General features: G+C 73.2%; 90 protein-coding genes and 1 tRNA gene (1 of these 91 cut by a window edge). 40 read left to right on the top strand and 51 right to left on the bottom strand.

The genetic code is table 11. From position 1 onward, the window contains the following. Positions 1 to 110 precede the first annotated feature (110 nt). The 4 genes from IE95_RS0111915 to IE95_RS0111900 form a co-directional block, all read right to left on the bottom strand. On the bottom strand, positions 111 to 656 hold the full coding sequence (locus IE95_RS0111915; protein ID WP_240666251.1) for a TetR/AcrR family transcriptional regulator: 546 nt from the start codon (positions 654 to 656) through the stop codon (positions 111 to 113). A 5-nt stretch (positions 657 to 661) separates the two neighbouring features. Further along, the gene (locus tag IE95_RS0111910; RefSeq protein ID WP_030151853.1) at positions 662 to 1,246 is read right to left on the bottom strand and encodes a sugar O-acetyltransferase; all 585 of its coding nucleotides are present in this window, start codon (positions 1,244 to 1,246) and stop codon (positions 662 to 664) included. Positions 1,247 to 1,281: 35 nt separating this feature from the next. Further along, entirely contained in the window at positions 1,282 to 1,866 is a 585-nt protein-coding gene (locus IE95_RS0111905) for an NUDIX hydrolase (RefSeq protein WP_051703044.1), read from the bottom strand. Positions 1,867 to 2,003: 137 nt separating this feature from the next. Next, complete coding sequence (locus tag IE95_RS0111900; protein WP_084690190.1) at positions 2,004 to 4,610, bottom strand: glycosyl hydrolase family 18 protein; 2,607 nt, start codon at positions 4,608 to 4,610, stop codon at positions 2,004 to 2,006. Between the two features lie 260 nt (positions 4,611 to 4,870). On the opposite strand from IE95_RS0111900, the gene IE95_RS0111890 reads away from it, so the two are divergent. Beyond that, the gene (locus IE95_RS0111890; RefSeq protein ID WP_051703042.1) at positions 4,871 to 5,497 is read left to right on the top strand and encodes a uridine kinase family protein; all 627 of its coding nucleotides are present in this window, start codon (positions 4,871 to 4,873) and stop codon (positions 5,495 to 5,497) included. Between the two features lie 40 nt (positions 5,498 to 5,537). Here the strand turns inward: IE95_RS0111890 and IE95_RS0111885 are convergent, their stop codons facing one another. Beyond that, the gene (locus IE95_RS0111885; protein WP_164984122.1) at positions 5,538 to 7,073 is read right to left on the bottom strand and encodes an MFS transporter; all 1,536 of its coding nucleotides are present in this window, start codon (positions 7,071 to 7,073) and stop codon (positions 5,538 to 5,540) included. Between the two features lie 296 nt (positions 7,074 to 7,369). Further along, on the bottom strand, positions 7,370 to 7,864 hold the full coding sequence (locus IE95_RS18970; RefSeq protein WP_030151847.1) for a hypothetical protein: 495 nt from the start codon (positions 7,862 to 7,864) through the stop codon (positions 7,370 to 7,372). A gap of 177 nt (positions 7,865 to 8,041) precedes the next feature. On the opposite strand from IE95_RS18970, the gene IE95_RS0111875 reads away from it, so the two are divergent. The 5 genes from IE95_RS0111875 (at position 8,042) to IE95_RS0111855 (ending at position 12,326) form a co-directional block, all read left to right on the top strand. Then, complete coding sequence (locus IE95_RS0111875) at positions 8,042 to 8,716, top strand: DUF998 domain-containing protein (RefSeq protein ID WP_036571913.1); 675 nt, start codon at positions 8,042 to 8,044, stop codon at positions 8,714 to 8,716. A gap of 44 nt (positions 8,717 to 8,760) precedes the next feature. Next, positions 8,761 to 9,132, top strand: a complete 372-nt coding sequence (locus tag IE95_RS0111870) for a YciI family protein (RefSeq protein ID WP_030151845.1) — start codon at positions 8,761 to 8,763, stop codon at positions 9,130 to 9,132. Position 9,133: 1 nt separating this feature from the next. Then, the gene (locus IE95_RS0111865; RefSeq protein ID WP_030151844.1) at positions 9,134 to 10,417 is read left to right on the top strand and encodes an RNA polymerase sigma factor; all 1,284 of its coding nucleotides are present in this window, start codon (positions 9,134 to 9,136) and stop codon (positions 10,415 to 10,417) included. 91 nt (positions 10,418 to 10,508) lie between these two features. Next, the gene (locus tag IE95_RS0111860) at positions 10,509 to 11,696 is read left to right on the top strand and encodes an aminotransferase class I/II-fold pyridoxal phosphate-dependent enzyme (RefSeq protein ID WP_030151843.1); all 1,188 of its coding nucleotides are present in this window, start codon (positions 10,509 to 10,511) and stop codon (positions 11,694 to 11,696) included. Positions 11,697 to 11,912: 216 nt separating this feature from the next. Further along, complete coding sequence (locus tag IE95_RS0111855) at positions 11,913 to 12,326, top strand: SRPBCC family protein (protein ID WP_030151842.1); 414 nt, start codon at positions 11,913 to 11,915, stop codon at positions 12,324 to 12,326. Positions 12,327 to 12,422: 96 nt separating this feature from the next. Here IE95_RS0111855 and IE95_RS0111850 read toward each other — a convergent pair whose 3' ends face one another. The 3 genes from IE95_RS0111850 to IE95_RS0111835 all read right to left on the bottom strand — a co-directional run bounded on the left by IE95_RS0111850 (position 12,423) and on the right by IE95_RS0111835 (position 16,754). After that, positions 12,423 to 12,866, bottom strand: a complete 444-nt coding sequence (locus tag IE95_RS0111850; protein ID WP_030151841.1) for an OsmC family protein — start codon at positions 12,864 to 12,866, stop codon at positions 12,423 to 12,425. 226 nt (positions 12,867 to 13,092) lie between these two features. After that, positions 13,093 to 15,660 carry an ATP-dependent Clp protease ATP-binding subunit gene (locus IE95_RS18965; RefSeq protein WP_036571912.1) on the bottom strand — a complete coding sequence of 856 codons (2,568 nt, stop codon included), beginning with the start codon at positions 15,658 to 15,660 and terminating at the stop codon, positions 13,093 to 13,095. Positions 15,661 to 15,890: 230 nt separating this feature from the next. Continuing rightward, the gene (locus IE95_RS0111835) at positions 15,891 to 16,754 is read right to left on the bottom strand and encodes a YwiC-like family protein (protein ID WP_051703054.1); all 864 of its coding nucleotides are present in this window, start codon (positions 16,752 to 16,754) and stop codon (positions 15,891 to 15,893) included. Positions 16,755 to 16,937: 183 nt separating this feature from the next. Between IE95_RS0111835 and IE95_RS0111830 the strand changes: the two genes are divergently transcribed. After that, positions 16,938 to 17,564, top strand: coding sequence for a hypothetical protein (locus IE95_RS0111830; protein WP_030151837.1), 627 nt, complete (start codon positions 16,938 to 16,940; stop codon positions 17,562 to 17,564). Between the two features lie 152 nt (positions 17,565 to 17,716). Then, complete coding sequence (locus tag IE95_RS0111825) at positions 17,717 to 18,655, top strand: universal stress protein (protein WP_051703053.1); 939 nt, start codon at positions 17,717 to 17,719, stop codon at positions 18,653 to 18,655. A gap of 9 nt (positions 18,656 to 18,664) precedes the next feature. On the opposite strand, the gene IE95_RS19660 is transcribed toward IE95_RS0111825, so the two are convergent. The 3 genes from IE95_RS19660 to IE95_RS0111810 form a co-directional block, all read right to left on the bottom strand. Further along, on the bottom strand, positions 18,665 to 20,731 hold the full coding sequence (locus IE95_RS19660; RefSeq protein ID WP_051703041.1) for a sigma-70 family RNA polymerase sigma factor: 2,067 nt from the start codon (positions 20,729 to 20,731) through the stop codon (positions 18,665 to 18,667). A 166-nt stretch (positions 20,732 to 20,897) separates the two neighbouring features. Continuing rightward, positions 20,898 to 21,518 (bottom strand): pentapeptide repeat-containing protein, encoded by a 621-nt coding sequence (locus IE95_RS0111815; protein WP_030151834.1) that lies wholly within the window; start codon positions 21,516 to 21,518, stop codon positions 20,898 to 20,900. Between the two features lie 39 nt (positions 21,519 to 21,557). Then, positions 21,558 to 21,830: a hypothetical protein gene (locus IE95_RS0111810; RefSeq protein ID WP_030151833.1), complete on the bottom strand. Its 273-nt coding sequence runs from the start codon at positions 21,828 to 21,830 to the stop codon at positions 21,558 to 21,560. Between the two features lie 130 nt (positions 21,831 to 21,960). Here IE95_RS0111810 and IE95_RS0111805 point away from each other — a divergent pair, with 130 nt between their 5' ends. Next, complete coding sequence (locus tag IE95_RS0111805) at positions 21,961 to 23,634, top strand: alpha/beta hydrolase (protein ID WP_164984121.1); 1,674 nt, start codon at positions 21,961 to 21,963, stop codon at positions 23,632 to 23,634. A gap of 59 nt (positions 23,635 to 23,693) precedes the next feature. On the opposite strand, the gene IE95_RS0111800 is transcribed toward IE95_RS0111805, so the two are convergent. From IE95_RS0111800 to IE95_RS0111790, 3 genes are all read right to left on the bottom strand, one after another. Beyond that, positions 23,694 to 24,431 carry a sugar isomerase domain-containing protein gene (locus tag IE95_RS0111800; RefSeq protein WP_030151831.1) on the bottom strand — a complete coding sequence of 246 codons (738 nt, stop codon included), beginning with the start codon at positions 24,429 to 24,431 and terminating at the stop codon, positions 23,694 to 23,696. Then, positions 24,428 to 25,204, bottom strand: coding sequence for a GntR family transcriptional regulator (locus tag IE95_RS18960; protein ID WP_240666250.1), 777 nt, complete (start codon positions 25,202 to 25,204; stop codon positions 24,428 to 24,430). The genes IE95_RS0111800 and IE95_RS18960 overlap by 4 nt, the downstream gene beginning before the upstream one ends. Before the next feature lie 156 nt (positions 25,205 to 25,360). Continuing rightward, complete coding sequence (locus IE95_RS0111790; protein ID WP_129429568.1) at positions 25,361 to 25,612, bottom strand: hypothetical protein; 252 nt, start codon at positions 25,610 to 25,612, stop codon at positions 25,361 to 25,363. A 216-nt stretch (positions 25,613 to 25,828) separates the two neighbouring features. Here IE95_RS0111790 and IE95_RS0111785 point away from each other — a divergent pair, with 216 nt between their 5' ends. Next, positions 25,829 to 26,164, top strand: coding sequence for a cupin domain-containing protein (locus tag IE95_RS0111785; RefSeq protein WP_030151828.1), 336 nt, complete (start codon positions 25,829 to 25,831; stop codon positions 26,162 to 26,164). Here the strand turns inward: IE95_RS0111785 and IE95_RS0111780 are convergent. Next, positions 26,159 to 26,521: a BlaI/MecI/CopY family transcriptional regulator gene (locus IE95_RS0111780; RefSeq protein ID WP_030151827.1), complete on the bottom strand. Its 363-nt coding sequence runs from the start codon at positions 26,519 to 26,521 to the stop codon at positions 26,159 to 26,161. The two genes, IE95_RS0111785 and IE95_RS0111780, sit on opposite strands and share 6 nt — an antisense overlap. Then, positions 26,514 to 27,101, bottom strand: a complete 588-nt coding sequence (locus tag IE95_RS0111775; RefSeq protein ID WP_030151826.1) for a hypothetical protein — start codon at positions 27,099 to 27,101, stop codon at positions 26,514 to 26,516. The genes IE95_RS0111780 and IE95_RS0111775 overlap by 8 nt, the downstream gene beginning before the upstream one ends. 66 nt (positions 27,102 to 27,167) lie before the next feature. On the opposite strand from IE95_RS0111775, the gene IE95_RS0111770 reads away from it, so the two are divergent. Together IE95_RS0111770 and IE95_RS0111765 are read left to right on the top strand one after the other, a co-directional pair. Beyond that, positions 27,168 to 27,905, top strand: a complete 738-nt coding sequence (locus tag IE95_RS0111770; protein ID WP_030151825.1) for a DsbA family protein — start codon at positions 27,168 to 27,170, stop codon at positions 27,903 to 27,905. A gap of 3 nt (positions 27,906 to 27,908) precedes the next feature. After that, complete coding sequence (locus IE95_RS0111765) at positions 27,909 to 28,796, top strand: cytochrome c biogenesis CcdA family protein (RefSeq protein ID WP_030151824.1); 888 nt, start codon at positions 27,909 to 27,911, stop codon at positions 28,794 to 28,796. A gap of 38 nt (positions 28,797 to 28,834) precedes the next feature. Here the strand turns inward: IE95_RS0111765 and IE95_RS0111760 are convergent, their stop codons facing one another. After that, positions 28,835 to 30,055 carry an alpha/beta hydrolase gene (locus IE95_RS0111760; protein WP_030151823.1) on the bottom strand — a complete coding sequence of 407 codons (1,221 nt, stop codon included), beginning with the start codon at positions 30,053 to 30,055 and terminating at the stop codon, positions 28,835 to 28,837. 133 nt (positions 30,056 to 30,188) lie between these two features. Between IE95_RS0111760 and IE95_RS0111755 the strand changes: the two genes are divergently transcribed. From IE95_RS0111755 to IE95_RS0111735, 5 genes are all read left to right on the top strand, one after another. After that, positions 30,189 to 32,369, top strand: a complete 2,181-nt coding sequence (locus IE95_RS0111755; protein ID WP_206053302.1) for a heavy metal translocating P-type ATPase — start codon at positions 30,189 to 30,191, stop codon at positions 32,367 to 32,369. A 9-nt stretch (positions 32,370 to 32,378) separates the two neighbouring features. Next, positions 32,379 to 32,834 carry a DUF6153 family protein gene (locus IE95_RS0111750; protein WP_129429567.1) on the top strand — a complete coding sequence of 152 codons (456 nt, stop codon included), beginning with the start codon at positions 32,379 to 32,381 and terminating at the stop codon, positions 32,832 to 32,834. 84 nt (positions 32,835 to 32,918) lie between these two features. Further along, positions 32,919 to 33,521 carry a DUF305 domain-containing protein gene (locus tag IE95_RS0111745; RefSeq protein ID WP_030151820.1) on the top strand — a complete coding sequence of 201 codons (603 nt, stop codon included), beginning with the start codon at positions 32,919 to 32,921 and terminating at the stop codon, positions 33,519 to 33,521. Between the two features lie 150 nt (positions 33,522 to 33,671). Then, complete coding sequence (locus IE95_RS0111740; RefSeq protein WP_030151819.1) at positions 33,672 to 34,247, top strand: alpha/beta hydrolase family protein; 576 nt, start codon at positions 33,672 to 33,674, stop codon at positions 34,245 to 34,247. 211 nt (positions 34,248 to 34,458) lie between these two features. Then, positions 34,459 to 35,241: a hypothetical protein gene (locus IE95_RS0111735; RefSeq protein ID WP_030151818.1), complete on the top strand. Its 783-nt coding sequence runs from the start codon at positions 34,459 to 34,461 to the stop codon at positions 35,239 to 35,241. Between the two features lie 112 nt (positions 35,242 to 35,353). Here the strand turns inward: IE95_RS0111735 and def are convergent, their stop codons facing one another. Then, the gene (def, locus tag IE95_RS0111730; RefSeq protein ID WP_030151817.1) at positions 35,354 to 36,037 is read right to left on the bottom strand and encodes a peptide deformylase; all 684 of its coding nucleotides are present in this window, start codon (positions 36,035 to 36,037) and stop codon (positions 35,354 to 35,356) included. A gap of 218 nt (positions 36,038 to 36,255) precedes the next feature. On the opposite strand from def, the gene IE95_RS0111725 reads away from it, so the two are divergent. Further along, positions 36,256 to 36,981, top strand: coding sequence for a hypothetical protein (locus IE95_RS0111725; protein WP_030151816.1), 726 nt, complete (start codon positions 36,256 to 36,258; stop codon positions 36,979 to 36,981). Between the two features lie 71 nt (positions 36,982 to 37,052). Here IE95_RS0111725 and IE95_RS0111720 read toward each other — a convergent pair. From IE95_RS0111720 to IE95_RS0111705, 4 genes are all read right to left on the bottom strand, one after another. Continuing rightward, positions 37,053 to 37,125 (bottom strand) — tRNA-Thr (locus IE95_RS0111720). A gap of 159 nt (positions 37,126 to 37,284) precedes the next feature. Then, positions 37,285 to 38,829 carry an alpha/beta hydrolase gene (locus tag IE95_RS0111715; protein ID WP_030151815.1) on the bottom strand — a complete coding sequence of 515 codons (1,545 nt, stop codon included), beginning with the start codon at positions 38,827 to 38,829 and terminating at the stop codon, positions 37,285 to 37,287. 160 nt (positions 38,830 to 38,989) lie between these two features. Beyond that, positions 38,990 to 39,556 carry a hypothetical protein gene (locus IE95_RS0111710; RefSeq protein WP_030151814.1) on the bottom strand — a complete coding sequence of 189 codons (567 nt, stop codon included), beginning with the start codon at positions 39,554 to 39,556 and terminating at the stop codon, positions 38,990 to 38,992. A 105-nt stretch (positions 39,557 to 39,661) separates the two neighbouring features. Further along, positions 39,662 to 40,612: a LysR family transcriptional regulator gene (locus IE95_RS0111705; RefSeq protein WP_084690177.1), complete on the bottom strand. Its 951-nt coding sequence runs from the start codon at positions 40,610 to 40,612 to the stop codon at positions 39,662 to 39,664. Between the two features lie 71 nt (positions 40,613 to 40,683). Between IE95_RS0111705 and IE95_RS0111700 the strand changes: the two genes are divergently transcribed. The 3 genes from IE95_RS0111700 (at position 40,684) to IE95_RS0111690 (ending at position 43,502) form a co-directional block, all read left to right on the top strand. After that, positions 40,684 to 42,006, top strand: coding sequence for an MFS transporter (locus tag IE95_RS0111700; RefSeq protein ID WP_084690176.1), 1,323 nt, complete (start codon positions 40,684 to 40,686; stop codon positions 42,004 to 42,006). Between the two features lie 151 nt (positions 42,007 to 42,157). After that, positions 42,158 to 43,045, top strand: coding sequence for an alpha/beta fold hydrolase (locus IE95_RS0111695; protein WP_030151811.1), 888 nt, complete (start codon positions 42,158 to 42,160; stop codon positions 43,043 to 43,045). A 67-nt stretch (positions 43,046 to 43,112) separates the two neighbouring features. Further along, on the top strand, positions 43,113 to 43,502 hold the full coding sequence (locus tag IE95_RS0111690; RefSeq protein ID WP_030151810.1) for a nuclear transport factor 2 family protein: 390 nt from the start codon (positions 43,113 to 43,115) through the stop codon (positions 43,500 to 43,502). A gap of 18 nt (positions 43,503 to 43,520) precedes the next feature. Here IE95_RS0111690 and IE95_RS0111685 read toward each other — a convergent pair whose 3' ends face one another. From IE95_RS0111685 to IE95_RS0111670, 4 genes are all read right to left on the bottom strand, one after another. Then, entirely contained in the window at positions 43,521 to 44,210 is a 690-nt protein-coding gene (locus tag IE95_RS0111685) for a PAS and ANTAR domain-containing protein (protein WP_051703039.1), read from the bottom strand. A 186-nt stretch (positions 44,211 to 44,396) separates the two neighbouring features. Further along, positions 44,397 to 45,071, bottom strand: a complete 675-nt coding sequence (locus IE95_RS0111680) for a histidine phosphatase family protein (RefSeq protein ID WP_030151808.1) — start codon at positions 45,069 to 45,071, stop codon at positions 44,397 to 44,399. Between the two features lie 130 nt (positions 45,072 to 45,201). After that, the gene (locus tag IE95_RS0111675) at positions 45,202 to 45,816 is read right to left on the bottom strand and encodes a hypothetical protein (RefSeq protein ID WP_030151807.1); all 615 of its coding nucleotides are present in this window, start codon (positions 45,814 to 45,816) and stop codon (positions 45,202 to 45,204) included. A gap of 79 nt (positions 45,817 to 45,895) precedes the next feature. Further along, positions 45,896 to 46,804 (bottom strand): NAD-dependent epimerase/dehydratase family protein, encoded by a 909-nt coding sequence (locus IE95_RS0111670; RefSeq protein ID WP_030151806.1) that lies wholly within the window; start codon positions 46,802 to 46,804, stop codon positions 45,896 to 45,898. A 106-nt stretch (positions 46,805 to 46,910) separates the two neighbouring features. Here IE95_RS0111670 and IE95_RS0111665 point away from each other — a divergent pair, with 106 nt between their 5' ends. Continuing rightward, a complete protein-coding gene (locus IE95_RS0111665; protein ID WP_030151805.1) occupies positions 46,911 to 47,288 on the top strand; it encodes a winged helix-turn-helix transcriptional regulator in 378 nt (125 codons plus the stop codon). Positions 47,289 to 47,309: 21 nt separating this feature from the next. On the opposite strand, the gene IE95_RS0111660 is transcribed toward IE95_RS0111665, so the two are convergent. Then, positions 47,310 to 48,446 (bottom strand): DNA polymerase III subunit delta', encoded by a 1,137-nt coding sequence (locus IE95_RS0111660; protein ID WP_030151804.1) that lies wholly within the window; start codon positions 48,444 to 48,446, stop codon positions 47,310 to 47,312. Then, positions 48,443 to 49,228, bottom strand: a complete 786-nt coding sequence (gene tmk, locus IE95_RS0111655) for a dTMP kinase (protein ID WP_420819387.1) — start codon at positions 49,226 to 49,228, stop codon at positions 48,443 to 48,445. Before tmk ends, IE95_RS0111660 begins: the two co-directional genes overlap by 4 nt. An 85-nt stretch (positions 49,229 to 49,313) precedes the next feature. On the opposite strand from tmk, the gene IE95_RS0111650 reads away from it, so the two are divergent. Beyond that, a complete protein-coding gene (locus tag IE95_RS0111650; RefSeq protein ID WP_084690172.1) occupies positions 49,314 to 50,045 on the top strand; it encodes an HAD-IA family hydrolase in 732 nt (243 codons plus the stop codon). 7 nt (positions 50,046 to 50,052) lie between these two features. Here IE95_RS0111650 and IE95_RS19655 read toward each other — a convergent pair whose 3' ends face one another. Next, positions 50,053 to 51,153 carry an FUSC family protein gene (locus tag IE95_RS19655; protein WP_051703038.1) on the bottom strand — a complete coding sequence of 367 codons (1,101 nt, stop codon included), beginning with the start codon at positions 51,151 to 51,153 and terminating at the stop codon, positions 50,053 to 50,055. A 66-nt stretch (positions 51,154 to 51,219) separates the two neighbouring features. Here IE95_RS19655 and IE95_RS0111640 point away from each other — a divergent pair, with 66 nt between their 5' ends. Further along, positions 51,220 to 51,687, top strand: a complete 468-nt coding sequence (locus tag IE95_RS0111640) for a GNAT family N-acetyltransferase (protein WP_240666249.1) — start codon at positions 51,220 to 51,222, stop codon at positions 51,685 to 51,687. Here the strand turns inward: IE95_RS0111640 and IE95_RS0111635 are convergent. Then, on the bottom strand, positions 51,684 to 52,169 hold the full coding sequence (locus IE95_RS0111635) for a MarR family winged helix-turn-helix transcriptional regulator (RefSeq protein ID WP_030151799.1): 486 nt from the start codon (positions 52,167 to 52,169) through the stop codon (positions 51,684 to 51,686). The genes IE95_RS0111640 and IE95_RS0111635 overlap by 4 nt on opposite strands. Positions 52,170 to 52,257: 88 nt before the next feature. Here IE95_RS0111635 and IE95_RS0111630 point away from each other — a divergent pair, with 88 nt between their 5' ends. Further along, positions 52,258 to 52,482 (top strand): hypothetical protein, encoded by a 225-nt coding sequence (locus tag IE95_RS0111630; protein ID WP_030151798.1) that lies wholly within the window; start codon positions 52,258 to 52,260, stop codon positions 52,480 to 52,482. Positions 52,483 to 52,511: 29 nt separating this feature from the next. Here the strand turns inward: IE95_RS0111630 and IE95_RS0111625 are convergent, their stop codons facing one another. From IE95_RS0111625 to IE95_RS0111615, 3 genes are all read right to left on the bottom strand, one after another. Beyond that, a complete protein-coding gene (locus IE95_RS0111625) occupies positions 52,512 to 53,606 on the bottom strand; it encodes a Gfo/Idh/MocA family protein (protein ID WP_084690170.1) in 1,095 nt (364 codons plus the stop codon). Positions 53,607 to 53,718: 112 nt separating this feature from the next. Continuing rightward, entirely contained in the window at positions 53,719 to 54,753 is a 1,035-nt protein-coding gene (locus tag IE95_RS0111620; protein ID WP_051703037.1) for a Gfo/Idh/MocA family protein, read from the bottom strand. 70 nt (positions 54,754 to 54,823) lie between these two features. Further along, a complete protein-coding gene (locus IE95_RS0111615) occupies positions 54,824 to 56,476 on the bottom strand; it encodes a DUF5979 domain-containing protein (protein WP_129429566.1) in 1,653 nt (550 codons plus the stop codon). Positions 56,477 to 56,659: 183 nt separating this feature from the next. On the opposite strand from IE95_RS0111615, the gene IE95_RS0111610 reads away from it, so the two are divergent. From IE95_RS0111610 to IE95_RS0111600, 3 genes are all read left to right on the top strand, one after another. After that, positions 56,660 to 57,493 (top strand): ABC transporter ATP-binding protein, encoded by an 834-nt coding sequence (locus tag IE95_RS0111610; RefSeq protein ID WP_084690186.1) that lies wholly within the window; start codon positions 56,660 to 56,662, stop codon positions 57,491 to 57,493. Beyond that, entirely contained in the window at positions 57,493 to 60,075 is a 2,583-nt protein-coding gene (locus IE95_RS0111605) for an ABC transporter permease (RefSeq protein ID WP_030151793.1), read from the top strand. The genes IE95_RS0111610 and IE95_RS0111605 overlap by 1 nt, the downstream gene beginning before the upstream one ends. Before the next feature lie 158 nt (positions 60,076 to 60,233). Then, positions 60,234 to 61,379, top strand: coding sequence for a glycerol dehydrogenase (locus IE95_RS0111600; RefSeq protein WP_030151792.1), 1,146 nt, complete (start codon positions 60,234 to 60,236; stop codon positions 61,377 to 61,379). Between the two features lie 113 nt (positions 61,380 to 61,492). On the opposite strand, the gene topA is transcribed toward IE95_RS0111600, so the two are convergent. Together topA and IE95_RS0111590 are read right to left on the bottom strand one after the other, a co-directional pair. Then, positions 61,493 to 64,330: a type I DNA topoisomerase gene (gene topA, locus IE95_RS0111595; protein ID WP_030151791.1), complete on the bottom strand. Its 2,838-nt coding sequence runs from the start codon at positions 64,328 to 64,330 to the stop codon at positions 61,493 to 61,495. 259 nt (positions 64,331 to 64,589) lie between these two features. Continuing rightward, positions 64,590 to 65,552 (bottom strand): phosphatase PAP2 family protein, encoded by a 963-nt coding sequence (locus IE95_RS0111590; RefSeq protein WP_240666248.1) that lies wholly within the window; start codon positions 65,550 to 65,552, stop codon positions 64,590 to 64,592. Between the two features lie 195 nt (positions 65,553 to 65,747). Here IE95_RS0111590 and IE95_RS0111585 point away from each other — a divergent pair, with 195 nt between their 5' ends. Beyond that, positions 65,748 to 66,557, top strand: a complete 810-nt coding sequence (locus tag IE95_RS0111585; RefSeq protein WP_030151789.1) for a response regulator transcription factor — start codon at positions 65,748 to 65,750, stop codon at positions 66,555 to 66,557. Positions 66,558 to 66,560: 3 nt separating this feature from the next. Next, positions 66,561 to 68,228: a sensor histidine kinase gene (locus IE95_RS21260; RefSeq protein WP_084690168.1), complete on the top strand. Its 1,668-nt coding sequence runs from the start codon at positions 66,561 to 66,563 to the stop codon at positions 68,226 to 68,228. A 116-nt stretch (positions 68,229 to 68,344) separates the two neighbouring features. Here IE95_RS21260 and IE95_RS0111575 read toward each other — a convergent pair whose 3' ends face one another. From IE95_RS0111575 to IE95_RS0111565, 3 genes are read right to left on the bottom strand one after another with little or no spacing between them, the layout of a single operon-like run. Beyond that, entirely contained in the window at positions 68,345 to 71,818 is a 3,474-nt protein-coding gene (locus IE95_RS0111575; protein WP_030151787.1) for an ATP-binding protein, read from the bottom strand. Beyond that, the gene (locus IE95_RS0111570; RefSeq protein WP_084690166.1) at positions 71,818 to 72,600 is read right to left on the bottom strand and encodes a DUF4194 domain-containing protein; all 783 of its coding nucleotides are present in this window, start codon (positions 72,598 to 72,600) and stop codon (positions 71,818 to 71,820) included. The genes IE95_RS0111575 and IE95_RS0111570 overlap by 1 nt, the downstream gene beginning before the upstream one ends. Then, on the bottom strand, positions 72,597 to 74,462 hold the full coding sequence (locus tag IE95_RS0111565; protein WP_051703036.1) for a DUF3375 domain-containing protein: 1,866 nt from the start codon (positions 74,460 to 74,462) through the stop codon (positions 72,597 to 72,599). Before IE95_RS0111565 ends, IE95_RS0111570 begins: the two co-directional genes overlap by 4 nt. A 274-nt stretch (positions 74,463 to 74,736) precedes the next feature. On the opposite strand from IE95_RS0111565, the gene IE95_RS0111560 reads away from it, so the two are divergent. Continuing rightward, positions 74,737 to 75,435, top strand: a complete 699-nt coding sequence (locus IE95_RS0111560) for a hypothetical protein (protein WP_206053301.1) — start codon at positions 74,737 to 74,739, stop codon at positions 75,433 to 75,435. 107 nt (positions 75,436 to 75,542) lie between these two features. On the opposite strand, the gene IE95_RS0111555 is transcribed toward IE95_RS0111560, so the two are convergent. The 4 genes from IE95_RS0111555 to IE95_RS0111540 all read right to left on the bottom strand — a co-directional run bounded on the left by IE95_RS0111555 (position 75,543) and on the right by IE95_RS0111540 (position 79,220). Beyond that, positions 75,543 to 76,049: a P-loop nucleotide/nucleoside kinase family protein gene (locus tag IE95_RS0111555; RefSeq protein WP_030151783.1), complete on the bottom strand. Its 507-nt coding sequence runs from the start codon at positions 76,047 to 76,049 to the stop codon at positions 75,543 to 75,545. 103 nt (positions 76,050 to 76,152) lie between these two features. Beyond that, complete coding sequence (locus IE95_RS0111550) at positions 76,153 to 77,637, bottom strand: S1 family peptidase (protein WP_030151782.1); 1,485 nt, start codon at positions 77,635 to 77,637, stop codon at positions 76,153 to 76,155. A gap of 103 nt (positions 77,638 to 77,740) precedes the next feature. Then, positions 77,741 to 78,694: a LysR family transcriptional regulator gene (locus IE95_RS0111545; RefSeq protein WP_030151781.1), complete on the bottom strand. Its 954-nt coding sequence runs from the start codon at positions 78,692 to 78,694 to the stop codon at positions 77,741 to 77,743. Between the two features lie 61 nt (positions 78,695 to 78,755). Next, on the bottom strand, positions 78,756 to 79,220 hold the full coding sequence (locus IE95_RS0111540; RefSeq protein WP_030151780.1) for a DUF2867 domain-containing protein: 465 nt from the start codon (positions 79,218 to 79,220) through the stop codon (positions 78,756 to 78,758). Between the two features lie 68 nt (positions 79,221 to 79,288). Between IE95_RS0111540 and IE95_RS0111535 the strand changes: the two genes are divergently transcribed. Beyond that, complete coding sequence (locus tag IE95_RS0111535) at positions 79,289 to 79,855, top strand: TetR/AcrR family transcriptional regulator (protein WP_030151779.1); 567 nt, start codon at positions 79,289 to 79,291, stop codon at positions 79,853 to 79,855. Between the two features lie 140 nt (positions 79,856 to 79,995). On the opposite strand, the gene IE95_RS0111530 is transcribed toward IE95_RS0111535, so the two are convergent. Together IE95_RS0111530 and IE95_RS0111525 are read right to left on the bottom strand one after the other, a co-directional pair. Then, positions 79,996 to 81,585: a DUF7059 domain-containing protein gene (locus IE95_RS0111530; RefSeq protein WP_030151778.1), complete on the bottom strand. Its 1,590-nt coding sequence runs from the start codon at positions 81,583 to 81,585 to the stop codon at positions 79,996 to 79,998. A 30-nt stretch (positions 81,586 to 81,615) separates the two neighbouring features. Then, positions 81,616 to 82,185, bottom strand: a complete 570-nt coding sequence (locus IE95_RS0111525) for a hypothetical protein (RefSeq protein WP_030151777.1) — start codon at positions 82,183 to 82,185, stop codon at positions 81,616 to 81,618. A gap of 200 nt (positions 82,186 to 82,385) precedes the next feature. Between IE95_RS0111525 and IE95_RS0111515 the strand changes: the two genes are divergently transcribed. Further along, the gene (locus tag IE95_RS0111515) at positions 82,386 to 83,096 is read left to right on the top strand and encodes a TetR/AcrR family transcriptional regulator (protein ID WP_240666259.1); all 711 of its coding nucleotides are present in this window, start codon (positions 82,386 to 82,388) and stop codon (positions 83,094 to 83,096) included. A 122-nt stretch (positions 83,097 to 83,218) separates the two neighbouring features. Here the strand turns inward: IE95_RS0111515 and IE95_RS0111510 are convergent, their stop codons facing one another. Continuing rightward, entirely contained in the window at positions 83,219 to 85,522 is a 2,304-nt protein-coding gene (locus tag IE95_RS0111510; RefSeq protein WP_030151774.1) for a sodium-translocating pyrophosphatase, read from the bottom strand. 222 nt (positions 85,523 to 85,744) lie between these two features. Here IE95_RS0111510 and IE95_RS21095 point away from each other — a divergent pair, with 222 nt between their 5' ends. The 4 genes from IE95_RS21095 (at position 85,745) to lysX (ending at position 91,446) form a co-directional block, all read left to right on the top strand. Then, on the top strand, positions 85,745 to 85,984 hold the full coding sequence (locus IE95_RS21095) for a sigma factor (RefSeq protein WP_240666247.1): 240 nt from the start codon (positions 85,745 to 85,747) through the stop codon (positions 85,982 to 85,984). A gap of 34 nt (positions 85,985 to 86,018) precedes the next feature. Beyond that, positions 86,019 to 86,450 (top strand): RNA polymerase sigma factor, encoded by a 432-nt coding sequence (locus IE95_RS21090; RefSeq protein ID WP_240666246.1) that lies wholly within the window; start codon positions 86,019 to 86,021, stop codon positions 86,448 to 86,450. Beyond that, positions 86,447 to 87,910 carry a hypothetical protein gene (locus IE95_RS0111500; RefSeq protein WP_030151772.1) on the top strand — a complete coding sequence of 488 codons (1,464 nt, stop codon included), beginning with the start codon at positions 86,447 to 86,449 and terminating at the stop codon, positions 87,908 to 87,910. The genes IE95_RS21090 and IE95_RS0111500 overlap by 4 nt, the downstream gene beginning before the upstream one ends. Positions 87,911 to 88,044: 134 nt before the next feature. Beyond that, on the top strand, positions 88,045 to 91,446 hold the full coding sequence (gene lysX, locus IE95_RS0111495) for a bifunctional lysylphosphatidylglycerol synthetase/lysine--tRNA ligase LysX (protein ID WP_036571910.1): 3,402 nt from the start codon (positions 88,045 to 88,047) through the stop codon (positions 91,444 to 91,446). Positions 91,447 to 91,475: 29 nt separating this feature from the next. Here lysX and IE95_RS20435 read toward each other — a convergent pair whose 3' ends face one another. Continuing rightward, positions 91,476 to 91,706, bottom strand: coding sequence for a hypothetical protein (locus IE95_RS20435; protein WP_030151770.1), 231 nt, complete (start codon positions 91,704 to 91,706; stop codon positions 91,476 to 91,478). Between the two features lie 331 nt (positions 91,707 to 92,037). On the opposite strand from IE95_RS20435, the gene IE95_RS19645 reads away from it, so the two are divergent. Further along, positions 92,038 to 93,558 (top strand): M15 family metallopeptidase, encoded by a 1,521-nt coding sequence (locus IE95_RS19645; RefSeq protein ID WP_051703035.1) that lies wholly within the window; start codon positions 92,038 to 92,040, stop codon positions 93,556 to 93,558. Between the two features lie 7 nt (positions 93,559 to 93,565). Here IE95_RS19645 and IE95_RS0111480 read toward each other — a convergent pair whose 3' ends face one another. After that, a complete protein-coding gene (locus IE95_RS0111480) occupies positions 93,566 to 94,414 on the bottom strand; it encodes an alpha/beta fold hydrolase (RefSeq protein ID WP_030151768.1) in 849 nt (282 codons plus the stop codon). A 13-nt stretch (positions 94,415 to 94,427) separates the two neighbouring features. Then, on the bottom strand, positions 94,428 to 95,213 hold the full coding sequence (locus IE95_RS18955) for a DUF998 domain-containing protein (RefSeq protein WP_051703034.1): 786 nt from the start codon (positions 95,211 to 95,213) through the stop codon (positions 94,428 to 94,430). Between the two features lie 143 nt (positions 95,214 to 95,356). Here IE95_RS18955 and IE95_RS0111470 point away from each other — a divergent pair, with 143 nt between their 5' ends. After that, the gene (locus IE95_RS0111470; protein ID WP_030151766.1) at positions 95,357 to 95,956 is read left to right on the top strand and encodes an RNA polymerase sigma factor; all 600 of its coding nucleotides are present in this window, start codon (positions 95,357 to 95,359) and stop codon (positions 95,954 to 95,956) included. Then, positions 95,953 to 97,137, top strand: coding sequence for a hypothetical protein (locus IE95_RS0111465; protein ID WP_030151765.1), 1,185 nt, complete (start codon positions 95,953 to 95,955; stop codon positions 97,135 to 97,137). The genes IE95_RS0111470 and IE95_RS0111465 overlap by 4 nt, the downstream gene beginning before the upstream one ends. Here the strand turns inward: IE95_RS0111465 and IE95_RS0111460 are convergent. Continuing rightward, positions 97,134 to 97,919 (bottom strand): TetR/AcrR family transcriptional regulator, encoded by a 786-nt coding sequence (locus tag IE95_RS0111460; protein ID WP_030151764.1) that lies wholly within the window; start codon positions 97,917 to 97,919, stop codon positions 97,134 to 97,136. The two genes, IE95_RS0111465 and IE95_RS0111460, sit on opposite strands and share 4 nt — an antisense overlap. A gap of 109 nt (positions 97,920 to 98,028) precedes the next feature. After that, positions 98,029 to 98,118: the 3' portion of a 23S rRNA (uracil(747)-C(5))-methyltransferase RlmC gene (rlmC, locus tag IE95_RS0111455; protein ID WP_030151763.1), read on the bottom strand. The gene runs 1,050 nt beyond the window's last position; 90 of the gene's 1,140 nt are visible here — the last part of the coding sequence; its start codon lies beyond the right edge, outside the window; the stop codon is at positions 98,029 to 98,031.

Below are 98,118 nucleotides of genomic sequence, written 5' to 3'. Positions count from 1 at the left end.
CCCCCCGCTCGGTGCCGAGCATGCGGTTGGCGTCGGTATCGAGCCCGAGACGGACCGCAACCGCATGTTCGGCGAACGGCAACCGCATGCTCGGCACCGCGAGCGGGTGCTCAGCCCACCTGGCGCCGCACCGCGCGGCGCACGCGCTCGGGGTCGAGCCGGGCGCCGGTCGGTTCGGTCGACAGGGCCGCGTGCAGCACGAGCCCCTCGATGAGGGCGTCGAGGTGGGGCACGACGTCCGCGTCCACGTGCCGCCGCAGCGCAGCCTGGCTCGCGGCCATCCACCGCTGCGTGACCGTACGGAAGGCGGGCTTGCGCGCCGCGAGGACGTAGAGCTCGAGCGCGACGAGCAGGTCCCGCTGGTAGCTGCCCGACTCGTCGCAGACCAGCGCGACGATCGCCTCGACCGGGTCGCCGCCCTCGGGGACCGCGTCCATCGCCACCTCGAAGCGCGCCGCGGCCTGGACCGCGTGCCGCTCGAACGCGAGCCGCAGCAGCTCGTCGAGGTTCTCGAAGTGGTACGTCATGGACCCGAGCGGCACGTCCGCCGCGGCGGCCACCACCCGGTGGGTCGCGCCCGCGACGCCGTGCTCGGCGATGACGTCGAGGGCCGCGTCGACGATCCGGTCCTTGCGGTCGGGGTCGACGCGGCGCACGCCGGTCACTCGTCGATGTGGCGCAGCACGCGGGCCGGGTTGCCCACGGCCACGACGTTCGCGGGCAGGTCGCGGGTCACGACGGACCCGGCGCCCACCACGGTGTTCTCGCCGATCGTCACGCCCGGGCACACGGTCACACCGCCGCCGAGCCACACGTTGTCACCGATCGTGATGGGCTGCGCGGCCTCCCACTTGTCGCGGCGCGGGCCGGGCTCGACGGGGTGCGTGGGCGTCAGGAGCTGGACGTTGGGGCCGATGAGCACGTCGTCGCCGATCGTGACGGGCGCGACGTCGAGGCACACGAGGTTGTAGTTCACGAAGACGCGCGCGCCGATCGTGGTCCGGTAGCCGAGGTCGCAGCGGAACGGGGGGCGGAGGTCGCTGCCCTCGCCGAACGCGCCGAGCAGCTCGGTCAGCACCTCGCGACGGGCCGTGCCGTCGTTCGGGTCCAGGGTGTTGAGGCGGTGGCTGAGCGACATGGCGCGCTCGGAGTCGGCCGCGATCTGCGGGTCGTCGGCGAGGTAGAGGTCGCCCGCGAGCATGCGCTCGCGCATGGTGCGCTGGTCGGAAGGGTCCGGGAAGGTCATGTGTACAAGCGTACACATGACCGTGGGGCCACCCGTCAGACAGAGGCCCGACGGCGGTGCGTCACCTCCTCGAGGACCGTGCGGAGCCGCACGGGGAAGTCCTCGGGCGTGTCGGGCGGGAGCCGGTCCACCCGGAACCACGCGACGGCCTCGCTCTCGTCGCTGACCACAGGCAGAGCGTCGAGCTCCGCGAACGCCGCATAGCCAACGTCCCAGTGGACCAGGCAGGTCCCGAACCGCGAGGACAGCGCGTGCCGGTGCAGGTCCACGGGCGCACCGTCGGGCTCGAACGGCACCAGCCCGACGATCCCGCTCTCCTCCCGGGCCTCCCGGAAGGCCCCCGCCGCGAGGCTCTCGTCGCCCGGCTCGACGTGCCCGCCGACCTGGACCCAGAACTGGCCCTTGCGGTGGAAGCACAGCAGCACGTGCAGCAGGTCCGGGGTCAGGACGAAGCAGCTCCCCGTCAGGTGCTCGGGGCCGCCGCGGAAGATCACGTCCTGCCGACCTTCCTCGACGAAGGCCACGTACTCCCCGCGCAGCGCGGCCTGCGCGGGGCTGAGCGGCCCCCAGGACCGGATCGAGTCGAGGGCGGTGGCGGCGAGGGCGTCGGCGGAGGTCACCCGGGAAGCCTACGACCGACGGCCCGACGGCCCGGCTCCCGGGCGACGTGCGCGAGGTAGAGGGCCGCCGTCGAGGTAGAGGGCTCCAACCCTCTACCTCGACGCGATCCCTCTACCTCGGCACCGGCTTCAGGGAGTCAGCACGCTCCCTCGTCCTTCCACGGCCCCCAGTCGCTGGCCACGGGGGCGTTGCCCTGTGTCCAATAGCGGGCCGACCACCTGTGGCCCGCGTACGTGACCTGCGCACCACCGTTGTACGCCGTCCCGGCGACCCACGGGGCTGCCGAGCACCCGGCACCACCCGTGTTGCCGCCCGGGGTACCACCAGGGGTGCCGCCCGTCGTCCCGCCGGAGACCACCGGGTTCACGACCTTCACCCCGCGCGGGTGGTCGTAGGTCGTGGCGTAGGTGTTCGTCCCGATCGTCACGCGGACGTTCGAGATCTGCGCCATGGGCAGCCGCCACGACAGCTTGGTGTAGGCCGAGCCGCCCGCCGGGATGCCGCCCGAGGGCACCTTGAGCGTCGCCGAGTGCAGGTCTCCCTTGAGCCCGCCCACGTTGTTGCCTGAGTGCCCCGCGACCGTCGTGATGCCCCAGCCGTTCTGCTCGCCGAGCGCCGCGGACGTGGTCGTCGCGAAGTCGAACGAGATGGTCGCCCCCGCCGGGATCGCGACCGTCGACCTGTTCGAGAACGTCACCCGGGGGTTGATCGGGTAGTTGTTGTCCCCGAGCGCGAACTCCGAGAAGGACACCCCGAGGTCGATCGCCTGCGCCGGCGTCGCGGTCTTGGACTTGGCCGCCCCGTAGGGCGCCGCGGTGGAGAACGCCGAGTGCATGCGTGTCACGAGACTGTCGCCCATGCCGTACTCGCCGCTCGCCGCGTCCAGGCCGTAGTCCCCGGCCAGCTCCCAGATCATCAGGCCGCCGTAGCCGCCCGCGACCACGTAGTCGGCCTTGGCCGCGATCGCCTGGTCGGAGTCACCCGAGATGAACGACTTCGTCTGCGCGTTCCACCACCACTCGGTCTTGGTCACCGGGTCGAAGTTGTGCTGGTAGGTCCCGGTCAGCGGACCGGTCGGTGCGCCGTAGGCCGCCGCGTACGAGCCGACCTTTCCGTTCTGCAGGTTCAGCATGTGCCAGATCGGGTTGCCACCCGCAGGGATCTTCTGGCCGGCCTTGTCGACGTCGTACCAGATGTTGTCGATCCCGCCCGCGCCGTTGCCGCACTTGGACGTGCCACCCAGCGAGGGCCCGGTGCCCGGTGGGCACTTGGTCTGGTCCGGCAGCGCCGCCTTGCCCCACAGGCCGTTGGTCCCGCCCTGCACGTTGGTCCAGCCCCGCGTGTAGAACGGGACGCCGATGTTGATGCGCCCGGCCTGCACGGCCCCGCGGAAGTAGTGCGCGGCCCAGTCGGCGTTGAGGTAGCCGATCCCGTCGTACGCCCCGTAGACGCCTGCGGCTGCGAGCTCGCCGTCCTTGCCGTCGTCGAACAGGGCGCCGTTGCCGCCCACGAAGTCGTTCCACGTCCCGTGCAGGTCGTACGACATCACGTTGACGTAGTCGAGGTACGGCATGATCTGGAAGACCTCCATGCCGCGCAGCAGCCACCCGGACGCGGGGGCCGCGATGGTCAGCATGTAGTACTCGCCGTCCTGCGCGGCGGCCTTGTCGAGGGCCTCGCGCGTGGTCTTCATGAGCTGCTCGTAGTTCTTCCAGAGCTGGCCGCGCCGCGCGTCGGCGATCTGGAAGTCGTCCGGGTTCCCGGCCTTGACGTTCGAGGTCGGGTACTCGTAGTCGATGTCGATCCCGTCGAACCCGTAGGTCCGCACCATCGCGACCGCGGACGCAGCGAACGCGTCGTACTCGGCCTGCGTGTCCAGGGTGTAGAACCCACCGGAGGCGACACGGTTGCCGTCGACACCGAAGTAGCCGCCGGTCTCGGCCCAGCCGCCGACCGACACGAGCGTGCGCACGCCCGGGTGCTGCTTCTTGAACTTGGTGAGCTGGTTGAAGTGGCCCTTGTAGGGGACGGTCGGGTCGAGCGCGTTCTCGGCGCCCGCGAACGTCAGGCCCGTCGCCTCGCTCGTCGCCGACTCGGCGTTCACCGAGATCTTCGAGTCCGGTCCGACGTGCGCGAACGCGTAGTTGATGTGCGACAGCTTGGTCCAGGGGATGTCGCTCGCGAGGTACGACGGGGTGCCGTTCGCGCCCGTGCGCCACGACGTGAAGTAGCCGATCACGCGCCGGTCGAGGCCGTTGGCCAGCTTCTCGCGCCCCGCCTCGTCGTACACGTCGCAGTAGGGCACGTCGACGGCCTTGTTGACGGCGAGCCCGTCGGGGCGGCACTTCTCCTGCGGGTTCGTGGAGATGGGGGTGCCGGGGTCACCGCCCGTCGGGTCACCGCCCGTCGGGTCGCCGGTCGGGTCACCGCCCGTCGGGTCGCCGGTCGGGTCACCGCCCGTCGGGTCCCCGGTCGGGTCCGTCCCGCAGGGCCCGACGATCTTCCACGCCCCCCACTGCTGCGTGCCGGGTGTCTCACCCTGGGTCCACCAGGACGCCTTGTAGTTGGACCCGCTGTACGACGCGACGCTCCCGCCCGTGTACACCGCCGACGCCGACCACGCGGGCGCGCACGCCTCGGCCGCGGACGCCACGGGTACCTGCGCGACGAGCGGTACCGCCACCACTGCCGTCGCGGCGACTCCTGCGAGCCACCGCCTCACGGACCGTCTGCTGCGTTGCATGATCGACCGCCTCCCCAGCACGGCTGCGGCACCGTTGCCGCGGCATCGTGTGCCGTCACGCTAGGCCTCGTGTCGCGGCGCCCACATCAGGGGCGCCCGCACAGTTCGGTACGTACGTAGTTCCCGCAGCCCCTCCCACGTGGTTCCCAGGTGTCTTGTCAGTGCGAGCGTGACCTCGAGTTCACGCTCGCACTGACACGAGGCGCGGGCCCGACGGCGCCGCGCACCCGGGTGCGTCCGCGGGCTGGGAGAATGGTCGGGTGACGAACGGCCTCTTCGACCTGCCCGAGGGCACGCGTGTCCCACCCCGTCGGATCGTCCTGCTGACTGGTCCGTCGGGCTCGGGCAAGACGTCGCTGACCCGGCGCCTGGGCCTGCCGGTCGTCGAGCTGGACGACTTCTACCACGACGTGGACCACCCCGGGATGCCGCAGCGCTTCGGGATCGTCGACTGGGACTCCCCCGGGAGCTGGGACTCGGCGAGCGCCATGGAGGCGCTGCTCGCGCTCGTCACGACGGGTCGCTCGGACGTCCCCGTGTACGACATCCCGACGTCGCGCCGCACGGGCACGACACAGCTCGACGTGAGCGGGTCGCGCCTCGTGATCGCGGAGGGGATCTTCGCGGCCGAGCTCGTCGCGGCCTGCCGGGCCGAGGGCATCCTGGCCGACGCGATCTGCCTGCGCAGGCCCCGGCTGGTGTCGTTCTGGTTCCGGCTCCTGCGGGACCTGGCCGAGTCGCGCAAGCCGCCGCTGACCCTGCTCCGCCGCGGCTGGGGGTTGCTGCGCGACGAGCCGCGCCTGATCCAGGGCTGGGTCGACAAGGGCTGCCGCACGGCGTCGCCGGGTCAGGCGGAGCGGGACGTCCGGGCCCTCCTCGCGGGCTGACGCGGTCCGCGAGGGCGAGCGACGCCGTCGGGACCGCGGCTCAGCCCAGGTGCACCGCGACCTGGTCCCCCTGCGGCAGGAGGCGATCCTTGGGGCCGCGGACCAGCACGGCCGCGAGCACGGCGCCCACGACCAGCGTGACCGCGGTCGCGACGAACGCCGCCGAGTAGCCGTCGACGAACGCCGCGAGCTGCGACGCCTCGTCCGTGACGACTGCCCCGGCGACCGCGCCCGCGTAGAGCGTCGTGAAGACGGACAGCCCGATCGAGCCGCCGATCTGCATCGAGGCGTTGACGGTCGCGCTCGCGGCGCCCGCGTCGTGCGGCTCGACGCCCGAGAGCGCGACGTTCTGCAGCGGCACCAGCACCAGGGCCATGCCCGCGCCCAGCACGAGGAGAGCCGGCAGGACCTCGACCGCGTACGACCCGCCCACCGTGATCCGGCTCAGGTGGACGAGCGCGGCTGCGGCGACCAGCGGCCCGCCGATCATGAGCGGCCGGGGCCCGCACCGCGCGAGGAGCTGCGTGACCACGGGCGCCAGGACGAGCGTCATGATCGTCATGGGCAGCGTGCCGAGGCCCGCCTGCAGGGGCGAGAGGCCCATGACGATCTGCAGGTGCAGCGCGAGGTACAGGAGCGCACCGATCATGAGTGCTCCGAAGATCGCCTGCAGCGCGAACGCGCCCGCGCGGACCCTGTCCGTCAGGACGCGCAGAGGCAGCAGCGGCTGCGCGACACGCGACTCGACCCACACGAACAGCGCCAGGAGGACGGCGCCCGCCGCGAGGCACGCGATCGTCTCGGGCGCGGCCCAGCTGTGCTCGGCGAGCGTGAAGCCGTAGACGAGCGAGCCGAGGCCGAGCACCACGAGGATCGTCCCCAGGACGTCGTACCGGTTGTCCCCTTCGGCCCTGCTCTCGCGGATCAGCACCTGGCCCGCGACCAGCGCGACCACCACGACGGGCACGTTGACCCACAGGCACCAGCGCCAGTCGGCGAACTCGGTCAGGGCACCGCCCAGGACCAGCCCGACGGCGGCGCCGACCCCCGCGACCGACCCGAAGACCGCGAAGGCGGTGTTCCGCTCGCGACCCCGCGGGAACGAGACCGTGAGCAGCGCGAGCGCAGCGGGCGCGAGCAGGGCCGCGAAGACACCCTGGAGTCCGCGCATCGCGACGAGCTCGGTGCCGTTGCGCGCGAACCCCGCGAGCAGCGACGCGATCCCGAAGCCGACCATCCCGAGCAGGTAGGAGCGCTTGCGACCCCAGTAGTCGGCGATGCGCCCGCCGAGGAGCAGGAGGGCTCCGAACGCGAGCGCGTAGGCCGTGACCACCCACTGGCGCTGGGTGTCGGTCAGGCCGAGCTCGACCTGGGCCTGCGGGAGGGCGATGTTCACGATCGTGCCGTCGAGCACGACGAGGAGCTGCGTGAGCGCGAGGATGACGAGGATCCACCAGCGACGGGGGCCGGTCGCGACCGGCGCGTCCTGCGCGACCGGAGCGGTGCCGTGGGGTTCGGCGGAGGGAGGGACCACCTGGGCCGAGGGCGCAGTGATGGTGGGGGGAGAGACGGGCATGACCGACCTTCGGGACGCAGCGGGGATCGTGGGGTTTCCAGCCCGGATCGAGACGTGTCGCGAGATGCCGCAGACCGTTCGACCGCCCCAACTACGAAGTCGGACAGACGAGCAATCCTAACGTGTCGGCCCGTCAGGAAGCGGTGTGAGGTCACCCACGGCGCCTCCCCCGTGACGGAGCGGTACGCCCCCGGGCGAGCGGCGCCGTCGGGCCGATCGTCGAGTGCGCAGTTCGGGCTGCGACCTGCGCGGATCAACAGCCCGAACTGCACACTCGGCACCGTGGCAAGCTCCTGTCAGCGACGGGTCATGGTCGAGGCGTACCCGCCCCCGCCCGGGTAGACCCACTCCCCGACGACCGAGTCGCCGTCGGCGTCGAACAGGCCCTCGAAGTAGGCCGGCCCACCCTTGGCCCCTGCCCAGATCGTCAGGTGGTCACCGGTGAGCTCGTACGCGTAGTCCAGCGTGTTGCCCAGGGAGTCGTAGAAGCGGGAGACGACGTCCTCGCCCACGGGCTCGCCGAACGGGTGGAGGTTGCCGATGACCTCGAGCCCTGCGACCTCCTGGCCGAACTGCACGAGCCGGACCCGCTGGAGGAGGAAGTACCCGCCCTCCATCCACTCGTAGGTGACCTCGCCCTCCGCACCGCCGGTCACCCGCCAGGTGCCGACGAGTCGATCGAGGGCACGCAGGCCCGCGCTGGGCGGAGCCTGCTCCTCGAGGCCGTAGCCGTCGACGTCGACGGTCGCCGCCGCCTCGTCCGTGCGGGCCTCGTGCGGGGTGCTGTTCATGATCGGTCTCCTTCGCGCTCACGCTGCACCCGGTCGGCGCAGTCGTGGACACCTCGTCGCGACGGGCGATCCCTCGACACCCCCTCGATGTGATGTGCATCACATCGAGGGGGTGTCGAGATCCCCTCCGTGGCCCCGAGGTAGCCGTGAACCGTCCCGTCACCCGAGGAGATCCCGATGACCAGCCAGACCCGGCCGACCACGCCACCCACCGGATCGACCCCGCCGTCCGACCGCCACCCGCGCACTCGCTCGCTGCTGACCGCGGCGACCCTCGCCGGTCCGTTCTTCGTCGTCTCCGCCGGCGTGCAGTCCGTCGCCCGCGAGGGGTTCGACCTGCGCGTCCACCCCCTCAGCCAGCTCTCCACGGGAGACCTCGGCTGGATCCAGATCCTCACCTTCGCCCTGACCGGCCTCGGCCTCCTCGCCCTGGCGGTGGCCCACCGACGGATCGTCCGGGAAGGAGCCGGGCGGCGCGCCGTCCCCGTCCTGCTGGGGATCGCAGGGGTCGGCTTCGTGCTCGCGGGCGTCTTCGTCATGGACCCCGAGAACGGCTTCCCCGTCGGCACGCCGGACGGACCTGCAGCGTCGATGTCGTGGCACGGCATCGCCCACTCGGTGGTCGCCGCCGTCGCCTTCACCGCGCTCGCCGTGGCAGCCGTCGTCCTGGCCGTGCGAGCAGCGCGTGCCCGCCGGGTCCTGGCCGCGGTCGGTCACGGTGTCGTCGGCCTCGCCCTGCTCCTGCCCGTGTCGCCCGAGACCGCGAGCCTCCAGGTCGCCGTCAACGGCCTCGTCGCCTTCACCTGGACCACGGTGCTCGCCCAGCGGCTGCGGACCCTCCTCACCGCCTGAGAGTCTGGTCACGGACCCGGCCAGCCCGTTCGAGGGAGAACCACATGAAGTACCTGTTGCTCGGATACACCCCGACCGCCGCGTGGGACGCCGGCACCGCCGACACGCCGACCGACGACGCGCTCGCGGCCTTCGCCGCCTACCAGGAGTTCGAGGCGGAGCTGCGCCGCACCGGAGAGTTCGTGTCGAGCGAGGGCCTGGGCCACCCGGCGGTGAGCACGACGGTGCGCCGGACCGACTCCGGCGTCGTCGCGACCGACGGACCCTTCGCCGAGCTCAAGGAGGTCCTCGCGAGCTTCGCGATCATCGACTGCGCGAGCCACGAGCGGGCCGTCGCGATCGTCAGCCGCATGGTCGAGGTCCTGGGCGAGCCCATGGAGATCCGCCCGATCATGGGCGACGACTTCGCGGCCTGACATGACGTCCGCACCGGGGTCCGCCCCTCCCCCGGGCCCGAGCGTCGAGGACCTGCTGCGCACGGAGGCGCCGCAGGTCCTCGGCGCGCTCGTGCGCCGGTTCAGCCGGTTCGACGTCGCCGAGGACGCCGTCCAGGAGGCGCTGCTCGTCGCGAGCACCCGGTGGCCCGTCGAGGGCGTGCCGGTCGAGCCGCGGTCGTGGCTCGTGCGCGTCGCCTACCGTCGGATGATCGACCTCCTGCGCTCAGAGCAGTCGCGCCACCGCCGCGAGCGGACGGTCGGGGCGGCCGTGCTCGCGGAGCACGCGTCGGGCCGCGAGGTGGTCGACGACGACGACAGCCTCACCCTGCTGCTCCTGTGCGCCCACCCGTCCCTCAGCCCGACCTCTCAGGTCGCCCTGACCCTGCGCGCCGTGGGCGGCCTCACGACCGCGGAGATCGCCCATGCCTACGGCGTGAGCGAGGCGACCATGGGGACACGGATCAGCCGGGCGAAGCAGCAGCTCCGCCAGGAAGGGACCCGCTTCGTCCCCACGACCTCGGCCGACCGCGACGCACGCCTCGCGTCGGTGCTGCGGGTGCTGTACCTCGTGTTCAACGAGGGCTACACGGCGACCTCGGGGACGCGGCTCGGCCGGGTCGACCTCGCGCGCGAAGCCGTCCGGCTCGCCCGGCTCGCCCGAGCACACAGCCCTCGCGACCCCGAGGTCGCCGGGCTCCTCGCCCTCATGCTGCTCACCGAGGCCCGCCGCGACGCGCGAACCGACGACCAGGACCACCTGGTGCCCCTCGAGCACCAGGACCGGTCGCGTTGGGACCACGAGATGATCGAGGAGGGCCGCGCGATCATCGACGCCGTCTGGCCGTTGCGTACCGTCGGGCCGTACCAGGTGCAGGCCGCGATCGCCGCCGTCCACGCGACGGCGACGAGCGACGCCGACACCGACTGGCCGCAGATCGCCGCGCTCTACCTCTGGCTCGAACGCCTCGCGCCGACAGGCCCGGTCCGCCTGGCGCGCGTCGTGGCGGTCGCGCGGGCGTTCGGCCCCCGGCGGGGCCTCGACCTCCTCGATGCGCTCGACCGCGAGCACGCGCTCGCGGGCGACCCTCTCGCCGGCCCGCGTGAGCCCGCGGTGCGCGCACACCTGCTCGACGACCTGGGGCGCCACGGCGAGGCAGCGGTCGCCTTCCGGTCCGCTGCGGCCCGTACGCAGAACGCGGTCGAGCAGGACTACCTGCTCGACCGGGCTCGGACCAGTGCCGCACGCGATCCCGGGACGCCCTGACGACCGGTCCGTAGGCCCGGTGCTAGCGTGGAGACGCCTGTTCCGCGCTAGCCCGCCCTCCACCCCACCGTCGCCCGAGCGAGGAGCTCCCATGGCCGACGAGACGATCTCCCGACGCGTGCGCGACCTCGCGCGGTCCACGCCGTTCGACGTCCTGCTGGGGTTCTTCGCGCACGAGTACCCCGAGCGCCGGGCCCGCCCCGGGGTCCTGGACCTCACGTTCGGCAACCCGCACGACCCGGCCCCGGCCGAGTACGTCGAGGCGCTGCGCGCGAGCGCCGTCCCGCGCGACGAGCACTGGTTCGGGTACAAGGTCAGCGAGCCCGCCGCGCGGGCCGCGGCCGCCGAGTCGCTGCGGGACGTGGTGGACCTGCCCTTCGAGCCCGACGACGTCCACCTCACCACGGGCGGCTTCACCGCCCTGGCCCTCGCGCTCAAGCTGGTGTGCGACCCGGGCGACGAGGTCGTCTACAGCGTGCCGCCCTGGTTCGCGTACGAGGTGATCGTGCGCGAGGCCGGGCTCGTCCCGGTCAAGGTGCCGGTCTCCCCTGAGACGTTCGACCTGGACCTCGACGCGATCGCCGACGCGATCACGCCGCGCACCCGGGTCGTGCTCGTCAACACGCCCAACAACCCGACCGGACGCGTCTACCCCGTGGGTGATCTGCGCCGTCTGGCGACGTTGCTCGACGAGGCGTCGGCGCGGAACGGGCGCCGCGTCTTCGTGGTGTCCGACGAGCCGTACCACCGGATCGTCTACGACGGCACGGAGTTCCACAGCCCCGCCGAGGTCTACCCGTGGACCCTGCTGGCCTACAGCTACGGCAAGACGCTGCTCGCGCCCGGCCAGCGCATCGGGTACCTCGCGGTCCCGCCGACCCTGCCGGGGCGCGAGGACCTGCGGCCCGCGATCGAGGCGCTCCAGATCGCGATCGGGTACGCGTTCCCCAACGCCGTCCTCCAGCACGCGCTGCCGCTCCTGGAGCGCATCCCGTTCGACGTCATGCTCTACCAGCGCAAGCGCGACCTCATGGTGGCCGGCCTGCGCGACATCGGCTACGACCTGCACCGCCCCGAGGGCACGTTCTACCTCTTCCCCCGCTCCCCCGACCCCGACGACCGCGCCTTCGAGGCCCTCCTCGCCGACCACGACGTCCTGGTCCTCGGCGGGAAGTACTTCGAGACCCCGGGCCGGTTCCGCATCTCGCTCACGGCGAGCGTGGAGACGCTCGAGGCGAGCCTGCCGCGGTTCGCGGCGGCGTTCGCCGAGGTGGGCTGAGTATCGCTGCCCGACGGCGCCGCTCGGCTCGTGCGGTCAGGCGCGGGCGCGTGGACGGACTGGCCGGTGCGCGCGGCGAGTGCGCAGTTCGGGCTGTCGCCGGGCGCACGAGACCGCCCGAACTGCACGCTCGGCGCGCTCGACACGTCCCCGCACGTGCCGACCACCGCCCCGAGGGCTACGGTCGGGGAAAACCGCTCGAAGAGGAGAGGTCCCATGACCGGACTCGTCGCCACCGCCTCGATCCACATCGCCGCCCGCCCCGAGAGGGTCTGGGCCGAGCTCGTCCACCCCTCCGCGACCTGGATGCTGGGAGCCAACGTCGAGACGGACTACCAGCCCGGCAGCGCGATCACGTTCGAGGGTCAGTACCAGGGCAAGCACTTCGAGGACCACGGCACGGTGCTGGAGGTCGACCGGCCCAGGACCCTGCGCTTCACGCACTTCGCGCCGAGCAGCGGCCTCCCGGACGTCCCGGAGAACCACCACGAGGTCGCGATCACGCTCGCCCCGGACCCCAAGGGCACACGGGTGACGATCCGGCAGGACAACAACGTCTCGCCGGAGGCGGTCGAGCGCTCCGAGGAGCTGTGGCGCACCGCGCTCGCCTCGCTCGCGGGGCACGACTGACCTGCTCCGCCCCTCGCTGGACCCTCGTGTCAGAACGAGCGTGACCTCGAGGTCACGCTTGTTCTGACACGAGGGCAGGGAGAGGGCAGGGAGAGGTCAGGCCCCCGCGCGTACGACGCTGACGGGCGTCGCGTTCATCAGGTTGTCCGCGACGCAGCAGCGCTCCTCGGCGGCGACGAGGAGCGCGTCGATCTCCTCGGGGGTCGCGTCGGCGTCGACGTCGATCTCGAGCCGGATGCCCTGGAAGCCTGCGCGGTCCTCGGTGGGCCGCCCCATCAGCCGCTGGGGGTTGAGCGACCCCGTCGCCGTGACGCTCAGGCTCCGCACCTCGATGCCGCGCTCCTTGGCGACCATGTGGGTCGTGATGTTGAGGCAGCCGGCGAGCCCTGACAGGACGAGCTCGACGGGGTTGGGACCGGTGTCGTCGCCACCGAGGGATGCGGGCTCGTCGATCGTGACGGAGAAGTCCCTGATCTGGACGTCGAGACGTGTCGGGGACTTCGCGGTACCGGTGACCGTCGCGGTGTACTGGGGTGCCATGTGCCTGCCGTTTCTCCTTGAACTAAGACTGATGTACCAGTTTCTCGCCGAGAGGCACCCCGGCATCAGGGACGTTGGTCCCGCACCCGCGGCCCTACGTCCCCACCACGTCAGCACGCCCACGTCCCGACATGCGCCGAAGGGCCCCGATCCGTGAGGATCGAGGCCCTTCGAGCCGGTCGGCGTCAGACGACCGGGGATCGACAGCCGGTGGCTGCCGGGAGGATCACTCCGCGCCGGCCTGCAGCTCGCCGGTCGGCGGCAGGTCGGCCGTCGAGATGCCCGCGGGGGCGTTGAGCGCTGCCGTCGCGGCGACGCTCACCGGGCCACGCTCGTGGTCGTCCTTGGAGACGCCGCGGAACGTGAACTCGCCCAGCAGGCCCTCGCCCTCGGCGTCGACCAGGACGATCTGACCGGCCTTGAGCTCGCCGAACAGGATCTTCTCGGACAGCACGTCCTCGATGTCCCGCTGGATCGCGCGACGCAGCGGACGAGCACCGAGGACCGGGTCGTAGCCCTTCTCGGCCAGCAGTGCCTTCGCAGCAGGCGTGAGCTCGATGCCCATGTCCTTGTCGCGCAGGCGCTTGTCCAGCTTGGCGATCATCAGGTCGACGATCTGGACGATCTCGGTCTGCGACAGCTGCGGGAAGACCACCACGTCGTCGACGCGGTTGAGGAACTCGGGGCGGAAGTGCTGCTTCAGCTCGTCGTTCACCTTGGCCTTCATGCGGTCGTAGCTCGTCACGAGGTCGCCGCCGGCGTTGAAGCCGGTCTGGAGCCCCTTGGCGATGTCCCGCGTACCGAGGTTCGTGGTCATGATGATGACGGTGTTCTTGAAGTCCACCACGCGGCCCTGCGAGTCGGTCAGGCGACCGTCCTCGAGGATCTGCAGGAGCGAGTTGAAGATGTCGGCGTGCGCCTTCTCCACCTCGTCGAACAGGACCACGGAGAACGGACGACGACGGACCTTCTCCGTCAGCTGACCACCCTCGTCGTAGCCGACGTAGCCGGGGGGCGAACCGAAGAGACGCGAGACCGTGTGCTTCTCCGAGAACTCCGACATGTCGAGCTGGATGAGCGCTTCCTCGTCCCCGAAGAGGAACTCGGCGAGCGCCTTGGCCAGCTCGGTCTTACCGACACCCGTGGGGCCGGCGAAGATGAACGAACCACCGGGACGCTTGGGGTCCTTGAGGCCTGCACGCGTGCGACGGATCGCCTGGGAGAGCGCCTTGATGGCCGTCTCCTGGCCGACGACGCGCTTGTGCAGCTCGTCCTCCATCTTCAGCAGGCGCGACGACTCCTGCTCGGTGAGCTTGAGCACCGGGATGCCGGTCGACATCGCGAGCACCTCGGCGATCAGGTCCTCGTCCACCTCGGCGACGGTGTCCAGGTCCCCGGCCTTCCAGGCCTTCTCCTTGTCCGCGCGCTGCTGCGTGAGCTGCTTCTCGGTGTCGCGCAGACGCGCGGCCTTCTCGAAGTCCTGCTCGTCGATCGCGGACTCCTTGTCGCGACGCGCCTCGGCGATCTGCTCGTCGAGCTCCTTGAGCTCCGGCGGGGCGGTCATGCGACGGATGCGCAGGCGCGCACCGGCCTCGTCGACCAGGTCGATCGCCTTGTCCGGCAGGTACCGGTCGTTGATGTACCGGTCGGCCAGCGTCGCGGCGGCCACCAGCGCGGCGTCCGTGATGGACACGCGGTGGTGCGCCTCGTAGCGGTCGCGCAGACCCTTGAGGATCTCGATCGCGTGCGGCAGGCTCGGCTCCGAGACGAGGATCGGCTGGAATCGACGCTCCAGGGCCGGGTCCTTCTCGATGTGCTTGCGGTACTCGTCGAGCGTGGTCGCACCGATGGTCTGGAGCTCGCCGCGAGCAAGCATCGGCTTGAGGATGCTGGCTGCGTCGATCGCGCCCTCGGCAGCACCCGCACCGACGAGCGTGTGGATCTCGTCGATGAACAGGATGATGTCGCCGCGCGTGCGGATCTCCTTGAGGACCTTCTTCAGGCGCTCCTCGAAGTCACCGCGGTAGCGGGAGCCGGCGACCAGGGCGCCGAGGTCCAGCGTGTAGAGCTGCTTGTCCTTGAGCGTCTCCGGCACGTCGCCACGGACGATGTCCTGGGCGAGGCCCTCGACGACGGCCGTCTTGCCGACACCCGGCTCGCCGATCAGCACCGGGTTGTTCTTGGTGCGGCGCGACAGGACCTGCATGACGCGCTCGATCTCCGAGGTGCGTCCGATGACCGGGTCGAGCTTGCCCTCGCGTGCGGCCTGCGTGAGGTTGCGGCCGAACTGGTCGAGCACGGCCGAGCCGGACGGCTGGCCCTCGGCGGGGCCGCCTGCGGCGACGGGCTCCTTGCCCTGGTACCCGGACAGCAGCTGGATGACCTGCTGGCGCACGCGGTTGAGGTCGGCGCCCATCTTCGTGAGGACCTGGGCTGCGACACCCTCTCCCTCACGGATGAGCCCGAGCAGGATGTGCTCGGTGCCGATGTAGTTGTGGCCGAGCTGAAGGGCCTCGCGGAGCGAGAGCTCCAGGACCTTCTTGGCGCGCGGCGTGAACGGGATGTGCCCGCTGGGGGCCTGCTGGCCCTCGCCGATGATCTCGGTGACCTGCGAGCGCACACCGTCGAGGGAGATGTTGAGGGACTCCAGCGCCTTGGCTGCGACTCCCTCTCCCTCGTGGATGAGGCCGAGCAGGATGTGCTCGGTGCCGATGTAGTTGTGGTTGAGCATCCGTGCCTCTTCTTGGGCAAGGACGACGACCCGACGGGCTCGGTCGGTAAATCTCTCGAACATGTGCTGCTCCTCACGAGCGGCGTACACCCGCACCGGTGGTGCTCAGGCCTGACCGCAACGACTCTATCCGTGACCAACGGGGCCGACCCCACGGATATGCCCTTGTTCGCCAGGGGCGTGACGAGGGGCTCGCTCCGTGACCTTCGGCAGGACCGCGGCCGGTGCCCGGAGGCTGTCCGTTCCGTCCACCGGTGACCGTTGGGCGAGGTGGGGACGTCCGAGACGCGAGGTCAGGGCAGCACGAGGACGACGACCGCCACGAGGACGCTCGCCGCGACCTCGCCCATCCCGAACTGCATCGGCGTCGCCTCGGTGCGCGGCACCCAGACCGCCCGTACCGTGAGCCCGGCGAACAGCACGGCCACGGGCCACCACGCGAGCCCGGCCGCCGCGAGGGCGGCGGACGCGGCCGCGCCGGCCACCAGGTGGTACACGACCGACGCGACGAGGTAGGACCGCTCGCCGCGCTCACGGATCAGCGTCTTGACGTACAGGACCGTTCCCGCGAAGTAGGCCAGCACGACCACGAACAGCGCCCACACCTGGGGCCAACCGGTCCCCGCGACGCCCGTGACGCCGTCGGGCAGGGGCACGCCCGGCCACCCGCCCGGCCACGCCGCGCCGGGCACAGGTCCGACCCCGGCCGCGAACGCGACCGGCAGCATGAGGCACGCCGCGAGGACCGTGGCGCCGTCGTTGAGCAGCGAGCGCTCGCTGCGCCGGTACGAGCTCCACAGGCTCACCGCGACGAGCGGGACGAACAGCGGCACCCACGCCAGGAGGTCGGGACGCAGGAGCAGGACCGCGACGGCTGGGACGACCGTCGCGATCCCGTACGCCCGCACGGGCGGCCACCAGCGCGCCTTGAAGCGCGACTTCAACCACAGGCCGGTCGCGAAGAACGCGAAGTACCCGACGAACCACAGCACGGCGAGGGCGAGGTGCACCCAGGCCGGGCCGCCGAGGAAGACCCCGACCAGCAGCGGCACGGCGAGCATCGCCCACGCGCCGTGCTGGTCGGGCACCCAGCCGGGGCCGCGGCGTCGTCGACGCCTCGTGGGACGCCGCTCAGGCTGCGTGCTCCCCTGGGTCATGACCCGAGGTTCGCACGCGTCGTCGCAGACCAGGACGTCGTCCCGGCGGGCGGACCACACGTTCCGCCGAGCGGACTCACCCGCTCCCGACGTGCGCGACGGACGCGCCGCCAGCATCGTTGACCCCAGGACGCCAGAGGGGCAGTCTCGAGACAGGGGCACGCGCCAGTCCGAGGGAGGACGATGCACAAGCCGGACGAACCAGCAGGAGCCCACGAGTCGTGGGAGCAGATCGTCGCGCGCTTCGCCCGCTTCAGCGGTGTCGTCGGCGAGATCACGGACCCGCTCACGTGGGGCCTGGACCTCGAGGAGGAGACCGTCACCGGGACGGGGTCCGACGACCACGACCCGACCGAGGAGCGTTTCCTGCGCGCGTACGTGTCGTTCGTCGGCGAGGCGGTCGACGTCGAGACGCTGCGCGTCGGGACCGACGACCCGCAGCAGGTCGAGGACATCGTGCGGGCCGCGCTCAGCGGTGCCCTCGCCGCGCCCCTGCACAACGACGCCCCCGACGGCACCGAGGGGCCGACCGGGGCCGACTTCGCCGACGCGTACCAGGACTACCGGTCCGCGATGCGGGCCATCGTGGAGGAGGTCGACGAGGCCCCCCTCCAGCACACGGCCTTCGTGGTCGACGACGTCACGCACCCCTGCGTCCGGGTCGCGGTCCGGGCCACGGTCGCGGTGTTCGTGCCGCTCGCGGACCGGGCCGTGATCGTGTCCGGCCCCGCGGACCTCGTGGACCGCCTGGACATCTCCACGGCCCCGATCCGCAACCTCCTGCACGGTGACGACGGGCCGCGCTTCTGACGCCGTGGCACGGTCCGTCCGATGGTGACGGCCCCCCGTGATCAAGCAGACACGCCCAGGCGTGACGTGGCCCGCTCGAACGGCGAAGATGGAGGGGCGGACGGTGCGCTGGAGCACCGGACGGTCGTCGAACGAGAGAGCAGGTGACGTCGATGCGTGACGTGGTCGTCGGTGTGGACGGATCGGTCCGGTCCCAGGAAGCCCTCGACTGGGCGCTCGTCGAGGCAGGTTCACGGGGTGTGCCGCTCACTGCGGTCCTCGCCTGGGAGCCCTCCTGGAAGGACGGGCCGCGGCCCTCGGAGCCGGCCGACTTCAGCCACCTCGCGGACCTCAAGCAGGACCAGGTCCTGACCCTCCTGGACGAGGCACGGCACCGGACGGGCGTCGAGGCGGTCACGCACGCGGAGCAGGTCCAGGGATCGGCGGCCCCCGCGCTGCTGGCCCGTGCGGAGCACGCCGAGATGCTCGTGGTGGGCAGCCGCGGGCTGGGGCGCCTGGGTCGGCTGCTGCTCGGCTCGGTGTCGTCCGCCGTGGTCCAGGGCGCGACGCAGGTCCCGGTCACGGTCGTGCGGTCCACCGGTGACGACACCACGGAGGACGCCAGGGTCTCCGCCGCGGCCGACGCGCCCCCGCGCGTCGTCGTGGGTGTCGACGGTTCGCGCACCTCGGTGCACGCGCTGCGCCACGGGCTCGAGGTCGCCCGCCGCACGGGCGCCGTCCTGGACGCGGTGTTCTGCTGGCAGATCGTCACGCTGGCCCCGCTGCCCGACTCGTGGGGCTGGACCCCGCCGGTCGACGACTACGAGAAGTTCGCGGGCGAGCAGCTCGACCGCGCGCTCGAGGCCGCGGGCGTCGACCTGCCCGAGGACCAGGTCCGCCGCAGCGTCGTGCACGCCCACCCCGCGAAGGGTCTGATCGAGGCGGCAGAGGGTGCCGAGCGCCTCGTCGTCGGCAACCGGGGGACGGGCGGGTTCGACCGTCTCCTCCTGGGCTCGGTGAGCCGCCAGGCCGTCGAGTACGCGTCGTGCCCGGTGACCGTGGTCCGCCGCCCGGCCGACCAGCGCCCGGCCGACCAGCGCCCGTCCGACTAGCTCGGCCGACTAGCTCGGCGGCTGGCCGATCGTGAACGTCGAGGTCACGACCGGCCCGACGGCGCCGGTCGCCCGGTCGACGTAGCGCAGCCCGAGGGTGTGCTCGCCCGGCGCGAGCCCTGAGGCGACCAGCTCGATCGGGCTGCCCGACATGGTGTGCAGGTTGCCGGTCGGGCGGCCGTCGAGGAGCGCCTCGGTCGTGAGCCCGGCACGCCCGTCGATGCGCACCGTGACGGACGGCGCCCACGGGATCGACCCGCCGTCGGCCGGGGCGAGGATCGTCGGCAGCAGGAACGTGAACGGGCCAGGGACCCTCGTCGCCTCGGAGGTGGTGCCGTTGCGCTCCTGCGTCACCCAGAGCGTCTCCCACACGGTCGCGCTGCCCGACGGCGTCGCTCGCCACGTCCCGTCGGGCGCGACGTCGGCTCTGGCCACCACGGCAGAGGTTCCGTGGCTGGTCGCCGACACCGTGACCAGCGCACCGGGCTCGCCCGTGCCCGAGAGCTCGGGCACGAAGACCAGCTCGCCGGGCGGCGGGGCGACCAGCGTCGGGGCGGCGAGCTCGGGGTCGACCGGGTCGACCGGCGGCTCGGGGTCCACCGGGGGGTCGACCGGCGGGTCGGGGTCCACCGGCGGGGTCACCGGGGGCGCTGTCCCGGTCGGCGGGTCGACCGGCTCGACCGGAGGTGCCACGGGAGCAGGAGCCGGGTCCTGGGCCGGGCGGACCGGGGCCGTCGTGCGACCGGTGCCCGTTCCTCGGGAGGACCCGTCCGCCGTGGTGCCCGCGCCCGGTCCTGGCGCCGGCGCGCCCTCCGGGACGACCTCGTCGGGGACGGTCGTGGGGTCGGTCGGGTCGGCCCCGGGTACGAGGGCCAGCCCGTCGGCCGACGGGGCCTGGGACGCCCCGTCGGCCGAGCTCTGCGGGCCCGGTCCGGCGTGCTCCGCCATGACGGGCGGGGTGCCGCCCCACGGCTGCGCGACCGCGACCGCCCCCACCGCGACGGCGACACCGGCGGTGACGAGCGCGAGGATCGCCCCACCAGAGAGCCCTGAGGTCGTGGCCGCTCCGGCTGCCCCGCCCCCTGCGGCTCCGGCCGTGGCGCCGCCGAGGGACCCGGCCGATCCTGCCGATCCCGTCGACCCGGCAGACCCGGGCGACCCGGCAGACCCGCTGCCTGCACCGCCACCGGTCCCTCCCGAGGCTCCCCCGCCCGGGGCCCCCGCCGCACCCAGGGCGAGATCCGCCGTCGGGTCGATGAAGACGCCCTTGGCCGGGACGAAGCCCGCTCCGCCGAGAGCCGCCGAGCTGCCACCCAGCACGGCCGGGACGCCCAGCACCAGCGGGACGAGCAGGAGGCCCAGCCGCGAGGCGACCTGGTCGACCTCGTCGACCAGGATCGAGCACGACAGGCACCCCGTGAGGTGCTCCTCGAAACGATCCTTGTTCCGCGCGCTCAGGGCGCCCCGGTTGTAGTCCCCCATCTGCTCCGCGGCCCAGCGGCACTCCTTCGAGACCGCGGACGTGTTGACATGGGCCTGGAGCCAGGACCTGCGCAGTCCCTCGCGAGCCCGGTAGGCCAGGGCCGAGACCGACCCCGCGCTCAGACCGAGCAGCGGCGCGACCTCACGCGCGTCCATGCCCTCGACCTCGGTGTACCAGAGCACGGCCTGCCACCGGGCAGGCAGCGCCTTGAAGGCCGAGACAGTGACCGACCCCTCGACGACGACGTCGGCCATGTCCACCGGGTCGGCGACCTCGGGCACCTGGTCGACCGCGATCGGGGCCGGCGCGTGCGACCACGTGATCGCGACGCTGCGGATCGTCTGGTAGAGGTACGGGCGGAAGGGACCGGTCGGTCCCTTGCCCGCCTGGATCGCGCGCAGGATGCGCAGGAAGGACTCCTGGACCAGGTCGTCCGGGTCGAACGACGACGTGACACGACGGGCCGCGCCGCGCCCGGCCCCCGAGTGGCGCGACCACAGGACCGCGTACGCATCCCGTGAGCCTCCCCGGACGGCGTCGACCAGCTCCTCGTCGGCCAGAGCCCGGAGATCCGTCTCGCTCGTCGTCGCCATGGGTGGGTCCTTCCGCGGCGTGCCCGACGGTCGGGCCCAAACGCCTGTCTGGAGAAGAGACACGCGCGCGAGGCGATCATGACGCGGACGTGACGCGACTCACCGGCAGGTGGCCGCTCCCGCACGGCCCACCCACCCTCAGTGCGTCCGCACGGCCCACCCACCCTCAGTGCGTCCGCACGTCCAGGCCCAGGGCCTCCGCGACCACCAGAGCCTGCGCCGGGTCCACGATGGCTCCCCGCACGATGCTGCTCAGGGGATCGAGGGCGCTGAGGGCGCTGCCCCGCAGGTCCGTGCCCGTGAAGTCGGCCTTGTGCAGCCAGGCCCCGGACAGGTCGAGGTCGCGCAGCACGGCGCCCTGGCAGCGAGCGCCCGTCAGGTCCGCCTCCCGGAAGCGTGCCCCGGTGACGGTGGCGCTGCGCAGGTCCGCCCCCGCCATCGTCACGAACGACCAGTTGCCGCCCACGACCTCGAGGAGGTCGAAGCTGCACTCGGTGAACGTCGAGCCCACCGTCTTGCAGCGCGTGAACGTCGTGTCGAAGAACGAGCAGCGCGAGAACGTGCAGTTCGAGAAGGCAGAGTCCGTGTGGGTCGACGCGTTGAACCGGACGCCCCGGAACGTGCACCCGGTGAACGTGGCACCCGTCGTCGTGATCTCGGAGAAGTCGCAGTCGCCGAACGCGACACGCTCGAACGTCTCGCCGTCGAGGTCGCGCCCGTACCAGTCCTCGCGGTCGACCGCGGAGTCGGTGGGCGGGGTGGAGGAGTCGTGCGCGCGATCAACCATGTGGTGGACCGTAGCGGGAGGCACCCACGGCCCCGGCGCCTACCTCCGGCCGAGCCCCCGGCGCACGGCGTAGATGACGAACCCCGCTCCGGCGAGCCCGACGAGCCAGCCGGCGGTACCGAGCACGGGACCGGTGGTGCAGGAGGACGCACCGGGCGTGACGGAGTCGACGCACTGGCCGGACTGCACGCTCACCGCGAGGAAGGACACGACCGCGACCACCACGGCGAGGAGCAGCCAGCCCCAGTGGAGGCGGCGGGGAGCGTCGTCGGGCGTGTCGGGCTGGTCGTGCTCGTCGGGTGCGTCGGGCATGCTCCGAGGGTAGTGGTGCCGCGCACGAGGTCGGCGCCGGGGGCTCGTCGGGTGACGACGCACCTCGGCGACGCTCCTGGGTCGGGTCCCCGAGGTGCATGTCCGACATGGTCGTGCTCGGATGGTGCCGATGACTTCGCGATCGACGACGACACGAGTCCGCGCCGCAGCGTCCACGCTGGCGGCGGTCCTTCTCCTGGGTGGCGTGCCTGCCGTGGCCGCCACCGGGCCGGGGGGTGATCCGCCGTCGCCGGGCGGGCAGGTCGAGGCCCCGGTGCCGCAGATCGTGTGGGGTCCGTGCGACGGCGCGGGCGTCGAGGCGTTCGAGTGCGCGAGCGTCGAGGTCCCCACGGACTACGACCGTCCGCAGGGCCGCACGACGACGATCGGCCTGACCCGGTTGCCCGCGACCGACCCCGCGCAGCGCGTGGGGAGCCTGTTCACGAACTTCGGCGGCCCGGGCGGCCCAGGCGTCGAGGGCCTCCACCAGCTCGGTGGCGCGCTGTTCGACGACGAGGTGCTCGCCCGGTTCGACGTGATCGGCTTCGACCCGCGCGCGGTCGGGACGTCCGACCCCGCGACGTGCTTCCGCGACGCCGAGCGTGAGTCGGCGTTCATGTCGGGCGTGCCGACGTTCCCCGTGACCGACCGCGAGGAGCGGCGCTTCCTCGGGCAGATGGCGGCGCTCGGGGCGTCGTGCACGCTGTTCTCCGGGGACCGCATCTCGCACTCGTCGACCGCGAACGTCGCCCGCGACATGGACCTGCTGCGCCAGGCCGTGGGGGACGACGAGCTCAGCTACGTCGGCTACTCGTACGGCACGGTTCTCGGTGCCACGTACGCTGCCCTGTTCCCGGACCGGGTCCGCGCGATGGTGCTCGACGGGACGATGGACGTCGACGCGTGGTCGGGCGTCGGGTCGGACGAGCTGCTCGGCGCGCGCATCGGGCAGGCCGCAGGTGCGACGGAGACGTTCGGGGAGTTCGCACGGCTGTGCGCCGAGGCGGGTCCGTCTGCCTGCGCGCTCGCGTCGCTCGGGGATCCGGCCGACGTCGTCGAGGCGACGTACGCGGCCCTGCGCGAGTCACCCGTCGAGGTACCGCTCCCGGACGGTTCGACCGTCCCGATCGGGTACCCCGAGGCCGTGGGCCTGGTCTTCACGTACCTCTACGAGCCCGTCGCCTGGGGCGACCTCGACCTGACGCTCGCGGGCCTCGCGGTGCTGAGCGGCGCCGTCGGGCCGCCCGCCGCGGGGGCTCCGACCGCCCGCAGCGCCGCCCCGTCGCTCGGGGAGCTCCTGCGCCGCGCCGGGTACGCGCAGGACTACCCGTCGGTCGGCGGTGCGCTCGCGAGCCTGTGCATGGACGCGACGACGCCGGGCGCCCCGTGGTCGTACCCGGCGAAGGTCGACGCGCTCGACGCGCAGTACCCGCACTTCGGCCGGCTCCGCGGCTGGGTGGGGATCCAGTGCGAGTTCGTCCCGGTGACCGACCGGGACGCTCTCACCGGTCCGTGGGACCAGTCGACAGACGCGCCGGTCCTCGTGGTCGGCACCCGGTTCGACCCCGCGACGCCCTACGCGTTCACGCAGCCGTACGCCGACCGCTGGCCCGACGCACGCGTGCTGACCGTCGAGGGGTGGGGGCACACCATCATCGGCAAGTCCACGTGCGCCGACGCCGCGGTCGCCCGCTACCTCGTCGACCTCGAGGCGTCCGACGGCGCGACGTGCGCCCAGGACGTGACGCCCTTCCAGGGACCGTCGGTCCCGCTCGGCGAGGCCCTGCGGCTGCCGGCGACGTAGGCCGTGACTCCGGCGGCTCCCTGCCCGACGACGTCGGCAGCCCCTGCCTGCGGACGCGCTCAGCCCGTCACGGTGAGCCGGGAGTTGGCGGCGTCGCCGTCAACAGTGTTGCTGCTCGCGTAGACCTGGGGTCGCACCCCGGCGGCGGCCAGCAGGCCGACGGCCTCGGCGACGACCGCGTCCAGGGCGGCGGCCCCGACGACCGTCGAGGTGGGTCCGACCTTCTGGTCGACCCCGGCGACCGTGACCGCGGCGTCCCCGACGGCGCCACCGTTGTCGATGACGATCTCCGCGGCCTCGTGGAGCCGCGGGAGCACCGGGCGACGCGCCTGACCGGACGTCGCGTGAGCGATGCTCGTGACGGCGACCACGACCGCCCCGCGGGCCTGCACGGCGGCGACCAGCTCGGTCGTGGTCGTGTTGCTGCCCGAGTTCGACGCGACCACGACCACGTCGCCCGTCTCGACACCGTGGTCCTCGACGATCGCCTCCGCGAGCCCCGAGAGACGTTCGAGGGCGGTGGAGAGCGGTGCGCTCGCATGGAGCATGAACCCCTCGAAGAGGATCGGGCGGACCCCGACGAGGCCGCCGGCCCGGTAGTAGAGCTCCTCGGCGAGGATGTGCGAGTGGCCGGTCCCGAACGCGTGGACGGTCCGCCCGGCGAGCACCGCGTCGGCGATCGCGCGGGCGGCGGCTGCGATGGACGGCCACTGGTCCGTCACGAGCCGGTCGATCAGGTCTCGGGTCACGGCCAGGTACTCGCGCCCGGGCGAGGTCTCGGGGGCTGCTGCGGTCATCGTCGTGCTCCTTCTCTGGGGTGGTGCGTCGGCTGTCGTGCCTCCGGTCGGAGCGCGAACGCTGCCCCGCTGACGTCGGCCTGCAGGTGGTAGCGGTCCCCGCGGTACAGGCTGCTGGCCACCATGACCACTCGGCCGCGGACGTCCTGGTGGACCATCCGGACGAGGAGGCAGGCCTGCACGGGTCCGATCTCCAGGAGGTCGCGTGCCCGGGGCTCGGGCAGGACCGGCTCGATCGTCACGTGCGCGCCGCCGAGCGTGATGCCGTGCCTCGTCGAGAGCAGCTCGTAGAGCGATCCCTGGAGCTCGGCCTCACGGAGGCGAGGGATGTAGCGCCGGGGCAGCCAGGACGTCTCGACGGCCATGGGGGTCCCGTCCCCCGACCGGAGCCGGCTGAACGTCACGACCGGTTCCCCGACGACGACCCGCAGCGCGGTCGCGAGAGCGCCTCCGGCGGCCGTCGTCCGGTAGGAGAGGACCACGGTCCCGGCGACGAGCCCCCGGCTCGCCATGTCCTGGGTGAAGGACGTCAGCCCGAGCGACCGCACGAGCGACCTCGCGGCGACGTAGGTGCCGGAGCTGGGGCGACGGTCGAGCAGCCCTTCGGCGACCAGGGTCTCGACGGCCGCTCGCAGGGTCGCCCGTGCGACCCCGAAACGTGAGGCGAGGTCTCGTTCACCGGGCAGCCGTCGACCGACCGGCAGGCTCGCGACGAGATCGCGCAGCCCTGTCTGCGCGGTGCGGCGTCCGCCGGTCTCCATGGTCGTGGTCACGGGTCGAGTCAACTCCGGCGCACCACGACGCGCAACGCTCGGGTGGACCGGTCACGCACCGATGAGGGCCGGGACCGCGCTGCTGCGCCAGGATGCGGGTGGACCGGTTCGGTGCCGCCGGACGGCGTTCACACACCCGACGCCCGGGGCGCCGGCTCAGTCGGTCTGGGCCTGCGCGTCGTGGTCCCCTCGGTCCTTCCCGCCCGGGTTCGCGCGCTCGAGCGCTGCCCGGTAGACCCGCAGGCGCTCGACCTGGAGGTCGGAGAACAGGGGCGCGTCGACGTCCTCGACCGGCTGCGTCCGCAGGAAGTCGAGGATCTCGGTCTCGGTCTCGTCGATCTCGGCGAGACGTTCGCGATCGGCGTCGTCGAGGATCAGCCAGACGTCGACGAAGGTGGGCACGTGCATCACCCCATGCTCCGCCACCCGTCTCCGGATCGCGCGCCGACCTGCCGACGAGTGGCGGGCCTCACACGATCTGCACGCTCCCTCTCCCCCGAGGCCACGCCCTCGGGCGCGACGCCCACGGGCGGCGAGCGGCGCCGTCGGGCACCGTGCACACCGGGCGAACCGGACGCCCGACCGCCATGATGGAAGCCCCGCCCCGACCCGAACGGAAGCACCATGACGAACCTCGAGCTGCTCACCGACGCGCACATGACCCGTGCACGCGACGGCGACAACGGCCGCAGCGCGGAGGTCGTGCTGCACGACGGCGTCCTGCGTCAGACGATCATCGCGCTCGTCGCGGGCATCGAGCTCGGCGAGCACAACTCGCCGCCCGCCGCGAGCATCCAGGTGCTGCGCGGACGTGTCCGCGTCACCGCACCGGCGGGTGACGAGGAGGTCGGCCCGGGCGAGCTGCGCGTGCTCACGCACGAGCGGCACGCCGTCGCCGCACTGGAGGACTCGGCGTTCCTCCTGACCACGGTCACGAGCGTGCCCACGCAGAGGCTATGAGCCGTCCGCCAGGAGGCCGCGGAGGGTGGCGACGTCGGCCGCGGACAGGGACTCGACGAAGTGCCGCAACGGAGGGGCGTGGTCGCCGCCGGCCAGGAGCACCTGGGTCATGAGCGCCGCCACGTACTCGCCACGGGACGTCAGCGCACGGTAGGCCCAGGTCCGCCCCGACAGGACCTTCTCCACCATGCCCTTGCGCGCGAGGTTGGTGAGCACGGTCGCCACGGTCGTGTAGGCGAGGTCCGTGGACGTCTGCTCGAGGACCTTGCGCGTGCAGAGCTCGTGCGGGCAGTCCCACAGGATCTCCATGACCTTGCGCTCCAGGTCCCCGAGGTGGGGCGCCGACGCGTCAGGCACGCGCGGCAGCGGGGCGGACCGGGCACGCCACCTGGTTGGCGAGACGCACGAACAACGCCACGCCCGTGAGCAGCAGCGACACGATCCCGAGGAACGGCTGGACGGGCGCGAACCACGTGATCGCCCCGGAGTATCCGAGAGCGAGGAGAGCGAGCTTGTTGCAGACGGGGCACCCGACGGCGAACCAGGCGAGCACCCCACCTGCCATGCCGAGCGCGCCCGACCGGTCCCGCGTCTCGGCCGGCGGCGCGTCCTGCGACTCGTCCCCCGCCGCACCGCCCGGGGTGCCGCCCGGGGCCGGGGCACCGCCCGGGGCCGGGCCGCCACGCACGTACGTGCCGACGAGCATCCCGGCGAGCAGGGACGTCGCGATCCAGACCGGGTAGTTCCACGGGACGACCGCGATCTCCCGGCTGAAGAACGGGTTCGGGACGAGCACCGTCGAGACCCCCAGGAGGAGCGCGACACCGAGCGCCGAGACCGCGGCGACACCGTACTGCCGAGGACCCCAGAGGCTCAGTGCGAGCAGTGCGCGTCGACCGGCGGGCAACGGGCGGACGGTCGTGATCAGGGCGGACATCTGCCTACTATGACACTTAGAGCGCTTCTACGTCGCATAGGAGTGTGCCCTCGACCGAAGGAAGACATGCCACATCACTCCGCCCGTCGTCCGCGCTGGCTCATCCCCTCCCTCATCGTCGCGGTCGCGACCCTGCTCGTCGTCCTCTCCCTGAGCCTCGGCGCCAACAGCCCGAGCACCGGCCCCGCCCCAGGGGCGGGCGACCGTGCGACCGACGGGGCCACCGCCGTCACCGAGCCGCAGGAGCAGCCGCGGATCGACCTGGCCCGCCGCCTCGACGGCGACCCCCTGGCTGTCGGCCCGGTCGACGCCCCCGTGACGCTCGTCGTCTACTCGGACTACCAGTGCATCTACTGCGCGTCGTGGTCGAGCACCACCCAGCCGGCCATGCTCGAACGCGTCGAGTCGGGCGACCTCCGGATCGAGTTCCGCGACATCGCCATCTTCGGCGCCGACTCCCTGCGCGCTGCGCAGGCCGCCACCGCAGCCGGGCTGCAGGGCAGCTACCTCGACTTCCACGAGGCCCTCTTCGCGGGCGGCGAGAAGAGGTCCGCGGCCGGGCTGTCCGAGGAGAGCCTGATCGCCCTGGCCGGGGAACTCGGCCTCGACGTCGACCGCTTCACGACCGATCTCCGGTCGGCCGAGGTCGCAGCCCGCGTGCAGACCGACCTCGACGAGGCGAGCAGCATCGGGGTGTACTCGACCCCGGCGTTCCTCATGTCGGGCGAGCCGCTCGTCGGCGCCATGCCCACCGAGACGTTCGTCGAGGCGTTCGACCGCGCGCTCGCCCGCGTGGAGGGCTGACCGGTGGAGCTCGGCCTCGTCGCAGCCTTCCTCGGCGGCGCCCTCGCCCTCCTGAGCCCGTGCGGAGCGCTCCTGCTCCCCGCCTTCTTCGCCGCCACGACCGGGACCAGCACCCGGCTCCTCCTGAACGGAGGCGTGTTCTTCGTCGGCCTGTCGCTCACGCTCGTCCCGCTCGGGCTGGGCGTCGCCGCCGTCGGATCGCTCGTCACCACGCATCGCGACGCCCTCATCCTGGTCGCGGGATGGCTCGTCATCGTGTTCGGCGCCCTCCAGGTGCTCGGGATCGGGTTCGACGCGTCCCGCCTGCTCCCCGGCGCACGCACCGTGCAGGGCGCGGCGGGCCGACGCACCGGGCTGGTCCGCGCACTGCTCCTCGGGACCGTCTCGGGCGTGGCCGGCTTCTGCTCCGGCCCCATCCTCGGCGCGGTCCTGACCCTGGCCGCGACCCAGGAGTCCCCCCTGCTGGCCGGGACGATGCTCGCCGTCTACGGCGCCGGGATGGTCGTCCCGCTGCTCGTGATCGCAGCCTCGTGGAACCGGCTCGGCCCCCGCGGGCGGGCGCGCTTGCGCGGCAGGGCGTGGCAGGTGGGCCCGTTGCGCCTGCACAGCACCTCGGTCGTGACCGGTCTTCTCCTGATCGCCGTGGGCATCCTCTTCCTGAGGACCAACGGGCTCGCTTCGTTGCCCGGCCTCCTGCCCGCAGACCTCGTCACCCGCGCGCAGACCGGCCTCCTGTCGCTCGCCCGCGCGGTGCCGGAGACCGTCGTCATCATCACGCTCGCCGCCGTCGCCCTGGTGGTGTGGTTCGCGCTCGACCGGCGGGCTGCCCGCGCCCGGGCGGCCGCGACCGAGGACCCGGTCGACGCCGCGGCGGAGGACCAGGCTCCCTGAGCACACCCTGGGCACGGCCGCCGCCCTGAGGAGCAGCCCTACGGGGACGCGGGTGAACCGTCGTACTCCAGGGTCTCGTCGAGCCAGTCGAAGACGCGCTGGTGGAAGACCGCGCGGCCCGTCATCTCGCAGTGCCCCGTGACGCCGTCCTCCGGGCCGAGCTCGACGTACTCGGTCGGGCACGTGAGGTTCTCGGCGAGGGTCCGGGCCGAGGCCGAGAGGTCGTCGCCCACGGTGCGGCACACGAGCACGGGGCAGCGGATCAGGTGCTCGCGCCCACGCAGCGTGTAGTCGTGGGACAGCCTGAGGAAGTCGAGCGGGTCGCGCACGCCGTGCACCCACAGGTTCCGGCGCAGCGCCCAGCCCGCCGAGGGCTTCTTGAGGAGCTGGTGCAGCGCCGTCTCGACGACCCTGAGCGCGGCGCCGTCGTCGTCGTCGAGATGGTCGGCCAGGAGCGCGGGAAACCTGGCGGTGATCGTGTCGAACAGGTCGTAGGGGCCGCTGTCGGCGATGCAGGCAGCCAGCCGGTGCTCCCCGGACGCGGCACGGGGCGCGAGGTGGCCGCCGAAGCTCCAGCCGTGCACCACGATGCGCTGCGGGTCCACCTCGTCCAGGGTCAGGGCGTGGTCGACGACGGCGCTCACCACGGTCTCCCAGTCCGGACGGAACGGGACGCCCTGGTCGAGGATCACGCTGCCCTGGCCGGGGCCGTCGAACGCGATCACGTCGTACCCGCGCTCGAGCGCGGCGACCGCGTTCGCGAAGTACAGCTCCTCGGCGGTGCCGTCGTAGCCGTCGACGAGGAGGACCGTGGGGCGCGGGCGCCCGTCGTCGGAGGCCCGGTAGAAGTAGCCGGGGAGCGTCCCGTCCTCGAACGGGATCTCGAGCACGTCCGGGGGGAGGTCCAGGAGCGCGGCGCCCCTGCGGAAGGTCTCGGTCTGGCGGCGCGAGCTCTCGCGGAACCTGTCGTCGACGGGGGACCCCATGAGGAAGAGCCCTGCGGTGCGGTAGTAGTTCGAGGCGCGCAGCCAGGCTCCGCGGGCGCTGACGCGGTGGCCTGCGACGTCGCTCTCCTCGGCGGCCTTCTCGACGCGCTCGGCGGTCGCGGACCACTCGTCGTACCACTGGTTCCCGTCGGTCCGGGTGATGCGGCGCGCCGTCTCGAGGCACTCGCCGATCTGCGCACCGCCTTGTGCGGTGCAGGCGAGCGCGCGAACGAGCTGCGCGTCGAAGAGCTCGTCGTGAAGGACCAGGGTCATGGCTGCTCCGCCCGTCGTCGGACTTTCAGGCTAGGTCCGTGACCGGAGGGCCGCGCGTCGGCGCCGCGCCGCTCCCCTTGACGGACCGGGAATGCTGCGGCAGAATCGGGAGTTATAGATACCCCTAGGGGGTATGCAAGGCGACGCGGTCGCCCGGCTCGACACGAAGGAGGACCAGACAGTGCACCCCATGCACCAGGACGAGCACGGTGACCACCCAGGGCACGGCGGGCATGCAGGTCACGACCGCACAGGTCATGACACGGCAACCATGACCACGACGGACCACTCCGCGCACAGCGCCCACGAAGGACACTCCGGCCACGGCGGCCACTCTGGTCACGTCGCGATGTTCCGCCGCCTGTTCTGGATCATGCTCGCTCTCGCGGTCCCCACCGTCCTCGCGAGCGAGATGTTCGCCTCGATCATCGGCTACCCGCTCCCGGACGTCCCGGGCATCGCGTGGATCTCGCCGGTCCTCGGCACCGTCATGTACGTGTGGGGCGGCAAGCCGTTCCTCACGGGGGCGGTCGACGAGCTCAAGGAGCGAAAGCCCGGCATGATGCTGCTCGTCGCGCTCGCGATCACGGTCGCGTTCGTCTCGTCGTGGGGCGCGAGCCTGGGGATCGTGTCGCACGAGCTCGACTTCTGGTGGGAGCTCGCGCTGCTGGTCGTCATCATGCTGCTGGGCCACTGGATCGAGATGCGGTCGCTCGCGCAGTCGTCGTCGGCCCTCGAGTCGCTCGCCGCGCTGCTGCCGGACGAGGCCGAGCGCGTGGGCACCGACGGTCAGGTGACCACGGTGTCCCCGACCGACCTGGTCGTGGGCGACGTCGTCGTGGTGCGTCCTGGTGGGCGCGTGCCCGCGGACGGCGTGGTGTCCCAGGGGTCGGCGGACGTCGACGAGTCCATGATCACGGGCGAGTCCCGCCCGGTGCGCCGGACGGTCGGCGACCACGTCGTGGCAGGGACCGTCGCGACAGACCAGGCGCTGCGCGTCACGGTCGACGCGGTCGGTGACGACACGGCGCTCGCGGGCATCCAGCGCCTGGTGACGCAGGCCCAGGAGTCCTCGTCGCACGCGCAGCGCCTCGCGGACCGCGCCGCGGGCTGGCTCTTCTGGTTCGCGCTCGGCGCCGCGGTGCTGACGCTGGTCGCGTGGACGGTCTGGGGCACGCCGGAGAGCGCGCTGATCCGGACCATCACGGTCCTCGTCATCGCGTGCCCCCACGCGCTGGGCCTCGCGATCCCGCTCGTGGTGTCGATCTCGACCGAGCGCGCGGCCACGGCGGGCGTGCTCGTCAAGGACCGCATGGCGCTCGAGCAGATGCGCACGGTCGACGCCGTCCTGTTCGACAAGACCGGCACCCTGACCAAGGGCGAGCCCGTCGTGACGCACCTGGTCGCGACGTCGGACAGCGAGGACGAGCTGCTCGCGCTCGCGGCGGCCGTCGAGGCCGACTCGCAGCACCCCCTGGCCCGCGCGATCGTGGGTGCGGCCGCGGACCGGGGTGTGCGGGTGCCGCGCGCCGAGGACTTCCAGTCCTCGACCGCGGTCGGCGTCTCGGGTCTCGTGGACGGTCGCCGGGTCGCGGTGGGCGGCCCGTCGCTCCTGCGCGAGCACGGCCTCGACCCCGTGCCCGACGCCGCCGCATGGGAGGGCGAGGGCGCGACGGTCCTGCACGCGCTCGCCCTGGGCTCCGGTACCCCGCGGGTGCTGGGCGCCTTCGCGCTGGCCGACGAGATCCGGCCCGAGTCCCGCGAGGCGGTCGACGCCCTGCACCGGCGCAACATCCGGGTCGTCATGATCACGGGGGACGCGCAGGCCGTGGCGCAGTCGGTCGCGGACGAGCTCGGCATCGACGAGGTGTTCGCCGGGGTCCGTCCGGGCGACAAGGGCGACAAGGTCTCCGAGCTCCAGGCGCGGGGCCACAAGGTCGCGATGGTCGGCGACGGCGTCAACGACGCTCCCGCGCTCGCCCAGGCGGACGTCGGCATCGCGATCGGTGCGGGCACCGACGTGGCCATCGCGTCGGCGGGGGTCGTCCTCGCGAGCGACGACCCGCGCTCGGTCCTGTCGGTCATCGAGCTGTCCCGGGCCAGCTACCGCAAGATGAAGCAGAACCTGTGGTGGGCCGCGGGGTACAACCTGGTGTCCGTGCCGCTCGCGGCGGGCGTCCTGGCGCCGGTCGGGTTCGTCATGCCGATGGCCGTGGGCGCGCTGCTCATGTCCTTGTCGACCGTGATCGTGGCCCTCAACGCGCAGCTCCTGCGCCGGCTGGACCTCGACCCCGAGCGCGTGGCAGCCTCGTAGGTGATGTCCGTGATGTCCCCGATCGCCCCGGCCGGGACCGTGTCGACCGCCCATCTGGGCGACGCGGTCCGGCCCGCCCGAACCGTCGGCCTCGTCCGGCGGTTCGCGGTGCTGCTCGGGATGGTCGTGCTGCTCGGCGGGTTCGTCGGGATGCACCAGATGTCGGGCAGCCCCGTGGCGCACGGTCCCGCGCACGACGTCACCGACCCGGCGATCCCCACCGTGGGCCACCTCGTCGGCGACGCGGGCGCGGAGGAGGAGGCGCCGTCGGGCACGGGGCACGGCGAGATGGAGGCCATGTGCCTCTTGGTGCTCGTCGCGCTCTTCTCGCTCGGTGGCCCGGCGCTGGTGCGTCGCCTGCCCGACGGCGTCTCGCACGTCGCGCGCGTCGTCGCGCCCTGGTGGCGGCTCGGGTCGGCGCTGCGGCCGCCGTCGCTCGTCGCGCTCGGGATCAGTCGGAGATAGGAGCCCGGCCCGGCCAGGGCCGCAGCGACCGCCACCGCCACGGGGTACCCGTGGCGCACCGACCGATCACCCGAAGGACGACTCATGAACACGCACACCCTGACCAAGGTCGGCATCGGCCTGACCCTCGGCTCGACGCTGGTCCTCGCGGGCTGCGCCGACACCGACGACCGCAGCCCGGGAGGCATGGACCGCGACGGCATGTCGCAGGGCATGCTGGACGCGGACGCCCCGGCGAACCAGGCCGACGTCATGTTCGCGCAGATGATGATCCCGCACCACGAGCAGGCGCTCGTGATGTCGCGCATCGTGCTGGACAAGGACGGGGTCGACCCCGCGGTCGTCGACCTCGCGACCCGCATCGAGAACGCGCAGGAGCCCGAGATCGCGACCATGGAGGGCTTCCTCGACGAGTGGGGCGTCCCGCAGATGGGCGACCACTCTGGCCACGAGATGGACGGGATGCTGAGCGACGAGGAGATCCAGGCGCTCGAAGCGGCGGACGCCGCGACCGTCTCGCGCCTGTTCCTCGAGGGCATGATCGCCCACCACGAGGGAGCCGTGGACATGGCCGAGGCCGAGCTCGCGGACGGTGAGAACGCCGAGGCGCTCGCCCTGGCCCAGGAGATCATCGACGCCCAGGAGGCGGAGATCAAGGAGATGCAGGAGCTCTTGGCGGCCCTGTAACCCGCCCCCTCGCTGCCCCCTCGCTGCCGAGCATGCGGTTGGCGTCCGGATTCCCCGGATCTCGGACGCCAACCGCATGCTCGGCGGTCGACAACCGCATGTTCGGCACCGAGAGCCCGGCCGACCTCCGGCGCTGCCAGACTGGGACGCATGACGCGATCATCCAGCGCAACGGTCGGCGGGCTTCTTCTCACGCCCGGGGCCGGGGCCGGTCGGGACCACCCGACGCTCGTCGCGGTCGAGGAGGCCGTGGCCCCGCTGCCCGTGCGGCGGGTCGACTTCCCGTACCGGGTCGCGGGCAGGCGCATGCCGGACCGTGCGCCCGTCGCGGTCGCGCACCTGGTCGAGGAGGCCGCGCGCTTCGCGGCCGAGGAGGAGTTCACGCCCGACCGGCTCGTGCTGGGTGGCCGGTCCTACGGCGGGCGCATGTGCTCGGTCGCCGTGGCCGAGGGACTGCCTGCGGCCGGGCTCGTGCTGCTGAGCTACCCCCTGCACCCGCCCGGCAAGCCCGACAGGCTGCGCGTCGACCACTTCCCGCAGCTCACTGTCCCCGTGCTGTTCGTGTCCGGGACGACCGATCCGTTCGGCTCGCCCGAGGAGTTCGACGAGCACGTCGCCGCGATCCCCGGGCCCGTCACCCAGGTGCGCCTGCCCGGCGCGCACGACGTGCGCAACGACCACGCGGCGGTGAGCGACGCCGTCGTGCGGTGGCTCGCGACGCTCTGACCTCTCCCCGGGCCGCGACACGCGAGCGACACGCTGGGAGCGCTTCCACAATCACCCGGTCTCGAGTACCTTTGGCGCTGATATGTCGCGTTCGCCCCGTCGATCCGGGCATGTCGGACGAGTACGGTGAGCAACCGTCCGGCACCAGCCCCGCTCGCACCCGAGAGCCGAGGGCGTCCCCCCTCCGATCACCCCCGAAAGGTCCTCCTCGATGCGCGCAGCGCCCGTCGCCCTCCTCACGACAGCGATCCTCGTGGCCACCCCCACGATCGCGTCCGCAGGGTCCGACTCCCCCACCCCGTACACCGTGACCGCGAGCGGCGTGAGCCTGCCCGCAGGCCAGGTGTTCCGCGAGCACGGGCACGTCAACTACCGTGCGACCGCGCTCGACGGGACGGGCGAGCAGAGCTTCAACGTCCACCTCGAGACGGCGAACGGGCGATCGACCGCCGCGTACGTGGGCGCGGGCTTCCTCGACTTCGCGGGCGCCGTCGCCGCGTTCCCCGGCGGGTTCTGCGTGACGTGGGTCCAGGTCGAGGGCTTCGACGAGCACTTCGGCGAGGGCGGCCAGGCGCCCGAGTGCACGCCCGAGCCGACGCCGCTGAGCCCGGCCCCGCCCGTCACGCGGCCCGTCCCGTCACCGGCCCCGAACAGCGAGGTGCCCGACGGCGGCGCACCGGTCCAGGAGCCCACGTCGCCTCCGGTCACGCAGGCCCCGACGACGGCGCCTCCGGTCACCGAGCGCGAGCTCGCCGCGACGGGTCCAGCGCCCGAGGACGTTCCCGTGGCGGGTGCGACCCCGGTCGTGCAGGACGTCCTGTCGGCGGCTCCCGACACGGCGCCCGATGCGGCAGCCGGCGCCGCGACCGTGGCCGACGACGACGGCCTCGCGGCGACCGGGGTGAACACGCTGCTCGTCGCGGGCGGAGCCCTCGTGCTGCTGGCCGCCGGGGTCGGTGCGGTGCTGCTGAGCCGCCGGTCGCGGCGCGCCTGACCCTCCCCCGGAACCAGATGGGTGGTTCGGTCCGAGACGGGTTGCTGGGTCGCGTCCCCAGCAACCCGTCTCGGACCGAACCACCCATCTCACCCGGGCCTCGTGAGAACGGTCAGCGCAGCGGAGCGGCCGGGTACTCGGCAGGGGCCTTGCCCAGCGCCTCGGACAGCTCGAGCCGCTCCTCCAGGACACCGGGCCGCTCCTGGTGCATCTCGGCGATCACGGCCTCCTGCGCGACCGGCGCGAGGTGGTCGAAGTACAGCGTCCCGTCAAGGTGCTGCGCCTCGTGCTGGAGCGCACGGCCCAGGAAGTGCGAGCCTGTGAGCTCGACCGGGTTCCCGAGCTGGTCGAACCCGCGCACGATCGCCTTCACGGGGCGGGCGAGCGGCGAGTAGGCGCCCGGGATCGAGAGGCAGCCTTCGTCGCTCTCCTCGATCTCGTCCTCGGGACCGTCGAAGACCTCGAGCACCGGGTTGACGACGTGCCCGACATGACGGTCCTCGTTCTCGTCCTCCACGTCGTACACGAAGACCCGCAGGTCCACGCCGACCTGCGGGGCCGCCAGGCCCACACCCTCCGCGACGAACATCGTCGTGAACAGGTCGTCGACGAGCTGCGCGAGCTCGGACGTACCGAACTCGGTCACCTCGCGGGCCGGGTTGTGCAGGACGGGCTCACCGATCTCGGTGATGCGCAGGACGTTGCCCCGCTCGACCTCGGGGGCGATCTCCGGGAAGGACTTGACCGGCCGGCCCAGGACGTAGGTGACGGGGCGACGACGGCCGAAGGTGAACATGGGACAAGCGTAAATGGTTGGCTCCGCGCGACCCGACCGCGCGAGGTTCGTCCACGCGAGGCGGTCCGGCAGTGCAGTGAGCACAGCCCAGCCGCCTCGTCCTGCGTCGCCCAGCCCTCCGACGACGGGACCACCCTCGCAGGTTGCGATCCCGCATCGTCCGGTCCGTCGTCACGGACCGCGCGTACGCTGGACGGTGAGCACTGGAGGGCCGTGTCATGAGCGTCCGTAGCTGCATCCTCGTCGGTACGTCGGTCGCCGTCCTGCTTCTCACGGGGTGCGCGGGTCCAGACGCCCCGGCGGGCGACCCGTCACCGAGCGACGCATCCAGGAGCAGCACGTCGACACCGCGCGACGCGTCCCCCTCACCGACCGAGCAGACCCCGGAACAAGCCGAACCGTCCGAGCCGGCCGCTGCGGCAGCACCCCCGGCCTTCGAGGACCTCGTCGTCAGCCCGTCCGGCCTCGGGCCGCTCACGATCGGCGTCCCACCCGAGTCGAACCCCGGGGCGGCGATGATCCGCTGGTCGCCCGACGAGTGCGCGGACATGGGGGTCGACGACCCCGGCCGCTGGGTGACGACGTACCCCCTGGTCGACGGCGGGTATCCGACGAGCCTCGCGGTCGACGACGTCGGCGTCTCCTGGATCGACGTCCTCAAGCCCGGCCCGCGCACCGCAGAGGGCGTCGGCATCGGCACGGAGCTGACGACGTTGCAGGCCACCTACCCGAGCCTTGTCGCGGGAACCCCTGGGCCGGTGTCGAACGTCTGGTGGCTCTCCGCCCCCGACGGCTACCTCGTCTTCGAGACGCAGGGCGACGACGACGGTCTCCAGCCGGCCGGAACGCCAGAGCAGGTCATCCTCATGCGGGTCCTGACCCCCACGGCCGACCCCGACTTCGCGACCGCGAACTCCGACTGGGTCGCGGGAGGTTGCCTGTAGGACTGGCAGGCCCGCAGATCCGAGGAACGCGAAAGGCCCGGAACCGTTGTGGTTCCGGGCCTTCGTGGCTGAGCCGCCTATCAGAATCGAACTGATGACCTTCTCATTACGAGTGAGACGCTCTACCGACTGAGCTAAGGCGGCGCGTACCGGACGTCACGCCGTGCGGCGCTCCGTTTCAGCAAGCGTCGCAACTGTACCCAACGCGGGGGCGTGAGGACAAACTGGCTCCTGCGACGCCGTCGGGCCACCCGCTGGGCCGCCCGGACGAGGGCCCCGCAGGGCACCGGCTCCGAGCAGACCTCAGCAGACCTTCCCGTCCTCCGGGACCTTCCCGTCGACCAGGTAGGCGTCCACGGCGTCGGCGACGCACGCGTTGGACCGGCCGTAGGCCGTGTGTCCCTCGCCCTCCCAGGTGAGGAGCGTCGCGGAGTCGAGGGTCTTGGCGAGGCCCTCGGCCCAGACGTACGGGGTCGCGGGGTCGTTGGTGGTCCCGATGACGACGATGGGCGCGGCGCCCTGGGCGTGGAGGTCGAACTCCTGGTCCACGACGGGGTAGGCCCAGTCGGCGCACGTCAGGCCGCCGTAGGTGAAGAACGAGCCCATGGTCGGGGCGGCCTCTTCGATCTGGGCGGCCTGCTCGGCCATGAACTCGGGGTCGGGGTTGCCGCGCGCGTCGAGGCAGTTGATGGCCCGGAACGCCTCGGCCGAGTTGTCGTTGAACGTGCCGTCGGCGTTGCGGCCGTTGTACAGGTCGGCGAAGCCGAGCAGCATGGTGCCGTCGCCGTCGTTGAGCGCGGCGTCCAGGCCCGCGGTCAGGGCGTACCAGCTCTCGTTGTTGTAGAGCGGCAGCGCGATCCCGTAGAACGCGAGCGTCGAGGTCAGGCGGCGGTCGCTCGAGGTCCGCAGGGGTCGTTCGGCGACCTGGTCGAGGAACGCCTTGACCTGGGCCATGCCGTCGTCGACCGAGCCGGTCAGCGGGCAGCCCTTGCCGCCCTGGCAGTCCTGCACGTAGGCGCGCAGCGCGTTCTCGAAGCCGACGGCCTGCTGCGCCGAGATCTCGTCGGAGGTGAGCGAGGTGTCGATCGCGCCGTCGAGGACCATGCGCCCGACCTTCTCCGGGTAGAGCCCCGCGTACGTCGCGCCGAGCTGGGTCCCGTAGGAGAAGCCGAGGTAGTTGAGCGTCGAGTCGCCGAGGACTGCGCGCAGCATGTCCATGTCGCGCGCGGCGCTCTGGGTGTCGACGTTGCCGAGGAGGTCGCCCGTGTTCTGCGCGCACGCGTCGGCCCAGGCCTTGAGGTCGGCCGCCATCTCGGCGCGGCCCTCGTCGCTGTCGGGGTAGGCGCGGGACAGCGAGGCGTCCTTGGCGGCGTCGTCGAGGCACACGACGGGCGTCGAGGCCCCGACGCCGCGCGGGTCGAACCCGATGACGTCGTACGCCTCCTTGACGGGCTCGCCGATGCTGCCTGCCGCGCTCGTGACGTACTCGATGCCCGACCCGCCCGGCCCGCCGGGGTTGGTCAGCAGCGACCCGATCTTCTCGCCCGAGGCGGGCAGCCTCTTGAGCGCGAGCTCGATCATGCCCTGCGCGGGGTCGTCCCAGCTCAGGGGCGCGATCGCGGTCGCGCACTCGAACCCGCCGCCGCAGTCGTCCCACGCGAGGCTCTGCCCGTAGAACTCGGCGAGCTCGGCCGGCACGTCCTCGCCGGTCCCCGTGGACCCCGTCGAGGACGAGCCCGTCTCGGCGGGGCTCTGCACCTTGGGCGAGGGGGCGCACGCCCCGAGCAGCAGGGCGACGGCGAGCGTCGCGGCGGACAGCGCTGTGGTGCGGCGGTGGGGCGTCTTCACCTGGCAACGGTAACGGGTCGGGCTGGGCCGGGGACCTCGAACGACGCCCCCGGCCCTGCCCTTTCACGCGAACTTCACGGGCGGCGGGCCGCCGGGCCGTCCCGGGCCACGGCGGGGCCCGACAGGGGCCCGGCGGAGCCCGCCGTGGCCTGTCACCAGATCAGGACTGGGCGACCCACGCGGCCTCGCCGACCTGCCCGGCGGCGGCGCGCGGCGTCAGCACGACCGACCCCGCCTCGTCGAGGCGCACGGTCACGTCGGCCGACTCGTCGACCCCCTCGGGGGCCTTGACGACCGTGGTCCAGGGGCGCAGGTCCATGGTGCAGGGCTTGGTCTCGTCGACCTTCTGGAAGGTCACGACGACGTCGCTCCCGTCGAGGGTCGCGTCGCCCTCGGCGATGTGCGGGCACGTGCTCGACCCGAACGTCACGACGTACAGGTACCCGTCCTGCGCGGTCCACGCCGCACCGGGGACGCCGAGAGCGGTGGGGGCGTCGATCCCCGCGGGCAGGTCGACGCCGTTCGCACCGGCCTCGATCGGCAGGTCGGCCGCGTCGAGCGGCGCCTCGGGCGACTCGTCGGCGGGCGTGGTCTCGTCCGCGGTGCTCTCCTCGGCGCTGGGCGTGTCCGAGGTGTTCCCGCCGGAGTCGGTGTCCGTCCCGCACGCGGTGAGCGCCAGGAGCGCGACGAGCGAGACGGCGGGGGCGAGTCGGCGCAGGGATGTCATGGGCGGGGTCTCCTTCGGGCTTCGGCACGGGCGCCGCGGTGCGTGCACCCCTCACTCTCATCATGTCGTGGGGACCGTGGTTCTTGCGTGGCGACACGGCGCCGGTCAGCGGACGGGCGCGCCGCCGTCCGGCGTGCTGGAGTCCACGACCCCCGCCCGGAGCATCTCGACGAACGCCGCGAGCGTCGGCGAGGTGTTGTGGGGCGACCAGGCCGCGCCGATGTCGCGCGACGGCACGGGCTCGTCGAGGCGGATCTCGACGACGTCGTGCACGGGGTGGCGGGCCGGCGGCAGGACGCTCACGCCCAGGCCCGCGGCGACGAGGCCGCGCACGGTGTGCAGGTCCTCGCCCTCGAACCCGATGGTCGGGCGCACGCCCGCCGCGGCGCACAGCGCGTCGACGGTCCCCCGCAGGCCGAACCCGTGCTTGAGCGTGATGAACGTCGAGCGGGTGGCCTCGCGCAACGTGGCGCCGGGGCGCGGCGCGAGCTCGTGCCCCGCCGGGACGATGAGGACGAGCGGCTCCTGGAAGAGCGTGAGGATCTCGCGGCCTGCCGGGGACGGGACCAGGCGTGACACGAGGGCGATGTCGGCCTCGCCCGCGTCGAGCGCGTCGAGGCACGAGCGGCGGGCGCCCTGCGTCATGGTGAACCGGACGGCAGGGTGGTCGGCGAGGAACTCCTTGATGAGGGCCGGGACGACGGACTCCCCGAGCGAGGTCTGGAACGCGACCGACAGCGTGCCGCGCGCGAGCGCCTCCCTCGACCGCACCGCGTCCACGCCGGCGCCGAGGGCCGCGAGCGCCTGGCGGGCGTGCGGCAGGAGGGCGCGACCTGCGTCGGTGAGCCGGATGCCGCGTCCGTGGCGTTCGACCACGGGCACGCCCAGCACCTCGCCGACGCGTGCGACGGCCCGGGACACGGTCGGTTGCGGGGCGCGGAGCATCGCGGCAGCGAGCGTGACCTGCTCGACCTCGGCGACCGCGACGAACGCGGGCAGCAGGGGCAGCAGGCGGCGGGTCTCTTCGTCCAGTGCATCACCCAGCGCAGCATCCATGCTGTGAGCGTATATCTGGAAGCCGATACATGCATTGGACGCAATCCTCCGGGCTTCCTAGCGTCGACCCCATGCCCACAGCCCCCGCACCGGCCGCGTCCCGTGCGCTCGTCGCCTCTCCGACCACCCCGTGGGCAGGGCACCGGCGCAGCTCCCAGGGCTACCGCAGAACGGTCGCGGCGCTCGTGTGCGCAGGACTCGCGACGTTCGCCCAGCTCTACTCGCCGCAGGGCATCCTGCCGATGATCTCCTCCGACCTCCGGATCGCCGCCCCCACGGCCTCGCTCACGGTCTCGGCCTCGACGCTGGGTCTCGCGCTCGCCGTCCTGCCCTGGTCCGTGGTCGCCGACCGCATCGGCCGCGTCCGCGCCATCCGGATCGCCCTGATCGCCGCGACCACCATCGGCCTGCTCACACCGTTCGCACCCACGATCGAGCTGCTCGTCGCCGGGCGCTTCCTCGAAGGCGCCGCGCTCGGCGGGGTGCCGGCGCTCGCGATCACCCTGCTGCACGAGGAGATCCACTCGGCGCACACCGCGGTCGTCGCAGGGATGTTCGTGGGCGGGGTGTCGATCGGCGGGCTCGCGGGCCGGGTGCTCGCCGCGGGCGTCGCCGAGCTCGCCGGCTGGCGCGTGGGCCTGGCCACGGTGTCGGGGCTGTGCGTGCTCACGACCGTCGCGTTCGTCGCGCTCGCGCCGCGAGCACGGGGCTTCGTGCCGGACGGTGCGGGGCTGCGGCACGTCGGCTCGCTCGTCCGGACGAACCTGCGCGACCGCGGTCTGCTCGTCCTGTACGCCAACGGCGCCCTCGTCATCGGCGGGTTCGTGACGATCTACAACTACCTCGGGTTCCGCCTCGAGGCACCGCCCTACCTGCTGTCCCCGGCGGTCACGTCGCTCGTGTTCCTCGCCTACCTGGGCGGGACCGTGTCCTCCCGCCTCGCGGGCAGCCTGACCGTCCGGTGGGGACGCCGACGGGTCCTGGCGGTCGCGGGCGCCACGATGAGCGCCGGGTCACTGCTGACGCTCACCCCGCAGGTCCCCCTGATCCTGCTGGGGCTCGTGGTCCTCACCGCGTCCTTCTTCGGCGCGCACGCGGTCGCGTCGGGGTGGGTCGGGCACCGGGCGGTCGTGGGACGTGCTCAGGCGACCTCGCTGTACAACGCGTTCTACTACGCCGCGTCGAGCCTGCTCGGCTGGCTCGGCGGCGTGACCTGGGTGCACGCGGGCTGGCCCGGGGTCGCGGTCTTCGTCGCCGCGGTGACCCTCACGGCACCGCTGCTCACTCTGGGGTCGCGCTCGCTGCGCACCCCCGCCACCGGGACGTCGCGACGAGCCGCCCGTCCGGGCGTTCTCACACCCTCGCCGGGGACGGGACGTCGATCGCCCGCCTGATCCCGACCGCTCACCGTGCACGACCACCACCCGCGAGGCAGGGTGGGACGAGACGGTGCGATGAGTTCCGACGACGCGGCAGGTCTTGGTCCCCTACCGCTGAGACGGCCGGCGCCCACACCGTCCCGCGCACCCGACGAGAGGCCCGACCGTGACCGACATCGAGACCCGCACCCTCGAAGCCCCGGGGGCGACCATCACCTACGACGTCCGCGGGAACCTCGCCGACGCCACCCCCGAGACCCCCGTGCTCCTGATCGTCGGATCCCCCATGGGCGCCGACGGGTTCGTGACCCTGGCCTCGCACTTCACGGACAGGCCGGTCGTGACGTACGACCCGCGCGGGGTCTCCCGCAGCACCCGCACCGACCCGTCCGCGCCCGTGACCCCTGACCACCACGCGGACGACCTGCACCTCGTGATCGCGGCCCTGGGCGCCGGGCCGGTCGACGTCCTGGCGAGCAGCGGCGGGGCGGTCAACGCCCTCGCGCTCGTCACCCAGCACCCCGAGCAGGTGCGGACGCTCGTGGCGCACGAACCGCCGTCGGGCCCTGCGCTGGCGGACCGTGACGCGGCGCTCGCCGCGGTGCAGGCCGTCTCGCGGTCCTACCAGGACAAGGGGTTCGGCGCGGGCATGGCGCACTTCATCGCCCTCACGAGCTGGGAGGGCCCCTTCCCCGACGACTTCGCCGACCAGCCTGCGCCCGACCCGGGCGCGTTCGGGCTCCCCACCGGAGACGACGGGTCGCGCGACGACGCCCTGCTGGGGCAGAACCTGATCAGCTGCACCCACTACGAGCACGACTACGACGCGCTGGCCCGCGTCTCGACCCGCGTCGTCCTGGCGGCCGGCGAGGAGTCGGGCGAGCAGATGGCTGCTCGCGCGGCCCGCGAGGTCGCGAAGAACATCGGCACCGAGGCCGTCGCGTTCCCGAGCGGGCACGGCGGCTTCATGGGGGACGAGTACGGCATGCCCGGCGACCCGGACGGGTTCGCGTCCACGCTCCGCACGATCCTCGAAGGGACGGACGTCCGTTGACCCGCCGGTCGGCCGGGCTCCGTCCACCGGGTGCTCGGCCGGCCGGGACACACTCCCGGAGGTAAGCATGGACCGCGAGTCCGTCATGACCTGGGTGGCCGCCTACGAGGCGGCCTGGCGCGGCGAGGACCGGGGGGCCGTCGCGTCGTTGTTCACCGAGGACGCCACCTATGCGCGGTCGCCCTACGACGACCCGCTGCGCGGGCACGACGCGATCCGCGACTTCTGGCTCGCCGACGCCGGGGAGACGTTCACCATGACGGCCCAGCCCGTCGCGGTCGACGGTCTCGCGGCCGTCGTCCGTGTCGAGGTCCGCTACGCAGGGCCGAGGCCGCAGGAGTACCGCGACCTGTGGATCCTGCGGTTCGCGGACGACGGCCGCGTCGCGGACTTCGCGGAGTGGGCGTACTGGCCCAGCAAGCCGGACACCGCCTCAGGGGGCACGCCCTCGGCCTGAGGCAGCCCGACGGCGCGCCTACCCCGCCTGGCTCGTCCGGGTCGGTGGCCGAGGGACCTCGAAGAAGTGGTCCAGGTCCTCGCGGGTGAGCGACGAGCCGTCGGTGCCGCCCGCGAGGCTCGCGAGCAGCCGCGCGGCGAGCTCGCGCACGGGTTCGTTGGTGACCGACGAGTGGTGTCGCAGAACTTCGAACGCCTCGTCGTCGTCGAGGCCGTAGACGACCATGAGCGCGCCCTTGGCCTGCTCGATCGTCGCCCGCCGGGCCGCGGACGCCGAGACCGCGCGGGACGCGTGCGCCTGGGCGAGGGCCTCCTGCGAGTCGGTGAGGTCCATGAAGTAGCCCGCGACCTGGGTGACCTCACCGGTCGCCGGGTCGACGTCGCCCTGGCCGACCACCCCGAGGATCCGGGTGCGCCCGGTGGCGTCGACGATCCGGTGCGTACAGCTGAAGGGGTCGCCGGTGCGCGTGACGTCCGCGAGGACCCCGGCCACCCGGGCCACGTCCTCGGGGTGCTTGTGGGCGAGCATGAGCTGGGTCGTCGGGACGACCTCGTGGGGCGCGAAGCCGTGCATCTCGAACAGCTCGTCGGACCACCACCACCGGCCGGTGGGCACGTCGAGCGTGTAGCGCGCGACGGGTTGCGGCCCTCCGGCGAGCAGGGCTGCTTCGAGGTCGCGGCCGTCCTTGTCGTTCTCGTCCTGTGCCATCACGTGGACACTCCCCAGTCCTCCGGCGGCTGCCCTCCGCCCGGGCCCATCCCTTCCGATGGTAGGCACGCCCGGTCGGAGCGCAACAGGACGCCGCCCGGTGCCCGCCGCTGGGCGCACCACGGGGACCGGACGCCCGACGGCGCCGCCCACCCCGAGGAGGTGAGCGGCGCCGTCGGGCGGGCGTCAGGCCGACAAGGGCACCACGGACGGGGCCGGTCGTGCAGCGACCGATCCGTGCCCGGCGACGTCGACCCCCGCGGTGACGACGCGCGCGACACCACCCGAGACCTCGACCGTCGAGACCGAGGCGTTGGGCAGCGCGACCAGCCCGGTCGGCTGGATCGTCGCGAGCATCGCGCCCAGCGTCAGCCCGTGGCCCACGACGAGCACGTGCTCGTCACGGTCCGCGCCCGGGCCCGCCGCGTCGTCGTGCGCGGCGACGATCCGACCGAGGACCGCCCGCACGCGCGCCATGAACGCGGCGCCGGGCTCTCCCCCGCCGATGCCCGGGTGGGTGCCCGCGAGCACCGCGGGCACGAGGGTGCTCCAGGGGACGACCGCGTCGAGCTCTCGCTCGGGCCGTCGCTCGAACGTGCCGAAGGACAGCTCGCGCAGGTCCTCGTCGACCGAGAGCCTCAGGTCGGGGTGGTGGCGCAGGATCTCGATCGCCGTGAGCACGGCGCGCCCCTGGGGCGAGGAGTAGGCGGCGTCGAACTCGTGGCGCGAGAGGTGCTGCGCGGTGACGCGCACCCCCGCTCGGCCCGTCCGCGTGAGCGGCGAGTCGCACGCACCCTGCAGGTGGCGGCGGGCGTTGAGGACGGTCTGGCCGTGGCGGACGAGCGTCAGTGTGAGGGTCATCGTCGAAGTGCCCTTTCCGGTGGTCCGGTGCGTTGTCGCTCGCGACGCTAGCCCCGACGTCCGGCGCCGCGGTGTCCTCGGCGGGGCGCCCGCACGACGATCGGATGAACGTCGTGTGCGTCCCGGACCGTCAGTCGCGCCCCCGCCGCGACGCCTTCCGAAGGGCCGGGACCACGAACGTCACGCCGATCCCCGCGACGACCCACCCCCACCCGAGGTCCGGGTGGGCCGGGGCGAGGACGTCCGAGAGCCCGGCGTCGGCGAGGCGCACGAGGGTCCCCTGCTCCTGGGCGAGCGCCGGCACGACGCCCACCGCGACGAGCGCGATCCCGAGCCAGCGGGCCGTCGCCGTGCCGTCCAGGACGGCGCGCGCTCCGCGCGGGCCTCGCCGGGCGAGCAGGTAGGTGAGGAACAACGCCACGCCGACCAGCGCGAAGAACGCGATCAGGTCGATCTTGTCGAGAGGGCGGTGGAGGTAGACGTCGGTCCAGGGCATGGACTCCCCCAGGACGGCGGTCACCCCGACCTCGTCGGTCCCGACCTCCGCGGCACCGGTGGCCCTGGCGGCGTCGAGAAGGCGCACGTCGACGAGCCCGAGCGGCCGGGTGAAGCCGTTGACGAGGTGGATGAGCGCAAGGCCCCAGGCGATCACGGCACCCGTCAGGGCGAGCGCACCGGCCCTGCCCTCGTCCCGGGCGCGGGTCTCGCGACGGTCGGGCGTCCGGGGGGAAGCAGTGTCGGCCATGGTCTCGCTCTCGTCGCGGGGCGGGTCGCCACATCTTCCCGGAGGGCCGGGGCCGCGTCCAGCCCCGGCCCGGTGGGCCTCAGTGCGCCGCGGGGGCGGGCGCGTAGCTCCCGGTCTCGAGCTCCTGGGCGAGCGACGGTCGCGTGGGCGACCAGCCCGCCGCACGCGAGCGCGTCGTGGTCGCGGCGCGCTGGTCGAGCAGGAGCGCGTCGGCGAAGGGCACGCCGAGGCGCTCGCGGCTCGCGTCGTCGCTCTCCGGCCCGACGGCGCCACCCAGCCCGGCAGCGCGGCTCGCGGCCCGCGTGAGGTCGGCGACCGTGACGCTGTCGTCGCTCGTGCCCAGGAGGCGACCCGTGAGCCTCTGCTCGAGCGCGAGCACGTAGAGCTCGGCGAGGTCGTCGACGTGGACCGTCGCCCAGTGCTGGGTGCCGCTGCCGACCAGGGTGAGCGCGGCGCCGTCGGGCCCGGTGCGCGGGGCTCCTGCGAGGAGCGCCGGGATGCCGGCCCCGTGGCCGTGCACGACGCCCGGGACGACGACCGAGGCGACCACGCCGCCCTGGGCCGCGGCGGTGAGGAGGCGCTCCTCGATCGGGACGCGCCACGCGACGATCGCGGGCGGGTCCAGGGGCGAGTCCTCGACGATCGCGTCCCCGTCCCCGTAGACCCAGATGCCGCCCGTGTGGACGAACGGCCTGGTCGTGCCGTCGAAGGTCGCGAGGACCGCGTCGACGACCGAGGTGTCGATCGCGGGGCTCGTGCCGTCGCTCGCGGCTGCGGCGTGGACCGCCGCGTCGACGTCGGCGAGGAGCGCGGCGACCGCGGTCGGGTCGGTGATGTCGGCGACCACGGGCGTCGCGCCCGCGGCCTCGACCCTGCGCGCGGAACCCTCGCTGCGGACGAGGGCCGTCACCTCGTGCCCGTGCGCCGTGAGCGCGGTCAGCACCGCGGACCCGATGTAGCCCGTGCCGCCCGTGAGCAGAACCTTCATGTCAGCCTCCTCGACCCCACCCGGGGTGCCGGCGACGCCTGGCGCGTCGCGATGGGCCGACAGTATCCAGCGGGTACCAATGACTTCAACGTGCCATTATTACCTGATGGATACTGTTGCGGTCCCGGTCCAGGAGATCCCCGACGTGTTCTCGCCGGCGTGCCCCTCACGGCTCGTCGTCGAGCGCCTGGGCGACAAGTGGACCCTGCTCGTCCTCATGGCGCTGCGACCCGGCACGCTGCGCTTCGGTGAGCTGCGCGACAAGATCGGCGCCGTGACCCCCAAGGTCCTCACGCAGACCCTCCGCTCGCTCGAACGCGACGGGATCGTGACCCGCACCGTCTACGCCGAGGTGCCGCCGCGCGTCGAGTACACCCTGACCGACCTGGGGCGCTCGCTGCTCGAACCCGTCGACGCGATCCGCGCCTGGTGCGAGATCCACGGCGACCGGATCGCCGCGGCGCGCGAGGCGTCGACGGTCTGAGGCCGGCCCCCGCCGACCCGCTCAGCCCTGCGGGCGGAGCGCGATCGCCATGGCCTCGAGCGCGAGCAGCGGCGCCACGTTGCCGCCGAGCCGCTCGCGCGCCACGCCGATCGCATCCATACGGCGCACCGTCTGCTCGGGCGTCGAGTCCTCCGCGAGCGCCCGCACGGTCTCCGCGAGCTCGGCGTTGACGAGGTCGACCTGCGCACCGAGCTGGACCACGAGCACGTCGCGGTAGAGCGAGAGCAGGTCCAGCATGGACCGGTCGAGGACGTCACGCTGGTGGCGGGTCGCGCGCCGCTTCTGGTCCTTCTCGAGGTCGGTGAGCTGGGACCGGAGCCGGGGTGGCATGGTGCCGCCCGGCTCGACGCCCAGGGCGCGCAGGAGCTCGGCCTTCTCGATCGCGTCCCGCTCCTCGGTCGCGGCCTTGGCCTCGGCCTGCGCGACCTCGACGAGCTCGCCCGCGGCGACCACGGCGTCCCCGACGCCACGGATGCGGCGTGCGAGCGCCAGCACCGACGACCTGCGCTCGCGCGCCTTGCCGTCCCGGGCCAGGCGCCGGGCGAGGCCGATGTGGCTCTGCGCGGCACGCGCCGCGGCCTCGGCGACGACCGGGTCGACGCCGTCCCGCGCGACGAGCAGGCGCGCGACGGCCTCGACCGGGGGGACCCGCAGCGCGACGCCCCGGCAGCGGGACCGGATCGTCACCAGCACGTCCTGCGGGCTGGGCGCGCACAGGATCCAGACCGTGCGGGGCGGCGGCTCCTCGATGGCCTTGAGCAGGACGTTCGTGGTGCGCTCGGCCATGCGGTCGGCGTCCTCGACGATGATGACGCGCCAGCGGCCCTGCGACGGCCGCCTGCTCGCGACCCCCACGAGGTCGCGGACCTCGTCGATCGCGATGGTCACCTTCTCGGTCGCGACGATCGTCACGTCGGCGTGCGTCCCCGCGAGCGTCGTGGTGCACGCCTGGCACACGCCGCACCCGCCCTGCTCGCACTGCAGCGCGGCGGCGAACGCCCGGGCCGCGTTGGACCGCCCCGAGCCGGGCGGGCCGGTCAGGAGCCACCCGTGGGTCATGGCCGCGGGGTCGGTCGCCGCGGCCGAGAGCATCTCGACCGCGTGCTCCTGCCCGACGACGTCGTCCCAGACCGTCACGGCGCGGCCGTCCCGGCAGCGGGACCGGGCGCCGGGTGCGTCACGGGGCGCGTGACCGGCAGGTCCGCGAGGTCCGGGGCGTAGCCGATCGCGGAGTCGGAGTCGTCGAACCCGTCGTCGGGCAGCGCCTCGATCGTGTCCTCGGCCTCCTCGACCACGGGTGTGAGCTCGAGCCGCGCCGCGAGGTCCACCCGGATCTGGGCCTGGATGTCGTCGATCGACGCGGTCGCGTCGATCACGACCCACCGCTCGGGGTCCGCGGCAGCGCGCCTGAGGAAGGCCTCGCGGGTACGGCGGTGGAAGTCGATCCCCGCGCTCTCCAAGCGGTCGGGCTTCCCCTGCAGCCGCTCGGCCGCGACCGCGGGGTCGAGGTCCAGCAGGACGGTCACGTGCGGCATGAGCCCCTGCACGGCCCACAGCGAGATGAGCTCGACCTCGTCGACCCCCAGCTCGCGGCCACCCGACTGGTACGCGACCGACGAGTCGAGGTAGCGGTCCGTGACGACCACGGCGCCGCGCTCGAGCGCGGGCCGGACCAGGTGCGCGACGTGGTGCGCACGGTCCGCCGCGTAGATGAGGGCCTCGGTGCGGGCGTCCATGTCCCTGCCGTGCAGCACGGCCTGACGCAGCTCGACGCCCAGCTCGGTGCCACCTGGTTCGCGGGTCAGCACGACCTCGCGGCCGGTCAGCTCGCCCAACCACTGCCCCAGAAGACGGGACTGGGTGGACTTGCCGACGGCGTCGCCGCCCTCGAACGAGATGAAGTAACCGGGTGTGCTCACGCGCCCACGATAGTCTGGCCACCCGACGAGGGAAGGTCGCACGGCACGGGACGGGCCGCCGGGCGCGGCCGGTAGCCTCGGTGGCATGTCCGTCCTCCCCGTACCCGGCCCCGACCTCCCCGACTCCCCCGCGCTCCCGAGCCCGGGGGTCGCGTTCGCGGGGCGCACGTTCGACGCGATCCTGTTCGACATGGACGGCACCCTGATCGACTCGGTGCCCGCGGTCGACCGGAACTGGCGCCGCTGGGCGCACGAGTACGGCCTGCCGGACGCGGACACGTTCCAGATCGAGCACGGCACCCCGGCGCGGACGTTCATCGCGCGCCTCCTGCCCGCCGACCTGGTCGAGGAGGCGTACCACCGCATCCACGACCTCGAGCTCCACGACACCGAGGGCGTGCGCGTCCTCCCGGGCACGGTCGACGCGTTCGCGTCGCTCCCCGCGACACGTCAGGCGATCGTCACGTCGTGCACGCGCCCGCTCGCGGCGGCGCGCATCGGGGCGTCGGGCCTCGTGCCGCCCGCGGTCGTGGTCACGGCCGACGACGTCACGCACGGCAAGCCCGACCCGGACCCGTTCCTGCTGGGCGCCGAGCGGCTCGGCGTCGACCCGTCGCGGTGCCTCGTGGTCGAGGACGCGCCCGCCGGTGTCGCCGCGGGCCGGGCGGCGGGGTGCGCGGTGCTCGTCGTCGAGGGCACGCACACGCTCGCCCAGCTCGCGCGGTCCGCCGTGGCTCCCGACGCGGGCGCGAGCGGGCTCGACCAGGTGCGCTTCGCCGTCGGGCAGGACGGGTCGATCAGCGTGACCGACGCCTGACCGGCGCCTACCCCTCGCCCAGGGCCGCGACCCCGCGCCGGATCGCGAGCACGGTCGCCCCCGCGACGAAGTAGTCCTCGTCCGACCCGCTGCGCACGTCGTGCACCGCCTGCCGCAGCCGCTCGGCCGCGTCCTGGACGTGGCCGAGCGCCTCGGGGTCCGCGAGCGTCCCGGCCGTCGACCGCACGGCGTCCGCGTACGCGCGCAGGGCGTCACGCACGAGCGGCCGCAGGGACCGGCCGAACGCGAGCGCGTCACGGTCCTGCCGCTCCCAGCCCGTGACGAGCCGGGTCAGGTCCCCGACGACCGACGACGTGACACCCAGCGCGCTCGCCCGGGACCCCTGTGCGCGGGTCGTCTCGGCGTACCGGCGGGCCCGACGGTTGATGTGCGCCGCCTCGCGCGCCTGCTCGGCGGACCGCTGCGACCGGTCGACCACTGGCCCGAGGAGCAGCCGCCGCTCGTCCCACTCCTCGGGAGAGGGCGCGACGTCGCTGTCGAGCCCGTCCGCGAGGTGGTCGAGCTGGTCCGCGAGCGCGTCCCTGAGCCGGTCGAGGTCGACGTCGGACGCCACGAGGGGCAGCGGCGGGAAGAGCAGGTTGATGCCGATCCCGACCAGCGCCCCGACCAGGACCAGGCCGATGTACGCCCCCGTGTACCCGACCTTGTCCGCGTTCCCGATGATGAGGACGAACAGCGCCGAGGTCACGGCCCACGACCCCATGTCACCCAGGAGCCCCCACCCCGCGACGAGGATCGCCACGGCGACGACGAGCGCGACCGACAGCGCACTGGGCGCGAGCACGAGGTCCACGCCGCGCGCCACGAGCGCCCCGACGACGATCGCTCCGACCGCTTGGAGGGACTCGCGGACGGATCGGGCCACGGTGCTCGTGGTCGCCACGACCGCCCCGAGGGGCGCGTAGTACGGGTAGTCCGAGAAGGGTTGCGGCAGCACGATCCCGACGACCCAGGCGACGGCGGCCGCCACGGCGCCGCGCAGCGCCATGGCCCACCGGGGGTGCAGGTGCCACTGGCGGAGCGCGGCGGCGCCCAGGCCGCGGGCTCGGCTCGCCCGGGGCGACCGGGGCACGGAGTCGGTCGTCATCGCGCCACCCTAGGCACGGCTGGGACGGGTCCGCAGGGGCGGGCTCCGGGTGGGTACGGTGTCGCCGTGACGACGACCTGGCGGGTGCGCCCCGTCCTCCTCGACGACGAGCACGAGTGGCTCGACCTGTACGCGGGCTACCGCGCGTTCTACGAGCTGCCCGCGGACGCGGCGCGGGACGCCCTGGTCTGGTCCTGGCTGCACGACGGCGCCTCGGGGGTCCGCGGTCTCGTCGCCACCGACGGGGCACGCCTGGGCGGCATCGCGGTGCTGCGGACGTTCGAGCGCCCGCTCGACGGGTCGCACGGGTGCTGGCTCGACGACCTGTTCGTCGCCCAGGCGGCGCGAGGGGCCGGTGTCGGGCGTCTGCTGCTCGGGGCCGTCGGGGTGCACGCCGGGGACCTGGGGGCGAGCGTCGTGCGGTGGATCACCGACCCGGCGAACGCCACGGCCAGGCGGCTCTACGACTCGGTCGCGACGGCGACCCCGTGGGTCACGTACGACATGTCGCCCGGGGACGGGCGCCTGGGCTAGATCACGCCGGCGCGCAGCGCGGCGGACACGACCTTCGAGGCCGCGGCGTGGACCTCCATGAGCTCGTCGAGGGTCAGGCCCGTCGCGGCGGTGATCGCGGGCGGCACCTTCTCGGCCTGGGTGCGGAGCTCGCGCCCGGCCGGGGTCAGCGTGACGTCGACGACGCGGCCGTCGTGCTCGTTGCGCGATCGCGTGAGGTACCCCGTGGTCTCGAGGCGTCGCACGAGCGGCGAGAGCGTGCCGGGGTCCAGGTGGAGCCGCTCGGCGAGCGACGTGGCCGTGGTGCGCTCGCCGACCGCGGCGTCCTGCCACAGCGCGAGCATCACGAGGTACTGCGGGTGGGTCAGGCGCAGGGGTTCGAGCAGCGGCTTGTACATGGCGACCATCGCGCGGGCGCCGGCCGACAGCGCGAAGCAGACCTGGGACTCGAGCGCGAGCGGGTCGGTTCGGGGCAGCGGGGCGCTGTCGATCGAGGTGGTCATGTCGTCATCGTAGCCAGATCTCCCTTATGCTTGGCACACCAATCATTGGTGCACCATCTACTTGAACCGTTCTCGAGAGGAGAGGCGCATGGCCGACAAGCAGCGACGACGCCCCCTGGGCCTGCGCATGACCGAGACGTTCCTGCCGATCTTCGGCCCAGCACAGGTCGGGAAGCAGGGCTCGGCGGGGCGCGGCGTCTCCGCAGCCGAGGCCGAGCGCGAGCGCGAGCTCAAGACGCGCTTCGAGTACGTGACGGGCCCCGACGGCCGCAGCTACGTCGTCGAGCACACGGACACCCCGACGGCAGACTGAGCCCGCCCCCCGTTCTCGACGCACCCAGGTCACTCGTTCGGGTAGACCACGCCCGTCTGGCGGCGGACCTCGTCCATGGTCCGCATGACGTCGAGCGTGCCCTGCCACGTCATGCGCGGGCTCTCGGTCAGGCCGGCCTCGACGCAGCGCGCGACCTCGGCCGCCTGGTACTGCTTGCCCTCGCCCCGGAAGCCCTCGTAGCGCCACTGCGCGCCGTCGTGCCGGACCACACGGAACGACGTCGGGGCGTAGAACGTGCCCTCGATCTCGATGCGTCCCGCTGTCCCGGAGATCGACGCGACGTTGGGCGTCTGCGACCACAGGGTCGTCGACAGCGTCGCCATGGCCCGGCCGTACCCGAGCGTGATGCCGAGCTGGCCGTCGACGCCCGTCTCGGTCAGCGCGCCGACCGCGGTGACCGACGACGGCGCCCCCAGCACGTCGTGCGCGAACGACACGGGGTACACGCCCAGGTCGAGCAGCGCGCCACCCGCGAGGTCGGGCGCGTAGAGCCGGTGCTCGGGGTCGAACGGGAAGAACTGGCCGTGGTCGGCGCTGACGTTGACGATCTCCCCGATCTCCCCGCGCGCGATCACCCCGCGCAGCGCCGCGACGTGCGGCAGGAACCGCGTCCACATGGCCTCCATGACGAACACGCCCGCGGCCCGCGCGGCGTCGAGGACCTCTCGCGCCTCGGCCTCGTTGCGCGTGAACGCCTTCTCGACCAGGACGTGCTTGCCCGCGGCGATGGCGAGCAGCGCGTGGTCCCGGTGGTGCGAGTGGGGTGTCGCGACGTACACGACGTCGACCTGCGGATCCTCGACGAGCTCGGTGTAGTCGGCGTGGGTCGTGTGGATGCCGCGCTCGGTCGCGAAGCGCTCGGCCCGGACACGGTCGCGCGAGCCGACGGCCACGACACGCGCCCGCGTGTGGTCGCGCACGGCCTCGGCGAACGACCCGGCGATGTTCCCGGCGCCCAGGATCCCCCAGCGGACGGTGGGAGCGCTCCGCGGATCGGGCACGACGCCGGAGACCACCTCGGGCAGGTCGGCGGCGGTCGCGACGAGGTCGGGCAGGGAGGCAGGCTGGTCGGTCGGTGCCGCGGTGCGGGCGTCGTTGCTCATGGGTTCACGCTAACCCCGTGAGAACGCTGCCACGGGTGATTGCCCGAGGTGTGGTCGCGCGGAGCCCAGATGGGCCGGCCTGTGAACGGCCCCCACCTCCTTCTCGACACCGCTACTCCCCCGGGTACACGACCCCCAGCTGCGCGCGCGCCACGTCCATGACCCGCATCAGGTCGAGCGTGTCCTGCCACGTCATGCGCGGGCTCTCGGTCAGCCCCGCCGCGAGGCAGCGCGCGACCTCGGCCGCCTCGTACTGCTTGGCCCCCGTCGCGTACCCGTCGTACTCGCGCCGCGCACCGTCGGCCCACACCACGCTGAACGTCGTGGGCACCATGAACCGGTCCACGACCTCGATCCGGCCGCCCGTGCCCGCGACCACGAGCGACGTCGCCGACTGCGCCAGGACCGACGACGAGGCCGTGGCCGTCGCCCGGTCGCCGTACCGCAGCACCACGGTCGACTGGGCGTCCACCCCGGTGGGAGCCTGCAGACCGACGGCCGTGACGTCGTCGGGCATGCCCAGGAGGTCCGTCGCGAACGCGAGCGGGTAGATCCCGATGTCCAGCAGCGCGCCGCCCGCGAGCTCGGGCGCGAAGAGGCGGCTCGCCGGGTCGTACACCGCGTTCGAGCCGTACGACGCCGTGACCGACCGGACCTCGCCGATCTCCCCCTGCGCGATCAGCGCGCGGATCGCGGCGACGTGCGGCAGGTGCCGCGTGAGCACGGCCTCCATGACGAACACGCCCGCAGCCCGCGCCGCGTCCAGGACCTCGCGCGCCTCGGCCTCGTTGCGCGTGAACGCCTTCTCCACGAGCACGGGCTTGCCCGCCGCGATGGCCAGCAGCCCGTGCTCGCGGTGGTGCGAGTGCGGGGTCGCCACGTACACGACGTCCACCTCGGGGTCCGCGACGAGGGCCTCGTACGAGCCGTGCACCGTCGCCGAGGGCGCGTGCCGCTGCGCGAAGTCCCGCGCCCGGTGCGCGTCACGCGACCCCACGGCCGCCACGTGGCCCTGCGTGAACGCCCGCACCTCGTCGGCGAACGAGCCCGCGATCCTCCCCGCCCCCAGGATCCCCCAGCGCACGGGCGGGGCGTCCCCCGGGTCGGGCACGGCGTCGAGCACGTTCACCACTGCGTGAGAGACCATGCGCCCACGCTACTGCGGCCCCGGGGCGGACCGACCGGTCCGCCCCAGGGCCGCAGCCGTCATCGTGTCGTCAGGCGCTCGACCCCCGACGGCGCAGCGCCACGAGCGTGGCCCCGGCGCCGACCAGCAGCACGGCCGCACCCGCGGCCAGGCCGACCGTCGCACCCGTCGTGGCGAGCGCACCGTGCGCGGGCTTCTCCGTCGCCCTCGGAGTCGCCTCGACCGTCGGCGTCCTGGTCGGCGGGACGACCGAGGCGGGCGGCGTCGCCACGGGGGGCACCGTCGTCGGCGGGACCGGCGGGGACGTCAGGTCCACCGGGGTGACAGGGTTGTCGAGCGCGACCTCGACCACGCCCTCCGCACCGACCGTGACCTGCGCGCCACCCTCGACCGGGGTCACCCCCTCGCCCGAGAACACGGGCTCGCCCCAGGTCACACCGTCGATCGCTGCGGGCGAGACCTCGCGCAGGGTCACGACCGTCCCGGCGGCGAGACCGGGGATCGTGACCGTCGCACCGTCGGTCGCCGTGAGGCTGCCCGACGTCGTCTCGCCGTTCCGGTCCGTCGTGTAGTCGACGGTGAACGCGGTGCCCGCCGGGACCGACGCCGCCCCCTCGCCCGTGACGTGCTTGGTCAGGCGGAGCTCGCCGTTGCCGTCACCGTTGCCGTCACCACCGGCCGCCGCGTACTCGAGCACCCGCTGGTCGTCCCATCCGGTGCTGCCCGCGACCTGGTTGGCGAACGTGTCGCCGTCCTGCACGTCCGCGGGCAGCGACATCCGGTAGGTGAAGATGTACATGCGCGAGCCGTCCGTGACGGGGTCGACGAACGTCAGGTCGAACGACGAGCCGGCCGCGTCCGGGGTGTAGACGTACCCCGTCCCGGGGCTGAGGCGTACCGCGCTCGAGCCGTAGTCGCCGTCGTTCCAGTCGGCCAGCGGGACGTACGCGACGGCGAGCGAGTCGTCACGCATGGTCAGCCGCGAGTCGTAGGTGTCGGTCACGACCACGGGGCCACCGGCCGAGGCGGCGAGGAACTCGCTCGGCACGTAGACCTCCCAGACGGCGGTCCTGCCGTCCGTGCTGACCCAACCGCCCTTGACGGGCTGCTCCGGGGCGGACCAGCCGCTCCCGGGGATGACCTCGCCGCCCGGCACGGGAACCTCGATCACCACCTCGTCGCCCGTGGTGAACGCGAACGTGCCGCCCTCGCCCACGCTGCTGACCTGCGCGTAGAAGAACAGCGTGCCGTGGACGTTGGTCGCGGTCTCGACGAACGGGCTGAGCGTGCACACGAAGCCGTCCTGCGTCACGTCGCACGTCCCGACGACCGCGCCGGCGGGCGTCGTGAGGTCGAAAGACTGTGCGAACCCCGTCACACGAGGCGAGTCAGGGAACGCCAGCGTGAATGTGTCCCCGGCGCGCGAGCCGTCCGGCACGGCCCAGGTGGCCTCGATCCGGAGCGACTGCCACAGGTGCACCTCGTCCAGGGGCTGCGTGATCGTGACCGTCTTGATGGCGTCGAGCTCGGCGGCGGACGCTGTGCGGGGCATCGCGACGACGCCCACGAGCACGAGCAGGGCCGCGAGCGCCGTCGACAGCAGGCGCCACGCGAGCGTGGGGGGCGCCGTCGTAGGGGGCGCGGTCGTGGGGGGCGCGGTCGTGGGGGGCGCGGCGAGCACCGCCGCGTGCCGGGGGGATCCGGCCTGAGTGTTGTTCGTCATGATGGGCTCCTCGGGTGGTGCCCGGCGGTCCGGGGGGCGAGCCGTCGGGTCGCACGGGCCGGTGGTCCGTGGCAAGGGGGAGGACCGCGCCGCGTCGGTGTCTTGACGCGAGATCCGCGGACGTGTCGCACGTCACCCACCGCAGGGGCCACGATGGAGACGTTCCGACCGAAGGGAGCCCCGATGGAACCCGCCACGTCCCCGCCCGGCTCACCCGGCCCATCCGGCCCACCTGCACCCGCCCGCCCGGCGACCGGTCACGCGACCACGCTGCCCCCGGCCGCGCCTGACGGGACGGCGGCCTGGGCGCGCGACCTCGTCAAGACGTACGGCCAGGGCGAGACGGTCGTGCGTGCGCTCGACGGGGTCGACGTGGACTTCCGTGCGGCCGAGCTCACGGCGATCATGGGGCCGTCAGGCTCGGGCAAGTCGACGCTCATGCACTGCATGGCGGGCCTGGACTCGCCGACGTCGGGCCGGGTCGTGATCGACGGGACCGAGGTGAGCCGCCTCTCGCAGCGCCGCCTCACGGGCCTGCGGCGGACGCGGATCGGGTTCGTGTTCCAGTCGTACAACCTGGTTCCGACGCTCACGGCCGCGGAGAACATCACGCTCCCGCTCGACATCGCCCGGGTCCCGGTGGACCGGGCGTGGTTCGACGAGGTCGTCGGTGCCGTGGGGTTGGGCGACCGACTGCACCACCGGCCGGCCGAGCTCTCGGGCGGGCAGCAGCAGCGGGTCGCGTGCGCGCGGGCCCTGGTGTCGCGTCCGTCCGTGGTGTTCGCCGACGAGCCGACGGGCAACCTCGACTCGCGCTCGTCCGCGGAGGTCCTGGGGTTCCTGCGGAGGTCGGTCGACGAGCTGGGACAGACGGTCGTCATGGTCACGCACGACCCGCGCGCGGCCTCGTACGCGCACCGGGTCCTGTTCCTGACCGACGGGCAGATCACGGCCGACCTCGCGGCCCCGACGCGGCGCGACATCCTCGACGCTCTCGGGCAGGCGGAGGAGGACTGATGCTGCGGGTCGCGCTGCGCGGGGTCCGGGCGCACCTCGTCCGTTTCCTGCTGTCGACGCTCGCGGTGATGCTCGGGGTCGCGTTCGTCGTGGGGACGTTCACGTTCCGCGCGATGCTGTCCTCGACGTTCGACGAGATCATCGCGACGACGCTCGTGGCCGACGTGTACGTGCGCGGCGCCGAGGAGATCGACGACTCCACGACGGCGGGCAGCACGTTCGGGACGCCGCACTCCCCGGTGCCGGTCTCCCTCGCGGACACGGTCGCGGGGGTCGACGGCGTCGCGCGCGCCGTGCCCGACGCGTCGGGCACGATCGTCCTCGTCGCGGCGGACGGCACGGCCGTCACGACGTCGGGTCCGCCGAGCATCGGGATCGCGGTGGGGCCCGACGAGCCGACCGTGACGCTCGCGGGCGGCGCGTGGCCCGTGGGGCCTGCCGAGATCGCCCTGGAGGAGAGCGCCGCGTCGGCCGCCGACCTGACGACGGGGGACGCGACGACCGTGGTCCTGGCGGGAGCCCCCCAGCCCGTCACAGTGACGGGGATCTTCGCGATCGAGGCGGCAGCGGCCGGCACCATCCTCGTGGGGCTCGACCCCGCGACCGCGCTCGCGACCTACGCCCCCGACGGCACGGTCCCCACGATCTCGGTCTACGCCGCGGGCGACGTGTCCGAGGAGGTGCTGGCCGGGCGCGTGGCCGAGGTCCTCCCGGCAGGTGCGGAGTCCCTCACGGGTGAGGCCCTGCGTGAAGAGGCCCGCCAGGGTGTCGAGCAGATCCTCGGCTTCGTCGAGACGTTCCTGCTGGTCTTCGCCGCCATCGCGCTGTTCGTGGGTGCCTTCATCATCGCCAACACGTTCGCGATGTCGGTGCGCGAGCGTCAGCGCGAGTTCGCCCTGCTGCGGGCTCTCGGGGCCTCGCCCGCGCAGGTGTTCGCGTCGATCCTGGCGCAGGCCGTCGCGGTCGGGATCATCGGCGCGGCGACGGGTGTGGTGCTGGGCCGGGTGCTGGTCAGCGGCCTGCGCGCGGTGTTCGGCTCGACGGGCCTGGAGCTCTCGGGTCGTGTGCCGTTGAGCGCGACCTCTGTCGTGATCGCGATCTCGCTCGGGGTCCTGGTGAGCGTGGTCGCGGCCGCGGTCCCGGGCCGTCGCGCGGCCCTGACTCCCCCGGTCCAGGCCATGCACGACGACGTCGCACCGGACCGCGGGACCGGCACCCGGGCGGTGGTCGGGCTGGTGCTGGTGGTGGTCGGCGCAGGGCTCCTGATCCTGGCCTCACGGCTGGGGAGCTCGGCCTCGGCCGACCCGACCGGGTGGGCAGTGGTCGACGACCTCAACCCACGGGTCCTGCTCGCGGTCGGCGCGAGCGCCGCGCTCGTGGGTGTCCTCGTCCTGTCCCCCGCGATCGCCGGTGCCGTCATCACGGTGCTCGCCGTGCCCGCCGTGGCCGCGATCCGCCCCCTCGGCCGACTGGCGCGCGGCAACGTCACGCGCAGCCCCCGCCGCACCTCGAACACGGCCGGGGCGCTGCTGATCGGGATGGCCCTCGTGAGCGCGACCGGGGTCATCGCCGCCTCGACGCAGGCCTCGGTCCGGTCGATCGTCGACGAGCAGGTGCGGGCCGACTACGTGGTCCAGGCCGCCGCCGCCACGGGTGCGCTCCCCCCAGGGGTCACCGACGCCGTGACCGGGCTCCCCGCCGTCGGGCAGGCGCTCCCGCTGCGGCTCGGGACGCTCGACGTCGCGGGCGAGCCCAGCGGGGCCACGGTCGTGCCGCCCGGGTTCTTCACCGAGGCGCTCGACGCGCCCGTGGTCGAGGGCGACCCCGACCAGGCCCTCGCCGACGGCGAGGCGGTGGTGCGCCGGACCGCTGCGCGCGACCACGGCTGGGCGGTCGGCGACTCCCTGACCCTCACGAGCGACGACGGCACCCGGACGCAGGACGTGAGCGTCGGGGCGATCATCGACACCCAGGTCATCTCGTCCGACGTGGTCCTCGCCGACGCGACGTACGCGGACGTCGGGGCCGCCGAGATCCCGACGTACGCCGTGTACGTCACGGCCGCCCCGGGGACCACGACCACCGAGCTGCGCGCCGCGCTCACCGAGGCCGTCAAGCCCTTCCTCGTGGTCTCGGTGCTCGACCGCGAGGACCTCGCCAACGCGGCCGCGGCGCAGGTGGACCAGGTCCTCGTGATCCTCTACGCGCTGCTCGGGCTGTCGATCGTCATCGCGCTGCTCGGCATCGTCAACACGCTCGCGCTGTCGATCATCGAGCGCACGCGGGAGATCGGGCTGCTGCGCGCAGTGGGGCTCGGACGCCTCCAGCTCGCGGGCATCATCACGATCGAGTCGGTCCTGACCGCGGTCTACGGTACGGTGCTGGGCGTGCTCACGGGCATCGCGATCGCGGCCGCCCTGCCGGGGGTGCTCGCCGAGCAGGGCCTCACGAGTCTCGCGATCCCCTGGGGCCAGGTGCTCGCGGTCCTGGGGCTCGCCGTCGTGATCGGGCTCGTCGCGAGCGTCTGGCCGGGCATCCGGGCCTCACGCCTGCCCGTGCTGGAGGCCGTCACGGTCGACTGACCACCACGTCTCGGACGGCGGGACGACGACGGACGTCACACGGCCCCACCGGGCGGTCGGGCGTGCCTCGACATAGCGTCGAGGTGTCGGCGGTCCGCGAGGAGCGACCCTCCGCGCGGGTCCGGTGACGTCCTGTCCAGCACTCCGAGGAGGCCCCCATGTCCGAGATCCCGATCCGCACCCTCATCAGCCCCCTGCGCTACGTGCAGTCGCGCGGCGCGCTGTCCCGGCTCGGTGAGTTCGTCGCCCCGATCGGCACCAAGCCGCTGCTCGTGGCCGACGACGTGGTGTGGGAGATCGTCGAGGACACCGTCGCCGAGTCGTTCCAGGCCGCGAACCTGCGCCGCGAGCGCGAGGGCTTCGGCACGTACGCGACCGCGGCCGCCGTCGACCACCTCGCACGGCGCATCCGCGAGAGCGGCGCCGACGTGATCGTGGGCATCGGTGGCGGCAGCACCATCGACGCGGTCAAGGCCGCCGGGCACCTCGAAGGAATCCGCTGGGTCTCGGTGCCGACCCTTGCGTCGACCGACGCGCCGTGCTCCGCGCTGTCCGTGATCTACACCGAGGACGGTGCGTTCGAGGAGTACCGCTTCTTCCCGCACAACCCCGACCTGGTCCTCGTGGACACCCAGCTCGTCGCGAACGCCCCGGTGAGGTTCCTCGTCGCGGGCATCGGCGACGCGCTCGCCACCTGGATCGAGGCGCGCGCCGTGGCCAAGGCCAACGCGACGACCATGGCGGGCGGCCTGCCGCTCATCACGGGCACCGCGCTCGCCGAGCTCTCCTGGAAGATCCTGTGGGAGAGCTCGCTGCCCGCGATCGAAGCCGTCAAGGAGCACCTCGTCACGCCCGCGGTCGACGCCGTGGTCGAGGCCAACACCCTGCTGTCCGGGCTGGGCTTCGAGTCGGGCGGCCTCGCCGCGGCCCACGCGATCCACAACGGACTCACGGCAGCACCGCAGACCCACGGCCTCACGCACGGCCAGAAGGTCAACATCGGCTCGCTGACCCAGCTCGTGCTGGAGGGCGCCCCGTCGCAGGAGGTCCGCGACTTCGTGGAGTTCACGACGCGCGTCGGGCTGCCCAACACGCTCACCGAGATCGGGCTCACGACGGCCGACGTGGGCGACCTGCGCCGCGTCGCCGAGGCAGCGACCGCCCCCGGCGAGACCATCCACGCGATGCCCTTCGAGGTCCGCGTGCCCGAGCTCGTCGACGCGCTGCGCTCGATCGAGGGACTGTCGCGCTCGATCCGCGCGGACGCGGGCCTGCCCGAGCCGGTCGCGCACACGCACCACTGAGGTTCCGCGCGACAAAGGCCCCGGGCCCGCTCCCTCAGGGGTGCAGGTCCGGGGCCTTCGTCACGCGCGGGCCGGTTCGGGGGCCCTCTCCCGAGAGCTCCGAGCCGCGACCGCTACTTCTTCTCGGCCGACGCCTTCTTGACCGGGGCCTTCTTCGCAGCGGGCTTCTTCGCCGGGGCCTTGCGGGCCGGGGCCTTCTTCTTCGCCGGGCCCGCCGCGCGCTTCTCCGCGAGGAGCTCGATGGCCTTCTCCGGAGTGATGGACTCGGGCGTCAGGTCGCGCGGCAGCGTCCGGTTCGTCTCGCCGTCCGTGACGTACGCGCCGAAGCGGCCGTCCTTGACGACGATGGGCTTGCCCGACGTCGGGTCCTCACCGAGCTCGCGAAGCGGCGGGGTGGCCGTGGCACCGCGACCGCGCTTGGGCTGCTTGTACAGCTCGAGCGCCTCCTCGAGCGTGACCGTGAACATGGCCTCCTCGGACGGGAGGGTGCGCGAGTCCGTGCCCTTCTTGAGGTACGGACCGTAGCGGCCGTTCTGCGCGGTGATCTCGACACCCGTCTCCGGGTCCGTGCCGACGACGCGCGGCAGCGACAGCAGCCGGAGCGCGTCCTCGAGCGTCACGGTGTCGAGGCTCATGTCCTTGAGCAGCGACGCCGTGCGGGGCTTGGGCAGCGCGGCCTTGGCCTTCTTGAGCGCCGCGGCCGACAGCCCCTCGTCGAACGTCGGCTCGGGGAGCTGCTCGGTCACGTACGGGCCGTAACGTCCCGCGCGGGCCACGACGGGGTTCCCCGACCCGGGGTCGGTGCCGAGGACCCGACCGTCGTCGGCGCCCGCGGCAAGCAGCTCGCGCGCCTTGTCGACCGTGAGCTCGTCGGGGGCCAGGTCGTCGGGCACCGAGGCGCGCGGCGGGTTCTCCCCCTCCTTGACCGGGACGGACAGATCTTCGACGTACGGCCCGTACCGACCTACGCGGAGCTGGATCCCCTCACCGATCTGGACCGAGTTGATGTCGCGCGCGTCGATCTCGCCGAGGTCGTCGACGAGCTGGCGCAGCCCCTCGCCCTCCTCACGGCCCGTGCCGTCCCCGAAGTAGAACCGGGTCAGCCAGGCGACGCGGTCCTTGTCGCCGGCGGCGATCGCGTCGAGGTCGGCCTCCATCTCCGCGGTGAAGTCGTAGTCGATGAGCCACTCGAAGTGCTCCTCCAGGAGCCGGATCACGGCGAACGCGAGCCAGCTCGGGACCAGAGCCTGGCCGCGCGACAGCACGTACCCGCGGTCCTGGATCGTCGAGATCGTCGACGCGAACGTGGACGGGCGCCCGATGCCGCGCTCCTCGAGCGCCTTGATGAGGCTGGCCTCGGTGTAGCGCGGGGGTGCGGACGTCGAGTGACCGTCAGCGGTCAGGTCCCGGCCGCCGAGCAGGTCGCCCTCGCTCATCTGGGGCAGGCGGGCGTCCTCGTCGTTGCGCCGGCGGCCGGACTTCGCGGAGGTGCCGTCGGCCGTCTCCGCGCCGTCGTCGGTGCCCTCCTCGTACGCGGCGAGGAAGCCGCGGAACGAGATGACCGTGCCGGAGGCCGCGAACACGGCCTCGGGGGCCGGGCCGTCCGGCACGAACGTCTTGCCCGAGAGCGGGGCCACCGCGGTCAGGCCGATCGGCGCAGCCAGCCGCACCGACGCCGTCGACCCCTTGGCGTCCGCCATCTGCGACGCGACCGTGCGCTTCCAGATGAGCTCGTACAGCTTGAACTGGTCGCCGCTGATCTCGCGGGCGACCTGGGCCGGTGTGCGGAACGAGTCGCCGGCGGGGCGGATGGCCTCGTGGGCCTCCTGCGCGCCCTTCGCCTTCGACGCGTAGACGCGCGGCGAACCGGGCACGAACTCGGGCCCGTACAGCTCGGCGGCCTGGCGACGCGCGGCGTCCGTGGCCTCGGCCGACAACGACGGGGAGTCCGTACGCATGTAGGTGATGTAGCCGTTCTCGTACAGCGCCTGCGCGGTACGCATGGTCTGCCGCGAGTTGAAGCGGAGCTTGCGGCTCGCCTCCTGCTGGAGCGTCGACGTCGTGAACGGCGCCGCCGGACGGCGCGTGTACGGCTTGGTCTCGAGGCTGCGGACCGCGAAGTCGGCCCCCTCGAGCCCACCGACCACGAGCGAGGCGGCCTGCTCGTCGAGCTGGACCACGCCGTCACGCGCCGCCGCGGGCTTGAGCTGCCCACGGTCGTCGAAGTCGCGGCCAGAGGCGACGCGCGCCCCGCCGAACTGGACCAGGCGGGCGTCGAAGCTCTTGTCGGCGTCCTCGGCGCTGGGGTCGGCGAGCGAGAACGTGCCGGACACGTCCCAGTACTCGGCGGCGACGAACGCCATGCGCTCACGCTCACGCTCGACGACCAGGCGCGTCGCGACCGACTGGACGCGCCCCGCGGACAGCCCCTGGCGGACCTTGCGCCACAGGACCGGCGAGACCTCGTAGCCGTAGAGACGGTCGAGGATGCGCCGCGTCTCCTGGGCGTCGACCAGGTGCTCGTCGAGGTCGCGCGTGTTCTCGAGCGCACGCTCGATGGCCTCTCGCGTGATCTCGTGGAAGACCATGCGGTGCACAGGCACCTTGGGCTTGAGCTCCTCGAGCAGGTGCCACGCGATGGCCTCGCCCTCACGGTCCTCGTCGGTCGCGAGGTAGAGCTCGTCGGCGTTCTTCAAGGCGCGCTTGAGCTCCGCGACCTTCTTCTTCTTGTCCGCGTACACCTCGTAGTAGGGCTCGAAGCCCTCGTCGACGTTGACCGCGAACTTGCCGAACGGCCCCTTCTTCATGTCGGCGGGCAGCTCGGACGGCTGCGGGAGGTCGCGGATGTGCCCGACGCTCGACTCCACCTCGAAGTCGTCACCGAGGTAGCCCTGGATCTTGCGTGCCTTCGTGGGGGACTCCACGATGACGAGCTTGCGACCTGAGGACATCCGTTCCTGCTTTCCGTTGCTGCTGGTGCGGCTCGTACCCGGAGCGATCTCCGGGTGGGCCGAGGTGCTGAGGTGGGGTCCGGCGTCGGGCAGAGGCAGGGCACACGACCCCACCGTCCCGTTCCCACCGGCAGCCTATGACGTTACGCCACTGGCGCCAGGCGGCACCTTATCCGTTGTGGACGGCCCCCGTGGCCGGGGCTCGCGGTCGTCGGGGACGCCTGCACGGGCGCACCGTCCCCAGATCTGTGGACGACGGTCACGTCTCGGGACGGGACGTCGCCTGGCGGAGCAGGAGCAGCACGGCGAACGAGATCGCCGTCACGGCGACCACCCCCAGCGCCCCGCCCACGTACGCCGTGGTCTCGGCGAGGTCGGTCATGTCCCAGCTCGCGGGATGGACCTCGCGCAGGCACCACGCGGCACCGAGCAGGGCAGCCCCGGCCCCCAGGAACAGCAGCACCGCCACGACGACCGAACCGGGGTAGGCACCGCTGCCGCGCGCCGGGACCGGGTCGAGCGCGCTCGTGGGGGTGAGCGCGAGCGCGAGCGCGGTCCACGCGGTCACGACGAGGAGCGCCGCGACCACGTCGCTCGGTCGGTGCCAGTGACCGATCAGGGTCGAGACTCCCGTGGCGGCCGTGTACGTCCCGCCCAGGACCGCGACGACCGGGCGCGCCGCCCGCGGGACGGCGAGCAGCAGCGCGACCGCGACCGAGGCCGCGACCGTGGTGTGCCCGCTGGGCAGCGTGTTCCCCACGCCCCACCCGCCGCCGATCAGGTCCGGTCGGTCGAGGACCGACTTCTTGAGGAGCTGGGTCGTGATGTTCGACCCGACCACGACGAACGCGACCTGGACCGCGAGCCCCCAGCGCCGACGCAGCAGCGCGATCCCCATGGCCGTGCCCAGGCCCAGCACGACGAAGCTGACCGAGACGACGTCGAGCACGGGCTCCCCGAGCGCCCACAGCGTGCCGCGACCGTAGTCGGACCCGCGCAGCGCCGCCTGGTCCAGGTGCTGCCCCTCCTCGGTCGCGACGAAGTACTGCCAGACCTGCCACACGAGGACGACCGCCGCGAGGGCCGTCATGCTCGCCGCGACACGAGCACCGACGTGCGTCGCCCCCGTGCTCGGCGCGTGCACGGGGCGCGCCCCGACGGCCCGCGGGGGACCCAGCGGGCGTGCGGTCGGCTGCGTCGTCGGAGGAGGAGGGAAGCTCACCCGTCCACCGTAGGTCACCGCGTGTGGGGATCCGGCGAAGAGAACGGGCAGGTCAGGGCGTGGCGGCGGGTGGTCCTCCGCGCAGGCGACGGCAACGCCCACCCGCGAGCGCCGCCTCGACCCGGTCCGCACCCTCACAGTCGGTTCATAGGAACGCCACAGGCACGACCGAGACAGCGCGCGCACGATGGACCCATGACCACGACCCCCGCGCCCACGGAACCCCTCGTCTCCCCGCGCGCCGCCGAACGCCTGACCCGGGCCGACGGCTCGCCCGTGCGCGTCCTCGTGGTCGACGACGAGCCCAACCTCGCCGAGCTCCTCACCTCGGCGCTGCGCTACGAGGGATGGGACGTCTCGACCGCCCTCGACGGGCAGTCCGCGATCCGCACGGCCCGTGACGTCGGGCCCGACGTGATCGTGCTCGACGTCATGCTGCCCGACCTCGACGGCCTCACCGTGCTGCGCCGCATCCGCGCGAACTCGCCCGACCTCCCCGTCCTGTTCCTCACGGCCCGCGACACCGTCGAGGACCGCATCGCGGGACTCACCGCGGGCGGCGACGACTACGTGACCAAGCCGTTCAGCCTCGAAGAGGTCGTGGCCAGGCTGCGCGGCCTCATGCGCCGCGGCGGCGCGACCGCCGCCCGCGAGGACTCGACCGTCGTGGTCGGCGACCTGGTCCTCGACGAGGACTCGCACGAGGTGTTCCGCGGCGGCGACCCCGTCCACCTGTCGGCGACCGAGTTCGAGCTCCTGCGGTACCTCATGCGCAACGCCCGGCGCGTCATGTCCAAGCCGCAGATCCTCGACCGCGTGTGGAACTACGACTTCCGCGGGCAGGCCAACATCGTCGAGCTCTACATCTCCTACCTGCGCCGCAAGATCGACAAGGGCCGCGAGCCCATGATCCACACGCTGCGCGGCGTCGGGTACGTCATCAAGCCCGCCGAGGGAGCGTCGTCGCCGGCGGACGGCGCTCCCGACGGCGCCGCGAAGGCCTGACGCGTGACCTCACCCCGGGCGTCGGCCACCGCCCGACCGCGCACCCTGCGCCGACAGCTCGTCGTCGTCCTCGTCGCGATCCTGCTCGTCCTCAGCGTCGCGCTCGCCGTCAGCTCAGCGCTCGCGCTGCGCACCAGCCTCGTCGACCGCCTCGACGACGAGCTCGTCCAGGCGAGCCAGCGCGCCGAGCGCGGGCCTTTCGACCGGCCGGGCGACCCGGCCCAGGACCCCGGCGCAGGGACCTCCCCGGGCGAGGTGCCGTCGTCAGGTGAGGCTCCGTCGTCGGGCACGGAGAACGGCGACCCTCTGCCTCCCGGTCAGGGCGCCGGGACCGTGGACGTCGTCTACTCGGGCGGCGAGGTGCGGTTCGCCGGGTACATCGACGCGTCCGGCAACCTCCAGCAGCTCACGGACGGACAGGTCGCCGAGCTCGAGACCGTGCCCGCCGACGACCGCCCCCACACGGTCGAGGTGAGCGGCCTCGGCTCGTTCCGCGCCGTCTCGACCACGACCCAGCGGGGCGAGCCCAGCATCACCGCGATGAGCACGTCCGCGGTGACCGAGACGCTCGAACGCTACCTGCTCGTCGAGGCCGGGCTCGTGATCGCAGGGATCGTGCTCGCGTCGGTGCTCGGGACCTGGCTCGTCCGCCGCTCCCTGCGGCCCCTCGACTCGGTCGCCGACGCCGCCGTGCACGTGTCCGAGCTGCCCCTGGACCGGGGAGAGGTCGGCGAGATCCCGCGCGTCGACGAGCAGTTCACGGACGAGCGGACCGAGGTCGGGCAGGTCGGCGCGGCGCTCAACCGCATGCTCGACCACGTCGAGGCGTCCCTCACCGCCCGCCACGAGTCCGAGACACAGGTCCGCCAGTTCGTCGCCGACGCGAGCCACGAGCTGCGCACGCCCCTCGCGTCGATCCGCGGGTACTCGGAGCTCGTGCGCCGCTCCCCCGACGACGTGCCGCCCGACACCCTGCGCGCGCTCGACCGTATCGAGTCCGAGGCGCTGCGCATGGGTGAGCTCGTCGAGGACCTCCTGCTGCTCGCCCGGCTCGACGCCGGCCGACCGCTCGACCGGGAGCCCGTGGATCTCGCGGCGCTCGCGATCGACGCGGTCGCCGACGCCCACGCGGCCAGTCGCGACCACGTGTGGGAGCTGGACCTGCCGCTCGCGGGGGGCGAGGACCCGATGCTCGAGGGCGACGGCCACACCGCCGAGGGTGACGGACCTCCCGCCGAGGGTGACGGGAACCCGGCCGAGGGCGACGCGCTGTGGGCCGATGGCGACGACACGTTCGACATCCCCGACGTCACGGTCGTGGGTGACGAAGCGCGTCTGCGCCAGGTCTTCACGAACCTGCTGGGCAACGCCCGCGTCCACACCCCGCCGGGCACGCGCGTGGTCGTGCGTCTGCGGCCCGACGGCGACGACCACGTCGTCCTGTCCGTGACCGACGACGGCCCCGGCATCCCGCCCGCCCTGCTGCCGTCGCTGTTCCAACGGTTCAGCCGCGGCGACTCGGCACGCAACCGGGTAGGCGGCTCGACCGGGCTGGGCCTCGCGATCGCGCAGGCCGTGGTCCAGGCGCACGGCGGCGAGATCACGGTGCACGACGCGGGCCCGGCTCCGTCGTCGGGCACGACGTTCGAGGTCCGCCTGCCGCGCGGCTGACGTCCCTCGTCGAACATGCGGTGGGCGTCCGCCGAACATGTGGTTGGCGTCCGGAAAGGGACGAAACCGAACGCCAACCGCATGCTCGGCACCGAAGAGGTACCCGGAGACACCGCTCAGAGGGCCGCGTGGGCCTCCTTCTCCTGCTGGTACTCCTCGATCGTCAAGGTCCGCAGGCGCGAGTTGCGGCCCGTCGGGTTGTCGACGTAGCCCACGGCCGAGATGTACGGCTCGATGACGTGGATCTTCTGCAGCGGCGTCACGATGAGCAGCTGGAGCCCGAGGCTCTTGAAGAGCTCGAGCGCGAACCGCGTCGACTCGTCCGACCCGCGGCCGAACGCCTCGTCGATCACGACGAACCGGAACGCCTTGGACCGCACCGCGCCCCAGTCGAGCTTGAACTGGTACGCGAGCGAGGCTGCGAGGATCGTGTAGGCGAGCTTCTCCTTCTGACCGCCGGACTTGCCGCCCGAGTCGGAGTAGTGCTCGTGCTCGACGTCGTCCTCGCGCGACCGCTCGGAGGCCGAGAGCACGAACCAGCTCCGCACGTCGGTCACGCGACGCTTCCACGCCTCGTCGGCCTCGGCCTGCCCCTCACGTCCGCGGAAGCGCTCGACGATCGCCTTGACCCGCAGGAACCGCTCCTCCGAGTAGTACGCGACGGTCTCCTCGCCCGTGTCCTCGTCACGGCGCCCCTCGAGGTCGAGCCCCAGGGCGCCGTCGGTGCACGCCCGCAGGTCCGCCCGGAACTCGCGCACCTCGGTGTTGGGCGTGGGCGCCATCTCGAGGCGGATGTACCGGCCGGGGTTGTAGTCGATCGCGCGCAGCGAGTCGTTGATGATCTCGACGCGCTCGCGGATCAGGTCCGCCTGCTTGGAGAGCTCGGCGTGGAAGCCCGCGATGTCGCGGATCGTGTTGGTGTTGAGGTACGTCTTGAAGTCGACCTCGAAGCGCGGCAGGTCGTCGCGCGTGAGCCGTTCGTGCAGCGCCCGGTACTCGGGGGCCGAGCGCACGTCGTTGTCGAGCTCGGTCGTCTCGACGGGGTACGCGGCGCGGAACGCCGTCATCTGCGCGGCGATGCGCGTCCCGAGCTGCCCCTGCCGGGCCTGCGCCTCCTCGACCCGGCTCGTGAGCCGGGTGCGCAGCGCGCTCTCGATCGCGTCGGGCTCGACGTCACCCGGCGCGCCGCCCTGGGCGGTGGCCTGGTCGCGGGCCTCGGCGTCGAACAGCCGGGCGAGCTCGTCCCCGAGTGCCGCGTCGAGCGGACCCTGCTCGGTGAGCACGCGCGCCGACCGGTCGCGCTGCGTGCGCGCGCTGTCGAGAGCGTGCTTGTCGGCGCCGGCCGCCGAGAGCAGCGCGTCCCGCTCGGACGCGATGCCCGCAGCCCGGCGCGCGAGGTCGCGGAGCTGGTCGGCGATGCGGCTGAGCTCGGTCGACGCGCCCTCGATGCGCCGCTTCTCCTCGTGGAGCTCGGCGATCGCCCGCACGGGCTCCTCCCAGTCGAGCTCGCGCCACTCGCGGAACACGTCGAGCCGGTTGAGCGCACCCGACCGCGAGATCGCCTCGTTCTTCTCGCGCCCGACCGCGTCCCGCCGCTCCTCCAGGGCCGTGCGCCGCGTCGTGACGTCGGTGGCCTCGTCGAGCAGCGCGTCGATCTTGCCCTGGTTGCTCCAACCGAGGACGTAGCCGCTGCGGTCGCGGACGGCGCGGCGGTCGTCCTTCTCGTGGTGGCTCGCCGAGTGCTTGACCTGCCCCTCGCGCGTCACGGCACGCGGCACGCGCTGGAAGTCCGCGAGCGCCTCGGCGCACACGTAGTCCGCGCGGCGTTCGAGCTCGTCGCTCAGCCAGGTCGCGAGGTCGCCGTCCTTGACCTCGAGCAGGTCCGCGAGGAGCGGCCCGTCGTCCCGGCTCGCGGGCGTCCCGACGGCGCCGCGCCCCTTCCCCGAGCGGCCACCGGTGGGCGCGGGCACCCGGTGGTAGACGAGCTTGGACCGCAGGTCGTGCGAGTTGATCCACGCCGAGACGGCGTCGTAGTGCTGGGCGGGCACGAGGAGCGAGAGCGCGAAGCCGCGCAGGACGCGCTCGGCGGCGCCCTCCCACTCGGCGTGCTCGGCGCGCACGCCGATGAGCTCGCCCGCGAAGGGCAGGTCGGCCTCAGTGAGCCCGACGTCGGAGCACAGGCGCGAGCGCAGGTCCAGGCTCGTGCGGGGCAGGTTGGACTCGCGGTCGGCCAGCGACGTGAGCTCGGCGTTGATCTCGCGGGCCTCGGCCTCGACGGCGCGCAGCTCGGCCGCGACCTCCCCTGCGCGACCCTCGATCTCGCCGAGGGCGTCCTGCGCCTGCGACTGCAGGTCGGCCGTGCGTTCGCGCAGCGCCGCGAACTCGTCCCTCGACGTCACGGGCTCCAGGCTCGCGGCGGCCAGGTAGCGCGCGTACTCGTCGGCCTTGGCGCGGCGCTCGGCCCGCTCGACCTCGCGCCGCGCGACCTCGCCCTCGATCTGCGCGAGCCGGTCGCCGCCGTGCCCGGCGCGTTCGACCTCGAGCCGTTGGCGCTCGGCGTCGAGCAGCGCGAGCTCCTCCTTGAGGCGGTCGAGGCCGTCGGCGCGGGCTGCGGTCGACGCCTCGAGCTCGCCGATGCGCGCGTCGAGCCCCTCGACCCGGCGCCCCGCGGTGAAGCCTCGCAGGGCCTCGCGCTGGGCGGACAGGGTCCGCACCTGCTCGCCCGCGGCGTCGTACGCGTCGGCGTCGGCGAGCAGGGGCGCGAGCTGGTCGATCTGCGCGCGGGCCTTGACCACGGCGTCGTGCGCGCTCGTGAGGTCGTCGAAGTGCGCGACGAGCTTCTCGGTCCAGCGGGCCGCGTCGAACGGTTCGAGCATGTGCTCTCGCACGAACTCGTTGAGGTCGCCGACCGACTTCATCGACACGGTCTGGTGGAACAGCTCCATGGCCTGCTCGGACTCGATGCCGAGCAGGCGGCGGAAGTCGCGCCCGTACTCAGGGAAGTGGTCGCGGACCTGCGCGCCGGACTCGCGCAGGCGGCGGCGCAGGACGTTGATGTCGCCGTCGAAGCCCGCGAAGTCGTCGGCGATCGTCATGGGTGACGTGCTGGTGACGTAGAAGCGCTCGGGCTGGCCCTGTGCGCCGTCCTTGAGCCAGAACACCTGGGCCAGCACGGCGCGCGAGTCGAAGCCGCGGTTGGCGAACTCGCCCAGGATGACGGAATAGGTGTGGCCGCGGCGCAGGCCAACGTGCCGGGAGGCGCCCGTGACCTCGTTGCGCTCGGACTTGTAGTGCCCGGCGACGTAGGAGCGCAGCGTGCGCTCGCGCGTGTCCGCGCCGGCGGCCTTGTTGTAGCTGATGCGGTTCGCGGGGAGCAGCAGCGTCGTGATGGCGTCGACGATGGTCGACTTGCCCGAGCCGATGTCGCCCGTGAGCAGCGCGTTGCGCCCTTCGAGCTCGAAGCTCCACGCGTACTTGTCGAACGTGCCCCAGTTGAGGACCTCGAGCCGGTCGAGGCGGTAGCCCGACCGTTGGTCCAGGTCCGCCGCCGCGTCGTGCAGCTCGACCGCGCTGAACAGTGCCTCGGCCATCAGGCCTCCTCGTGGGTCGTGCCGGTGCCGGGCTCGGTGCCGAGCATGCGGTTGGCGTCGGGTTCGGGCCCGTTCTCGACGTCAACCGCATGCTCGGCCTGCGACAACCGCATGGTCGGCGCACCCGCGGGTGCTCCGTCGTCGGGCAGGAGCGCTCCCCCGTCGCGCGACGCGAGCTCGGCCGCGTACTCCGCGAGGCGCGCGTCGAAGTCCGCGAGCCACTGCCCGTCGACGAACGCCTTGAGGATGCGCCGCACCTCGTACGTGTCCGGGGTGTCGGGCACGGGTCGCAGGAACCCGAGCTCGACGACGCGGCGCACGTTGGCCTCGACGCGGTCGCGCGCGCGGGCCTCGTTGCTGGACCCGGGCAGGAAGACGCGGACGAGGTCCACGATCTCGTCGCGCGTCAGGACCAGGCGCGTGTCGCCGCCCTCGGAGTCGAACTGCGCGAGGCGCTTGCGCAGCAGCGCGAGCAGCAGGCTCACGTCGAACGACAGCTCGCGGCGCGCGACGAGGCGCGGGATGAACGTGCCGTCGTGCTCCTCCTCGGGTTGTGCGCGCAGGTACGCGTACCCCTCGGACTCGTCGATCACGATCTCCAGGCCCAGCGTCGCGACGAAGTCCCGCGCCTGCGCCTCGAGCGCGAGCAGGTCGCGCCATGTGCGCGTGCCCGCCTCGCGGTAGACGACGCCCTTGACGAGCGAGGTCACGACGAGCGAGAGCTCGGGGCTGGGCCCACCGGTCTGCCCGGGGCGTTCGGTCCGGACGGGCTGCTGGCTCACGGGGTTCCCTCCTGGGAAGACGGCTGGGTTTGCTTCCGGCCCGACGGGGGGTCGGGCGGAGCGGACGGTTGCTCGGCCGCGACGGGTGGTGCCTGCGCGAGCGAGCGGGCGACCGCGCCCGCGAGGTCCTTGGCCCCGGTCCGGGCGAACGTGACGCGTGGGACGCGGGCGACGCGCACGCGCGGCCCGGCGGGCCCCGGGCGGGACCCGTCGTCGACCGCGGCGCCCGGGGCGTCGGTGGCTCCTGCGGCCTCGTCCTCGGCGCCTGACGCACCGCCGGGGCCGCCCGGCACGGCGTCGACGTCGTCGACCACCCACCGCACCTCGTCGGTGTGCGCGGGGTCGTGCACGACGGCGAAGCGCGGGTCGTCGAGCGACAGGTACGTCACGAGCTCCGCGAGTCCTTGCTCGAGCGGGTTCTCCTCGACGAGCTGCGCGAGCGAGACCTGGCCCCGGCGTCGCAACGCGTCGCGGACGGTGCGGCTCAGGCGCTCGGGGTCGACGTGGACCTGCGTGAACAGGGCCGACGCGTCGAAGTCGGCGACGCCCGCGGTCACGCCCTCGCTCGCGAGCGGCTCCTGGTGCTGGGGCCGGTAGAGGGGGCGCTCGGTCGGCAGGTGCACGTCGACCGAGGTGGCGTCCATGGTCGTCGCGAGCGGCCCCGTGTCGGCGGCCCCCAGGCGCAGGCGGTCCGGTGTGTCGCGCAGCGCGAGGGCGCGCGACTCGATGCTGCGCAGCACGTCGATCACGCGCCGGTTCTCGAGCCACACCTGGTCGTCGAGGAAGCGGCGGAGCTGCTCGGACAGGACGCGCACGGTCGACTGCGTGCGCTCGCCCGCGTCGAGCCAGTCGTAGTGGATGCGGCGCAGGCGGCGTCCGGCCGCACGACCCGTGACGCCGGGGGCGGCCTCGCCGTCGTCCCCGACCTGCTCCTCGAGCGCGGGCAGGGCCTGGACCTTCTCGACGAGCTCGGCGAACTCCTCCTGCCGCTGGCGGTCGAGGAGGAAGTCGTAGAACGCGTGGAAGCTGCGCCCCTGGTCCGAGTCCGCGATCGCGGACCGGCTCCCGACGACCGCGTCCAGCAGGTCGCCCTTGGCGCCGTCCCAACCCGTGATGCGTTCGCGCATCTCGCGGTCGAGGGTCCGGAAGTTCGCCTCGACCTCCCGGAAGTCCGCGAGCAGGTCGGCGGCCGTGCCCGTGAGCTGCTGGTAGCGGTCGCGCTGGGCCGCGGCGTCGAGCAGCGAGAGCTGGCCTGCGCGCACGCGCTCGATCTCCTCGTCGATCCGCGCCCGCCGCGCCTCGAGCTCGCGCAGGCGCGCGTCGGCGTCGGACTCGGTGCCGACCGTGAGCTGGCGCAACAGCTCGAAGACCGTGTTGAGGCGTGACTCCGTGCCGACGAAGCTGCGCTCACGCAGCGCGGAGACCCACGAGACGGCCTTCTCGACGGCCGGGGTCGCGTCGTAGTGCGCCTCCTCCGAGCCCGTCGGGTAGAACTTGCGCAGCCAGCCCTGCTCGGGCGCGGCCCAGTGGTCGAGGTAGGCCTTGGGCGAGCGCGGGTACCTGCGCGCCCCGGCCGCGGTCTCCCCTTCTGCGTCCGCCCCCTCCTGCCCGACGACGTCGCTCGCCACCGTGGTCCCGTCACCGTCGGTCGCGGGCCGGGGCTGCGCACGGGCAGGCACCGGACCGTCGATCGCGTACAGCGCGTCGTCCAGGAGGGAGACCAGCTCGGCCTCACCGATCGAGCGGACGTTCTGCTCGACGAAGACCGTGCCCAGGAAGCTCAGTGCGAGCGGGGCGTTGTCCGAGCGCAGGAGGCGCCAGGCGGGGGTGCGCCGCAGGGCGTCGATGTCGTCGTGCTGCACTCAGGCCCTCTCGCGCGTGTCCGGTGTCGGTGTCGACCGGGGCTGGGTCGCGCGCCGGTCGGGGCGGTCGCCGCAGGGGATCGCACGATCAGCCGCACCGAGCATCCTAGGCGCCGGGTCCCACGATCCCGGGATCGGCACGGAGACCCGGCATGCCCGTTCCTGCCGACGGGGACCTCCGTCGCAGCCCTCCGTCGAACGATGTACGCGCGGCGAGCGAAGATCGGCGAGGTGGGCGACGCCGTCGGGCCTGCACCCGACCAGCATGGACACCATGCCGAGCCTCCTGGAGAACCCGCTGGTCCTGCTGATCCTCGCGTGCGAGGTCGGCTTCTGGGTCGTGCTCGGCGCGGGCCTGATCTCGCGGTACGTGCTGCGCAGGAGACGGCTCAGCACGGTCCTGCTCCTCAGCGTGCCCCTCATCGACCTGCTGCTCGTGACCGTGTCGATCGCGGACGTCGCGGGCGGGTCTCCGCCCGAGGCCGTGCACGGGCTCGCAGCCGTGTACCTGGGGTTCACGGTCGCGTTCGGGCACTCGGTCGTCTCGTGGGCCGACGTCCGCGCCGCGCACTGGTTCGGCGACGGTCCCGCACCCGTCAAGCCGCCCAAGGACGGCCTGGCGGGGCTCGTCCACGAGATGCGAGAGCTCGGCAAGGCGCTGATCGCCGCGGTGATCGCGCTCGGTGTGATCGCGACGCTCTCGACCGTCGCGGGCACCGGGCTCGTGGCTCCCGCCCTGTGGCCCGGCGACCCGCTGTGGAGCTGGGCGCTGCGGGTCTCGATCGTGCTCGGGGCGTGGATCGTGTTCGGTCCCGTGTGGGTGCTGCTCGGGCTGGGGAGCGAGGCGAAGGTCGGTGCGAAGGGCGCGGGTGCTGGACGCAGCGAGGGGCCGGACTCCGAGGGCCCGGGCGGCCCCGTCGACTCGGCGGCCCCGGTGGACTCGGCGGCCGGCCACCGGTCCGGCGGGGCGTGAGGGCGGCGGCGGCGGCGGCCGAGCATGCGGTTGGCGTCTGCCGAACATGCGGTTCGCGTCCTGTCCGGGCCGGATTCCGACGCCAACCGCATGTTCGGCAGCGGGGCTCAGCCGTCCAGCCAGTCCTTGGCCGCCGCGAGGAGCTCCGCGTCGTCGAGCGACGCGTCGAGCCGCAGCCGCGGGTCGGTCCAGCCCGCGAGCGCCCGGGCACGCTCGGCGAGCGAGTCCCACCCGGGCTCGGGCAGGGCCGGGTACCGCGTGCCCCGGGTCACGAGGCGCTCGCGGTGCAGGTCCTCGTCCGCGAGGTAGACCTCGACGAACCAGAGCCTGGTCCCGACGCGCACCGCGAGGTCGACCCACTGCTGCCGGGCCGCGGGGTGGTCGTTGACCGCGTCGACGATGACGGCGTGCCCCAGGAGCAGGTTCTCCTCCGCGACCGACTCCACGGCGAGGTACGCACCCAGGCCCGTGACGTCGTCGTGCACGGCCCCAGCCCGGAGGTACGCGTCCTCGACGGGGTCGACGCTGAGCACCACGGCCCTCAGGTCGCGCGCGAGCAGGCGCGCGAGTCGACTCTTGCCCGTCCCGGGAAGTCCCGCCATCGCGATCAGCACGATCGTGAGACTAGGCCCTCCATGTTTCCGGGGCGCGCCGAGAACGAGGTTGAGGCCGCCACCGGACCGGTAGCGACCTCAACCTCGTTCTCGAGCGCAACCGCTACGGGGTCGTCGCCCCCAGGGTGTACGCCCCCGAACCCGCGTACGCGTGGACCACGTAGCGGTAGTAGCCGGCGGTCCCGGTGTACGTGACCGCCTCCGTGGCACCAGGCGACGTCGACTGCGCGACGCTGGCCCACGAGTACCCGTTCCACTTCTGCAGGTACAGGTCCAGGTCCGTGCCCGCCGGTCCGCTCAGGCACACCCGGTGCGTCCCGCCCCCGGTCGTGACGTACGAACCGTTCGGCTGCGCGACCGACGTCCCGGCCGAGACGCTGCCCTGGTAGGTCCGCGCATAGCCCTGGCACCCGGTCGGCGGCGGCTCGGTGCCCCCACCGTCAGAGGTCACGAGCGTGAGCCCGTACACCCCGAGGGCCTCGTTGACGGGCTGGAAGTACGTCGTCCCGCCCGACGAGCAGTTGCCCGACCCGCCCGAGGTCACGCCCTGCGCCTGGTTGCCCGCGAGGAGCGAGCCGCCCGAGTCGCCGGGCTCGGCGCACACGTTCGTGCGGATGAGCCCCGAGACGGTGCCCTGCGGGTACGTCACCGAGGTGTTGTACGCGCCGATGGTGCCGCAGTGCCAGCCCGTCGTGGAACCGGACCGGCAGACCGAGGCCCCCACGGGCGCGGCCGTCGACCCTGCGACCGCGACGCGCCCACCGCTGTAGTTGTTGACCGCGCCGACCGGGGTGTTACCCGCGTCGACCTGCACCCAGGCGTAGTCGTTGCCGGGGAAGTTCGACCCCCGGAACGTGCCGCCCGGCCCCGAGGTGCGGGTGCCGACCGAGCCGCAGTGCCCGGCCGTGATGAAGCCCCCGTTCACCGCGAAGCCGACCGAGCAGCGCCCGCCCGAACCCATGGTGTACGCGTTGCCGCCCACCACGTCGACGAGGGGACGAGGAGCCTCGGTCGTCGTCACGTAGGTGATGGCGTCGGCGGGCACGCCCGCGCTCGCGGCAGCCAGCTCCGCGAGGGCGCGTCCGCCGTCGTGCACGTTGACGACGACCTGGTTGGTCGTGACGTCGACGAACCAGCTCGGGACGCCCGCGGGGTCGTTGAGCTCACCGTCGAGCGCCGCCTTCCACGTGTCGAGCTCGGCGAGCGTGTGGTCGACGACCACGGGGGTCGCTCCGGCCGAACGGACCTCCTTGGCCTCGGCCCTGTCGGCGACGCCGACGTACAGGGTGTTCCTCGCAGGGTCGACCCAGGCGCCCGCGTAGGCGTCCAGGCTGTCGGCGAGAGCGTCCTCGGTGCTCGCCGCGTCGGACTGGAACGCCAGACGCTTCGTCGCGTCCTTGGCGCTCAGCCCCAGGTCCCGCTGGAGGGCGCGGAGCACCTCGGGCGAGACCTTCGAGGAGGTCTGGGGTGAAACGGTCGGGGTGTCGGGGGTGGGCGTCGCGGCGTTCGCGGTGAGCGCTGCGGGGCCGGCAACCAGTGCCGTCGCGGCGCACGCCGTGGCGAGCGTCCTCCAGAATGATCGTGCCATCTCGATGTCCCTTCGTCGGGTCCCGGGATCGCCGGGTGAACGAGGCTCACGCTAGGGAGCGGGACGCGGGCGGCACAGATGGCAACCGGGTCATACCGGGGCGTTATGTACGGGTCTCCCCGTAGGTGTCGAGCCAGCACAGGTAGCGCGGGCTGCGGCTCACGGCGTCGTGGTGGGACCGGACGGCGGCGTCCACGAGCACCTCGACGGGCAGGTGCGCGGCGCCACCGCGCCAGCCCACGTAGTGCGCCCATCGCAACGGCGCACCGTCGAGCGGCACGACCTGCGTGCCCGGGGTGTCAGGAAACGTCGGCTGGACCAGGGCGACCGCGTGCCCGGCCTGGACCAGGTCGATCACGGTCGGCCGGTCGGCCTCGCTCAGGCCCGACGGCGTGAAGCCAGCCCGCGCGCACGCCTGCGCGAAGCAGCGCTCGAAGCACCCGTCCCCGGGGCCGCTGAGCCACACCTCGTCGGCGAGCTCGCCCAGCGGGACCGACGAGCGGTCGGCGTGCGGGTGCCGGTCCGGCAGCAGCACGAACACGGGGTCGACGTCGACGCGCCACCACGTCACGCCGCCCGTCGTGGGCGGGCTCGCGTCGGAGCACAGGCCCACGAGCGCGACGTCGACCGTGCCCGCCGCGACCTGCTGCGCGGTCTCGTCCACGGACCAGCTCGTGGCGGTCGTGACGCGGACGTCGGGCAGCGCAGTGACGAGGCGGTGCACGAACCGTCCCGCGAGCGCGCTCGCCACGGTCCCGACGCGCAACGTCCCCATCCCGTCCTCGTCGCGGTTGACGTGCTGCTGGACGTCGTCGAGCAGCGACGTCATGGCGGGCAGGACCATGCGGGCGCGGCCCAGGACGAGCTCCCCGAGGGCCGTGGGGTGAGCACCGCGCTGGTCGCGCGTGAAGACCTGCCCGCCGAGCGAGCGGTCGATGCGGTTGAGCTGCGCGGTCAGCGCGGGCTGCGCGATCCCGAGGGCCGCCGCGGCACGTGTCACGCTCCCGTGGTCCGCGACGGCCACGATCAGCCGCAGGTGGCGGAGCTCGAGGTCCATGGGCCTGAAACTAGCGCGGCGGGTGAAGATCCGCGCCTCGTCAGGCAGCGAAGGGGGCCGGTCAGCCCAGGCGGCGAGCCGCCCGGCGCAACATCGCGGTCAGCACGGGACCGTGGGCCAGGCGCACCGGGACGAAGTACGCCCGACCCTTCCAGCCGTGCAGACGCACGACGGTCGTGACGCGCACGAGGCGAGCGGCGCCGTCGACCCCTACCGCGCAGCGGAAGTCGAGGTGCGTGTCGTCCGCGACGATGAGCGCCTCCTCGCCCTCGACCCGGGAGACGGCGAACACGCTCTGGTCGCCGCGACTCACGCCGATGAGCGGGACGAGGGCCTGCCGCAGGACGAACGCGGCGCGCACCCACAGGGGCGTCGAGCGGACGTCGAAGATCGCGCGGGCCCACGCGGCGGGGTCGGTCGTGGCGCCGTCGGGCAGGGGCACGACCACGACGTCGGCGTGGTCGGGTCGCGGGACGTCCTCGAACGCGAGCGAGGAGAAGTGGGGCGTCGCGGGTGCTGCGGTCATGGGGATGGCCTTCCTCGAACCGGCCCGTACGGCACCGTACGGATAGTCCGTACGGTAGCGTACGGACCATGCCGCCGACCACCCGCCTCGACGCCACCGCCTGGGTCGACGCCGCCTACGACGCCTTCACGACCGCAGGGCTCGACGCCGTCAAGATCGAACCCGTCGCGCGCACGCTCGGCGCGACCAAGGGCTCGTTCTACTGGCACTTCGCCGACCGGCAGGCCCTCGTCGACGCCGTCCTCGCCCGCTGGGAGACCGAGACCGCGCGCATCGTCGAGGAGGTCGAGGCCACGCCCGGCAGCCCCGCCGACCAGCTCGCCGCGCTCTTCACCGCCGTGACCCGCCGCCGATCACCCCGGACGGGCGAGCAGCTCCTCTACGCGCAGACCGACCTCCCGGGCGTCGCCGCAGCCATGAACCGCGTCACGACCCAGCGGCTCGACGTCGTCACGCGCCTCCTGCGCGCGGCAGGCTTCTCGCCCGCCGAGGCCCGGGCGCGCGCGACCATCGCGCTCGCGACCGTCGTGGGCGCAGAGCACCTGACGCTCGCCACCCCGGACCTCGCCCCGACGGGCGACGACGCGCGGACCATGCGCGACCTGAGCCTCACGATGATCCTCGGGCGGGGCTGACGGCACGCTCCGGCCGGGCCTTGCGGGTGGCTCGGCGCTGCCGAGCATGCGTTTGGCGTTCGTCGAACATGCGGTTGGCGTCGAAAACCGGCCGTCTCACGACGACAACCGCATGCTCGGCACCGAGGCGCCGGGGAACTTCACGGGAGCAGGAAGCCGTCACGCACCAGGCCACGCACCGCCGGGAGCAGCTCGCCCGCGAGGTCACCGGCCGGGACCTCGAACAGCGACGCGATCGCCCCGATCAGCTGGCCCACGGTGAGCTCTCCGTCGCTCGCCCCCACGAGCGCCGCGAGCCCTGTCGACGACTGGATCCCCCGGCCCAGGCCGTCGCCCTGGCGCACGATCAGGACGTTCGGGTCCTCGGCACCGGGCGTCAGGTAGCGTTCCTCGGTCACGTCGGGGGCCACCGCGAGGCGCGAGGACGCGAGAGCCGCGTCGTCCCGGGCCTCGAGCCAGTCGTGCGCCGCGAGCGAGGCGGCCAGGTGCCCGCCGAGCGGCTGGCGTACCGACCCGGTGTGCTCCTCGAGGCGGCGCAGGCTCACGCCATGCCCCTCGGCGGGCTTGCGGAGCGTGACGATCCCGAAGCCCACGGCCTCGACGTCGCGCGTCGCGAAGTCGTCGAGCCACGCCTCGTACGACGCGGCCCAGGCCCCGGGCTCGCGCTCGGGGGTCGTGCCGCCGTCGCGGATCCACGTCTCGGCGTACTCGGCCGGGTCCAGGACCTCACGCTGGATGATCCAGCCGTCGAGCCCGGCCTCTTCCAGCCAGGCGCCCACGCGCTCGGTCCAGGGCTCGCCCCGCCGTTGCTCCCAGTTGCCGAGCATCTGCGCGACGCCGCCCGGCGCCAGCACGTCCCCGACTCCCAGGACCAGGTCCCGCACGAGGTCGTCGCCCGCACGCCCCCCGTCGCGGTACTCGTACTCAGGGATGGCGCTGCCGGTCCCTCCCGGGACACCGCGCGGCGTGATGACGAACGGCGGGTTGGAGACCACGAGGTCGAACTGCTCCCCCGCGACGGGGTCCAGCATCGACCCTTCCCGCAGGTCCAGGCTCACCCCGTCGAGGGCCGCGTTGAACTCGGCGAACCGCAGCGCACGTCGGGAGATGTCGGTCCCGACGACCGACCGTGCGTGCCGTGAGGCGTGCAGGGCCTGGATGCCGCAACCCGTCCCGAGGTCGAGCACCCGGTCCACCGGGGTGCGCATCGTGACCTGCGCGAGCGTGATCGACGCGCCGCCCGCGCCCAGCACGTGGTCGCCCGCGAGGCGCCGCCCGGTCGCGAGCTCGCCCAGGTCCGAGGCCAGCCACCACGTGACCGGACCGGCCGCGTCGGCCGCGGCGTAGGGGCGCAGGTCGAGGAGGGCGCGGACGCCGTCGTCGGGCCCGTTGCCTGCCGCCGCCACGAGCCCGAGGCGAGCGGCGCCGTCGGTCCCCACGCCCGGTAGCGCGGCGTCGAGGTCCGCGCGACGGACCTCGAGGCCCAGCAGGAAGAGCCCGGCGAGGACGGCCCGCGGGTCCTTCCTGCCCGACGACGCCGCACCGGTCACGTCGTCGAGCGCGGCCCGGGCGACGCGCAGCGCGGGCACGGCCTGCTCGCGGTGCAGGGCCGCGGCCGCGAGGGGGCCGAGGAAGTCCTCGACCCCGTCGACCGTGTAGGAGGCGGCCGCGAGGTCGTCGCGCAGCAGCGGCAGCAGGCGTGGGTCGATCGTGGGTTCACCGAGGGACATGCCCCTATCCTCCCCCGACCACGGCCAGACTCACCCGCCGCAGGTGGTGTCCAGGTAGGCCGTGACACGCGCCGACGCCGCCGTCATCGCGTCCGTGTCGAGGTCCTTGCCCGCGTCGTCGAGCGCCTTGACGATCTCCTTCGGGGCGTCGCTGTCGGCCTTCGCGAGCGCCTTGGCAGCGGTCGAGACGTAGGACGTCACGGTCTTCCAGTCGGCCGCGACGTCCGCCGGGGGCTCGACGCTGGTCAGCGCGACCCGGGCGTTCTCGAACCCGGTCACCAGGGTGCGCGGGTGGTCGACGCTCATCGAGACCTGCGCGGTGTTGGCCGCGGCCCACGCAGCCTCGGTCTCGGCGCAGAACGACGTGTCGACGGCCGGGTCCCCCTCCGCGGCTGCGGCGTCCGCGTCGGCCGCCGACGCCGCGTCGGTCGCAGCGTCGACCGCAGTGCTCTCGGTCGCCGTGCCGGCGGCTCCGTCGGTCGCGGACGACGTGGGTGACGCGGCGGACGACTCGGTGCCGCCCTCACCCGAGCAGGCTCCCAGGGCGAGCAGCGCGACGACGGCGAGCGCCGTCGTCGGGCGCAGGAACGAGGTCTTCATGCCTCCATGATGCGGGCTGGAGGCCGTGCGCCGAAACTGCCGGGGCTGCACCAGGGGTGCCCGATCGGCGCGGGACGGGCCTGCGGCGAGGCCCGATCGGCCCCGGATCCCGACCACCTGCACCGCGACCGTCACCAGTTCTCCACGGTGGACGACGCCCTCTTGGTCCGGTTTCTCCCTAGGATGACCGCGTGAGCGCGATGCAGCGAGAGACGGTCGGACCCTCCTACGCCACAGGACCGGAGGGCGAGGTCCTCCTCGCCCGCCCCGACACACCTTCCACCGTCCCCCCGGATCTCACGCCCCCCGCCCGACGGCGGAGCACCGACGCGCGCGTACCCGTCCAGGCCCGCAGCAGCGACCGGCAGCGCACCATGGTCGACGCCGCCGCGCGCCTCCTGCTCGCCGAGGGCTTCCCGGCCGTCACGCACCGACGGGTCGCCCGCGCGGCGCAGGTCCCGCAGGGCTCCGCCTCGTACTACTTCCCGTCGAGCTCCGCGCTCGTCACGGCCGCGGTCGCGGCCGCCGAGGACCTGCGCGGCACCGCGGCGACCGAGAAGGCTGCCGGTCTCGCACGGCGCGACCGCTCGACCACGACGACGGCACGCCTGCTCATCGAGACGTTCTACGCACCCTCGGTCGACGACCAGGTCGTCGACGTCCGGCTCGACCCCGTGCTCACCGCGATGCGCGACCCCGCCCTGCGCCCCATCCTGCGCGCGAGCCGCCCTCGGCTGCTCGCAGCCCTGCGGACCGTGCTCGAGGCGTGCGGGTACGAGCACGTCACCGACGTCGACCTCCTGGGTCACTTCATCGACGCCGCGCTCCTGTCCGCGGCCGCCGACGGGACCCAGGACGTCCTCGACAGAGCGACGGGGACGACGGCGCGGCTGCTCGAGCACTGGCGGTAGTGCGGGAGCGGACGCGCGCCCGCTGTGCCGGCGTCCACGTCGCCGGGTCCACCGACGTGTCAGAACGAGCGTGACCTCGAGGTCACGCTCGTTCTGACACCTCGTCGAGAGAGGGCGCGACCTCAGCCCGCCCGTACCGCCTGCGGCTCCTCCGACATCTGCTCGCGGTCCACGCGCGCCGCGCGCAGCCTCGACAGGATGACGGCCCCGAACGCGATGCCCGCCGCGACCACCGCGATGCCGATGCGCAACGTGTGGTTGGCGTCCTCGGGGACGCTCAGCAGCACCACGGCCGGCGCGATGAGCACCGAGACCAGGTTCATGACCTTGAGCAGCGGGTTGATCGCCGGGCCGGCGGTGTCCTTGAACGGGTCGCCCACGGTGTCGCCGACGACGGTCGCCTCGTGCGCGGGCGATCCCTTGCCGCCGTACGCGCCGTCCTCGACGATCTTCTTCGCGTTGTCCCACGCCCCGCCCGAGTTCGCCAGGAAGACGGCCATGAGCACGCCGGCGCCGATGGCCCCCGCGAGGAAGCCCGCGAGCGGCCCCACCCCGAGCCCGAAGCCCACGGCGATCGGTGCGAACGCAGCCAGCAGGCCCGGGGTCGCGAGCTCACGCAGCGAGTCACGGGTGCAGATGTCGACGACCTTGCCGTACTCGGGGCGCTCCTCGTACGTCATGATCCCGGGGTGCTCGCGGAACTGGCGGCGCACCTCGTAGACGATCGCACCGGCCGCGCGGGTCACGGCGTCGATCGCGAGTCCCGAGAACAGGAACACGGTCGCGGCGCCGAGGATCACCCCGACCAGGGTGATGGGCGAGATGATCGAGTAGTCCAGCATCGAGACGACGAGCCCGCCCGCCGGGTTCGTGATGTCCGCGAGCGCCCCGCCCACGGCGTCCGCGTAGGACCCGAACAGCGCGGTCGCCGCGAGGACGGCGGTCGCGATCGCGATGCCCTTGGTGATGGCCTTGGTCGTGTTGCCCACTGCGTCGAGGTCGGTGAGGATCTGCGCGGCCTCCGGGTGGTCGTCTCCCGCCTCGCCGAGAGACATCTCGTAGATGCCCTGCGCGTTGTCCGAGACGGGACCGAACGTGTCCATCGCGACGATCACGCCGACCGTCGTCAGGAGCCCGCAGCCCGCGAGCGCGATGAGGAACAGCGACAGCCACACCGAGCCGCCCGCGATGAGGAACACCCCGCAGATCGCTGCCGCGATGATGCCCGCGGTGTACACCGCGGACTCGAACCCGACCCCGATCCCCGACAGGACGACCGTGGCCGCGCCCGTGCGGGAGGTGGCGGCCACGTGGAGGGTGGGCTTCGACGTCGTGCCCGTGAAGTAGCCCGTGACCCACAGGATGATGCCCGCCAGGACCACGCCGATGAGGACAGCGAGCGCCGCAACCACGCGCGGGTCGCTCGTGACGTCGCCCAGGTCCGCGGTGCCCGACAGCTCGGAGAACGACGACGGCAGGTACACGAACGCCGCGACGCCCGCGAGGACCGCGCCCAGGAGCGCCGAGAGGTAGAAGCCGCGGTAGATGGCCCGCAGGCCGTTCTCCTCGCCGCGGATACGCGTGATGAACACGCCGAGGACCGCGACGAACGCGCCGATGGCCGTGACGATCAGCGGGAAGACGAGCCCCTGCTCACCCATCGCGGCCTTGCCGAGGATGAGGGCCGCGACGAGCATGACGGCGTACGACTCGAAGAGGTCGGCGGCCATGCCCGCGCAGTCGCCCACGTTGTCGCCCACGTTGTCCGCGATGGTCGCGGCGTTGCGCGGGTCATCCTCGGGGATCCCCTGCTCGACCTTGCCCACCAGGTCCGCACCGACGTCCGCCGCCTTGGTGAAGATCCCGCCGCCCACGCGCATGAACATCGCGAGCAGTGCAGCCCCGAACCCGAACCCCTCGAGCACCGCCGGTGCGTCCCCTCGGTACAGCAGCACCACGCCGGCCGCACCGAGCAGGCCTAAACCCACGACGGACATCCCCACCACACCACCGGTCCGGAACGCGACGCGCGCCCCCTCGGCCCGCCCTCCGGGCCGCGTCGCGGCGGACGCGACACGCACGTTCGCACGCACCGCGAGCCACATCCCCAGGTAGCCGATGCACGCCGAGAACCCGGCACCGACGAGGAACGCGACCGACCGGCCCACCTTGATCCCGGCGTCGCCCGGCAGGAGGAACAGGAGCCCGAAGACGATCACCGCGAACAGCGCCAGGGTCCGGAACTGCCGGTTGAGGTAGGCCGAGGCCCCCTCCTGGATGGCCTGGGCGATGTCCTGCATCTTCGCGGTGCCCTCGGGAGCGGCCAGGACCTGGCGTCTGAGGACGAACGCGAAGACGAGCGCGGCGAGGCCTATGGCCCCGATCACCGCGACGATCGTGAGACTGGTGGAGCTGAGCGTGAGCATCCGTCCTCCTTGACGACTGCTGGACCGGGATCACCGGCTGGCCCCCCGGCACCCCCGGAGGATGCGCCCGAGTCTAGCCATGTGTGGCGTGCGTCACGAGACGTCGTGGGAGACGTCACGAGGAGGTGCGCCCGACTTCACCCCCAACGATCCACGGGTGCCGGGCGTCATGATCAGTGACACCGCCCACCAGGGGCGGTCGGACGGAAGAAGGGGGGAACGGTGGCCGACTGGGACGACGAGCTCACCGCGCTGAGCAGCCGGCGCGGTGACGCGCTCGTGGGGTACGCCTACCTGCTCTGCGGGAACAGGCGCGACGCGGAGGACGTGGTGCAGGACGCGCTCGTCAAGGTGTTCTCGAGGCTCCGCGGCAGGGGCCCGACGACGGAGCGGCAGGCCCCGCCCCGGCTCGCCGTCGGGCGGGACGCGGCTCTTCACGCTCGACGACGCGGCCGGGCGTGAGGCGCACCGCCCCGTCGCGCACCTCGAGGGGTACGTGCGCAAGGCGATCCTCACGCTCTACCTCGACGGGTACCGCCGCCGACGGCACTGGCTCGGGCTACGGCATCTCGTCGGGCAGCGAGAGGGCGTCGCCGGACCGGAGGCGCCCGCGTCGGCCCGTGCCGACACCGCCAGGGCGCTCGCCCGGCTGACTCCGCGGCAGCGCGCGTGCGTCGTGCTCCGCTACTACGAGGACCTGACGGTCCCGCGCATCGCCGAGGAGCTCGGGTGCGCCGAGGGGACGGTCAAGCGTCACCTGTCGGACGCGATGGCCGTCATGCAGCAGACGCTGGGAGCCGGCACCCCGGCCTCGCCCCAGAGCACCGCAGGCACGCCCCGACCCGTGCCCGCCGCCGCAAGGCCCCCCGTCTCGACGTATCCCGTCGGGAAGGCGCAGCGCACCACGAACGGGAGGAGCACGAAGTGAGCACCACCGACCACGGACCCTCGAACCACGGGGACGACCTGGGCCGCGCGCTGCGCGACCTGGTCGACGACGCGTCACTGCCCGGTCTCGACGCCCACCTCGACGTCGTCCGCGGACGCACGCGACGCCGTCGGGCAGCGAAGAAGGTCGCCCTCGGGGCGACGACCCTGTGCGTCGCCGGTGTGCTCGGCGTCGCCGCGGTCTCGCTCCCGCAGGACGCCCGGCCCGAGCCGGTCGCGCCGGCAGACACGCCCTCGCCGACGCCCGCTCCCCTGCCGACGTTCCCCGCCGGGATCGACGCCGCAGCGCTCACGTGCCGGCAACCCGCCCCGGTCCCCACGGGCGACGACCTGCCGGCCCTTCTCAGCACCGACGTCCCCGACCTCACGGTGCGGACCTCGTCGACCGTGACCGCACCGGTCACCGTCGCGTTCGGTGACGACGCACGCCTGCGCTACGACGACACGGCGGCCGGAGCGTACGTGATCGCCCAGGGCGGCGTGATCGTGAGCACCTCGCTGCCCGTCGCGCAGACCACGGGCGAAGCCACGCCCGCTCCCGGTTCCGCGACCACCTGGGAGATCGGTGTCGCAGCGGTCGCAGCGTGCGACCCCGCTGGCACGCAGCCCACCCCGCTCCCCGCAGGCGCCTACGAGGTGTTCGCGCTGCACCGCCTCCCCCTGACCGGCTACTCGGTCCTGCAGCCGGACGGGACGTGGGGCGACGAGACGACGGGGAAGCTGTTCGACGGTTGGCTCGTCGCCGACCCGGTCCCGTTGACGATCACCTCCGAGCCGGACCCCGTCGTCGTCCGGGACGTCCTCTCCACGGACACGTCGCCCGTCTTCGAGGCTCTCCGTGAGGCCGCGGCAGCAGGAGCGCCGGCCGCTGTCGACCTCTTCGTCGGCGAGGTCCCCCACCCCCTCACCGAGGGCCCGGACGGCACCCTGACGGTCAGGGTCGCCCGCAACGACGACGTCGGCGAGCGGTCCCGCACGACCAGCGACGACGGGTGGGAGCTGGTGGTCCACGGGGGGAGGAAGTTCATCGACCACCCGGAGGACGCCCAGTCGTTCGCACGACTGGTCGGCACCTACTCCGTGACCCTCGACGACTCCGGCGGCACCCCGACGCTCGTCCTCCAGGTGGTCGACGGCCCGACGCCGACCGAGCCCCCCGCCAGCACCGACGAAGCCGTCTGCGCGGCCCACTTCGACAGCCTGAACGGTGTCGAAGGAGCGTCGTCCGCGACGGTGTCCGCCTGGGAGGAGGACGTTCTCGCCCTGTACGACGCGACGGAGCCTGCCGCGACCTCGTCGGTCTACCCCGAGATCCGGTCCCGGTGGATCGACTCACCGCGCGTCTGGTGGGCGGCGGTCACCACCGCGGACGTCATGCGGACGACGGGATTCGGCGGAGACGCCCTCGTCGGGGCGTGCTCGGTCTTCTGGGACCACTGACACCGACCCGGCCGGCGACGGCCCCGAACGCCCGAGGATCTCCCCCGGTCGAACGGGGCCACGCCGCGCCACACCTCTCGCGAACACCGCTCCTGCGCTTGAATGGTTGCACCGCCGGCCTTCGAGGAGCACGCATGCCCCGCTCGACCTCTCTCTCCCGCACGTCCGCACCGCCGTGGGCGGAGACCGTCGCCTCGTGGGCGGGGCGGATCGTGCAGGCCGTGGCCTTCTGGCTCGTGCTCGCGCTGGTCCTGCTGCTGTTCGCTCCCGGTTTCGTGCGGACGGTGAGCGACTGGCTGGCGGTCCTGAACATCCCCACGTTCCCGAGCGTGTTCTCGGTGGTCCTGGTCGGGGTGATCGCGAGCGGCCTGCTGCGCCGGCAGCGGGCCGCCCTGTGGTTCGTCGTGATCGTGTGGCAGTTCCCGGTCGCGGTGCTGGGGCTCGCGGTGGGCCTGCTGTGGGTCTTCGACGAGGACAAGCAGGCGCTGCGGGCGGACGGTCTGGTGCTGTCGCCGCTCGAGATCGCGTCGTGGGTCGTGGCCGTCGCGGCGGTCGTCCTGCTGATCGCGGCCCGGTCTGCGTTCCCTGCCCGGGTCAGCAAGGGTGCGTGGTGGCGGGCGATCCTGGTGCTCGTGGGCGGGGTTGCTGTCTCGGCGCTCCTCACGCTCCTGCTGCTCGAGGTCTTCCCGCACACGCTGCACGGGATGCGCGACCGGGTGAACTGGAGCCTGTCGGTCGCGCTCGGTCTCAAGCCCAGCGACTACCCGCTGCACGCCGACGGCTCAGGGCCCGGCTGGCTGGCCCTGGTCGCGGGGCTGATCTCGGCGCTCGCCCTGGTGCTCGCGATCGCGGTCTTCATGCGGTCGGCCCCTCATGACGCCAAGGTCGAGGCGGCCGACGAGCTCGCTGTGCGCAAGCTCCTGCTGGAGCACCCCAGCGACGACTCGCTCGAGTACTTCGCGACGCGCTGGGACCGCAGCGTGATCTTCTCCCAGGACCAGCGCGCGGCCGTGACCTACCGGGTCATCTCGGGCGTGTGCCTCGCCGCGGGCGACCCGATCGGCGACAAGGCGAGCTGGCCCGACGCGATCGAGCAGTGGCGCGCGCACGCCCGGCGCTTCGGCTGGGTGCCCGCGGTGCTCTCGACGAGCGAGCTCGGCGCCAAGGCCTACCAGGCCGTGGACCTGCACCCGATCGCGCTGGGCGACGAGGCGATCATCAACACGCGGACGTTCACGCTCGACGGTCCCGCGATGAGGTCGGTGCGTCACGCTGTCGCGCGCCCCGAGCGTGAGGGCTACCGGGTCCTGGTCCGCCGCCAGGCCGAGATCCCGGCCGACGAGCTCGCGGCCCTGGTCGCCGCGGCCGACGAGTGGCGCCACGGCGAGGAGCGTGGCTTCTCGATGTCGCTGAGCCGCCTCGGGGACGCCGCGGACCCGCGCGAGATGATCGTCTCCGCGCACGACGCCGACGGGAACCCGCGCGGGCTCCTGTCGTTCGTGCCCTGGGGGCGCCGTGGCCTGTCGCTCGACGTCATGCGTCGCCACCCGCAGGCCGTCAGCGGCGTCACCGAGCTCATGGTCACCGAGCTCGTCGCCGCCGGGCGCGGCACGGGCATCGACCGCATCTCGATGAACTTCGCGATGTTCCGCGGGTCGTTCGAGCAGGGCGCGCGGATCGGTGCGACCCCGGTCCAACGGTTCAACCGCCGTGTGCTGCTGATCGCGTCCCGGTTCTGGCAGCTCGACTCGCTGTACAAGTCGAACGAGAAGTACCTGCCGGACTGGAAGCCGCGCCTCCTGTGCTTCCAGAACGCGGGCCAGCTCACGCAGATCATCTTCGCGGTGGGCCAGGCCGAGGGCTTCCTGCCGAACGCCCCGAGCCTGTTCCACCGCCGCGACCGTTCGCCGGACCTGCACCGGCCCGAGGTCTCGGCCGCGTTCGCCGAGGCCGTGCGTGCCCAGGAGACCGCGCTGCTCACCGTCTCGGCGCCCACGCGTCGCCTGACCGAGCAGCAGGCCACGCGCCACGCGAAGCTCGGTGTGCTGCGGGCGGCGGGCATGGAGCCGTACCCCGTCGCCGTCCCGCGCACCGTCTCGATCGCGGAGGCCGTGCGACGGGGCGTACCGCTCGGCCGGGCGCAGGACGCACCGCTGCCCGACGGCGCCGCACCGGCCGGGGCGAGCACCTCACCGGGCGACGTGGCCACCCGGGGCGACCTGTCCGTCGTCGGGCGGGTGGTGCGTCTGCGCGACCACGGCGGTGTGATCTTCGCCGACCTGCGCGAGGGGGTCGACGAGATCCAGGTCATGTTCACGGCCGACCGGCCCGGACCCGACCTCGGGCTGTGGCGCCGCGCGGTCGACCTGGGCGACCAGGTGAGCGTCACGGGTGACCTGACCCGCAGCCGCCGCGGCGAGCTGTCCCTGCACGCGAGCGCGTGGCAGATGGCGTCCAAGGCCCTCACGTCGCCGCCCGACAAGCACCGCGGGCTCGCCGACGCCGAGGCGAAGGTGCGGCTCAAGCACATGGAGCTGGCCCTCGACACCCGGACGGCGCAGATCCTGCGCGGGCGCAGCGCGGCCGTGAAGTCGCTGCGCGACTCGCTCGCGGCGCGCGACTTCATCGAGGTCGAGACCCCGATCCTGCAGCGCGTGCACGGCGGTGCGAACGCCCGGCCCTTCACGACGCACATCAACGCGTACGACCTCGACCTGTACCTGCGCATCGCGCCCGAGCTCTTCCTCAAGCGGCTCGCGATCGGTGGCGTCGGGCGGGTCTTCGAGCTGGGCCGCAACTTCCGCAACGAGGGCGTCGACGCGACGCACAACCCCGAGTTCACGTCGCTCGAGGCGTACCAGGCGTACGGCGACTACACGACGATGCGCGAGCTCACGCGCGACCTCATCGTCGAGGCCGCGATCGCGGTGCACGGCGAACCGGTCTCGCGGCGGGCTGACGGGACCGTGGTCCGGCTCGACGGCGAGTGGCCGGTCCGCACCGTGCACGGGGCCGTGTCCGAGGCCGTGGGCCAGGAGGTCACCCCGGACACCCCGATGGCCACGCTCCAGGCGATCTGCGAGGACAGGGGGGTCCACTTCACGCCGGACATGACGCACGGGGCGATCGTGACCGAGCTGTACGACGCGTTCGTCGAGGGGCAGACGGTCGAGCCGACGTTCTACACGGACTTCCCCCTGGAGACGTCGCCCTTGACCCGCACGCACCGCCGCGACCCGCGGCTCGCCGAGCGGTGGGACCTCGTGGCGTTCGGCGCCGAGCTGGGCACCGCGTACTCCGAGCTCATCGACCCCGTGGACCAGCGCGACCGCCTCACGCAGCAGTCGCTGCTCGCCGCGGCGGGCGACCCCGAGGCCATGGAGGTCGACGAGGAGTTCCTGTCCGCCCTGGAGTTCGCGATGCCGCCCACCGGCGGGCTCGGGATCGGGGTGGACCGCGTCTACATGATGCTCATCGGGGCGAGCATCCGCGAGACGCTCGCGTTCCCGTTCGTGAGGCCGTCGGGGCGGGGCTGACCCGGTCGGGGCCCGGTCGGGGCCCGGGGTCAGCGCGTGGCCACGCGCCGGAGCCCCGCGCCGAGCAGCATCCCGGGCGCGAGCGAGACCAGTGCGACCCCGACCGCGAACGGGGCGTCCGCCACCGCACCGAACGCCCCGCCCCCGGCACCGAAGGCGAGCACGAGCGCGAGCATCGCCGTCGCGGCGCGCTCCTGCTTGAGATGGTCGAGAACCACTCCCGTCGCGGCCCCGAAGACCACGGCGAACAGGTACAGCATCGTCTTCCCTCGTTCCGGTCGGCGGTCGCTCCGCACCCACCATGACGTACCGGACACGCGTCGTCGAGGCGCAGGGCCGGACGAGGGCCCGACGAAGGCCCGACGAAGGCCCGACGAGGGCCGGACGACCACGGGATCGGACGAGTTTTCCGCACCACCATGCGGTCCCTGTCACCTCGGGGGTCGGCGGCGTCACACACATCGATAACGAACGGGTAACGTAGGCCGCGATCGGGCGCACGACGGACGGCAACGACCACTGGCTCCCGCACCACGAAGTCGCTACCGACCTCCCGCCGGAGGCCGTCCCAGAGCACAGGAGTCACGTCAGGTGGAAACGTCCGCACCGGTCCAGCAGCGCCCGCACGGCGCCGCGCCGACCCCCACGCGGCGTCAACGTCAGGCCGAGCTCCGCGCGCGAGAGCTCGCCGCGGCCGGACTCGAGGGACGCCCCCACGCCGACCACCTGCGGGTCGAGCACAGGCACGCCAGCACCTCGCGCCCCGCGACGGCCCCCGCTCCGCAGGCCGTCGCACCGGCAGCAGCCGTCGCACCGGCAGCGGCCGTCGCCGCTGCCCCTCGCACGTCCCCGTTCCCACCGACCGGCATCCTGCGCGCGGCCCCCGAGCCCGCCGCCCCGATCCGGACGCCGTCCGGCGAGATCCCCGTCGTCCTGGTCCCGGCCCCGACGCCGCTGCGCTCGACCCCCACGCCGGTCGTCACCGCCTCCGCGGACGCCCCCGCCACCCTGATCACCGACCCCGTCTTCCCGCCGCTGAGCCGACGCGAGCGCAAGACGGGCGGCCCCACGACCGGGTCCACCCCCGTGGCCCCCGCGACACCGGCCCGTGGCACCCTGTTCGGCTCGCGTCTCGTGGCGCGTGCCGCGACGGGCGCCGCCTTCGTCGGTGCCCTGGCCTGCGTGCCCATGATCATCCCCGGCACGGCGTCGGGCGACCTCGCCCCCGGTGGGCAACAGGCCGACCTCGCGGACGACGAGGGCGGGAACACCACGACGCTCGCCGGTCAGGCCGGTGCCACCGAGGACGACATGATCGCCAAGGCGGAGGCCCTCCTGGCGCGTGCCGAGGCGTCCTCGGCCTCCACGCACGAGCTCGAGACCGCGCGTGCGGAGCTCGCGGCCCTCAAGGACCAGATCCTCGCCGAGCGCAGCGAGGGCTCGCAGCGCGCGTCCCGCTCGAACGAGCGCACGTCCCTCGCGGACAGCGCCGAGGTCGCCGACACGACGGTCGCGCAGGGCGAGGGTGCGGCCACCGGCCCGCTCACGACCGCGGACCTCGGCCAGGCGATGAACAACGTGGCGATGCAGCTCAACGACTTCGGTGAGCCGTCCCAGTCCGTCGTCACGCCGGCCCCCGCGACACCGGCCGAGCTCGCGGCCGAGCGTCGGACCCGTGCGGCGACGCTGCTCGACCAGTGCGGCTCCACCAACTTCTCCAACGGCAAGATCCCGGCGTCGGCCCTCACGTCGCTGTCGTTCGCCCGGAACCACTCGCTGCGCTGCGACGCGGCCGCGATGCTCGAGGAGCTGTCCGCGGCGTACGCACAGCGCTTCGGCACCTCGATCCCGCTGACGGACACCTACCGTTCCTACTCGGAGCAGGTCGCGACGCGAGCCGCCAAGCCCGGTCTCGCGGCCGTCCCGGGGACGTCGAACCACGGGTGGGGCCTCGCGATCGATCTCGCAGCCCCGGCGTCGAGCCCCGGTTCGGCCCAGTACAAGTGGTTGCGCGCCAACGCCCCGCTGTACGGGTGGGACAACCCCGCGTGGGCTCGCCCCAACGGGTCCAAGCCCGAGCCCTGGCACTTCGAGTACGCGGCAGGCTGGTAGCGGCCCCTCAGCGGAACGCCGCGTCCGCGTCGGGCGTGAGCGCCCCGTCCGGAACCTCTCCTCGCAGGACCTGCGCGACGACGTCGGGCCGGGTGAGCGGGAACATGTGCCCCTCGCCCGGGATCCCGTAGACCCTCGCGCCGAGGCGCGCCCCGAGCTCGCGCTCCTCCCGCAGGAACGCCCCCTGGCCGCGGCTGCCCCACCCGACGAGCTGGACGGGGCGGACCGCGAGGCGGTCGAGCGCGTCGGAGCGGTCGGCGAACAGGGCCGTGACGCGTTCGGCCTGCGACCAGCTCTGCTCGTACTGCCCCATGAGGAGTCGCCACGCCTCGGGCGTGCCGTAGCGGCGGGCGGCCTCGTCGTCGGGCATGGGGTCGGGGCGGTGCGTCCCGTCGTACCAGGCCCGACGGCGCAGCGCAGGCCCGCGCCTCGTCACCGCTGCGCAGCGCGAGAGCAGGCTGCCGCCCGCGTGGAGCACCCTCTCCGCGAGCAGCGTCGCCCCGACCGGGGCGGGGCGTTCGGGGCGTCGCGGCACGAAGGGCGCCGTCGGGTCGAGGAGCACGACGGCTCCGAGCTCCTCGGGGTGGGTCAGCGCCCACTCGATCGCAGCGAGCCCACCCACGCTGTGCCCCACGAGCCCGATGCTCGCGGGGGCGTGCTGCCCGTCCAGGCCCAGCGAAGCACGGATCGCGGCGACGGGCGCGGTCACGGCCGTCTCCCACGCGTCGAGCACGAGCACGGTCGCGGCCGGGTGCTGCTCCCGCACGACCTGGGCGAGGGGCTCCATGTCGGAGGGGGCGAGCAGGAGGCCGGGCAGGATGACCCACGTGGTGGGTGGCGGGGTCGCCGTCGTCATGGACCCCACTCCATCATGCGTCCCTGGGACTCGCCTCGACGGAGGCTGTGAGTTCCTCCGCTCCCTCCGCGGAGGGGGCCCGCCGGGGGCGCACCCGGCGCTGCGGGATCCTCAGGACCTGCACGGTGAGCACCAGGACGACCGAGAACGCGACGATCTGGACGCGCTGCGCGATTCCCGTCCCGAGCGGCAACGGGCTGCCGAACAGGCCGATCGCGCCGGTCACGATCCCCAGGACCGGCCCGAGGGCGCCCGCGAGGCGGGCCGAGAACCCGAGGGCGGTCCGCCGTCGGGCACGCGCGAGCCAGACGACCCCCGCGCTCGCGACGAACGAACCGATCCCCGACGCGACGCTCGAGACCGTGTGCGCGTGGTGCGCCGCGCTCAGGTGACCCGACTCCTCGCGCGCGGCGCAGGTCCCGACGGACAGCGCGCAGTCGAGCGGCAGCAGGGCGTCGACCATGGTCGCGAGCCCGAACGCCACGAGCGCCCAGAACGTCACCCGCTGCGCGAGGGTCGCTGCCGCGAAGCCTGCGGCACGCCGACGTCGGTGGGCGACGGCCAGGACCGCGAGCCCGACGACCACGAGCGCGCCCGCGGCGAGATCAGCACCGCGGAAGAGCGCGGACGTCGGCTGGTCGCGTGCCGCGAGCTCGGACAGGTAGGAGCGGGCCGGGTCGAGCGGCCACCCGGAGACGGCCTCCAGCACGACGCCGACGTAGAGGATCCCGGCAAGGGTCAGCAGGACCTGGGCGACCACGTCGAGAGGCGTCCTGCCCGTCGTCGAGCGTGCCGTCATCCTCGCACCACTGGTCCTCCCGCCCCGCCGTCCACCGGCCTCCTGTCGGTCGCTCGCAAGTGCGTCCGTCCCTGCTACAACGTTTCGTCGGACCTGTTCGTCTCCAGTGACGAGAGGATAGTTCTTCTACCCCAAGGAGCCCCATGTCGAGCAGCGCCCCCGGCGCGGAACGGCCCGTCCGCGCGGCCGACGACCGCCTGACCGAGCTTGTCCGTGCGCGGGGCCCCGCGCTCGTCGGCTACGCCTACCTGCTCGTGGGGGAGAAGAGGGCCGCGGAGGACCTCGTCCAGGACGCCTTCGTGAAGGTGTTCGTCCGCACGCGCGACCACGGCTCGCCCGAGGCGATCGAAGCCTACGTCCGGCGCACCATCCTCTCGCTCCACATCGACGCCTACCGGAGGTCTCGCCGATGGGCAGCGGTCCGGCACCTGTTCGCGACCCCGGAACGGGACGATCAGCACGCCGACGCCGAGCAGGCCAAGGACATCCGGTCGGCGCTCGGGCACCTCTCGCCGCAGGAGCGCACGTGCATCGTCCTGCGGTACTTCGACGACCTGACCGTCCCGCAGACGGCCGAGCGGATGGGCCTCCATCCCGGCACGGTCAAGCGCTACCTGCACCATGCGGTCGCCAAGCTGGAGTCGCTCCTCGGTCCGTTGGAGGACGGCTCGACCTCGCACGACGACGACCTGACCGTCCTCCCCCTCATCACCCGAACCACCACCCGGAGCGCAGACTCATGACCAGGATCGACGAGGAGCTGAGCGCCCTGAGCGAGACCGTGGCGCACGACACGACCGGCCCTGCCCCCGAGGACGTCGTCCTGGCGGTGCATCGCTCCAGGCGTCGGCGTCGGGGCGCCCTCGCGAGCGGGCTGGGGGGCTTGTCCCTCGCCGTCGCCGTCACGGCGGGCGTCGTGGACTGGTCGGCGCTCCGACCCGCCCCGTCGGCCCCCGCGGAGGCACCGGCCGTCGTGGAGCCGCTCGCAGGGGACACCATCCAGTGCGGCACGCCCGAGAGCGACATCGTCCCGACGACGACGCTCACGCTCACCGACGTCTCCCGCGGGCAGGTCGAGGTCACGAACAGGTCCTCCGACCCGTTCTTCGCCGCGTCCAACGGAACGGCCCGCACCGTCCTGGTCCAGGACGGGCGTGTCGTCGCGATGACCCTGGCCGAGGTCCAGCCGCTCGTCCCGGTCGACGTGGGCCCCGGAGACTCCCAGGTGCTGGGAGTCGCAGGCGCCCAGTCCTGCTCGGGCATCGAGGGCAACGGTCCCGCTGCGGCACCGGTGGGGACTTACACGGCCTACCGTGTGCTGCCGGTCGACGAGCTGTCCGGTCCCGACGCCCTCGACACCTGGGACGGCACCGACGGCACGCCGGTCACGATCGTCTCGGCGCCCTTCGAGCTCGAGATCGTCGACAGCTTCCCCTCGGGAGCCTTCGAGTGCGGCGCCTCGGTTCCCGACAACCTGGTGGTCAAGGACGGGCTGCAGCTCGTCTCCGTGGTGGCGGCCGACGCGCCCTCTCCTCAGGAGACCTCTCAGCCCGGTGACCAGCAGGCCCCCCTCTCCTTGTTCCTCCACAACGGGACCGGTTCGTCGGTCACGGTGGGCGGCAGCGGCTGGAGCTCGGTCGTGTTCGTCCACGACGGGGTCGTGGTGGCCAGGACCATCGGTGTCCAGGAGCCGGTCTTCCAGGCGACGCTCGCCCCCTACGAGTCGGCGCCGGTGAGCTTCGAGCTGATGCTCGCGTGCCCCGAGTTCCCCTTCGGCGTCGACCCGTCGGAGGTCGTCGCCTACGGCAGCCTCGACATCTCGCCGGCCACCGGGACCACGCTCGACACCGTGGTGGGTGGACCGTGGAGGGTGTCCGCCGCAGATCTCTCCAGCCTCACGGCCGAGAGCCCTGCCATGGGCTAGCGGGGTGAGCGCGTGGGTGCCACCAGCGCCTGCACGCCGGCGACGATGCGGTCGATCCCGAACTCGAGCTCGGCCTCGGCCGAGTACGCGGCCTGCTGCGCCTCGCCGACCGTGGCGCCCACGCGCCCGGCCACGGCGAACGTGCTCATGGCGCTGATCCGTTCGAGGAGCGGGGCGTTCACGGCCCACCACTCGTCGTCGGTCTGGCCGCTCTCCTCGTGCGCGTGGCGGGCCGCGCGGGCCCGGCGTGCCGCGGTGGTCGCCTGCCCGACGACGAGCGTCACGGTCGCGTCCATCGCGACGTCGTCGAGCCCGACGCCCTCGATCGCCCGCAGCTCGACGTCGTACTTGCGGGTCTCGCCCGGCCCGAGGACGGGCCGGGCGAGGTCGATGTCGAGGAGCCACGGGTGTGCCGCGAAGAGGTCCCAGTTGGCGCGGGCCACCGACCGCAGCCGGTCCTGCCACGTGGCACCGGGCGCCTCGTCGTGCGGGTAGAGCTCGCCGTACGCGCGGTCGACCACGAGGTCGACGAGGTCGTCCTTGTTCTGGACGTAGGTGTAGAGCGACATGGTGCCGATCCCGAGCTCGGCGGCCACCTTGCGCATGGACAGCCCGGCGAGCGCGCCCTCCGAGTCCGCGAGCCCGACGGCGGCCCGCGCCACCTCGTCGGGCGTCCGGGACTGCTGGGGCCCCCTCGCGCCACGATCGGCGTGCAGGCCCCACAGGAGCGCGAGGGTGCGTGCGGGGTCGCGGGGGGTCGCGGGGGGCGTCGGGGTCGGCACGGGCTGGCTCCTCGTGAGCGATCGGGGGGCGTCGAGGGGGCTTCGACGGGTGCCCGACCTGTCGGGAATGTTCTGCGTACATCGTACGGGCCCTGCCGCAGCACGAGCCTCAGGCCGCGCCCGTCCCGGTGCGCTCGAGCAGGACCATGACCTCGTAGTGCGTGGTCTGCGGGAACATGTCCAGGACGCGGCCCCGCAC

Source organism: Oerskovia turbata (genome assembly GCF_000718325.1).
Classification (GTDB): domain Bacteria; phylum Actinomycetota; class Actinomycetes; order Actinomycetales; family Cellulomonadaceae; genus Oerskovia; species Oerskovia turbata.
This window is presented reverse-complemented; position numbering and strand designations above follow the sequence as displayed.

Bases quoted from the DNA above. Each gene is read 5' to 3' on its own strand.
- IE95_RS0111910 (WP_030151853.1), bottom strand. From the start codon at position 1,246: ATGACCTTCCCGGACCCTTCCGACCAGCGCACCATGCGCGAGCGCATG.
- IE95_RS0111600 (WP_030151792.1), top strand. From the start codon at position 60,234: ATGTCCGAGATCCCGATCCGCACCCTCATCAGCCCCCTGCGCTACGTG.
- IE95_RS0111825 (WP_051703053.1), top strand. From the start codon at position 17,717: ATGCGTGACGTGGTCGTCGGTGTGGACGGATCGGTCCGGTCCCAGGAA.
- IE95_RS0111855 (WP_030151842.1), top strand. From the start codon at position 11,913: ATGACCGGACTCGTCGCCACCGCCTCGATCCACATCGCCGCCCGCCCC.
- IE95_RS18955 (WP_051703034.1), bottom strand. From the start codon at position 95,213: ATGACGGCACGCTCGACGACGGGCAGGACGCCTCTCGACGTGGTCGCC.
- IE95_RS0111755 (WP_206053302.1), top strand. From the start codon at position 30,189: ATGCAAGGCGACGCGGTCGCCCGGCTCGACACGAAGGAGGACCAGACA.
- IE95_RS0111760 (WP_030151823.1), bottom strand. From the start codon at position 30,055: ATGACCCTGGTCCTTCACGACGAGCTCTTCGACGCGCAGCTCGTTCGC.
- IE95_RS0111865 (WP_030151844.1), top strand. From the start codon at position 9,134: ATGACGTCCGCACCGGGGTCCGCCCCTCCCCCGGGCCCGAGCGTCGAG.
- IE95_RS0111725 (WP_030151816.1), top strand. From the start codon at position 36,256: ATGAGCGTCCGTAGCTGCATCCTCGTCGGTACGTCGGTCGCCGTCCTG.
- IE95_RS0111690 (WP_030151810.1), top strand. From the start codon at position 43,113: ATGGACCGCGAGTCCGTCATGACCTGGGTGGCCGCCTACGAGGCGGCC.
- IE95_RS0111875 (WP_036571913.1), top strand. From the start codon at position 8,042: ATGACCAGCCAGACCCGGCCGACCACGCCACCCACCGGATCGACCCCG.
- IE95_RS0111540 (WP_030151780.1), bottom strand. From the start codon at position 79,220: ATGACCGCAGCACCCGCGACGCCCCACTTCTCCTCGCTCGCGTTCGAG.
- IE95_RS0111680 (WP_030151808.1), bottom strand. From the start codon at position 45,071: ATGACCCTCACACTGACGCTCGTCCGCCACGGCCAGACCGTCCTCAAC.
- IE95_RS0111785 (WP_030151828.1), top strand. From the start codon at position 25,829: ATGACGAACCTCGAGCTGCTCACCGACGCGCACATGACCCGTGCACGC.
- IE95_RS0111885 (WP_164984122.1), bottom strand. From the start codon at position 7,073: ATGCCCGTCTCTCCCCCCACCATCACTGCGCCCTCGGCCCAGGTGGTC.
- IE95_RS0111605 (WP_030151793.1), top strand. From the start codon at position 57,493: ATGCTGCGGGTCGCGCTGCGCGGGGTCCGGGCGCACCTCGTCCGTTTC.
- IE95_RS0111550 (WP_030151782.1), bottom strand. From the start codon at position 77,637: ATGGCACGATCATTCTGGAGGACGCTCGCCACGGCGTGCGCCGCGACG.
- IE95_RS0111740 (WP_030151819.1), top strand. From the start codon at position 33,672: ATGACGCGATCATCCAGCGCAACGGTCGGCGGGCTTCTTCTCACGCCC.
- IE95_RS0111705 (WP_084690177.1), bottom strand. From the start codon at position 40,612: ATGGATGCTGCGCTGGGTGATGCACTGGACGAAGAGACCCGCCGCCTG.
- IE95_RS0111470 (WP_030151766.1), top strand. From the start codon at position 95,357: ATGTCGAGCAGCGCCCCCGGCGCGGAACGGCCCGTCCGCGCGGCCGAC.
- IE95_RS0111665 (WP_030151805.1), top strand. From the start codon at position 46,911: ATGGATACTGTTGCGGTCCCGGTCCAGGAGATCCCCGACGTGTTCTCG.
- IE95_RS0111480 (WP_030151768.1), bottom strand. From the start codon at position 94,414: ATGACGACGGCGACCCCGCCACCCACCACGTGGGTCATCCTGCCCGGC.
- IE95_RS0111630 (WP_030151798.1), top strand. From the start codon at position 52,258: ATGGCCGACAAGCAGCGACGACGCCCCCTGGGCCTGCGCATGACCGAG.
- IE95_RS0111670 (WP_030151806.1), bottom strand. From the start codon at position 46,804: ATGAAGGTTCTGCTCACGGGCGGCACGGGCTACATCGGGTCCGCGGTG.
- IE95_RS0111735 (WP_030151818.1), top strand. From the start codon at position 34,459: ATGCGCGCAGCGCCCGTCGCCCTCCTCACGACAGCGATCCTCGTGGCC.
- IE95_RS20435 (WP_030151770.1), bottom strand. From the start codon at position 91,706: ATGCTGTACCTGTTCGCCGTGGTCTTCGGGGCCGCGACGGGAGTGGTT.
- IE95_RS0111650 (WP_084690172.1), top strand. From the start codon at position 49,314: ATGTCCGTCCTCCCCGTACCCGGCCCCGACCTCCCCGACTCCCCCGCG.
- IE95_RS0111515 (WP_240666259.1), top strand. From the start codon at position 82,386: ATGCAGCGAGAGACGGTCGGACCCTCCTACGCCACAGGACCGGAGGGC.
- IE95_RS0111860 (WP_030151843.1), top strand. From the start codon at position 10,509: ATGGCCGACGAGACGATCTCCCGACGCGTGCGCGACCTCGCGCGGTCC.
- IE95_RS0111900 (WP_084690190.1), bottom strand. From the start codon at position 4,610: ATGCAACGCAGCAGACGGTCCGTGAGGCGGTGGCTCGCAGGAGTCGCC.
- IE95_RS19655 (WP_051703038.1), bottom strand. From the start codon at position 51,153: ATGACGACCGACTCCGTGCCCCGGTCGCCCCGGGCGAGCCGAGCCCGC.
- IE95_RS0111525 (WP_030151777.1), bottom strand. From the start codon at position 82,185: ATGAAGACCTCGTTCCTGCGCCCGACGACGGCGCTCGCCGTCGTCGCG.
- IE95_RS18970 (WP_030151847.1), bottom strand. From the start codon at position 7,864: ATGAACAGCACCCCGCACGAGGCCCGCACGGACGAGGCGGCGGCGACC.
- IE95_RS0111510 (WP_030151774.1), bottom strand. From the start codon at position 85,522: ATGCTCACGCTCAGCTCCACCAGTCTCACGATCGTCGCGGTGATCGGG.
- IE95_RS19660 (WP_051703041.1), bottom strand. From the start codon at position 20,731: ATGGCGACGACGAGCGAGACGGATCTCCGGGCTCTGGCCGACGAGGAG.
- IE95_RS0111790 (WP_129429568.1), bottom strand. From the start codon at position 25,612: ATGCACGTGCCCACCTTCGTCGACGTCTGGCTGATCCTCGACGACGCC.
- IE95_RS0111770 (WP_030151825.1), top strand. From the start codon at position 27,168: ATGCCACATCACTCCGCCCGTCGTCCGCGCTGGCTCATCCCCTCCCTC.
- IE95_RS0111850 (WP_030151841.1), bottom strand. From the start codon at position 12,866: ATGGCACCCCAGTACACCGCGACGGTCACCGGTACCGCGAAGTCCCCG.
- IE95_RS0111685 (WP_051703039.1), bottom strand. From the start codon at position 44,210: ATGGCACAGGACGAGAACGACAAGGACGGCCGCGACCTCGAAGCAGCC.
- IE95_RS0111535 (WP_030151779.1), top strand. From the start codon at position 79,289: ATGCCGCCGACCACCCGCCTCGACGCCACCGCCTGGGTCGACGCCGCC.
- IE95_RS0111835 (WP_051703054.1), bottom strand. From the start codon at position 16,754: ATGACCCAGGGGAGCACGCAGCCTGAGCGGCGTCCCACGAGGCGTCGA.
- IE95_RS0111810 (WP_030151833.1), bottom strand. From the start codon at position 21,830: ATGCCCGACGCACCCGACGAGCACGACCAGCCCGACACGCCCGACGAC.
- topA (WP_030151791.1), bottom strand. From the start codon at position 64,330: ATGTCCTCAGGTCGCAAGCTCGTCATCGTGGAGTCCCCCACGAAGGCA.
- IE95_RS0111800 (WP_030151831.1), bottom strand. From the start codon at position 24,431: ATGACCGCAGCAGCCCCCGAGACCTCGCCCGGGCGCGAGTACCTGGCC.
- IE95_RS0111635 (WP_030151799.1), bottom strand. From the start codon at position 52,169: ATGACCACCTCGATCGACAGCGCCCCGCTGCCCCGAACCGACCCGCTC.
- IE95_RS0111465 (WP_030151765.1), top strand. From the start codon at position 95,953: ATGACCAGGATCGACGAGGAGCTGAGCGCCCTGAGCGAGACCGTGGCG.
- IE95_RS0111615 (WP_129429566.1), bottom strand. From the start codon at position 56,476: ATGACGAACAACACTCAGGCCGGATCCCCCCGGCACGCGGCGGTGCTC.
- IE95_RS0111545 (WP_030151781.1), bottom strand. From the start codon at position 78,694: ATGGACCTCGAGCTCCGCCACCTGCGGCTGATCGTGGCCGTCGCGGAC.
- IE95_RS0111805 (WP_164984121.1), top strand. From the start codon at position 21,961: ATGACTTCGCGATCGACGACGACACGAGTCCGCGCCGCAGCGTCCACG.
- IE95_RS0111700 (WP_084690176.1), top strand. From the start codon at position 40,684: ATGCCCACAGCCCCCGCACCGGCCGCGTCCCGTGCGCTCGTCGCCTCT.
- IE95_RS0111870 (WP_030151845.1), top strand. From the start codon at position 8,761: ATGAAGTACCTGTTGCTCGGATACACCCCGACCGCCGCGTGGGACGCC.
- IE95_RS0111620 (WP_051703037.1), bottom strand. From the start codon at position 54,753: ATGGTCTCTCACGCAGTGGTGAACGTGCTCGACGCCGTGCCCGACCCG.
- IE95_RS0111745 (WP_030151820.1), top strand. From the start codon at position 32,919: ATGAACACGCACACCCTGACCAAGGTCGGCATCGGCCTGACCCTCGGC.
- IE95_RS0111710 (WP_030151814.1), bottom strand. From the start codon at position 39,556: ATGACATCCCTGCGCCGACTCGCCCCCGCCGTCTCGCTCGTCGCGCTC.
- lysX (WP_036571910.1), top strand. From the start codon at position 88,045: ATGCCCCGCTCGACCTCTCTCTCCCGCACGTCCGCACCGCCGTGGGCG.
- IE95_RS18965 (WP_036571912.1), bottom strand. From the start codon at position 15,660: ATGTTCGAGAGATTTACCGACCGAGCCCGTCGGGTCGTCGTCCTTGCC.
- IE95_RS0111830 (WP_030151837.1), top strand. From the start codon at position 16,938: ATGCACAAGCCGGACGAACCAGCAGGAGCCCACGAGTCGTGGGAGCAG.
- IE95_RS0111675 (WP_030151807.1), bottom strand. From the start codon at position 45,816: ATGGCCGACACTGCTTCCCCCCGGACGCCCGACCGTCGCGAGACCCGC.
- IE95_RS0111530 (WP_030151778.1), bottom strand. From the start codon at position 81,585: ATGTCCCTCGGTGAACCCACGATCGACCCACGCCTGCTGCCGCTGCTG.
- def (WP_030151817.1), bottom strand. From the start codon at position 36,037: ATGTTCACCTTCGGCCGTCGTCGCCCCGTCACCTACGTCCTGGGCCGG.
- IE95_RS0111815 (WP_030151834.1), bottom strand. From the start codon at position 21,518: ATGGTTGATCGCGCGCACGACTCCTCCACCCCGCCCACCGACTCCGCG.
- IE95_RS0111575 (WP_030151787.1), bottom strand. From the start codon at position 71,818: ATGGCCGAGGCACTGTTCAGCGCGGTCGAGCTGCACGACGCGGCGGCG.
- IE95_RS0111560 (WP_206053301.1), top strand. From the start codon at position 74,737: ATGCCGAGCCTCCTGGAGAACCCGCTGGTCCTGCTGATCCTCGCGTGC.
- IE95_RS0111585 (WP_030151789.1), top strand. From the start codon at position 65,748: ATGACCACGACCCCCGCGCCCACGGAACCCCTCGTCTCCCCGCGCGCC.
- IE95_RS0111625 (WP_084690170.1), bottom strand. From the start codon at position 53,606: ATGAGCAACGACGCCCGCACCGCGGCACCGACCGACCAGCCTGCCTCC.
- IE95_RS0111775 (WP_030151826.1), bottom strand. From the start codon at position 27,101: ATGTCCGCCCTGATCACGACCGTCCGCCCGTTGCCCGCCGGTCGACGC.
- IE95_RS0111610 (WP_084690186.1), top strand. From the start codon at position 56,660: ATGGAACCCGCCACGTCCCCGCCCGGCTCACCCGGCCCATCCGGCCCA.